The sequence below is a fragment of the Methylobacterium sp. TK31 genome (genome assembly GCF_055361545.1).
In genome coordinates this window covers 4,719,946-4,831,308 of sequence record NZ_CM143964.1, presented here as the reverse complement: position 1 = coordinate 4,831,308, position 111,363 = coordinate 4,719,946, and the positions used below count along the sequence as shown (strand labels likewise).

Genomic DNA, 111,363 nt, shown 5'->3' with positions numbered 1-111,363 from the left:
GCCCGCCGCGCCCTGAAGCGCCCTCCCCCCACCCCGTGCCCCGCCGATCGCCCCCGATGCCCCTGACCGTCGCCGCCCTGTACCAGTTCGTCGCCCTGCCGGACGTCGCCGCCCTGCAGGCGCCGCTCGAGGCCCTGTGCGCGGAGCTCGGGCTGACCGGCACGCTGCTGCTGGCGCCCGAGGGGCTGAACGGCACGGTGGCGGGAACGGCCGCGGCCATCGAGGCCTTCCTGACGACCCTGCGCACCGGTCCGCTCTTCGGCAGCCGCCTCGCCGGCCTCGACTGCAAGCTCTCGCGGGCCGAGGCGCCGCCGTTCCGCCAGCTCAAGGTCCGGCTGAAGCGCGAGATCGTCACCTTCGACGACGGCGCCACCGACGCGACCGGGGCCGGCACCCCCGTGGCGCCGGAGGCCTGGAACGCGCTCCTCGACACGCCTGGCCTCCTGCTGATCGACACCCGCAACGCCTTCGAGGTGGCGCTCGGCAGCTTCCCCGGGGCGGTCGATCCGGGGATCACCCGGTTCAGCGCGTTTCGCGACTACGTCGACGGCCTCGATCCGGCGGCGCACGCCACCGTGGCGATGTTCTGCACGGGCGGCATCCGCTGCGAGAAGGCCGGCGCCTACATGCGCGCCAAGGGCTTTCCCGACGTGCGCCACCTCGAAGGCGGCATCCTGCGCTATCTCGAGACCGTGCCGGAGGCCGAGAACCGCTGGCGCGGCGACTGCTTCGTCTTCGACGGCCGCATCGCCCTGGGCCCCGCCCTGGTGGAGCGGCCCGACCACCCGCCGGAAGCCCTGATGTCCGAGACGCCGCGATGACCGATCTCTCCGCCCGCATCGACGCCCTGGAGATGCGCCTCACCGAGCAGGACGTGGTGATCGACGACCTCAACGCCACGATCACCGCCCAGTGGCGCCAGATCGACGCCCTGACCCGGCAGATGGCCAAGCTCGTCGAGGAGGTCGAGGCCGCCGCCAGCCGCCCGGCCTCCGGCGCGCCCGAACCGCCGCCGCCGCATTATTGAGCGGGGCGGGCGCCGCGCGATCCCTCTCCCCTCTGCGGGAGAGGGTGGCCCGCGAAGCGGGTCGGGAGAGGGGAGCGCCGCTTCGGGAGAGGTCGCCCCCTCTCCCGCCTCCTCCGCAGGCACCCTCCCCCGCAGAGGGGGGAGGGTCGACCCGCGATGCGCGACGGCCCTCCGCCCCTACCCCCCGACGCTCGCCTGGCTGACGAACTTCGTGGTCAGGTAGGCCTCCAGGGCCTCGGTGCCGCCCTCGCTGCCGTAGCCGGAATCCTTCACGCCGCCGAAGGGCGTCTCGGGGAAGGCCAGGCCGTGGTGGTTGATGCCGACCATGCCGCTCTGGACCCGGGCGGCGACCGCGACGGCCCGGGCGGCCGAGCGGGTATAGGCGTAGGCAGCCAGACCGTAGGGGAGCCGGTTGGCCTCGGCATAGGCCGCCGCGTCGTCGGAGAAGCGCTGGATCAGCGCCACCGGGCCGAAGGGCTCCTCGTTCATGATCCGGGCGGTGAGGGGCACGTCGCAGAGCACGGTCGGCTCGAAGAAGTTGCCGCGGTTGCCGATGCGCTTGCCGCCGGTGCGCAGCTCGGCCCCCTGCGCCACGGCGTCGGCGCAGAGCGTCTCCATCGCCTCCAGCCGGCGGGCGTGGATGAGCGGGCCCATGGTGGTCTCGGGGTCGAGCCCGTCGCCGACCCGGCGCCCTTCCGCGAAGGCGACGAAGCCATCGCGAAACCGCTCGTAGACGGAATCGTGCACCAGCATCCGGGTCGGGGCGACGCAGACCTGCCCGGCATTGCGAAACTTGTTGGCGCCGAGCACCGCCACCGCGGTCTCGACATCGGCATCCTCGAACACGATGGCGGGCGCGTGGCCGCCGAGCTCCATCGTCGCCCGCTTCATGTGCCGGCCGGCCAGGGCCGCGAGCTCCTTGCCCACCGGGGTCGAGCCCGTGAACGACATCTTGGCGATGACGGGGTGGGGGATCAGGTAGCCCGAGATCGCGGCCGGGTCACCGAAGACCAGCGAGAGCACGTCCCCCGGCACGCCGGCATCGAGGAAGGCGCGGATCATCGCCGCGCAGCTCGCCGGGGTGTCCTCGGGGCCCTTCAGGATCACCGAGCAGCCGGCGCAGAGGGCCGCCGCGACCTTGCGCACCGCCTGGTTGATCGGGAAGTTCCAGGGCGTGAACGCCGCCACGGGCCCGACCGGCTCGCGCAGCACCATCTGGACGACGCCGTCGGCGCGGGCCGGGATGATCCGGCCATAGGCGCGGCGGCCTTCTTCCGCGAACCAGTCGGTGACGTCGGCCCCGGCCAGGATCTCCACCCGCGCCTCGGCCAGCGGCTTGCCCTGCTCCAGGGTCATGAGGCGGGCGATGTCCTCCACCCGCGCGCGCAGAAGCTCGGCGGCCCGGCGCAGGATCTTGGAGCGCTCGTAGGCCGAGACCGTGCGCCAGGCGGCGAAGCCCCGCTCGGCCGCCGCCAGCGCCCGGTCGAGATCGGCCCGGGTCGCCACCGCCAGGGTGCCCAGGGTCTCGCCGGTGGCCGGGTTGAGCACCGGCAGGGTCTCCGAGCCGGACCCGTCGGTCCAGGTCCCGGCGATGTGCAGCGTCACGTTCGGATAGGTCATCGGCGGCTCCCGCATGGCGATCGAGCCGGGTTGTCCGTCCTTCCCGCACGGGCCGCAACCCTGCTGGGGGGATGGCTGGGTCGACCGCAGCGTGTCGCCGGCGCGGCCGAGCGATCGCGGATGGCACCACAGCGCCATTCCGGGGCGCCGCAGGCGAACCCGGACCCGCAGGGGCACGCCAGCGGCGTGCATTCCAGAGCCGCCGACGGCGTCAAGTCTTGCACCACCTGCGGATCTGGATCCCGGGCTCCGCTGCGCGGCCCCGGGATGACTCGGTGCTGCGCGTGGATTTCCGGCCCGGTCGCAGCCGACACTAACCCCGTCATTCCGGGGCGCCGTAGGCGAGCCCGGACCCGCAGGGGCGCGCCAGCGGCGTGCAATCCAGAGCCGCCGACGATGGAAAGTCCTGCACCGCCTGCGGATCCGGATCCCGGGCTCCGCTGCGCGGCCCCGGGATGACGGGGTGCTGCGCGTGGATTTCCGGCCCGGTCGCAGCCGAAACCAACCCCGTCATTCCGGGGCGCCGTAGGCGAGCCCGGACCCGCAGGGGCGCGCCAGCGGCGTGCAATCCAGAGCCGCCGACGATGGAAAGTCTTGCACCACCTGCGGATCTGGATCCCGGGCTCCGCTGCGCGGCCCCGGGATGACGTGGTGCTGCGTGTGGATTTCCGGCCCGGTCGCAGCCGAGACTAACCCCGTCATTCCGGGGCGCCGTAGGCGAGCCCGGAATCCAGAGCCGCCGACGATAGAAAGTCTTGCACCACCTGCGTTTCTGGATCCTGGGTTCCGCTGCGCGGCCCCAGGATGACTCGGTGCTGCGCGTGGATTTCCGGCCCGGTCGCAGCCGACACTAACCCCGTCATTCCGGGGCGCCGTAGGCGAGCCCGGAATCCAGACCCGCTGACGGCGTAAAGTCTTGCACCAGCTGCGTGTCTGGATCCCGGGTTCCGCTGCGCGGCCCCGGGATGACGGGGTGCTGCGCGTGGATTTCCGGCCCGGTCGCAGCCGACACTAACCCCGTCATTCCGGGGCGCCGTAGGCGAGCCCGGAATCCAGAGCCGCCGACGATGGAAAGTCCTGCACTACCTGCGGATCTGGATCCCGGGTTCCGCTGCGCGGCCCCGGGATGACGGGGTGCTGCGTGTGAGTCATTCGATGGGGGCCGTATCTGCGATCCCTCCGCCTGCCGATGTCAGGCCCATCCGGGGCCGTCTCGCTCCCGGATACCGCCTCGCCCTCCCGAGGCTCGCCTCAGGCGGCGATGCGCTCGGCGACCGCCTCGGGACCGGTGACGATCACCGGGCCGCCGCGGCGGGCCTGGAGGGTGCCGCCCTTGGGGACGACCTTCCAGCCGTCGCGGCAGCCGTCGATCGGCTCGGAGACGACGACGAGGCCGGTCTCGGTCTGGCGGTAGTACAGGCTCGGGGGCGAGCCGTCGCAGGCCCAGCGATAGGCCGTCAGGGTCTCGCCGTCGCTGACGACGGCGGTGAAGCGCAGGGGTTCGGTGGCCTCGGCCGCCCGCATCAGGTCGCGCACCGTGGCGAGGGTCCGCGCCATGGCGCCGATCGGGTCCTCGGCGAGGCCGTTGGCGAGCGCCAGGAGGAAGATCGCCTCGGAATCGGTGGTGCCGCGCCGGTCGTCGTAGAGCGCGTCGGGGATCAGCGCCTCGAGGCGCCGCTTGATGCGGTGGTAGCCGCCGATCTGGCCGTTATGCATGAACAGGTGACGGCCATGGGCGAAGGGGTGGCAGTTCGCCCGGGTGGTGGCGGTGCCCGTGGAGGCCCGCACATGGGCGAAGAACATCCGCGCCCGCACCTGCTGGCAGAGGTTCACGAGGTTCTCGTCCGACCAGGCCGGGCAGACGTCGCGGTACAGGCCCGGGTCGACCCGCTCGCCGTACCAGCCGATGCCGAACCCGTCGCCGTTGGTCTCCGTCTTCGCCTCGGCCGCGTGGAGCGACTGGTGGACCAGCGAGTGCGTCGGCGCGCAGACGAGGTCGGTCAGGAAGACCGGCTCACCGGAATAGGCGAGGAAGCGGCACATGACGGACAATCACCCCCTGATCTCGACGACGCGACCGACCCGGTCGCCGCCCTGGGGCGACGTCCGTCTCCTGCAATCCCTGCGACCCGTTCACCGGTGAAGTTCAGGCGATCGGGGTGAACGAGTGGTTAACGCGGGCCGCGGGCCCGCCCCCCCGCGGAGCCAGCTATGCAAGAGGCACACCGTGCGGACCGGACTCTCCCCGGGCGATCGGCGCCGTGCGGGCCACTCATCATGCGAGCCCGGCGGGAATGCGGCGGCGGAACCGACAATCGATGCGGGAACCGCATAGCCGGAACATCGATTCGGACTCTTGCCCCCCGCACCGTGGCGGCGCAGCATCACTGGGCGAGAATCAGTAATCCGATCGGATCAGGCGGGGCCGCGTGCGGTCGCCCTGGGCCCCCGCGTATCGCGTCCCACCCGTCCATCCCGCGCGTTCGCCACGCCAGACGCCCAACCACGCCAGACGCCCGACAAGGAGACTTCATGGATCGCACCCACGCCCCCTGCCCGATCGCCCTCGTGGTCGAGGACGACGTCGATGTCCGCAATCTCGCGACGGCCGTCCTGGAGGAGAGCGACCTCGACGTCATCGCCTGCGACACGGCCGAGGCCGCGATCTCGGTGCTGGAGCGCACCGGCGGCAACGTCGCCCTGCTCTTCGCCGACGTGCGCCTGGGCGCCGGCATGGACGGGATCGCCCTGGCGAGCGCCGTCGAGCGGCGCTGGCCGGACATCCGGGTGGTCCTCACCTCCGGGGGCGATGCCCGCGCGGTCGAGGCCATGCCGGCCCAGGCGGTCTACATGCAGAAGCCGTGGCGGGCCCTCGACGTGCTGGTCCAGGCCGAGCACGCGACGGTGGCGGCCCGGGCCGCCTGACCGCCCGAACCTCTACGCCGCCCGAACCCTCGCGCCGCCCGAACGCACGGGCGACGCGAAAAAGCCCGGCCGCCGAGCGACCGGGCTTCTCCGAACTTCGACATCGACGGCCGGCGCTGTGCGCAGGGCGGCCGTCGCGATGAACCTCGGGCTCAGGGTGCCCGGGCTCCGAAAGCCTGGGCGAGAGCGCCTGGACTCAGGCGTTGCCGGCGGGCGGCAGCACGGTCGGAGCCGTCGGCGCGAACGGCGAACCGCTCGGACGACGCGGCGCACCGGCGCCGAAACGGGGCTTGGGCTTCGGCGCGGCGATCAGGCCCTCGCGGATCGCGGTCTTGCGGGCCTGCTTGCGGGCGCGGCGCACGGCCTCGGCCTTCTCACGAGCCTTGCGGACGGAAGGCTTCTCGTAGGCCTTGCGCTGCTTCATCTCGCGGAAGATGCCCTCGCGCTGCATCTTCTTCTTCAGGACGCGGAGGGCTTGGTCGACGTTGTTGTCGCGAACGAGTACCTGCAACGGTTTCAATCCTCTGAAACGATGTTTGTTGGGCGGCGCCGACCCTGAGACCCTCCCGGAGCCCCGCGACGCGAACTGCAAAACGCCCCGGACCCGGGATTTCCCCCGGGCGGGACGTCCGTCAGACGGCCTCGAATCGGCGCAGAAACTGCACTTGGGGCAGGCTCATACACCAACCGCCCGCGAGTTCCAACACGCCTCGCCGCGGCCGGGCCGCATTATCGCGCCCAGGAGGGGACAAACCCGCGCCCCTGTCGCGCATGGGACGCGGCCGGCAGCGTCGCGGGGCGACCCAGTGATGTCGAAGTGGTCGAAGACGCACAATTCGTAGCCGATCGGCCCAATCGAATATCGATCGGTCTTCCGCGAGCTTTCGCTGAAGAAATCAGCGTTCAACACAGTCCAGAGCGTTGCCGGATCGCTGCGCGGATCGTGCGAATTTTCCGATCCTTAAGATTCTCATGGCAGTTTCACTGCGCGGCACGGACGAACATACGAAGAGATGTCCCGTGGCCGCGCGTTGAACCCGTGACGGGTTCGGACACCGGGGCGCATGATGTTGGGTATGAGGAACAGGCTGTCCGCCGAGACCGCCGCGAAGCTCGCGGCCCTCGACAGGTCGCAGGGCATCATCGAGTTCAACCTCGACGGCACGGTGATCACCGCCAACGAGAACTTCCTCGCCGTGATCGGCTACGGGCTCGCGGAGATCCGCGGCCAGCATCACAGCCTGTTCGTCGAGCCCGCCGAGCGGGACAGCGCCGCCTACGCGGCCTTCTGGGCCAAGCTGCGCCGGGGCGAGTACGAGGCCGCCCAGTACAAGCGCGTGGCCAAGGGCGGCCGCGAGATCTGGATCGAGGCCTCCTACAACCCGATCCTCGATGCGGCCGGCAAGCCCTACAAGGTCGTCAAGCTCGCCACCGACATCACCGCGCAGAAGATGCGCGACGCCGACGTCCAGGGCCAGCTCGCCGCCCTGCACAAGGCCCAGGCCGTGATCGCCTTCGCCCTCGACGGCACCGTGCTCGAGGCCAACGAGAACTTCCTCGCCGCCATCGGCTACACCCTGCCGGAGATCGTCGGCCGGCATCACCGGATGTTCGTGGAGCCCGCCGAGCGCGATTCCGCCGCCTATGCCGAGTTCTGGACCCGCCTGCGTCAGGGCACCTACCAGGCCGCCCAGTACAAGCGCGTGGCCAAGGGCGGCCGCGAGATCTGGATCGAGGCCTCCTACAACCCGATCCTCGATGCGGCCGGGCGCCCCTACAAGGTCGTCAAGTTCGCCACCGACATCACCGCGCAGGTGACGCTCCTCAACGACCTGCGCCGGCTGATCGGCGAGAATTTCGGCGAGATCGACGGGGCGGTGCTGCTCTCGAACACCCAGACGCGGGAGGCCGACGCGGCGGCGAGCACCACCGCGAGCAACGTCCAGACCATGGCGGCCGCCTCCGAGGAGCTCGCCGCCTCCGTCGCCGAGATCTCGCAGAGCATGGCCCATTCCCGGGTCGCCACCGAGGCGGCGCAGGGCCAGGTCGTGGCCGCCGCCGAGGCGACCCAGAAGCTGACCCTGGCGGCCAGTGCGATGAGCGGCATCGTCGGCCTGATCCAGAGCATCGCCGGTCAGATCAACCTGCTGGCCCTCAACGCGACGATCGAGTCGGCCCGGGCCGGCGAGGCAGGCCGCGGCTTCGCCGTGGTGGCGCAGGAGGTGAAGAACCTCGCCAACCAGGCGGCGCGGGCCACCGAGCAGATCACCGGCGAGATCGACAACGTGCAGGTCGTCTCGAAGCAGGTCGGCGAGTCGCTCCAGACCATCCAGACCTCGGTGACGCAGATGCGCGACTACGCCATCAGCACGGCGGCGGCGGTGGAGGAGCAGAGCGTCGTCACCCAGGACATGTCGGGCAACATGCAGCACGCGGCCAGCGCCGTCGCGGCGATCTCGCACAACATCCAGGCGATCGGCCGCTCCATCGAGCAGGTCTCCCGCGCCGTCGGCACGACGAAGGACGCCGCCCGGGTCCTCGCCCGCTAGGGAAGCGGCGCGCCGGGTCGCCCCTCCGGCTCAGCCGGCCGTGCCCTTCGGCCGCGCCAGGTCCGCCAGCAGGCTCGCCGCCACCGTCGCCTTCGAGACCGTGAGCCCCGAGGCGGTCACCGCCTCCAGGGTGGCGCGGGCATGGTCGAGGGCGGCCCCGCGGCTCCGGCTCCAGGCCGCCACCGCGTCGGCCCCGGCCCCCACCGTGCCGACGATCTCGGCGGTGAGCTGGCGGTGCGCCGTGGCGATGTTGGCCACCGCCCGCTCCAGGGCGATGCGGTCGTAGGGGTCGGCGGTGGCGACCTCCCGGGCCGCCGCGGCCAGTTCGGAGAGCTGCAGGTCCCGGTCGAGGGCGAAGTGGGTCGCGGCGATGTCCGGCATCGCGCCGCCGCCGGTCTCGGCGATCCGGACGATGTCGGGGGCCGAGGTCAGGGCGGTCAGGGCCGAGAGGCGCCGGGCGGGCGCGGCGGCCATGCCGAGCCCCACGAGCTCGGCCTCGCGCGCGGCGAGTTGCCGGTTCACCGCCTCCCCCATCACCTCCGGCAGGGCCGCCTGCAGGGCGCTGATGCCCTCGCGGTAGCGGGCGACGACCGGCGCGACGCTGCCCGCGAGGTCGAGGTTGCGCAGGAACCAGACGATCCGGCCGACGAGCAGGTCCTGCACCTCGGCGTAGAGGGCGATCTGGGCCTGACCGCCGATGGCGCCGGAGAGCCCGTCGATGGCCAGATTCAGCTCCATCAGGCCGTAGGCGTCGCGGGTGATCGCGTAGGCCTTGGCGATGGCGCTGGCATCGGCGCCGGTCTCCTCCATCAGGCGGGTGACCAGGGAGGGGCCGCCCCGGTTGACGATGATGTTGGAGAGCGCGGTGCTGATGATCTCCCGGCGCAGGCGGTGGCCGCTGACCGCGTCGGGGAAGTGCTGACGCAGGGCGGCGGGGAAGTAGCGCTGCAGCTCCCGGTCGAAATAGGGGTCGTTCGGGGCCGGGCTCGCCAGCAGCGCGTCGTAGAGCGCGAGCTTGGCGTAGGCGAGGAGCACCGCGTATTCCGGCCGGGTCAGCCCCTCCCCCTTGCGCATGCGCTCGGCGATGGCGGCGTCGTCGGGCAGCAGCTCCACGGTGCGGTCCAGGCGCCCCTCGGCCTCCAGGGCCTGCATCGTGCGCATGGCGAAGCCCGTCTCGGGCAGGCCCCGGTGCTGGGCCAGCGAGAGGGCGAGGGTCTGGAGCTGGTTGTTGCGCAGCACCAGGGCGGCGACCTCGTCGGTCATCGCCACCAGGAGCTCGTTGCGGGCCTGCCCGTCGAGGCGCCCGTCCCGCTCCGGGATCATCAGGGCGATCTTGATGTTCACCTCGACGTCGGAGGTGTTCACCCCGGCCGAGTTGTCGATGGCGTCGGTGTTGAGGCGGACCCCGTTGCGGGCCGCCTCGATGCGCCCGCGCTGGGTCGCCCCGAGATTGGCGCCCTCCCCGATGACCTTGGCCCGCAGCATCGCCCCGGTGATGCGCACCGCGTCGTTGGCCCGGTCGCCGGCCTCCTCGTCGGATTCCGAGGTGGCGCGGATATAGGTGCCGATGCCGCCGAACCAGAGCAGGTCCACCGGCGCCTTGAGGATCGCCTGCATCAGCTCCGCCGGGGTCGCGGCGTCCTGCGCCAGCCCGAGCACCGCCTGGATCTCGGGGGAGAGCGGGATGGTCTTCAGGCTGCGGGCATAGACGCCGCCGCCGGGCGAGATCAGGCCGGCATCGTAGTCGCGCCAGGAGGAGCGCCCGAGGTCGAACAGGCGCCTGCGCTCGGAAAAGCTCGCGGCCGCGTCGGGATTCGGGTCGAGGAAGATGTCGCGGTGGTCGAAGGCGGCCACCAGGCGCAGGGAGCGCGACAGCAGCATGCCGTTGCCGAAGACGTCGCCGGACATGTCGCCGACGCCCGCCACCGTGATCGGGTCGCTCTGGGTGTCGATGTCCATCTCGAGGAAGTGGCGCTTCACCGCCTCCCAGGCGCCGCGGGCGGTGATGCCCATGCCCTTGTGGTCGTAGCCCTGGCTGCCGCCCGAGGCGAAGGCGTCGCCGAGCCAGTGGCCGCGCTCCGCCGAGAGGGCGTTGGCGATGTCCGAGAAGGTGGCGGTACCCTTGTCGGCCGCCACCACGAGGTAGGCGTCGTCGGGGTCGTGCCGCACCGTGTCCGCCGGCGGCACGATGGCGTCGCCCACGATGTTGTCGGTGAGTTCGAGCAGGGTCCGGATGAAGATCCGGTAGCTCTCGGTGCCCTCGGCCATCCAGGCCTGCCGGTCGGAGGCCGGCGGCAGGCGCTTGGGGAAGAAGCCGCCCTTGGCGCCCACGGGCACGATCACGGCGTTCTTCACCTGCTGGGCCTTCACGAGGCCGAGCACCTCGGTGCGGAAATCCTCCGGCCGGTCGGACCAGCGCAGGCCGCCGCGGGCGACGTAGCCGAAGCGCAGGTGCACGCCCTCGACGCGCGGCGCATAGACGAAGATCTCGAAGAACGGGCGCGGCAGCGGCATGCCGGCGACCTTGGCGCAGGCGAACTTGAAGGCGATGGCCTCGCGGCGTCCGCCCCCCGGCGCGACCTGGAAGAAGTTGGTCCGCAGGGCGGCCTCGATCAGGTTGACGAAGCGGCGCAGGATGCGGTCCTCGTCGAGGCTGGTCACGGCGGCGAGATCGGTCTCGATCCCGGCGCGGATCTCGGCCTGGGCCGCGTCGCGACCGGCCTCGGATGCGGGGTCGAACCGGGCGCGGAACAGCGCCACCAGGGCGCGGGCGATGCCCGGATAGGCGCTCAGCGTGGCGGCGAGGTAGTCCTGGCCGTAGCGGATGCGGAGCTGGCGCAGGTAGCGCCCGAGGGCGCGCAGCAGGGCGACCTCGCGCCAGGGCAGCTCGGCCTCCAACACCAGCCGGTTGTAGCCGTCGGATTCGGCCAGCCCGGTGCCGAGCGCCAGCAGCGCCTCCTCCAGCAGGGTCTCGAGGCGGCCGAGGTCGATGGCCGCCCCGGTGGCCCGCTCCAGCAGCATGTCGTGCAGCCAGACCCGGGCGGCCTCGTCGGTGCCCGGGGGCAGGATGCGGTAGGTCCGCTCGTTGATGACCCGGAACCCCAGATTCTCCAGCACCGGCACCCGCTCGGACAGGGAGAGCGAGGCGCCGCGCGAGAACACCTTGAGGCGGATCTGCGAGTCCGGGTCGGTGGCGCGCCGCCCGATATCGGCCGCGCGGGGCCGCTCGGGGCTCAGCCGTTCCAGCGTGGTGATGTCGGCGATGGCGACGCGGGGCGCGAAGCTCTCGCGGTAGGCCGCCGAGAAGGCCTCGCCGTAGCGGGCCGCCAGGGCGCGGGCCTCCGGACCGTCCAGGGTCTCGGCCAGGGCCGCCCGCAGCTCGTCGCCCCAGGTCCGGACCAGGGCGGCGATGCCAGCCTCCAGGGCCGCGGGGTCGCGCTCGGGCGCGCCGGATTCGGGCAGGCCGATGATGAAGTGGGTGCGGGCGAGCGGCCCGTCGGGGAAGTACGGGTAGGCCGCCGAGACCCGGCCGCCATATTCGTTGGCGAGGTAGGCGCCGATCCGGGCCCGCACGGTGGAATCGTAGCGGTCCTTCGGCACGTAGACGAGGAGCGAGACGAAGCGCCCGAAGCGGTCGGGCCGCGACAGCACCCGCAGGCGCGGCCGGTCGGCGAGATGGGCGATGGCGAGGCTGAAGCGGTAGAGCCGGTCGGCGTCGATCTGGAACAGGTCGTCGCGCGGATAGGTCTCCAGCACGTCGAGGAGGCCGCGCCCGGCATGGCTGGTCGGGTCGAGCCCGGCGCGCATCGCCACCTGCGCCACCTTCTCGCGCAGGTAGGGAATCTCGCGGGTCGGCAGGGTGTAGGCGCTCGCGTTGAACAGGCCGACAATGCCGACCTCGCCGGTGAGGGCGCCGTCGGCGCCGAAGAGCTTGCAGGCGATGTAGTCGAGATGGGCGGCCCGGTGGACCCGGGACTTCACGCTGGCCTTGGTGATGATCAGGGCCTGCGGGCCTTCGAGGAAGGCGTGGATCTCCGGCGTCATGTCCACGAGGGCGCCGCCGCGCCGCAGCACCGCCACGGCGGGATCGCGCAGGAGCCCGAGCCCGGACCCCTCCACCAGGGAATGCTCGGAGCCGGACAGGCCGTGCTCGCGCAGGCCGAGCAGGGTGAAGTGCCCGGCGCCGAGCCAGGCCAGGAAGGCCCGGGCCTCCGCCACCTCCCCCTGCGGCAGGGGCGGCGGGGCATGGGCGTAGCCGTCCACGAGGCCGGCGAGGCGGGCCGCCATGGCGTCCTGGTCGTCGGTGGCCAGGGCGACGTCGCGGAAGACGCGGGCCAGGCCCTCGACGAGCCGGGTGCGGGCCTCGCCGGCATCGAGCCGGTCGAGGTGGATGTGGATGAAGCTCTCGCGGGCGAAGCCGGCCTGGGTGTCGGCCGTGGTCTCGCCGACCACCCGGACCAGGGCGCCGGTGCCGTCGCGCTCGACCCCGAGGATCGGGTGGGCGACGAGGTGGGGCGCCAGTCCCTGCTCGGTGAGCTCGGCCAGGGCGGAATCCAGCAGGAACGGGCGGTTGTCGTTGACGATCTCGACGATGGTCAGGTCGCGGGTGCGTCCGTCGCGCAGGACGGCGCGGTCGCTGACCGAGAGGTTGGCGGGCGCGCCCGGGCGCCGCGGCTCGGACAGGTGCCCGCGGGCCGCGAGGGCGAGGTCGGCGAGATCCTGCGCCGCGTAGGGGGCGAGGTCCTCGGGGGGCACGCGCCCGAACAGGTCGGTGACGAAGCCGCCGGGCCCGCCCTGCGCCGCGACCCGGTCGGACGCGGCGCCGAGCAGGTCGGTGCGTGCGCCCCGGGCCTCGGGGGTGGAGAGGGCGGCGTTCCGTTCCAGAGCCATGTGATTGTCATCCTTGCGGCGGGCGTCGGCGCGATCGGGCCCCGGCGAGGGGGACGGAGGCGGGACGCCCCTGCGGGCGGAGGGCGGCGTGCCGGTGGCTGGATCGCATCGCTCGGTCGCCGATCCCGTTCAGCCCGGGGCTTGAGCCCGGGTCGATTCCCGTGCCGGCGACTCGCTCGCGCCGCACGCCGTCCGGCCGGCACTTGAGCACCCGCACCGGCGTCTTTCCAGGGCCACGAGGCCGGATCGGCCCCGGCCGGCTACGACCGGCGGCCGATGTCAGGCTTTCGCCCTGCCCGCAGGCGGCCTCTGCGGGCCGCGAATCGGGTCGACGCGGCCGGGGGCTGGCGGCGGGGGCATGAAGACGGCGCGGTACGGCACGTTGAAGCCGCGGCCACCGGTCGCCCGAAAGTCGTATTCGACCCTAGAAGATCTACGGCTCATGCCGCTTTCCTCACGAAATGTTGAAACAACTCCTGATTTCAGCGGAAATCCACCGGAGCAGACAGCTTGCGTGATGCATGCAGATACATGCCGCAGCGCGCCACTCGACGTGGAAACCTTTCGGGGCGCCGCCGCCCTCGGACCGGAGGCCGGCCAGGAGCGTTAGGTTCACGGGGCTTCTCCGCGGCAGGTCCGGGAGACAAGCGCCGCGATCGACAAGTCTTCGCGCGATCGCGGCGATTGGTCGAACGATCATAGATCTGACTTTTCAGACACATGCAGGACGAACGCAGCGTTTTGCCCCGGCCGAATCTCGCCCTCTCCCGGCTAAACCCTCGCGGTCCATCGCGCCTGCCCTGGAGGCGCCGGGAAGACGTGGACTGATCGATGCGGGAGGACGGAACGTCCGGGGATTTGCGGAGCCGTATCGCACCGGGCCGGGTCCCGTGGCCCGCCGCACGTGACAGGACCGGTCACGTAAAAGCGATATCCTGCATACACTTTATCAGTCCGTAGTCCTTGCAATTGCATTGGCTTGAGCGCTGACTGATAATAGTCGAAGGTACGGCGGCGTGCTGCACAACCATACAGCGTCATGAGAGATGAAACTTTGTTTTCCGCGAGCGTGATACGTCCCGAGTTTGCTGTGGCGCGCGAGGACGTGCGACCGCCCGCCCCGGCCTCCCACGGCCAGGTCGTCCGGCTGGTCGAGGAACTGGCCCAGATCGGACTCTGGTCCTTCGACCTGCGGACGGGCCTCCTCTCGATCTCGGACGGGGTCTCGCGCCTCACCGGCCTGCCGCCGCAGACCACGGGCATGGATGCGCTGCGTGCCCTCATCCATCCGAAAGACCGCGAGATCTTCGAGGAGGTCTCGACCGCCCTGCGCACGGGAATCCCCGTCGATCGCGGCTTCCGCATCGTGCGATCCGACCGCACGGTGCGCTGGGTCGAGCTCAAGGGGAACGTGGTCCTGGGCGCGGATGCCGGCCCGGTGCGCGCCGACGGTATCCTCCTCGACGTCACCAGCCGTCACGAGACGACCCAGTCGGTCGTCCGCAACCAGGCCCGCTACGAGGGGCTGGTCCAGGCGATCGCCGCCGTGGTCTGGCTGATGACACCGGACGGGGTCCGCCGGCCGTCGCCGAGCTGGTGCGCCCTCACGGGCCAGACCGCCGAGCAGTGGCATGCCGGCGGCTGGACCGCGGCCATCCATCCGGAGGACCGGCAGCGGGCGGCCGAGGCCTGGGCGACCGCCTTCGCCCGCCACGAGCCCTACGAAGCCAATTACCGCCTGCGCCGGGCCGATGGAAACTACCGCTGGGTCAGCAGCCGGGCCGTCCCGGTGCTCAACCCCGACCGCACCGTGCGGGAATGGATCGGCCTCGTCATCGACATGACGAGCACCGCCAGCGTGATGACCCAGCCCGACGACCTCGCCCTGGCCGACATCTCCGGTACGCTGATCCGCAGCGCCCGGGCGATGCTGAACTGGTCGATTCCGGACCTGGCGGCCGCCGCCGAGGTCTCGGGGTCCAGCATCAAGCGATTCGAGGAGAACGGCGGCGGCGTGCTGCGGCCGCGGACCCGGACCGCCATCCGGCACGCCCTGGAGGCCGCCGGGATCACCTTCATCGCGCGGCTATCCGGCGAGGTCGGCCTGGTCTACCGGCCACCGGCCGGCGGGTCCGCGTCACCCGCCGGGGTGTGACGCGTCCGAGGGGTCGCCGGTCGCGCGACCTCGACGCGACCGGCGTGGTATACTAGCGCGCGCCGAGAAGCTCGACGTCGAAGATCAGGGTCGCGTTGGGCGGGATCACGCCGCCGGCGCCGCGCGGGCCGTAGCCCTGGTCGGGCGGGATGATCAGCGTGCGCTTGCCGCCGACCTTCATGGTGGCGACGCCCGTATCCCAGCCGGCGATGACCTGCCCGGCCCCGAGCGTGAAGGTGAACGGGGTGCCGCGATCCCGCGAGGAATCGAACTTCTTGCCCGGCTTGCCGCCCTCGTCGAGCCAGCCGGTGTAGTGGACGCTGACCTTCTGGCCGGCCTTCGGCTCGGGGCCGGTGCCCACGACCTCGTCACGGTACTGGAGGCCCGAAGGGGTGGTGACGGTCTCGGCGGAAGCGGATGCAGTCATGGCGAGGATCAAGGCTCCGGTGAGGGCAACGAGGGGACGGCGCATGGAAAGTCCTGTCTGGCATGCCGAGGCGGCGCAGTAGCACGGACTGGGCGGGAGGTCACAACCCCGCGCCCTCAGCGCCGCAGCAACCGCCGCGCCTCGCCCCGCGCCGTCTCCTCGAACCGGGCCAGCCGGAGGCGCCGCTCCAGGCCGATCAGCCCCCGCCCGCCCGCGGGCACCGCGATGATCTCCGCGACGGCGTCGCGCTCCCGGTAGAGGCTTTCCAGGGCCGAGCCCGCCAGGGTCGCCGAATCGAGCCGGTCGGCGAAGACGTCCGCGTGCAGGGCCCGCACGATCTCGGCCTCCAGCACGAGGCCCGGCGCCAGGGCCCGGGCGCTCTCGTCGTAGGCGGTTTTCAGGAGGTAGGCGGTCCCACCCGCCACCAGGGCCAGGCTGACGGCCAGGGACGTCCCGTCCCGGGTCAGGCTGTCGGCCCGGATCCCGACGGGGCCGCTCCCCGCCCGGAACAGCGCCCGGGCGAAGCTCGCATGCGCCGGGCGACAGGCCATGGCGCTACCGGCCGCGCCCTTCCAGCCCGCCTCCTCCACCGCCAGGAAGTCCTCCACCGCCCGCGCCAGGGCGGGACCCTCCGTCGCCGTCACCAGGTTCACCGCACCACTCTCGGCAAGGCGACGCTGCCGGCGGCGCAGGTCCTTCAGCCGCGAGGGATGCGGATGGCCGGCGAGGAACGCGGCGTGATCGGTGCGTCGGTCGAGAACCGGGCGCTCGAACCGCGCGACCTCGCCGAGATCCCAGCCGGCCGCCGCCATGGCGGCGATCAGGTCGCGACCCGGGGCCGCCTCGACCGAGAGGAGCGGCCAGCGCCAGGCACGCCCGCCGGATGCGGCAGCGAGGCCCTCGACCAGGGCGGCCAGGATCGCGGGCCGGTCCGAACCCGCCGCCACCAGCGGCGCGGTGGCGGTGATGAAGGGTGACAGGTACGGCAGCGCGACGGATCGCCCGAGGCCGGAGATGTCGTAGGACCGCCGAAACGGCAGCATCGCCTCAAGGCGATCCGGGCCGTGCACCAGGACGACCCGCAGGTCCGGCGACGCCAGACCGCTCGCCAGATGGGCCTGCATCACGTGCCGGCTGAAGAACGGATGGGCGTCCCCGGACCGCACCGAAAGCGCGTCCCAGGCCGCCGCCTCCTGCCCGAGGGATGCCAGCGTGGTGATCGTATGGCGATAGGTTGGCGCAGGCGGCCTGGCGTGAAGGGCGCTCATCGACCCGGCCCCCCGAACAGACCGAGCCGGACCGGGGTGATCAGGCCGTGCACGGCATGCGCCGCCCAGGCCATCGCCACGGCGCGCACCACGCAGGCGATCGCCATCGCCAATGCGGCTCCGACGACGCCGAAGGCCGGCACCAGCGCGAGGCAGAGGCCGCCGGCCAGGACCAGCATTCCCAGGGCGATGCCGGCGGCCAGGCGCTCGCCGCCGAGCATGTTGAGCAGGTCCTCGCCGGGCCCGAAGACGCTGGCGACGACGCTGCCGGCGACGAGGACGGCGAGGATGGGCAGGCTGTCCCGAAACTCGGGCCCGAACAGACCGAGCAGAAGGGGAGCGGCCGCGACGATGGCGATGCCGATCACGGCCGTCGCGGCCAGGGTCAGGCGGGCCTGCAGGGTCACCAGGGTATCGAGTTGCATGCGATCACCGGCGGCATGAGCGGCCGTGAAGCGCTGAGCCGTGGCGGCGGTGGCGGCGAAATGCACGAAGACCACGAATTGCTGAATCCGCGTCGCGGCAAAGTAGAGCCCGACCGTCGCGGGCGGAACGAGCAGGCTCAGCACGACGACATCGATGAAGCTCGAAGCGGCCCCTGCCAAGTCGCTGGCGGCGATCGGCAGGCAGGCGCGGAACCAGCGCCGCCAGGCGTAGCGGCGCGGGCCCGCGGGAAGAACTCTACGCAGACCCCTGAGCAGCAGGGTCGCCTGGATCGCCACCGCGACGCCTGTGGCCACGAGGGTGCACAGGACGGCGATGCGGGCCTGCGCCGGGGCGCCGAATGCCACCGCGGCGAGCATCGCGGCCATGATCAGGCCCTGGCGCAGGAGGTAGGGCGGCGCGATGGCGAGCACGGCCCAGTTCTGGCCCCGGGCGACGCCCTCGCAATAATCCTGGAGCGCGAAGAGCGGAAGCACGAGCGCGGCGACGAGGATCGGGGCGGCATAGGGTCCTTCCAATAAGGAGCCCTCCCACCAAACGAGGGCGAGGCCGCCGAGAGCGATCGCGACTGCGCTCACCAGGGTCACGACAGCGCCGCCGACGAGGTAGGCTCGAACGGCCGCCAGGTCTCCGCGAGCCTGATCGGCCGGCATGAAGCGGCAGGCGCCCTGCGACAGGCCGAGAGTGGCCGAATGCCCCAAAATCGCGATCCAGACCCAGATGGCGGCGAAGACTCCGTATTCGGTTCCCCCCATCAGGCGGGCCATCAGGACCTGGCCGACATAGGCGAAGCCCGCGGCGCCGATGCGGATCGCGAAGACATGGATCGCGGCGCCGGCCGCGCCGCTGCGCAGGCGCGCCAGGATGGTCCACAGCCCGGCGGCTCCGATCCTGTCCGTCGCTGTGCTCACCGAATGGCCCCCGCCCAATCCGGAACGGTGTAGGGCCTCGGCCGTTGCGGGGCCGTTAAGCCGAGCAATTAAAGCTTTGCGTTCAGGGACTGCCGGGCGCCGGAGCGAGCTTGACCCCGGCCGAATCCTTCGGAGGCGCCAGGGTCAGGGCCGGGCGGCCCGCGCTGCCCGTCGAGGCCGGATCGGGCTGGAGCAGCGAGAGGGTGATGGCGCGGGTGACGTGCTCGGCCATGCAGCGCAGTCCGAGATCGTTCAGGCGGAACTGGCTGCCGAGCAGGTGCCCCTCGCCCTTGTCGTTGCGGCGGGCGAGATACCGCATGGCTTCGTAGCGCTGCACGAGGGGGACGCCCTCCCGCAGGGCGACCTCCTGCACCTTCTGCACGAGACTGGTGTAATACTCGTCCGAGGCGAGGCTCGCGGTATAGACCGGGCTCACCAGCACCACGTCGATCTCGTGGCCCTTGATCCACTGCACCGTTTCGTCGAGGGCGGTGCCGAAGGCGTCGAGGTCGACACGCGCCAAAGCGTCGTGTGAGCCGACCTGCCAGATCACGAGGTCGGGCTCCAGCTCCGCCACCATGCTGCGCAGCCGCTCGCCGGCACCGGAAGCGATCTCACCCTGCAATCCCCGGCTCTCCACCACCACGTCGACATCCGGCAGGGACCGCTCGAGGGCCGTCTCCAGCTTGACCGGGTACGTGGCGGAGGAGCCGAGTCCCATCGTCGAGGCCCCGATGGCAAGGACGCGGACGGGGCGCTTCTCCTTCAGGGCCGCCTTCACCGCACCGAGGCGGGCCAGGGTGTAGAGCTTTGAGCCGGGCACGCGGCATTCGGGCGACAAAGTCACGTCCACGGCCTCCGCATCCGCGCCCTGGCCAGCCACCGCGACGCTGGGCGGCGAGACCACGGTCGGCGGCGGAGCCCCCACCCTGGCGGGCTCCTGGTGTGCCGAAGGCTCCTGCGCCCAGACTCTGCCCCCGCCAAGTTGGCAGAGGAGAGCGAGGCTCAGGGTGATGAGAGCCGCGGCTTGCGGGAGCGCCATTCGACGAACCATGCGGTGAAACCCAGTGCGAACAGGCCGAACCCTACGACGAAAACGTCAACAACGACACCGCCGCCGGTCCAGAAGCGCACGAGCTGCGCGGCGAGACTGAGCAGAGAGCCGATCGAAAAGACCGCCAGCGAGTTTCGCCCAAGGCTGGCGAGGAACGGGGTGATCCATCCCAAGCGCGGCGCGACGAAGGCATAGAGCGTCTGGAAGGCGAGGAGCACGCCCAGGAAATGAATGACGCGCGCCGGTGACAGGTAGGTCTTGTCGAAGGTGAAGACGAGGCGCGGATCGGGCACGAGGAGCGGATCGGGTCGCAATTCGAGCACCGAAAGGACGATGCCGGTGAGGACGATCACGACGCCGACCGGGACGAGGCGCCGCGACCAGCGCTTCAGCCAGGACGAGGTCCGGCTGAAGTCCTGCATGGTGAAGCCCAGGACGAGCAGGAGCTGCCAGCAGAATGGGTCGAAGAACCAATCCCCCTCCCCCGGCCAGGACGGTAGGTTCCACTCGAAGACGAGGCTCGCTGCGTAGAGGCCGAAGGACAGGAGCAGTGCGCCGAGGCGGCTCACCCGTCCGATCAGTACGAAGATCGGCGCGATCCCGAGGAGCACCACGTAGAGCGGCAGAATGTTGAAGAAGCCGAGTTGGTGCGTCAGCAGGACGAAACCGACCATGGTCTGGATCGGATCGGCGAAGAAGCCGCCGGCATTGTGCCATTCGAGCAGCAGCGGATTGTCGAGTACCAGGGCCGTGCCCGCGATCATCCCGAGGGCGAGCGCCATCGTGGTGATCTGGGCGCGATAGACCTCGATGGTGCGCGACATTAGGCGCAGGACGGTCTTGAGGCGCGGCTCGGGGCTGCCGTCGCGGTTGCGCGTGGCGATCCCAATCGACCAGCCAGCCAGGAACACGAACAGCTCCGCGGCATCCGAAATGCCGTACTGCGAATAGGTGTAACGCTCGAAGGTGTTGCCGGGAATGTGGTTCACGAAGATCGTGACGAGGGCGAGACCCCGCCAGAAATCCACCGCGTTCGGTTCGCGCATCGTGTCTCCGCACTCCGGCAGCTCGAAAGGACAGGCGCTAGGCGCGCTGAACGTCGCGGCCGCGCTGCAAGGGCCGGTCCTGATACGGTGCCCCCGCGCTTCTGCAAAGGGCAACCTTCGGCGGCGGCGTGCCTCGGCGATCCTGTGCGGTTCAGGAGGGCGGGACACGGCATGGTGTGCCTCGCACCGGTTCTCCGGCGCGTATCCTGCGTGCGGTGTGGCATAAATACCGGCGACGGCGGGGGGACCCGCACCTATGGTGGGCGTCCTTCGACACGTTTCGGAATAATCCATGCAGACCCCCGTCGTCGGCGATGCCGCGCCGATCCCGACCGGAGTGCCAGGCCTCGACGAGATCCTCCACGGCGGCTACGCGGCCCACCGGGCTCACCTCATCGAAGGACGGCCGGGCAGCGGCAAGACCACCGTCGGGCTGCAGTTCCTGCTCGACGGCCTGGAGCGGGGCGAGCGCGGTCTGTACATCACCCTGTCCGAGAGCCGGCGCGAGTTGCTGTCGGTCGCCGAGCGCCATGGCTGGTCCCTGGACGGCATCGAAATCTACGAGTTGGTTCCGCCCGAACTCAGCCTCGACTCCGAGCAGCAGCAGAGCCTCATCCACTCCTCCGATCTCGAACTCGGCGAGACGGTTCGGATGGCCCTGGCCGAGATCGAACGCGTGAACCCGGTCCGGGTGGTGTTCGACAGCCTGTCCGAGATCCGGCTGCTCTCGCAGGGGTCCCTGCGCTATCGGCGGCAGGTGCTGGCCCTCAAGAGCTACTTCCTGCTCAACGACGCCACCGTACTGATGCTCGACGACCTCAGCTCGGATGACGACGACCTTAACCTGCATTCGATCAGTCACGCGGTCCTGCGGCTCGAACAAGTGACTCCGACCTACGGGGCCGGGCGCCGCCGACTCCACGTCATCAAGATGCGCGGCACGCCCTATGAGAGCGGCTATCACGATTTCGTCCTCAGGCGAGGCGGCGTGAGGATCTTCCCGCGCCTGGTCGCAGCCGACCATCATGCCGAGTTCGAGGCCGCGACTATCGCCTGCGGCGTACCGGAACTCGACGCGGTCCTCGGTGGCGGCCTCGACCGGGGTACCACCAACCTCATCATCGGGCCTTCCGGCGCCGGCAAGTCCACTTTGGCACTCGGTTACCTGATGGCCGCCCTCGATCGGGGGGAGCACGGTCTGGTCATCAGCTTCGACGAGACCGCCGGCATCCTGCAGCGGCGCGCCGCCGGGATCGGCTTCGCGATCGGTCCCCACATCGAATCCAGCCGCCTGCGAATCGAGCAGATGGACCCAGCCGACGTCTCAGCCGGCGATTTCGCCGGACGCATCCGCGACGCGGTCGAGACCGATCGAGCACGCGTCGTGGTGATCGACAGCCTCACCGGCTACATGAGCGCCATGAGCGGGCAGCCCCACCTGGTGCTGCAGATGCACGAGATGACCACCTACCTGAATCAACAGGGCGTGGTGACGATCCTGGTGCTCGCCCAGCACGGCATGGTGGGTCGGATGGAAGCTCCGGTCGACCTGACCTACGTCAGCGATACGGTGGTGATGCTGCGCTTCTTCGAGGCGGCTGGCCACGTACGCCGGGCGCTCTCGGTGCTGAAGAAGCGGACCGGTCCCCATGAGGACACCATCCGTGAGTTCCGAATCGATTCTCAGGGTCTGAGAGTCGGCGCGGTGCTGAAGGACTTCCGCGGAGTGCTCACTGGCGTACCGACCTTCGAGGGCAGCCGCGCCGAACTCCTCGACGACCGTCCGCCACTGGCGGAACGGATCACCGGCAACCCGCCAGGCTCCAGAGATCCGTCCGGTTCTCATGGCGCAGCCTGATCCCATCGCGCTGATCCTGGCGCCGGGCGGGCGCGACGCGCGGATCGCCGCCGCGATCCTGGCGGAGGTTGGGATCGATTCGCGGATCAAGGACAGTCTGGCCGATCTCGTCGCAGACCTCGATGTGGCGGCCTGCGCCGTGATCACCGAAGAGGCACTCCTTCACTCCGACCGCCGGGCGATCGCCGAGTGGTCCGAGCGGCAGCCCCCATGGTCCGATTTCCCCTTCATCCTGCTCAACCATCGCGGCGCATCGCCCGATGAGCGCCTGAGCGGACTTCTCGGTAATGTCACGCTGCTGGAACGGCCTTTCCACCCGGCGGTGCTCGCCAACGCGGTGCGCTCCGCGCTGCGGGCTCGGCGGCGGCAATGGGAGGTGGCAGCCCATCTCGACGAACGACAGAAGACCCATGAGCGTCAGGCCCTACTGATTCGCGAGTTGCATCACCGGGTCAAGAATACGCTGGCGACGGTTCAGGGCCTTCTCGGCGCCACCGCGCGCTCGACCCACGATGTCGAAACTTTCTATCAGTCCTTCTCGAACCGCATCGTCTCCCTGGGCAAGACCCATACCCTGCTCACCGAGGATTACTGGCAGACGGCGCCGTTGCACGAACTCCTGGAGAACGAACTCAGCCCCTACAACGACGCCAAGGGTCAGCGCATCCACCTCGACGGACCGATGATCGAGCTGGCCGCCGATCTCGCCGTCCCGACCGGGATGGCATTTCATGAACTGACGACGAACGCCGCCAAGCACGGAGCTCTGTCCCAGCCCGGCGGACGGATCTCGATCGTCTGGAACGTCGTGCCGGGGGAGATCGGACGGTGCCTGATCCTCGACTGGACGGAATCCGGCGGACCTGCGGTATCACCACCCCAGCGCAAGGGGTTCGGCTCGACCCTGCTACAGCGGGTCCTGGCGCAACAGTGCAGTGCCACCGTGGCGATCGACTATGCGGAAAGCGGGCTGCGCTTCCACATGGAGGCACCCTTACCGGAGGAACGCTTGGTCCCGACCTACTGATGCGCAACCGCTCTGGGCGTCGTCAGTCGAGGTAGTCGCCGTACCTCTCGACGTGCCGGGCGAGGCCCAGGCCATGCTCGCGCACCAGTCGCTCGGCACGCTCGGCATCCCGCGCCTCGAGCGCCTGGATGATCTCGACATGCTCCTTGATCGAGTTCGCGGCCCGGTCCCCCTGGCGCAAGGCGGTGTTGCGGATGCCGCGGACATGCATCAGCAGGTTGCTGGTGATGTCCTTGATCACGTCGCAGCCGCCCAGAGAGATGATCTTCTGATGGAAGCGGATGTTGGCGTCCGAGTACTCGTCCATATGGTCGGCGGGGCGCCCCTCGTAGAACTCGGGGAAATGCACCCGTAGGCAGCCGAGTTGCTCGTCGGTGGCGTGCGAGCAAGCGAGCCGTGCCGCCATGCTTTCCAGGGCCGACCAGGCCTGGATCATGGCGACGATCTCTTTCTTCGACTTCTTGATCACGAAGACGCCGCGCCGGGCCTCGAACCGGACGAAGCCCTCCTGCTCCAGCACCGTAAGTGCTTCGCGGACCGGCGTCCGGCTGACACCGAGATCCTGGGACAGCTTCCGCTCGTCGAGTCTGACCTCGTCGCGCTGGCTGTAGATATTCATGTTCGTGATGGCTTCTTTCAGCGCATCGTAGGCGAGCGCACGCAAGCTCGACGTCGCTGCCAGCGGCTTGATCTGAAAGGTCGTGGACTCAACCATGCTTACACCTGGAACGATCGCTGGGACGCTGACGCACCGCCAATTTGGTCTGGAACATGCCGAACCCGCTCCCGGAACACAAGGAAACCTCAGCGATTGAGCCGGGACAAGATTTGAATATCCCCCCTGCAACAACAACATAGCTGCGTCGCCTCACCAAGCTGTGACGACGCGGCGGTGCCTCGAGCTGCGCCGCATCATCCACTTCGTGCGACGCCGCGCAATCGCCCTGACCCGACGGCGAGGATCTAAGAGACCTCGCGCCAGGACCAGATCTGGTTTGACACTTGGTATTTGGTATGCCACCATTCTTGGACTGGCAACCGTCTGATCGGGACTAGCAGCACTGTATCCAGCACAATCCTCGGCTCCGATCGTTTCGCAACGCACGCCAAGCGTCAAGTGATCGCTCCAAATCAGACTGTTATTGTTCCGTATTCCTCGGTCTCATCCGACTGAATAACTGAACAAAAAAGATTCAATCAGCAAGATTCCCGAAGCGGGTATCTCGGCACGGGCTACGAACTCTAAATTTTTCAGAACGCGATCCCGTCCGCGTCTGCCTCACAAGCTCTTATACGATCAAGAATGGCGCGCCATCCAACAAGAAGCGCCCGAACTGGAGGAAACACCATGGATAGAACCGCTGGCTCCGAATCCACGCAGGCCGTCCACGACGTCGCCACCGGCGTCGGTGTCACGTCCGATCATGCGGGTGAGCAGATCGACGGCTTCCACCTCGTCATCGATGCGCTGAAGCTCAACGGCATCAACAACATTTACGGCGTGCCCGGCATTCCGATCACTGATCTCGGCCGTCTCGCGCAGGCTGCCGGCATGCGTGTCATCTCCTTCCGCCACGAGCAGCACGCTGGCAATGCCGCAGCGATCGCAGGCTTTCTCACCAAGAAGCCCGGCATCTGCCTCACCGTTTCGGCGCCCGGCTTCCTCAACGGCCTGACAGCGCTGGCGAACGCGACCACGAACTGCTTCCCGATGATCCTGATCTCCGGCTCCTCCGAGCGCGAGATCGTCGACCTGCAGCAGGGCGACTACGAGGAAATGGATCAGCTCGCTATCGCCAAGCCCCTGTGTAAGGCCGCCTTCCGCGTGCTGCACGCCGCCGACATCGGCATCGCCGTCGCGCGCGCCATCCGCGCCGCCGTCTCTGGTCGTCCTGGCGGCGTCTACCTCGACCTTCCCGCCAAGCTCTTCAGTCAGGTCATGGACGCCGAAGCCGGCGCCAAGTCCCTGGTTAAGGTGATCGACGCGGCACCTGCACAGTTGCCGGCGCCGAGCGCCATCACCCGGGCCCTCGACGTGCTCAAGAGTGCCAAGCGTCCCCTGATTGTGCTCGGCAAGGGCGCGGCCTACGCCCAGGCTGACGAGGAGGTCCGCAACCTCGTCGAGCGCAGCGGTATTCCTTACGTGCCGATGAGCATGGCGAAGGGTCTTCTGCCCGACACCCACCCGCAATCGGCCGGTGCGGCCCGCTCCCTCGTCCTGAAGGAAGCCGATGTCGTCCTGCTGGTCGGCGCGCGCCTGAATTGGCTGCTCTCACACGGCAAGGGCAAGACCTGGGGCGCACCGGGCTCCAAGAAGTTCATTCAGATCGACATCGAGCCGAAGGAGATGGACTCGAACGTCGAGATCGTCGCCCCGGTGGTTGGCGATATCGGCTCCTGCGTCTCCGCTCTCCTCGAGGGCATGGGCCAGAACTGGCAAGCGCCCCCCGCGGCCTGGACCGACGCCATCCGGACCAAGAAGGAGGAGAACCTCGCCAAGATGGCCTCGAAGCTGAAGAAAAACTCGGCTCCGATGGACTTCCATGGGGCGCTCGGCGCACTCCGGACCATCATCAAGGAGCGGCCCGACGCGATCCTCGTCAACGAAGGCGCCAACACCCTCGACCTCGCCCGTGGCATCATCGACATGTATCAGCCGCGCAAGCGCCTCGATGTAGGTACCTGGGGCATCATGGGCATCGGTATGGGCTTCGCCGTGGCCGCTGCCGTCGAGACCGGCAAGCCGGTCCTCGCGGTGGAAGGCGACAGCGCCTTCGGCTTCTCCGGCATGGAGGTCGAGACGATCTGCCGGTACGATCTGCCGGTCTGCATCGTGGTCTTCAACAACAACGGCATCTATCGCGGCACCGACACCGATCCGACTGGGCGCGATCCCGGCACGACGGTGTTCGTGAAGGACTCACGCTACGATAAGATGATGGAGGCCTTCGGCGGCGTCGGCGTTCACGTCACGACCCCGGACGAACTCTCCCAGGCCGTCAACGCAGCGATGGATTCGGGCAAGCCCACTCTGATCAACGCGATGATCGACCCCTCCGCGGGCACGGAGAGCGGCAATATCGGCAGCCTGAACCCGACGAGCACGGTGGTCCGCAAGAAGACCGCCTGAGCCGAAGTCATCGGCTTCTCCGGAGATGGATTTCATCCCCGGAGACACCGCACGCGGGCGGCCTCCCGGAGGCCGCCTCGCGCGCTCGGTAGAGCGGTTCCGCTAAAGCTGCGCTGAAGTCTCCCGGATAGGTGAGCCTGTGCCATGAAAGCCCTCGAAGGCGTCAAGATCCTCGACTTCACCCACGTCCAGTCGGGTCCGACCTGCACGCAGTTGCTGGCTTGGTTCGGCGCCGACGTGATCAAGGTCGAGCGGCCGGGCGTGGGCGATGCTACGCGCCAGCAGTTGCAGGACATTCCCGATGTGGACAGCCTGTATTTCACGATGCTGAACCACAACAAGCGCTCGATCACCCTCGACACCAAGAACCCAAAGGGCATCGAGGTGCTCTGGCGCCTGATCGACGAATGCGATGTTCTGGTCGAGAATTTTGCGCCTGGCGCGCTTGCCCGGATGGGCCTGACCTGGGAGGCGATCCACGCCGCCAACCCGCGCATGATCCTCGCCTCGGTGAAGGGCTTCGGCCCCGGTGCCTACGAGAACTGCAAGGTCTACGAGAACGTGGCGCAATGCGTCGGGGGCGCCGCTTCGACCACGGGGTTCCGCACCGACATCCCCATGGTTACCGGCGCCCAGATCGGCGATTCCGGTACCGGTCTTCATTTGGCCTTGGGCATCGTCACTGCGCTCTACCACAGGACCCAGACCGGCCTTGGCCAGCGGGTCGACTGCGCCATGCAGGACGGCGTTCTCAACCTGTGCCGGGTGAAGCTGCGCGACCAGCAACGCTTGGAGCGCGGCCCTCTGCCGGAATATAGCCAGTTCGGCGAAGGCATACCGTTCGGCGACTCGGTGCCGCGTGCCGGCAACGATTCCGGCGGCGGCCAGCCCGGCCGTATCCTCAAGTGCAAGGGCTGGGAGACCGACCCGAACGCCTACATCTACTTTATCACGCAGGGGGCGGTCTGGCCGCAGATCTGCGACGTCATCGGCGAACCAGCCTGGGCGACCCATCCCGACTACGCCACGCCGAAAGCTCGCCTGCCGCACCTGAACGAGATCTTCACCCGCATCGAATCGTGGACGATGTCGAAGACCAAGTTCGAGGCGATGGAGATCCTCAACGCCCTTCACGTGCCGTGCGGCCCGATTCTCTCCATGAAGGAGATTGCGGAGGACAAATCCCTGCGCAAGTCCGGAACCGTCGTGGAGGTCGATCACCCCACGCGCGGTAAGTACCTCACAGTGGGCAACCCCATCCGGCTCTCGGCGAGCGAAACCGAGATCACCCGGTCGCCGCTGCTCGGCGAGCACACCGACGAGATCCTGACCGAAGTCCTCGGCTACTCCGAAGCCGAGCGCCTCGGAATCGCAGAATCTGGCGCCATCGGCACCGTCCGGAAGTTCGCCGCCGAGTAGTCCCGACCCGCCCGGGTCTCAGCTCCTGACTGGCGCGGCCTTGATCCCTCGAGGCCGCGCCTTTTTCAATGCGCCACCGTTGTAACGGGTGCGGCTGATCCAGCGGATGAAATTTTTTTGCCCTGTAACTTCCATCATTTGCAGGCGCATCCATTGCGGTTTAAGGAGCTGTGGCTAAAAAAGGGCGGCCCCGCCGTAACGCGAGAATCCTGAACACTGAATGCCCCTTTCTTCCACTCTCGAACTTTTCGGCGAGGTAGCAATCGCGCCCGGCGAACCGCCCGTGATGCGTAATGTGGATTGTGTTTACGCACCATTTTCTGCAGAAGTTTTTTTTTGATAGAGATCCCTCCTGGGGTATTTATAGTCCAGGCGGATCCATCATCCCGGCCGCTGCTTATGTGCGCGGTGAGAAATTGGGATTGATTGGGCAGAGTCAGTCACGGATTTTCGCGCTAGACTCTCTGCAGAACAAAAACGAAGAATATTTATATTTCGGACCACTTATACCGCATTATGGGCATTTTGTAGTGAGCAGCCTTGCGCGAGCCTGGTTTGCCAGTCATCCAGAATTTTATGAGGTTCCGCTCCTTTGTCATTCCGACCAGGAAATCAAAGACCATTTCCAAGGCTATATGGGATCGCTCACATCAGCACTTGACCTAGATCCGCAACGCTTTGTGCGATTCAAAGAGCCCGTCCGTTTCACCAACCTCACGATACCTAGTCCAGCGTTCCTGGAACAAAAACTTGCCTACGAAGCCTTTCTGGATCCCATGCATCGCATCGGCGATTCGCTTCTTCGCGGAAGATGCCGAGAACCGAACACTCGGCCGATTTGGCTTTCGAAATCGCGTATCGGTGCAAATGCGGTCGCTCATGTATCGAACGAAAACGAAATTGAAGAGTTGTTGGTGGAATATGGATTCGATATTATCTCGCCAGAATGGCTAAGTCTTTCAGATCAAATAGATATATTCAATTCCCGCTCGCATGTCTTTGGTTTCGTAGGCTCCGCATTTCACACTCATGTATTTACCCGGCGGCCACCACAAATCACATGCATTACGCTTGATAGACACATAAATACGAATTTATTACTAATAGATCGACTAAACAACGTTGCATCAAAATATTTCTATCCTGAAGATAATATTGAGAATATAAATATAGTTGGATATTCCACAGCTAGACGGATAAAGAATCCACGGAAATTCGTCGCCGATCTTGTGGATGTGACGGAGATATCATCACGACCCGCCGGCAGTACAACTAAGCTCGGCCGCCGAACCAGAGAGAACACATTCATGAACTATAACGAAAACTGCTCACGTGATCATTCAGGTGAGAATTATCATTCGACACTTGTTAAACTACATCAAGAGCTTCAACCCGAAACCTACCTGGAAATCGGCACGTTAACAGGCGCCACACTTGCATTATCTCAATCATCTTCGATTGCAATCGATCCAAAATTCCAGGTAAGCACTGAAGTGATTGGCTCCAAAGAATCTTGCCTGTTTTTTTAAATGGAAAGCGATCTATTTTTCGAGAAACACGACCCAGTCAAGCTTCTTGGGAAGACAATTGATTTATCGTTTCTAGATGGCATGCATCACTGCGAATTCCTACTACGCGACTTTATAAATGCGGAACGGAACGCTTCGCCCAATGGGGTCATCGCCTTACATGATTGTATTCCCGTTGAAATTCCAATGACAGATCGGACACAAAACGGAACGCCGCCGGTTGCGCCCCACCGTGGTGGATGGTGGACGGGTGATGTTTGGCGGACGCTCCTAGCCATCAAACGTCACCGGACAGACCTCAAAATTCTTTGCCTTGATGCGGCACCGACCGGTCTTGTCTTAATTTCTCGATTGGACCCATCGTCAAATCTGCTGAGAGAAAAGTACGACTCGATCGTTGACGAAATGATGGAAATGGATCTTGAAAAGCAGACTGTAGCTGGATTACTTCGTGAAATCGAACTGATTTCTACAAGTACATTCGAGCGGCAGGGGTCCCTGAGTGCCGCGCTTCGTGCGTTATGATTGTAGAATTGGGTGGTACATTTCATATTAGATCAAAATATTTGCATTTTTATACTTAGAGCTAGTAATCTGATTTAAGTCGTATCGGAAGCAAGGTGAATCTGAGCATTGTAAAACGAGCCTGGGAGGGTCTCCCAGGCTCGACAGATCGGCGCGTATGCGATTTTTTAGAACTACGACCCCGCTCAGTAAGTCGACCACGAAGCTAACGCTCGATTTTGCACTTTGGTAAAGTCCAACAGCAGTGTTGGACACGCAACAAATTAATTATCCGAAAATATTCTCATCAACTTCGAATCGGTATAGCATAGTTTCAATACAACGACTTCCCGGTTCCGTGATGACACGCGGATGCATGCAGCGAAGAAGGTATGCATAGTCCCTATGCAGCCGTGCTCTTTCCTAATTGCACGATGAAAAATACACTCGTCATACAATGCCTGAGAAGCGGCCGTTCGCGCTTCCGAGGACGACCGCATTGCGTCCTTCGACGGGCCCGCTGTCCTCCGACAGCCAATCGGCGAGCTTGATTACCAGCACGACCTGAAGGGAGATGAGGGCAACGGTCGTAACGAGGATGGATGCGAGCATGGACGGTCTCCTAACCTCATATTGCAGCGCAATCGTTTCATGTTGCATCGCAAATGGACAGGTGGTGCCCGGGGATTTTTTGCTGGTTTCCTGCAATCGTGAACAGCGTCAGGCCTGTGCATCATCCGCAGGCGCTCCGCCCCAGGCCCCGAGGGTGCACGCTCCGTTCACGCACAGCACCTCGCCGGCATCCTGGGTCGCGTCCGCTGGCCGAATCGCCCCGAGGGCCGTCAGCACTCGATGCACCGCCGGGGCCGCGTCGGCGAGATCCGGGTCGAGGCTGGTCAGGCGTCCATTCTCGAGGCGGGCATGGACCCGCCCGGTGACGTGGTCGGCAAAGCGAACAGTGGTCATGCGACGCAGGCAGTCCCGCAGGAAGCGCATCTCGCCCGGCGCCTCGCGTGGCGGGACGCCGACATAGACCGCTTCGGGATCGTGCGCATGGATGTTGATGGTGCGGAAGCGATCGATGTCGAGCAGGACCTGCACGTCGAGGATGTTCATGACGCCATTCGCCCCGAAGGCGATGGTGCGGGGACGCTGTCCCTCGGGGACACTGTTGTCCAGGAACTCGAAATGGACCTCCTTGTCGGGCCGCAGCACCCAGGTGAAGAACAGGCGCGGCATGCCGGTGAAGGCTTCGACATTGTGTGCGAGCAGATCCTCCACCGCTTTGTAGCGGCCGAATTGCTGTCCGCGCTTCCAGGCCCGCTCGACCGTAGCGTCCGGCGGCGTGATCATGAACTGCATGTAGATCTGCCGGCCAAAGCGGGTGAGGAGCTGACTTCCCATCTCGGTCCCGGGATTGACCGCGAAGCTGTCGAAGCGGAATCGGTCGATGAGGAGATGGGAGATCCGCCCGGCATCCGCCTTATGCGCCATGTAGCCGTCGAGCTTGCGGTCGATGATTTCGACCTCGTGCCCGGTAAGGGGCCCGGCATAGCGCCGAGCCGACCCGAGGCTGTCGTAGTCGAGCAGGAACTTGCGCCAGACATCCGGCGTGATCAGCGCGAAGTCCGACCAATCGAGCCCCAGCGCCTCGACCAGGGCACGCTGATAGGGCCGGATCGTACTCTTGCCGGAGGCGGAGGAGCCCTTCACGTTCAGGATCACCGGAGCATCCTGCGGCTTTAGGCGCACGTAGCCGTGCCGTGCCACCACCGCCTGCATCCAGGGCTCGATCATCTCGCCGAGGACCCGGCTGCCGTGGCCGTTCGACACGAGCGTGCCGGCGAGCCCGCGCAGGAGCACCCGGTCGCGGATAAGGAATCCGCGCCGGCCGATCAGGCTCGCGACGACGCAGCGAAGCGCCGCGCAAGCCGCGACGGCGAGAGCATCATCCGACGCCACGGCCCGCGCGTGCCAGGCATCGAGGTGATGTTCGGCCCGGCGCGCCGGGTCCCAGCGTTCGGGCGCCGAATCCGGGAGGGACGCGTCCGCGGGCCGGCGGCGCCGCGGCCACAGGCGACCCCAGAACACTTGCTGCGGCGCCGCCGCGTCGGAGCGACGCTCGTCCAACAGCGCGGCGATCTCGGTGTCCAGAAGCGCTGCGGCAGCGGCGCGGATCTGCGTGTGGCGGGCGGCGATCTCCTGGATATGGTCGGCAATGCCTTCGCGCAGGATGGCGGAGACGATCGCGCGGAAGTTCACGCCGAGATCGCCGTAGGTCAGTCCCATGGGAACGGAGAGATCCGCCATCACGCGGATCAGAACCTCATGGACCACCAGCCGATCAGACCGGAAACGGACGACTTGAGTCAGCGGTAAGCCGCTGACATCGCTCATCTCATGGGCGTCGGCGAGGGTAGTCTCGACGTTCTCGGCGCGAAAGACCGTGGCGAGGGGCAGGACCGCACGCGGCAGACTCGACTCGATGCCAGGATTCCAGGGCCCATAGCCGCCCGCATCGGCGGCCTGTCGAAGATCTGCCAGGGCACGGCCAGTCATGCCGAAGCACTCCGCATTGACCGGGCCGCAAAAGTCCTCTTCCGGATGCCCGCTGGACGCGTTCGCTCAGGCGGCCTGGGGTTCCTCGATCGTCTCGAGGCGAAGCTGGTACTGGTCGCCCCAAAGATCGGCCGCCTTCTGGTACCAAGCCGCATCGAAGTACTTGCGACAGCAGAATTCACTGGTCCAGATGCAGACGGCGATCAGGCGGCCATCAACCACCTTCACATGACGGCTGATCAGCCCGCTCGTAATCCCCGTCGAGGGGCACATGTCGATGCTGGTCATCCCGTAGCTATTCTCGCCGCTGAAGATCACTGGGCAGTCGAGGATTGCTAGGAAACGCATGGGGTTCATTCCTTCAACTCCGTCACCACGGGCGGCGCCCCGCCATAGCTACGAGCGGGGATGGGCGCCGGCTCGTTTGAGCCAGCCTTGCCCCCACTCAACATCAAGGGGGGCGAGAACCTCGATGCAAACGCCTTCCGCGCCGAGGCAGTGCAACGCGAAAGGTTCTACGCCTAACATGTGCACGCTTTGCTATCGAGATCTCGGTGCAGTACGGAAGAAAGCGAATTTTTCCAAGACCGCCGGTACAAATCTTTAGAGAAATCCTTCATCAGGCAGCCGATGCGTGCGGAGACTCCGCGAGACAATCCCAGATACTCTGAACCGAGTGCAAACTGAGCCCATCCATGATAGCGATGTGATTGGTCTTGTGCTCACAGAACAACTGCAATCGGTCCGCTGGCGGGGTTCGGACATCAGCCGTCACGAATTCCGGCGTGGTCAGCATCCACACGAGGCTATCGAGGACCTCCGAGCCGCCATCGGTCATGGCACGGAAGATCTCTCTCTCCGTGAGTATTCCAATAAATGAACCGGTCTCGTCGCAGGCTCCATCGACGACGATCAAAGCATCGACATCCGACGCAGAAAGAACGCGCATCGCCTCGCGCACTGAACGATTCATACGGATGTAGCGCACGCGAGAGGCTTCACTGCCAGGCTTCTGGCTCGCGCTCATAGCGCCGTTCCTCCAGATTGCGACATCTTCTTAGGGAAGAGTTGGTATACAGAATTTCAGGTGTCAATGCCCATTCTGAATTATCGTGCAAACATGTGAAACAGATCCGCCGGATTGTCGTTTCGGACTGCCGCGGACGGCCGGGACGAAATCCTCAGGTAATCCAGCAACGCCACAGATTTTGTTCAGGTTGATGCTGCAACGCAACAACGCGTGCTCTGGATATCCGGTCGGAACTACAACCACGACGATAATCTGCTCTCATCGGGCAGGATGACCGACACGGCACAAGCGCTGCCAAATTTGCATTATCCGTCATTTTATGAAGGATCCTCGCCGCCTAACACCCGCTGAATAAGTTCGAATCCACTCCGGGCCTACGTCATCCTCTGGCTGGAACGCTCCGCAAGCGGGGAACACGTTTAGGTATGGTCGAGGCCCATTGTTTATTACGCTCAGACCTTCGATCGAACTCATAATCCGACTGAACGACCGCTTGGAGTGCCTGGCGGGGGACTATCTGCCTAGGAAGTATCGCTGGCATCTGCCCAACACGCTGCACTGCAGAATATATTTCTTAGCAACCAACCCTTGACGATCAGTTCGACGCGAGAGAGGCTGGTATTCCACATACCAAGCCGGCGATAAGTTTGGCGATCAACGGCCCCTAAGTGCAGAATCGGACGCAGAGCCGACCGTGCATCTCGTTCCAGCAAGAGCCTACCGGAGGAAAAGCTATGTCGAGGGCGGACACCACAACCGAGCGCGTATCCGACAGTTATCGATGGGGACAGCTCGTCATCGGCGTCATCTGCATGGTGATGATTGCCAACCTGCAATACGGATGGACATTTTTCGTCCCCGACATTCAGAAGAAGTTCGGTTTCGATCGCGCCGCGATTCAATGGGCCTTCACGCTTTTCGTGTTGTTCGAGACGTGGCTGGTGCCGGTTGAAGGTTGGTTCGTCGACAAATACGGCCCACGGGTAGTGGTGCTGTTCGGCGGCGTGCTCTGCGGCATCGGCTGGGTGATCAACTCCTACGCCAGCACCCTGAACATGTTCTATCTTGGCCAAGTCATCGCCGGCATTGGCGCAGGCGCGGTCTACGGCACTTGTGTCGGCAGCGCCCTGAAGTGGTTTCCGGACAAGCGCGGCCTAGCTGCAGGCATCATCGCCGCGGGCTTCGGCGCTGGCTCGGCCCTCACCGTCGCGCCGATCCAGTGGATGATCGCCGATCACGGTTTCCAGGCCGCGTTCTTCAATTTCGGCATCGGCCAGGGTCTCGTTGTCGCCGTGCTGGCGTTCTTCTTTACCTCACCGAAGAAGGGCCAGGTCCCGGATGCCGCCGTCAACGCCAATGTGATCCAGACCCGGCGCAACTACACCCCGGGTGAAGTCGCCCGGCAGCCGATCTTCTGGCTGATGTACTTCATGTTCGTCATCGTCGGCGCCGGCGGCCTGATGATCACCGCCAACCTGAAGCCGATCGCTGCCGATATCGGCGTCGACAAGGTGCCGGTGACCATCATGGGCATCACCATGGTCGCCATCACCTTTGCAGCCACTATTGATCGCGTCCTCAACGGCCTGACTCGTCCGTTCTTCGGCTGGGTCTCGGACAAGATCGGCCGCGAGAACACCATGTTCGTCGCCTTTGCCATGGAAGGCTTCGGTATCTACATGCTTTACCTCTGGGGCCATGACCCGCTGTGGTTCGTGCTGCTCTCGGGCTTCGTCTTCTTTGCCTGGGGCGAGATCTACTCTCTCTTCCCTTCGACCTGCACGGATACGTTCGGCACCAAGTTCGCTGCAACCAACGCGGGCCTGCTCTACACCGCGAAGGGCACCGCCGCGCTCCTGGTTCCGGTCGCGAACTACCTGCAGCAGGCGACCAACAGCTGGGATGGCGTGTTCCTGGTGGCCGCCGGCGCGAACATCCTCGCCTCGCTCCTCGCCATCGCGGTGCTGAAGCCCTGGCGCAAACGCGTCGTCGCGCAGGCTCTCGCCGTCTCCGACGAGGCCAAGCCGGCCCCGCGCATCATCACGGCCTGACCGCCTGACCCAAACGAGCCAGAATGACCCGCGGGGGCCGGACACAAAGTCCTGGCCCCCGCGCCCGTTTCAATTCCATCCGATCGCCCCGGAGATCTCCGATGCCCCCGATCTGGCGCCCGATGAGTACGGCTCCGCAATCCGTCGCGCGGGTCTGGCTCAATCACCTGACCCTCGGGCCGATTCTGGCCGAGGGCCGGCCCGGTCGCTGGTACGCCCCGAGCGCAGTTCGCCAGGTCTGGCGCTGGTACCGTTCAGCCGAGCCGGATGCCCTGGAGCCCTTCAGCGGATGGCTCCCCTACGAAGCGCTGACGGACCTTCCTTCTACGATGGGCACCGACACAGCGGCTCGTCCCACCGTCGATGACACGACTTGCCATATAGTTTCGGGCTTCGATCGCGCACGGATGAACACGGAAGGCCATCTTTGATGCCGATTTGGATCATCTCTGAGCAGAAAATCCGGTGATCGCAATACATGCCCCGAAGGGCGCGACAGCACCTTACGTGAGATGTAGCCATACGAGCTAACGTCTCGGCCGTGACCGTCAGAGGCACGGTCTTTCATCACCGTCTCCTACGACCGTTTTCCGGCCGGAAGCCGATTGAGACTTCTATGATGTCCAGTCGCTCCCCCCTACCGGTCGCGGTGACACCGGTCCAAACATGGCCTCCCAGCACCGAGGGACCGCGACCGCTCATGCGGTGGTGGCCTGCCCCCTGAAAAGTGGACCTCCCTGAGGTATGGCTTTGAGCCATGTGGAGGATGTCATCATGGGACGGAAGAAGCATACGGCTGAAGAGATTGTTGCCAAGCTGCGCCAAGTTGATGTTCTGGTCTCGCAAGGTCGCAAGGTTGCCGAAGCAATCCGCTCCATTGAGGTCACCGAGGTCACGTATTACCGCTGGCGTTCCGAGTACGGCGGCCTGAAGGGTGACCAGGTCAAGCGGTTGAGGTCCCTGGAGACCGAGAACCAGCGCCTTCGTCGGGCGATCTGGGATCTGACCTTGGAGAAGCTGATCCTGAAGGAGGCGGCCTCGGGAAACTCCTGAGCCCGGCTCGCCGCCGGGCGTGTGTCGACGACGTCGTGGCCGAGCATGGCGTATCGGAACGCTTCGCCTGTCGTGTTCTGGGCCAGCATCGTTCGACCCAACGCAAGGCCGCCGTGGCGGTCGAGGACGAGGCCGCTCTGACGGCTGCGATCGTCGCATTGGCCGTCCAGTCCGGGCGCTACGGCTACCGTTGGATCACGGCCTTGCTCCGGCGTGACGGCTGAACGGTGAACGTGAAGCGGGTCAAACGGATCTGGCGCCGCCAGGGGGCTCAAGGTTCCCGCTCGTCAGCCGAAACGGGCACGCCTTTGGCTCAACGACGGCGCCTGCCTGCGACTACGGCCCGAGCGGCCTGACCACGTCTGGTCCTACGACTTCGTCGAGCACCGCACGCACAACGGACGCAAGTCCCAGATGCTGAACGTCATCGACGAGTTCACCCGCGAGTGCCTGGCGATCCGGGTCGCCCGTAAGCTGAAGGCGCTGGACGTGATCGACGTGCTCTCGGATCTGTTCAGTTTGCGCGGGGGGCCCGGTCATATCCGTTCGGACAATGGTCCGGAGTTCATTGCCAAGGCCGTCCAGGACTGGATCGCGGCGGTTGGATCGACGACCGCCTACATCGAACCGGGCAGTCCGTGGGAGAACGGGTATTGCGAGAGCTTCAACGCGAAGCTGCGCGACGAACTCCTCAACGGCGAGGTGTTCTACACCCTGAAAGAGGCCAGCGTCGTGATCGAGCAATGGCGGCGGCACTACAATAGCATCCGACCGCACTCGTCGCTCGGCTACCTCCCGCCTGCACCGGAGGTCGTTATCTGGCCAACGGAACCGAGCAGCTCAGCGCCGCTGGCACAACCCCCCATCGTCACGCGACCGACGATGCACTAATACCAATTCTCATTGATCAGAACCCATAGGCCCATTCGCGGCGTCCGATCGACATGATGCGCCCGGGTCGGTCGATGAGGGTGTTCCAGGCGTGGCAGCAGTGGTCGAGGATGTCGGCGTAGGATGCGAAGGTTCGATTGCCGAGCCAGTTGTCGCGCATGAACTGCCAGAGGTTCTCGACCGGGTTGAGTTCGGGGGAACGGGCCGGCAACGGCAGCAGGGTGATGTTGCCGGGCACTGCGAGGTTCTTCGTCGTGTGCCAGCCGGCCTGATCAAGCAGCAGGACGGCGTGCGCACCAGGGGCGACGGCCTGGGCGATCTCTTCGAGGTGCAGGGCCATCGCCTCGGTGGTGCAGCGGGGCATGACGAGACCGGCGCCCGTTCCCCGTGCCGGGCAGATGGCGCCGAAGATGTAGGCGGAGGCGGTGCGCTGGTCCTTCGGGGCTGAGGGGCGCGTGCCGCGCTTGGTCCAGCGCCGGGTGATCGTGTTCTTCTGGCCGACCCGAGCCTCGTCGGCGAACCAGACCTCTATCGGCTTGCCGCCGACGGCCCGCGCGATCTCCGCCATGCGGGCGGGGAAGGCTTTTTAAAAGCGGGGATCGCGTCCGGAGCTTGAGCGTGATGGCGCGGACGGGCCGAGAGTTTGCGGTAACCCATCCCCCGCAAGACCCGGCTCAGGGTCTGCTCGGACACCGACACGCCGTGATCCTCGCACAGGATCTGGGCCAGATCGCACAAGCGCCAACGCACTACCCCGTGGGTGGCCGGCATCGGCCCCTGCTCGACCAGGGTACGCAGCACCTCCCGCTGCTCGATGCTCAGGCGCGGGCGGGCGCCAGGGGCCTTGCCGCCGATCAGCCCGTCCGGACCGTGCGCGTTGAACGCCACCACCCAGTCCCGCACCGTCTGCAGCCCGACCCCGCCAAGCGCGGCAGCGGTCGAGCGTGAGCCGCCCGCGTAGATCGCCGACAAAGCCAGCAGGCGCCGGGTCTGGGCAGGATCGCGCGCGGCCTTGGCCAAGGCGCGCAGGCCCTCGGCGTCGAAGTCCCGCCGCAGCAGCACCGGAGCAGACATGACATCCTCCTCAGGCTCCAAACCCGAAGACAGAATCACCACTCAACCCGGGAGGCTACCCCGTGAGTCCCGATCAATGAGGGTTGGTATAACTTCGAACCTGGGCCACAGAATAGGGGCAGGCCAGTGGCATTCCGCGTGCGCGACATGATTTCCACGCGCTTCGGCACAAGGACGATTGGCGGGTACAGCGGTCGCGCCCCGGACTTCGGTGCGCATTGAAGGAAGGCTGGATTTCTTCCTTGTGGCGCCCATTGATGCAGACATGCTGATCCTCACGGAGCGGGATTGGCACGTCAACGTTATGATTTGCGTCTCAGAGCAGGACCTTCGGCTCACGATCACGGGGGCCATCGTCGCGCCCAATGCCCTCGGGCGCTTCTAAATGCTTCCAGTGGCGCCCATTCATAGGCTGATCGTTCGCCACGATCTTAGGAGCGCCGGACGCAGACTTCAGGACACAGCCCCAGCCCCACGGCCTGTAACGATCGTAGATTGAGGCAGAGGATCGACCTCGCCGGCGGATACACCGAAGTTCCACGCCCCAAACGAAAAGAGACGGCGCACCTTTCGGCGCGCCGTCTAACGGTTCGTTCTCAGCCGCCCCAAGGGGCGGCTGGCCACCTCTCGCTGCCTCAGACGGCGCGAGCCTGGTGGAGTTGCTCGATCTGCTGCTGGGTGTAACCGAGGTCGAGCAGGACCTCGTCGGTGTGCTCGCCGAGCAACGGCGAAGCCTTCACCTCGACCTGCATGTCGGAGAATTTGATCGGGCTTCCGACGGTCAGGTACGAGCCGAGCTTCGGGTGCGGCACCTCGACCACGGTGCCGCTGGCACGCAGCGACGGATCGTTGGCGATCTCCTTCATCGACAGCACCGGCGAGCACGGGATGTCGAACTTGCGCAGGATGTCGACAGCCTCGAACTTGGTCTTGTCGGCGAGCCAGGCCTCGATCGTGCCGAAGATATCCATGATCTTGTCCTGGCGGGCCCGGGCGGTGTTGTAGGCCGGATCGTCGATCCACTCCTCCTTGCCGATCGCCTTGCAGATCGGAGCCCAGGCATGGCCCTGGATCGTGAAGTAGATGTAGGCGTTCGGGTCGGTCTCCCAGCCCTTACACTTCAACACCCAGCCCGGCTGGCCGCCGCCGCCCGCATTGCCGCCGCGCGGCACCACGTCCGAGAACTCGCCGTGCGGATACTGCGGGTATTCCTCGAGGTATCCCAGGGCGTCGAGACGCTGCTGGTCGCGCAGCTTCACCCGGCAGAGGTTGAGCACCGAATCCTGCATCGAGACGGCGACCTTCTGGCCCTTGCCGGTCTTGTTCTTCTGGTGGAGCGCGGTAAGGATGCCGATGGCGAGGTGCATGCCGGTGTTCGAGTCACCGAGGGCGGCGGCGCTGACGGTGGGCGGGCCATCCCAGAAACCGGTCGTGGAGGCCGCGCCGCCGGCGCACTGCGCCACGTTCTCGTAGACCTTCAAATCCTCGTAGTGGTGGCCGTCCGAGAAACCCTTCACCGAGGCGAGGATCATGCCCGGGTTGAGTTCCTGGATGCGCGACCAGGAGAAGCCCATGCGGTCGAGGGCGCCGGGGCCGAAGTTCTCGACCATGACGTCGGACTGCTTGATCAGGTTCTCCAGGACTTCCTTGCCCTCGGGGGTCTTGGTGTCGAGCGTCAGAGAGCGCTTGTTGGAGTTAAGCATCGTGAAGTAGAGCGCATCAGCATCCTCGACGTGGCGAAGCTGTGTACGGGTCACGTCGCCGGCCCCAGGGCGCTCCACCTTGATCACGTCGGCGCCGAACCAGGCCAGAAGCTGCGTGCAGGCCGGGCCCGCCTGGACGTGGGTGAAATCGATGATCTTGATACCCTCGAGCGGCTTGCTCATCGTGGCGTTCTCCCTGTTGGCTTAAACGATGGTCGGAGTTCAAGGCTTGCCCGGTCGATCCGGGTTCTGGGTTGGCCGGGCTCCAGTCGTGAGGAGTCCCGGCGTTGTGTCGCGCGTCCCCCTCAGGCGACGCGGGATTCGAGGTCTGCCAGACGGCGGCGCAGTTCGCGCTCGTCGTTCCAGCGCTGGGTTTCGTCGCGGATGATCGCGGCGATGCCCGTGACGGCATTGTCGGGTCCGTGGATCAGCCCGACGGTGAACGCGATCGAGAGCGTGTGACCATCCTTGTGAATGGCCGGTACGCGCAGGACGTCGGCGCCGTACTTGGTCACCCCCGTCTGCATGGTCTTGGCGTAGCCCTCCCAGTGGCGCCGGCGCTGTCGCTCCGGCGTGATGAGATCGAGTGGCTGACCGATCGCCTCCTCAGCCGCGTAGCCGAAGATCCGCGTCGCAGCAGGATTCCAGACAGTGATCGCACCACACGGGTCCGACACCACGACGGCATCGCCGGCCGCCGCCACCAGCGCGGCAAAATCGATCGGGCTCGTCATGCGCTGACCCCCATTCCCCCTGTCCGCGTTGCGGATGTCGTCTCCGCCTTGCGCCTCACCGATTCTGTGGGCTCGAACCTCGGGCGGGACGGTAATCATCCATCGGCATGGAACGCTCCTCTCCTGATCCGTCGGGCGTGAAGCCGTCCGGTGGCGTTGCGAGGACTTGATTTTTTCAGTATCTCAATCGTTGGTATTTGGTATGCCAACGGGGATAAGGTGTCAAATCGCGGAGGCGTCGTCAACCGGTCGTGGGAGCTCGAGCCGCGGTGACGGCGTTCTCGAACCAAACCGGTACGTCGCGGGCAAAGAGAACCGCCAGGGGAGAGCGGCCATGGGTCCAGGCCCGAGCATCACGATCACCCAGATCGAGGGCTACAAGTTCGCGATCGATTTCGGTGGAATCCTGCCCCATCTGGTGGTCGACGAAGCCGTTCCCATCGGCAACGGCGACGGCCCGTTTCCCGAACAGCTACTCGTCTCGTCGGTCACGAATTGCCTCTGCGCCAGCCTCGTCTTCGCCCTTGGCAAATACAAGCAGGAGGCCAACGGCATCCGGGCCGAGGCGCACTGCGAGGTCACCCGCAACGCCGAGAACCGTCTGCGCATCACCGGTATCACGGTCTCGATCAGCCTCGGGGCGACCGCCGACGCCGTACCGCGCATCGATCGGGTACTGGAGCAGTTCCAGCGCTTCTGCACCGTCTCCGAAAGTGTTCAGGCCGGAATCCCCGTGTCGGTCTCGGTGCGCGACGGCGCCGGCACGCTTCTGACCTGAACTTCCCAGCGTCTTCCAGGAAGGATTCGCCATGACGACACCGCCCCCCGCGTCCAGAGACAGCGCAGCACTTGCCCACGAGCCTGAAGACCTTGCCCGTCTCTTCAACGAACGCGCCAATGCGGGCGACGTGGACGGTCTCGTCGCCCTCTACGAGAGCGAGGCGGTGCTGGCCGCCGGCAAGGTCGTGGCCACCGGTCACGCCGAAATCCGGCAGTTCTATGCCGACCTCCTGGCCCGCAAGTCAGATTTCCCCGCCGCCGAGACCCTGCCGGCGATCAGAAACGGCGATCTCGCCATGACGTTCGCGCGGCTGCCGAACGGGACGATCTCCGCCGAGACCGCGCGGCGTCAGGCGGATGGCGGATGGCGCTGGCTCATCGACCAGCTGAAGATCAAGCCGCTTCCGGCGGACAAGACCGGCTGACGGCGCCCACCGATGCTCCCGAGACGCAGGTTCCCCGCATGATCGATCCCCGCCTCGCCGGCCGGCTCGCCTTCGCGCACCGCCTCCCCACGAAGGCCCCCCTGCCCCCGGGCCGCCACGGCCTCGGCCTGTTCGCCGAGCGCGATGCGATCCTCGTGGTGCCGGAGGGGATCGACCCGCGCCGGCCGACGCCCCTCGTCGTGCTGTTCCACGGCGGCGGCGGCAGCGCGGAGAAAATTCTGCCGATGCTGGAGGCACATGCGCAGGCCCGGGGGTTCCTGCTGCTGGCGCCCCAGTCGGTGTTTCCCACCTGGGACCTCGTGATCGGAGGCCACGGCCCCGACCGCGAGCGCGTCGACGAGGCGCTGGCCGAGGTCAGCAGCCGCTACCTCCTGGATCCGACACACCTGATCTTCGCGGGCCATTCCGATGGCGGCAGCTACACGCTCTCCCTCGGCCTCGCCAACGGGCACGTGGTCACCCACCTCCTGGTTTCCTCCGCCGGCTTCCTCTCCGTCCACCTGCAATCGGGCGCGCCGCGCATCTTCCTGTCGCATGGCACGCGCGATGAACAGATCCCGGTCGACCGAAGTGCACGTGTCCACGTCACGCGATTGCGGGAGGCCGGCTACGACGTCACATCCGTGGAATACGACGGTCCGCACGCCTACGATCCGGCGGTCGTGGCGCGGGGCGTGGACTTCGTCCTGGCCGAGGCCGACCCGCCGGACGGCGCGGCCTGAACGCCGGGTCCGACCCAGACAACCCTCCTGAGGTCGCGCGCAGGCCGCCGCGCGGTCCCGGCGTTTCCTCGATCGTAACCCTGTTGGACGGTTCGGGCGTCGCGGCCGTCGGCGGCCGAAAGTTCTTAAGGGTCCGGACCTACGCTTCCCACTCGCATGGAGGGGGGACCGGTCGTCGCTCCACCGTGCCCGTCCGCCTCGGTGGAGATTGGGTTTGGCACGGCGTGGATCTTCGCTTCGATCGAGGCCGGCGGGCGGGGTGTCCGCGGCTCTGGTGCTCGTCAGTCTCGGGATCTTCGGCATCGGCGACGTCGCCGCCCGCCCGGAGAGGCCGGACGACGCGAGAGACCTTCCCAGGCCGGCGGGTTCGATCCACGCCGGGCGGCCGGCCTTCGCGCCCTTCGCCTACCTGCGGTTCTGCCAGCGGTCGCCCCGGGACTGCACGCCGGACGGACAGGATCAGCCCCTCGACCTCACGCCGGCGCGGCTTAAGGAACTGGCCTCCGTCAACGAGGCCGTGAATCAGCGGATCGCCCCCAAGGCCGGTCTCTCGGAGGCCGGGGCCTGGTCCCTGACGGCCCGCCAGGGGAACTGCAACACCTACGCGCTCCAGAAGCGGCACGAACTCCTCGAGCGCGGCTGGCCGATCGGGGCCTTGTCGCTGGCGGTCGTGGTCACGCCCGAGGGCGTCGGCCACCTCGTCCTCGTCGTCCGGCACGCCTCCGCCGACCTCGTCCTCGACAACCTCCACCCGGACATCCGGCCCTGGACGCAGACGGACTACCACTGGACCAAGATTCAGGCCGCCGGGAACCCGGACACCTGGCTCGAGGTGCCGGCCTCCGCCCGCCGCGTCGCGCTCGGCTACGCGCGCTAGCGCATCCGATCGGCGGCCCAGCCCCCGCCGAGGCGTCCATCACCGCGCCGCAGCGCTCAGAGCCAGGGCCGGTCGGGCTTGACCGCGACGCCCGGCATGCGGATTTCGACGCCGAGCCGCTTCAGCGCCTGCTGGAACTTGGTTTGCCAGAGCACCGACACGCCGGCCAACCGGGCGATGAGCAGCGCCTGCAGGGCCGGCTTCAGCGACAGGAACGTGGCCACGGATTCGTCGACGAAGCGGCCCTCGAGGAGTTCGACGAATTCGGCGACGGCGCGGTCGCGAAGGTCGGGCGGCATCGATCCGTAGCGCTGGAGGACGAGGCGGTTGCGCTGTGCCGCGATCCAGCCCTCCCGGGGCGCGAAGGCGTAGGAATTGCGCAGCTTCTGGAAGGTGGCCTCGCTCACGCCGGTGCTGTTCATCTCGATCCAGGCCAGGGTCAGCCAGCCGAGTCCATCGCGGGGATAGCAGGCCAGCAGGTTCCGGCTGCGCCGGTCGAGTTCCCACAGCTCGACGTCGATGCCGGCGATGTCGGCGCGCTGCATCAGCGCGCTGGCCAGTTGCGAGCGGACGATCAGCCAGTGGCGCATCCGGCGCCCCGCGCAGACGGGGGAAGCCTTGTCGCGCCGGTTGGCCTGCGCCCTCAGGGTCTCGAGGTCGAAATGGTGCCCCCGCAGGATCGACATCGCCGTCGAGGCGCCGTTGTCGGGCGCGAGGGCGACGGCCCGAAGCTGAAGGACGGCGCCCACGATCGCCGCCACGCAGAGGCAGCGGATGACGGCGGCGAGGCCAGCACCGGAGCTCATCATTCAGCGGCGCGCCCCAACCATGCCACTCTCGATAGTGAACAGGCCCGGCGACATCAAGCCGATGCGACCTCGGTCGGCATCGTCCCGCGGACCCGCCGTGGGGAATGCTGAAAAGCCGGTGCGGGGCCTCGGCGCGGGCGGGCGGAAACCGGTCCGTTTCCACGGCCGCCGGCAGCGGGCAGGACCGTATCGCGCCATCCGCGCCGGCAGCACCGCCCTGCCCCGCTCCGCCTTCGACGGCTGGCGGGGGTGAAGCCTTGCGATGGTGAAGCGTCTCGGGCGGACTTCGCCGGGACCGCCCCGGGCCGCTGATTTTAATCCGATATTTACGAGATTTCGCTTCAATGAAAGCAGACTAGCCGTGTTTGACTGAGGTGCCTGCGTGATGGAAGCCGCCCAAAAGCCTGTTCCCGTCGATTCGATCGATCAGGAGGCGGACCGTATCCGGAGCATCTTCAACACCTCGTTTCCGCATTCGAGCGACGACCTGAACCGCCTGATCCCGGAAAACTTCACCGGAACCCTGTCGCGGCGGAGCGATCCCGCCGCCCGGACGGAAGCCGACGAATTCGATTGGTCGATCACGCTGGCCAACATCGAGGCGATCGTCGACGCCAACAATGCCAGCCGGACCCTCGTCGCCGATGCCGAGCGGCGCGCGCAGATCGCCGAGGCCAAGGCCAAGGAGGCCATTCACTGGCTCCGTCTCCTGCACGAAGCCGTACTCCGGGGCATGCCGGGTCCCTCCGCCTAGGATAGCGGACCGCCGCCCCCGACCGACGGCCGCGCGGTGCCTCCGGTCGCTCCGTGAGGCGGCGTCGCGCGGGCGCGCCCGGCGCGTCCGGGGCCCGGGCTTGCGCACTCCGTCTTGGACCTACGCACCCGGATAGGGACCGTGGAACAGGTCCCCCATCGCCTTGCGGCGGAAAAGCGTGCGCCAGCGCCTGCGGCGATGCTCCGGGCGATCGTGGATCAGGTGGCAGCGCTGGCAGAAGGCGGCGAGGTTCCGGCCGGCATTGTTGGCCGTGTCGTGGTCGCGATGCGCCGTGGCCAGGACGACCCGGGTGGTGCACACCGTGCCGAGCAGGTCGTCGGTCCCGACGGCGACGGCGATGCGCCGGCCGGCACCGTCGCGCCAGGTGGCCGCATCCCCGTCCCACCAGCGCCCGTCGCCGAGATGACAGACGATCCGGCGATGCGGGCGCCCGCAACCCTCGCACCGCCCCCGCGCCCGCCGGAAACGGATCACCGCCGAGAGTTCGGGCCAGTCGATCGGGTAGAAGGCGCGGTCTTCGCGGCGAATCGGCATGGGCGCCTAGAAACCCGCCGGTCGCCGGGCTGGCAAGCCTCCGCCAAACCGGCAGACCTTCGAGCAGGCAGGCTTCCGGGGCAGGCAAGCCTTCGGGGCAGGCAAGCCTTTGGCGCCGGCGCAGCGCGCCCGGCCCTTATCCCGCGTGGCTCGACGGAGCCTGCCAGGCGACGCCGGGATGCTCGCGGACATCGCCGGGCGCAGTGCCGGTATCGGCATCGCTGGCCCAGCCGCTCGGCTCCGCGACCTCGAGGATCTCGTCCTCCGGATAGGCCGCCTCGAGGAACAGCCGGGCTTCACCCTCCGCCGCGGCTCGCACGGTCACCAGCGGCTTCGTCCCGCCGGCGGACCGGATCTTGGCGATGAACAGCTTCGTCATGTCGGCCTCCCGGGCGATCCTGCCCCTTCACAGAGGGCGGCATCGGCGAACAGCAAGGGATCGATCGCGCCTCCGGGACAGCGATGGCGATCCGTCGCGCGATTTCGCAGGGGTCTGCGCGGGCTCCTTCCGCCGTCGTGCTCCGGGCGACGGGGGCCTACACAATCCTGACGCGTATCGGGTGAAACGATGCGCCTGGAAGGGCGGATCGCCGAGGGAGGGCCGGACGATGCGGGACAGGCGATCTCACGCGCGGGCAGCGCAATTCGGAAGCGCGCATCCTGATCGATTTGTCCGGTTCGGTGCGCTGCGCCCTCCGCGATCGGTCGGAGGGCGGGGCGCGGCTGAAGGTCGTGGGCGTCCTAGGCATCCCCGACCGCTTCACGCGGCAGTTCGGCGCCGGGCACATTCCCGCGCGGGCCGCCTGGCGGAGTCCGGCCGCGGTCGGCGTCGCGTTCGAGGAGCGTCGAGCCGAAGAGCGTCGGCTCGAAGAGCGACCCGAAGAGCGGCGGCCCGGAGAGCGGCGCCATTGGGTCTCGCCGCGTCGGGTCTTCTCCCGCCGGGTCCGGACGGAGGGCTTGCCGCGGCGCCGCCCGCACCGCCGCATTTCCGATCGGGGTGCAACCACTCGCTAACGGTCCGGGCGCCATGCTGGCGGCCGTGATCGGCCCGGCCTGCGCGATCGGTTCAGCGAGGGACATGTCTCAGACGTCGAAACGCCGCCTGTTCCTCGAACGGGTCTCCTGCCGGACGTCCGGACAGTCGCTGCAGCCCCTGAGCCTTGAGGCCGAGTTCACCCGTGAGCACGTCGACATCGCCTGCCAGGCCCTGTCGCTGAAGCTGATCTCCCTGGTGGAAGTGGACGACGACGGCAATTACGCGTTTCGGATCACGCGGCCCGGGATGCTCCTGCTCGACGGGCAGGTCGAGGCGGCGGCGGCCCTGATCGATCGGGGGCTCGGGATTCGCCGGCTCACCGCGCCGCCGCCCTGGGGCCTCATCGGCAGCAAGCTCCGCCCGGGGGGACCCGGCATGTCGCTGAAGGGGAGCGGACCGCGCGCCTACGCCACGCAGCTGATCCTGGCCGTCGCCTCCGGACACGCGATCGTGCAGGGCGACATCGTGCGCGGCAATGCGAACGCCCCCCGGGCCGGTGGCGCCGGCGCCGGCAGCGAGCCGCCGCGACGGGGCGAACGGCTCGGCACCTCGGCGCCCATCCGCGAATGGGGCTGGAGCAAGGATCGGGATCGATCCCCCTGACCCGCGGCGGGCCCGGGCTTTCCGCCTCGTCCTGGCGTCTCGCCTCCTCCAGGCTTCTCCTGGCCTCGCGGCCTTTTCCGCCCCGGCGGGTCTTGCCCCCCGGTGCGTCTTGCCCCCCCGGGTCTCCCCGCGCCCGGGCCGTCCGGAGCGGCGGCCCTCAGGCCGGCGCGGCCGAGGCCGCCCCGGCGCCGACCCGCGCCGGGTCCGGCGGCTGACCGGGCGCCGGCCTGTCGACGCTCAGGCGCCGGGATCGTCCGAGCCCGCAACCCACGATGGCGGCGAACACCACGGCGTAGCCCGGGATCTGCAGGGAGAAATCGACCATCGAATGCAGGGTGCCGAGCCCCCCGACACTGAGCGCCGCGACCACGACCGACCGGTCCCGCCCCCGGCCCCTGTTGCGGCAGACGCGCCAGAGGGAAACGATCGCCGCGCCCCAGAGCGCGCAGAGGACAACCAGGACCGGCACGCCCCACTCGACGGCGATCTCCAGGGGCGTGCTGTGGGCGATGTCCCAGACGCCGAACATCCCCAGGGCCTCGCCGCGATAGGGCGGAAAGGCCGCCTCGAAGGAGCCGGCCCCGTGGCCGAGCCAGGGGCGGTCCGCCACCATCGCCAGGGCGATCCGATACATTTCCAGGCGACCCGGATCGGCAAAGCCGTGGCTCTGGACGCGCTGACCGACCTGCCCGCCCCAGGTCTCGATCAGGGCGAGGCCGGCGACGACCGCGCCCAGCGCGATCCGCTTCCGATAGCGCCGGACGGTGACGTAGCTGGGCAGGAGAAGGATCAGGGTCAGCGCCAGGGCCGCCATCGTCAGCACGAGGCCGGCGCGGGAGCCGGTGAGCGTCACGGCCGCGAGGCAGGCGAGGCATCCGGCGATGGTGGTCGCCCGCCAGAGGCGGCGGCGCAGCCGCGTCGAGCCGGACCAGGCCCGGAGCGCCAGGACGAGCCAGAGGACCGCGACGCTGCCGAAATAGGTCGCGGCCGTGTTCCGGTTGACGAAGGTGCCCGTCAGGTTTCCGACATAGGCCGTCTTCGTGGCCCAGAGCACGCGATCCGGCTCGAGCTCGAGCTGGACGATGCCGATCCCGGCGTAGAGAAGCCCGGACCAGGCGATCACCTGGAAGAGCCGCGTGGCGGCCTCGCGATCCAGCCCGATCGGCAGGGCCCGCAGCGCCGTCAGGGCGAACAGGAGGGACGGGCCGAGGGTGTCCCACGGCAGGGCCGCGATGCCCGAGGCGCGCGGCGGCAGCGTCCGGTCGATCTGCGGGGCGACGGCGGCCCAGATCGGGTCCGGCGCGATCCCCCACGGGTCGGGCAGGAACTGGAGAAGCGTGACCGCCAGGACGACCAGGAGCGACAGCACGATCCAGGCGGCCGGCCGCCGGAGGGACTGCAGGACCCGGCCCCACGGGGCGCTCAGGCAGCTGAGCGCGACCGGGATGAGGAACAGGCCGGTCCAGAGCGGCTCGATCGCGCCGAACGGCAGGGGCGCCGCGGCCACCACCAGGTACAGGAGCCCGCGCGAACTCCAATCAACCGCCTTCAGCACAGGGCCCGTCCCGGATCACCACGTTCGGCGGATCGAAGCCGACATCCACCCGCGCCACCCTGACGTCCGAGGCCGATCCCGCGCAAGCCTCCGCGGGCCTCCGCGGGCCTGCGCGAGCCGTCAGCGTGCGAGAGGCCCTCGGAACCCGCGCCCCGGCGACGGATCGGCCGGATGCCGGCCCGCCGGAGCGGAGCAGAGACCGTCGGCGAACGAAGAAACCCGCCGCGGCCGAAGCCGGGCGGGCATGGGCGTGAGACCTAACGGTTGATCGGGCGTCGACCTCAACCCGTCGATCTCACACGATACGCCATCGATTCGCAGCAACAATCCAGCAACAGGCACGAAAATCCCGCCCGAATTGCTCCGGGCGGGTGAAGGTGACGGCTCCCAAGCTTCAGGAGGTTCCCAATAGACGCGCGACGACCGCACGATCATCCGCGGCAGGGGCCGTTTCGACATCGCCCCGGACGCCGCGGCTCGCACATCGCCGGCCATGGCGGGTGCCTCGACCAGATGGAGCCCGCCTCGGGGCGGGCGCGAATCCGCCGGAGATCGCGGCCGGCGCGCCGCGCGCATTCGAACCGGTGACGTCGCTTTTGGGGGAGATCGTTGGAGCGGGCGATCGGGATCGAACCGACGACATTCAGATTGGGAAGCGTAGCTCAATCTGGGAGCCAACTCGACACTAAGCGTTTGTTAGTGAGGAAGTGATTGAAGGAATTGCGATTTCCGCCCAGATCTGTTCATCTGAGCCTTGGTATCCGGCGCTGCTGTCGTTGTACGGCGTTGTATGGAGGACGAGATGGGCAAACAAGCTCGACAGCATCGGATCGCAATGCCGCAGCCGGTCGTCCTCCGTGCCATGGCATCTGTTTCTCCCAAGAACGATGTGCCTCTTATCAACGCGACGTTCGTGTTGACCTGTCCGTCGTCAGATGATTTGGGACATTCAGCGGTGTTCAGGAGCGGAGGCTCTGGTCCATCTGGGGTGAGAGGTTAGGCAGCGTGCGCGTGGTGGCGCAAGCGGCGATCCATGAAGGTCTGGCGCTTGATGCGTTCCCGCTCGGCCAGGATCCCTTCACCGCGTCCGAAGTAGACGTCGGCGGGCGTGAGGTTGCTCAGGCTCTCATGGGCTCGGGCATGGTTGTAGTGTTCGACGAAGTTGGCAACCTGCGTCTCCAGCTCGCCGGGCAAGTAGGCGTGTTCAAGCAGGATGCGGTTCTTGAGCGTCTGGTGCCAACGCTCGATCTTGCCCTGCGTTTGAGGATGGCATGGCGCGCCGCGGATGTGGGTCATGGCCCGAATGCCGAGCCAGTCAGCTAGGTCGCTGGCGACGTAGCTCGGCCCATTGTCGGAGAGCAGGCGTGGCCGCGGCATCACCCGCGCCTGATCGAGCCCAGCCGCACCCAGCGCCAGGTCGAGCGTGGCGGTGACGTCGCTGGCCTGCATCGTCGTGCACAGCTTCCAGGCGACGATGTAGCGTGAGAAGTCGTCCAGGACCGTCGACAGGTAGTACCAGCCCCAGCCAACGACCTTCAGGTAGGTGAAGTCCGTCTGCCAAAGCTGGTTGGGCGCGGTGGTCTTATCGCGGAACTCGTCGGCGGCCTTGATGACGATATAGGCCGGGCTGGTGATCAGGTCCTGAGACTTGAGCAGCCGGTAGACGGTCGCTTCCGAGACGAAGTAGCGCCGCTCGTCGGTGAAGCGTACCGCCAGTTCACGCGGGCTGAGTTCAGGCTGCTCCAAGGCCAGAGCAACGATCTGCTCGCGGATCTCCGCAGGTAGGCGGTTCCAGACCCGGCTTGGCTGCGAAGGATGGTCATTCAACGCCTCGGGGCCGCCGCGCTGGTAGGCGTCGTACCAGCGGTAGAACGTCGAGCGGGTGATGCCGAGCTTGTCCAGGGTAGCGCGCACCGGCAGGTGGGATTGCTCGACGAGCCGGATGATCTCCAGCTTCTCGGGGGCCGGGTACCTCATGCCTCGTCGCCCCCAGCCCCGCTCATGCTTTTTTTGAGCAGACGGTTCTCCAGGACGAGATCAGCTACGACCTCCTTCAGCGCCCCCGTCTCGCGACGGAGGTCCCGCACCTCATCCGTAGTGGCCGCACGAGACGTGTCGCCGGACAGGCGCTTCTTGCCAGCCTCCAGGAACTCCTTGGACCAGCCGTAGTACATCGAGGCGGCGATCCCCTCACGTCGGCATAACTCGGCGATGCTGTCCTCGCCCCGCAAGCCTTCCAGCACCACACGGATCTTCTCCTCGGACGAGAACTGCCGACGTGTGGCCCGACGGATGTCCTTGATCACCGCTTCTGCCGGCTTCTTGGCCGGTCCGGATGTCTGCTTCATCTTCGCTCCTCAGGGGCTACGATGAACCAGCCATCCTCCGTTCGTGAAGACCCTCAATCTGTCCCATAGGTGCTGACGTCGGACATACTCCTTTAACCTGGCAAACAGCTTCAGGTCAGGAGAGCGCGATGCGAGCAGTCGTCTATAATGGCCCCCGCGATGTCGCCGTGCAGGACGTGCCCGACGCGCGGATCGAGCGGCCGACCGACGTGCTGGTGCGGATCACGAGCACCAATATCTGCGGCTCCGACCTACACATGTACGAGGGCCGGACCGACTTCCCGCGCGGGGGTGTGTTCGGACACGAGAACCTTGGCCAGGTGGCCGAGGTCGGTAAAGCCGTCGATCGGGTGAAGGTCGGCGACTGGGTCGCCATCCCCTTCAACATCGGCTGCGGGTTCTGCAAGAATTGCGAGCGCGGCTTGAGCGCATACTGTCTGACCACGGCCGATCGCAGCGTCATGCCGAACATGGCCGGCGCCGCGTACGGCTTCGCCGATATGGGGCCGTATCGGGGCGGCCAGGCCGACCTGCTGCGCGTCCCCTATGGGGACTACAATTGCCTGACATTGCCGCCGGATGCGGAGGAACGGCAGAACGACTACGTGATGCTGGCCGACATCTTCCCGACCGGCTGGCACGCCACCGAACTCGCAGGCCTGCGTCCCGGCGAGTCGATCGTCATCTACGGCGCCGGCCCGGTCGGCCTCATGGCGGCCCTCTCGGCGATGATCAAGGGCGCCAGCACGGTAATGGTCGTCGACCGCCATCCCGACCGCCTGCGCCTCGCGGAATCGATCGGCGCCGTGATCATCGACGACTCGAAGGGCTCCCCGGTGGATCAGGTGCTCGCCTTGACGAACGGCGTCGGGGCCGACCGCGGCTGCGAGTGCGTCGGCTACCAAGCGCACGATCCGCAGGGTCACGAGCACCCCAACATGACGATGAACGATTTGGTCAGGTCGGTGAAATTCACCGGTGGCATTGGCGTGGTCGGCGTCTTCACGCCCGAGGATCCGGCCCCGCAGGACCCGCTTTACAAGAAGGGTGAGATCGTGTTCGACCACGGCCTCTTCTGGTTCAAGGGTCAGACAATCGGCGTCGGCCAGTGCAACGTGAAGGCCTATAACCGGCGGCTGCGCGACCTCATCTCGGCCGGCCGCGCGAAGCCGTCCTTCATCGTCTCGCACGAGCTTCGTCTGGGAGAGGCGCCGAAGGCCTACAAGCACTTCGACGCGCGCGACGATGGCTGGACCAAGGTGGTCCTCAAGCCCGCCGCCTGACCGGCCGAGCCACCTGCCGGGCCAGGCAGCCACTCGCCCGGCCTTTTACCCTCTGCCGGACGCGCGCGCGTGAGGACGCCATGCCGATCTACGACTACGCGTGCGACGCCTGCGGGCCGTTCACGGCCCTACGGCCGATGGCGCAGTTCCAAGACCCCTGTGCCTGCCCGGAATGCGGCGCCGGGGCCGCACGGGCAGCCTTGAGCGCACCGGCCATCGTCGGCGGCAACGCTGGTGGCCGCGCCGCCTTCGCGGCGACCGACCCGAGCGCGTCCCCCGCGCGCCCGGCTTCGGCGGCCCATCCCGCCGGCTGCGGCTGCTGCATACGCCGCGCGCCCCTTCCGGGCGCCCTGTCCGCGGGCGGACGGGTCTTCATGGCGCACGGGCCGAGCCGTCGCACTTTTCCGTGATGGCGCCCGCACGAGGCGGCACGCCCCCCAATCTGACCGAGGAACAGCCATGGCTTCCGACACCCTCAACGGCCTGAAGATCGCAATCCTGATCACGGACGGTTTCGAGCAGGTCGAGATGACCGAGCCGCGCAAGGCGCTCGACCAAGCCGGCGCCGAGACCCGGATCGTGTCGCCGAAGGACGGCGCGGTGAAGGCCTGGAAGTTTACCGAATGGGGCAACCAGTTCCCGGTGGACGTACCCCTGAACAGCGCGCGCCCCGAGGACTACGACGCGCTGCTACTCCCGGGCGGCGTGATCAACCCGGACACGCTCCGAACGATCCCCGAAGCCGTGGCGTTCGCGAAGAGCTTCCTCGACGGGGGCAAACCGGTCGCCTCGATCTGTCACGGCCCCTGGACCGTCATCGAGGCGGGCGCGGCGCGCGGGCGACGCCTGACCTCCTGGCCGTCGCTCCAGACCGATCTCCGGAATGCAGGGGCCGATTGGGTGGACGAGCCGGTGGTCGTGGACGGGAACCTGGTCACCAGCCGCAAGCCCGACGACATCCCGGCGTTCAACCAGGCGGTGATCACGCTGTTCGCCGGTGCACGCGGGGGCGTCCGGCCCGCGTGAGCCGCGAGGAACGCGACCGGGTCGCTCCGGCATCGCCGTCCGGCGGCTGCCGCAGGTCCTCGCGCGCGAAGCGTTGCTACTGCTCGGCGTGGCAGGCGTGCGGCTCAACCGGTCGAAGATCCAACCTTGCGGAAGAGCGGGCAGGCGGGCCGCGAAAGCCCCCGAGCGGTCATCGATCGCCGAGATACTGTTTGAGGCGCTCGGCCGCCGGTCCGGACGAGGCCGGGTTCTGGCCGGTGATCAGCAGCCCGTCCCCGACCACGTACGGCTCCCAGTCCCCGGCCCTGGAGAACGCGCCGCCCTTTCGCTTGAGCTCGTCCTCGACGAGGAAGGGGACCACCGCGGTCAGGCCCACGGCTTCCTCCTCGGTGTTCGTGAAGCCGGTGACGGCCTTGCCGGCGACGAGCGGCGTGCCGTCGGGCGTCTTGGTATGGCGCAGGACGCCGGGGGCGTGGCAGACCAGGGCGACGGGCTTGTCGGCCCGGAGCGTCGTCTCGATCAGCCGGATCGAGGCGGGGTTCTCGGCGAGGTCCCAGAGGGGGCCGTGGCCGCCGGGATAGAACACCGCGTCGAAGCCTTCGTGGGTGACGCCGTCCAGCCGGCCCGTGTTCGACAAGGCGGCGTTGGCCTCGGGGTCCGCCTCGAAGCGTCGGGTCAGGTCGGTCTGAGCACCCGGCTCGCTGCTCTTGGGATCGAGCGGCGGACGGCCGCCCTTCGGCGAGACGAGGACCACCTCCGCACCGGCATCCTTGAAAACGTAATAGGGCGCGGCGAACTCCTCCAGCCAGAAGCCGGTCTTGCGGCCGGTGTCGCCGAGCCGGTCGTGGGAGGTGAGCACCATCAGGATCTTCATGGTCGTTCTCCGGGGCTGGTCTGGGTCTGGCGTTCTGGATGCCGTCACGCGCTTTCGGTACTGATCGAGCCCGGAATCCGGGTCGACGGGGCCATCAGGGATGTCGGGGCTGCCAGCTCCCACCGGCGTCGGCCTCAAGCTCCTCCCGCAGATACGGCGCCGTGCGGCTCGCCCGCGTCCCGGCCACCACCTCGGGCCGGCCGGCCGCCACGATCGTGCCACCCAGGTTTCCGGCACCGGGCCCCACATCCATGACGTGATCGGCCCCCGCGACGACGCGCATGTCGTGCTCGACCATGACGACCGTGTTGCCCGCATCGACCAAGCCGTTGAGCTGGAGCATGAGGCGATCCACGTCGGTCGGGTGCAGCCCGGTCGTCGGCTCGTCGAGGACGTAGAGCGTGCCACCGCGCTGCCCCCGCTGCAACTCGGTCGCGAGCTTGATGCGCTGGGCCTCCCCGCCGGAAAGTTCGGTCGCGGGTTGGCCGAGGCGCAGGTAGCCCAGGCCGAGATCCCGCAGCACGAGGAGCGGCCGCAGCACGGCGGGCTCGTCCGCGAACGCGTCGCAGGCGCGCTCGACGGTCAGCCCGAGCACGTCCGCGATGGTCAGCCCGTTCCAGGTGACCGCCAGCGTCTCCGGCGCGTAGCGGGACCCGTGGCAGGTCGGGCACGGCGCGTAGACGCTCGGCATGAACAGCAGTTCGACGCTGACGAAACCCTCGCCCTCGCAGGCCGGGCAGCGGCCCTTCGCGACGTTGAAGGAGAAGCGGCCGGCGTCGTAGCGGTGCCGGCGTGCCTCGGGCGTGGCGGCGAACAGCTTGCGGACGGCGTCGAACAGGCCGGTATAGGTCGCGAGATTCGAGCGGGGCGTGCGCCCGATCGGCTTCTGATCGACCTGGACCAGACGCCGGACCCCGTCCAGGCCGCCGACGATGCGCCCTTCCGTCGGACCCGGGGCATCGTCGAGGGGATCCTCCGGCTCGTCCCGGGTGTCGATGGGCTTGCCGAGCCGGTCGCCGACGAGGTCCAGCAGGGCTTGGGCGACGAGGCTCGACTTGCCGGAGCCCGAGATGCCCGTGACAGCGGTGAGGCAGCCCAGCGGGAACGAGGCCGAGACCCCGCGCAGGTTGTTGCGGACGATGCCCTTCAGGTGCAGCCATCCCGAGGGCTCGCGCCGGGGACGCCGCGGCGGCTCGGCGAGGCCGAACAGGTGTAGGCGCGTGCGCGACGCCGCTACCTCCCGCAGGCCCTCCGGCACGCCACTGTAGAGCACGGTGCCTCCGTGCTCGCCCGCCTCCGGGCCGACATCGACCAGCCAGTCGGCGCGACGCATCGTGCCGATATCGTGCTCGACGACGAAGAGCGAATTACCGGAGGCGAGCAGCCCCGCGAGCGCGTCGTGCATGGCTTCGCCGTCGGCGGGGTGCAGCCCCGCCGTCGGCTCATCGAGCACGTAGGCCACGCCGAAGAGCTGCGAGCGGAGCTGGGTCGCGAGGCGCAGGCGCTGCAGCTCGCCCGACGATAGGTTCGTGGTCACCCGGTCCAGCGACAGGTAGCCGAGGCCCAGCTTTGTGAGCGTCCCGATCCGGTCGATGAGATCGGCGGCGAGGCGTTGGGCGGCGAGCCGTTTCTCGATGGAGAGGTTCGGCGTCGCGCGCACGTCCGGCGCACCGGTATGCGCCGACGCCCCAGAGGCCGCACGCCGAGCTCGGTCCCGCCGACCCGCCTCGCGATCGAGCGTCCCGAGGTCGGCGCTCGCGGCGGTCTCGGCATCGGGCAGCCGGTCCTCGGCGACGGGCCGCATCACCTCGGCGAGGTCGGTGAGCGGCAGACGCGACAGATCACCGATATCGAGGCCGGCGAAGGTGACCGAGAGCGCCTCGGGCTTCAGGCGCTTGCCCTGGCAAGCGGGGCAGTCCTCGCTGACGAGGTAGCGTGCTGCCCGTCGGCGCATGAGGGCGCTCTGCGAGTTGGTGAAGGTGCCGAGGACGTGGCGGCGGGCGCTCGTGAAGGTGCCCATGTAGCTCGGCTCCATGCGGCGCTTGCGGGCGAGCCGCGCCTGCTCCGGGGAGAGCCCGGCATAGACGGGCTCCTGCGGTTGGTCGTCCGTGAACAGGATCCAGTCCCGGAGCGCCCGCGGCAGGTCCTTCCAGGGCGTGTCGACATCGACCCCCCGGCTGACCAGGATATCCCGAAGGTTCTGCCCGCCCCAGGCCTGCGGCCAGGCCGCGACGGCGCGCTCACGGATCGTCAGCGAAGGGTCGGGCACCATGGACGCTTCCGTGGCGTGGTAGACCCTTCCGAGCCCGCCGCAGGACGGGCAGGCACCCTGGGGCGTGTTGGGCGAGAAATCCTCCGCGTAGAGCATCGGCTGGCCCGGCGGGTAGGTGCCGGCCCGCGAGTACATCATCCGCACGAGGCTCGACAGGGTGGTGACGCTGCCGACCGAGGAGCGGGCGCTCGGCGTGCCGCGCTGCTGCTGGAGGGCGACGGCCGGGGGAAGCCCCTCGATGGCGTCGACGTCGGGGACGCCGACCTGATCGATCATCCGCCGGGCGTAGGGAGCGACCGACTCGAAGTAGCGCCGCTGGGCCTCGGCATAGAGCGTACCGAAGGCGAGCGAGGACTTGCCGGAGCCGGAGACACCCGTGAACACCACGAGGGCGTCGCGCGGCAGCTCCACGTCAACGTCGCGCAGGTTGTGCTCCCTGGCGCCCCTCACCGTGACGTAGCCCGGGCGTCCCGCGCCCGATCGAGCCATCCCGACGAGGTTTCTCGGCTTCGGCTGATCCATGAAACTCTTGTCCTCGATGCGCTCTCTCCCGCAGGACACCCCTCGTCGCCGCGCCGACGAGAGGTTCCGGAGCGCGGGAGCGGCCCTCTCGCGGAGCGCTCCCTGGCGCCGACCTGCTTTCGGATGGCCGCCAACGCTGCGTTATCTCCGGGGCCTTGTCGAACGCCTTTGGCTCAAGACGAGTCGAGATAGTGTCGGCCGTCCGGCGGGGAACCCGGATCCGTCCTACGTGACATGCCGGACGGGCAAGCGCTCAAGCCTTCACCGCGGGCGCCGCCTGGAGTTTGGCGCGATGCGCGCCACGCCATCCTTGCGCGCGCGGCGAGGCAATCCAGAACTGCGCCACACTGACAGATGGCGCACTGCCCTGGGTCGCGTCGCTGCGCGCGCGCGATGCCGGGTTGGGCCGGACAGGTCTGCGTCAAGCATCTTGAAACGGCAGGCTCTCGGGCTGTGGCGATGGTTTTCGCCGCCGGATCGCCCGCGAAGCGTGTGTTGTCGAGCGGATGACATCAGCGGCGCGTGCCGACAACGGGACCATCCTTAGGGACACCCCGCATCAAACCAATCCGCTCCAGCCGATGTTCTCCAACCGCGACATGATCGGGCTGTTCGGAGTCGGTCACGCCGCATCTCGACGCGCCGCCTGACCATCGCGCCGGCGCGCGTCGCAGCAATCCGATCAAAGGGGGTGCCCCATGGCTGTTCGATACAGCAACGGCAGAACGCGCGACCAAAGGGAGCCCGATCGCGCTGCGACGGGCTCGCGGGCGCATGCCGGGTCCGGCTTCGGTGGCGTTGGATGGGCGCTGGCCGGTATGGCGGCCCTCGCCGTCCTCGGCGCCCAGCGGCTCGATCCGGCGCATCGCGGGCGGGCGCGGGAGACCGGCGCGGCAAACGGCTGGGGCGACGAGCCCGAGGTCGCATACGCCATCCCCATCGAGCGCCCCGCCGACGACCTCTATCGGGTGTGGCGCGACCCTGCGACCCTCCCGCGCATCCTAGGCTTCCTGGCCGAGATCCGCCCGACCGGAGATGGACGGAGCGAATGGCGCGTCGGCGGCCAGCTCGGCCGAAGCCAGGCCTGGGTCATGCAGATCACCGAAGAGCGGCCCGGCGAACTGATCCGCGCGAGCGCGGACGGAAGCGGCGCCCTCGTGACCGAATGCGAAATCCGCTTCCGCGCGGCTCAGGCCAATCGCGGCACAATTGCCACGTTGCGCGTCCGCTTCGATCCGCCCGGGGGCATGCTCGGCGACGTGGCCGCCCTCCTCTTCGGTGGCGTCGTGCCGAAAGAAATCGCGTCGAAGGCACTCCGCTTTTTCAAGAGCCTTGTTCTGACGGGCGAGATTCCCACCACGGACCGCCAGCCGGCGGCCCGGCGCGATTCCCGCTGAGGAGCTTGATCATGCGTGCGCTCTACTGGAACGGCGTCAACGACCTGCGCGTCGGGACCGTCAAGGATCCCGAGATCGTCAATCCGCGCGACGCCATCTTGAGGGTCAAGCTGTCGACCACCTGCGGCTCAGACCTGCATTTCATCGACGGCTACATCCCGACCATGAAGGCTGGTGACGTGATCGGCCACGAGTTCATGGGCGAGGTCGTCGAGGTCGGGTCGGAGGTGCGGCGGGTGAAGAAAGGCGATCGGGTCGTCGTCCCCTCGTTCATCGCCTGCGGCGAATGCTGGTATTGCCAGGAGAAGCTGTTTTCGCTCTGCGACTGCACGCACCCGAAGCCCGAACTCCAGGAGCCGCTGCTCGGATACCCGACGGCCGGCATCTACGGTTACACGCATGCCTTCGGGGGTTATGCGGGATCCCACGCCGAGTATATCCGCGTGCCGCATGCCGACGTGGATTGCTTCACGGTGCCCGAGGGCGTCGCGGACGAGACGGCGTTGTTCCTGTCCGATGCCGCGCCGACGGGCTACATGGGCGCCGATTTCTGCAGCATCCGGCCGGGCGACACGGTCGCGGTCTGGGGCTGCGGCGGCGTCGGCCTGATGGCGCAGCAGAGCGCGCGGCTGATGGGGGCCGAGCGGGTGATCGCGATCGACCGCTACCCCGAGCGGCTCCGGATGGCGCGCGAGCACGCCGGATCCGAGACGCTCGACTACACGCAGGTGCACAGCGTCCTGGAAGCCTTGAAGGAGATGACGGGCGGTCGCGGGCCGGATGCCTGCATCGATGCGGTCGGGATGGAGGCGCACGGCACCGGACCCCAATACGCCTACGACCGCGTGAAGCAGGCGCTGCGCCTGGAGACGGACCGCGGCCAGGCGCTGCGCGAGGCCATCATGGCCTGCCGCAAGGGCGGCACCCTGTCGGTGCTCGGCGTCTATGGGCTGATCGACAAGTTCCCCATGGGCGTCATCATGAACAAGGGCATGACGGTGCGCACCGCCCAGCAGCACGGGCAGGCCTACATGGACCGGTTGCTCGCGCATGCCGCGAAGGGCGAGCTCAACCCGGCCTACCTTGCCACGCACCGCTTCAGCCTCGAGGACGGACCGCGCGGCTACGACATGTTCAAGCACAAGACGGACGGCTGCGTGCGCGCTGTGTTCGCGCCGTAGGCGCCGCCCAGAGCAGGCCTACCCGTGTCGAGCCGGCGGGGCCGCCCAGCCCTATACCCTACGATGTTCGCATATCGCGAGCCGAGGGCACTCTCCTCCCCCGTGTGGGGAGGAGTTGGAGGTGGGGGTGGTGCAGGAGGCACCGTTACGCTCAATCCTGCACCACCCCCACCCCTGGCCCCTCCCCACAAGGGGGAGGGAAAAGCGCCCTTCTTTCAAAGCGATGATGTCAGAAACAGACATGTGAATCGGCGAGTCCCTCTACCCGGGGGTGGATCAGGCCGACACATCCGGCGCTGCGGAGCACGCACCGTCGCCGCGAGGAGGGAAGAAGATGGAGCAGCGCCCGTTTGGTCCCGTGCCCCGCGCGGTTTCGGTGATCGGCCAGGGAACGTGGTACATCGACGACGCGCACCGGCCTACCGCGGTGGCGGCCCTGCGCCGCGGCCTCGACCTCGGCATGACCCATGTCGACACCGCCGAGATGTACGGCGACGCCGAAAACGTGGTCGGCGAGGCGATTGCCGGACAACGCGAGGACGTCTTCCTCGTCTCCAAGGTCGTCCCCAGCAACGCGTCGCGGGCCGGGACCGTGGCGGCCTGCGAACGCTCGCTCGCGCGCCTGCGCACCGACAGGCTGGACTGCTACCTCCTGCACTGGCCCGGTCCGCACCCGCTCGCGGACACCTTCGAGGCCTTCGAGCGGCTTCGCGAGCAGGGCAAGATCCTGTCCTGGGGGGTGAGCAACTTCGACGTGCCCGAGCTCGAGGCCGCCTGGAAGGCCGGGGGCGAGGGCCGGATGGCCTGCGACCAAGTGCTCTACCATCTGGAGGAGCGGGCGATCGAGCACGCCGTCCAGCCCTGGTGCGAGGCGCATGGCGTCGCCGTCGTCGCCTACAGCCCCTTCGGTCACGGCAGCTTCCCGAGCCCGCAGACACCGGGCGGCCGCCTGCTGGAAAGTATCGCAACCCACCACGGCGCGACCGCACGTCAGGTCGCACTCCGGTTCCTGGTGCGGCGGCCGTCAACCTTCGCGATCCCGAAGGCATCGAGCCCCGAGCACGCCGCCGACAATGCGGGCGCGAGCGCGCTGTCGCTGACGGAGGCCGAGCTCGCCCGGCTCGACGCGGCATTCCCGCTTGATCCGCGGCCGCGTCTTCTGCCCATGCTGTAGGGCCGTGGTGCCCGCTCGGCCGGAGCCGGCCGCGGGCGACCTCCTCCAGGCGCTGCTGGCATCGTTCGCCTGGAGGAGGTCGCACTCAGCGCTGGGGTAGGAAACCGATCGGTTGGCGCTGCGGGCTCTCCTGCTTCAGGGTGCGCACCATCTCCTCGTAGTCCCGCTCCATCTCCGGAGTGACCGAGGGCCGGGTTTCGCGGGTGGCCTGCTCGAAATGCGCACGCTGCACCTGGGAGGCCTCCAGCGATTCGCGCAGGGCCAGCAGTCCGGCACGGCGGGTGAGATCCTCCAGATCCGCGCCGGTGAAGCGGGCGGTGCGCTCCGCGATCACGTCGAGATCGACGTCGTCCGCGAGCGGCATGTCCTGCGTGTGAATGGCCAGGATCCAGCGACGGCCCTCTATGTCCGGAACCGGTACGTAGATGAGTTCGTCGAACCGTCCCGGGCGCAGCAACGCCGGATCGAGCAGATTGGGGCGGTTGGTGGCCGCCATCACGACGACGCCCTGCAGTTCCTCCAGCCCATCCATCTCGGCGAGGATCGTGTTGACGACGCGCTCCGTGACGGCGGGCTCCCCCAGGCCCCCCGCCCCGCGCAGGTGCGAGGCTGTCGATCTCGTCAATGAAGATCACCGTCGGAGCAACCTGCCGGGCCCGTTGGAACAGGCGCGCGACCTGCTGCTCGGATTCGGCGTACCATTTCGATGGGAGATCGGAGTATTTCGTCGCGACGAAGTTCGCCTCCGCCTCGCGCGCCACCGCCCTGGCCAGCAGCGTCTTGCTGGTGCCCGGCGGCCCGGACAGGAGGAAGCCCTTGGCCGGCCGATGCCGAGACACTGGAACAGCTCCGGGTGGCACAGGGGGAGCTCCACCATCTCGCGGATCTGATCGACGGTGTCGCCGAGGCCGCCGATATCGTCGTAGGTGAAGTCGGCGCGCCACTCATCCTTCGGCCTCTCGAAGAACGACCTGAGCTCGATCTGCGTCCCTTCCGCCACGTAGACGACGCCGCGGGGGTGGGTGGCGACGACGACGGAGCGGATCTCCTGTAGGCCGTAGGGCGGGCCCTCGAGATAGGGACGCAGCTCCAGCGAAACGCGCGGGTCGGGCGCGGTGCGCGACGGGGTGGATGTCGAGATGACGTCGCCCGAGACCAGCGGCCGCCGAAACAGGGTGCGGCGCAGGGCCTCGCCCGAACTCTGCAGGCGCATGTTCTTATGGGCCGGCGCGACGGTGACGCGGGCGGCCGGCCGGATTTCCGCGCGGTGGATCACGACAGGGTCGCCGCTCGCCGTGCCGGCATCGACGCGCTGGAGCCCGTTGAGGCGGACGAGGTTCAGGCCCTCGTCCTCATCGTAGGGACCGACCGCGACCGACGCCGTGTGGCGCTTGCCGACGATCTCGACCACGTCGCCCTCGCGCAGGCCGAGCTGGGTCAGGGCCGCGTGGCCGAGCCGGGCGATGCCTTCCCCGAATCCTGGGCGCGCGCGTTGGCGACCTGTAACCGGAGGGCTAGCTCGTCGGTGTCCGCTATCTGAACTCCGAGACGGGATGTCGTGAACGATGATGCTCGGTCAACCGATGATGGTGCGGTTGGTTCTGACCGGACCCGGACAGGCCCGCGCCGGTCCGACGCGCGTGGCTGCGCCGAGCCCCGGCGGTCCGGAGCGGGGCCGGCAAGGGGCAAAGCCGCCCCTCACCAGGGTTGCCGAATTCGGAGCCTCCCGGAAACCCAGGGCGGTTCGGTACCCGCGCCGACCCGTGCCATCAGACAACCGCAGCCCCGGGCTTCGTCCAATCCCGCCAGATCGAATAGAGCGCCGCCATCACGACCGGCCCGACGAAAAGCCCCACCAGCCCGAAGGTCTCGAGACCGCCGAGGATCCCGATCAGGGTCCAGACAAGCGGCAGCCGCGCGGCGCCCCCGACGAAGGCCGGTTGCACGACGTTGTCGCCGGCCAGCATGATGGCGGCCCCCCAAGCGAACACGCCAGCCGCACCCGTCCATGAGTCCTGCTGGATCACGAGCACCAGGGCCGCGACCGTGACAGCCATCCAGGCCCCGAAGGGCAACATCGCGAACGCGACGGTGAGCACAGTGAAAAGCCCGGCTTGCGGCAGCCCGGCGACCCAGTAGCCGACACCGATGAGCACGCCCTCGCCGATGGCGACCAAGACCGTTCCGTTCACGACACCCCTGATCGCAACGGCCACCCTCTCGAACAGCCGCTCGCCGGGATTTCCGAGCCATTCCTCGGCCAGGCAGAGCACGCGCGTCCCGACCGTCTCCCCGTGCCGGAGCAGTGCGAACAGCGTCAGAAAGGTGATGAACGCCAGGAGCACGCGATAGGCGAGCTCTCCGCCCAAGCTGCGCATCCACGCCGCCCACGCGTCGAAGTTCACGTCTGCGAAGAGCGCCTGCAATCCTGCCGAGTTGCTGACGTGAGAGCGCCACCAACGATCCAAGTGCTCGCCGAGTAGGGGAAGGCGCGTCAGCCATTCCGGCATCTCAATGCCTCTCTGCTTGACGCGGCCCATCCATCCGAGAACGGCTTGTCCTTCCCGGCCGAGCTCGGCGGCGGCCAGCATCAACGGGGTCATCAGCACCGCCGCACTCAATAGGGTGACCAGTGCGGGGACGAGCCACTCGCGGGATGTCCCGGCTTGCCGCGCCCGTCGGTAGAGGGGCCAGATGGCAACGGCGATGATGATGGCCCAGACAACCGCAGCTAGATATGAACGTGCGGTCCAGAGCGCGACAAGAAGCACTGCCGCTGCAAGGCATCCCCTGCGCCTACGGCGAGCAGCTCCGCCCGTTGGGGGCGATTCGGTCGGGTGCAGTGATGTCTGGACGTCCAAGGGTTCTTCCCTCCGCTTTTCGCCACATCGGGGAGGACGTGCCGGTGCCTATCCGGTTTCACCCTAAGGATTGACCCAGCCCGCGAGCCGTGGGTGGAAACGTTGAATAGAAACTACTAGCATTGGGGCATGACGATGCTTCATCAATCACATGCTGAGAATGACGATATTTCTCAGCCGATCGTCGCGGTCCTATACTCAAGGCCGACGAACATTCCGTTCGCGGAGGCGTCAAACGTGCAACAGCAGCGGGGCCGTTCCACCTGCCCTGAGAGCACCAGCGCCCGAACGATGGTTGTCCAAGGTCGCGCCCGGAGCCTAGAAGACCGAATGTCCGACCGCGTACGATCGCGCTCAGCCGTTTTGCGTGATTGAGGGCATCGATTTGCCTGCCCGCACCTACAGCGTCGTCATCGAGGTCATTCGTCAGACCTTCGAGGACGCGCCTGGCCTGGTCGCGGTGTTGACCGGCGCGGATCACAGGATCGAGTACCTCAACGCCGCCGCTTCCGCCCTCTTCCCGGGGCGCAACATCATCGGGCTGCCCCTCGTCGCAGTTCCAGGGCTAGTCGGGCAAAACTTCGGCGAGATCCTCGACGACGTCTGCCACACGGGACGTCCGTTCCGCGAGGACGCCGTCCCCATTCTCCTCGGCGGTGCCGAGGGCATCGCCGCGACGCGGTATTTCGACGTCCTATTTCAGCCCATCTTCACCCCGGGCGGCGAAGTCAGCGGCATCCTCAATCAATCCAACGAGGTCACCACGAGGGTGCTCGCGGAGGCGGCCCTGCGACAGAACGAGGCCCGGTTCGGGGACATCCTCAGCCAGACGACCGTCGGAGTCGCGCAAGCCGACATGGACGGTTTTTTCGTCCTGGTAAACGAGAGATACTGCGAGATCCTGGGCCGGACGCGCGGCGACCTTGAACGCTTGCGGGTACAGGATGTGACGCACCCGGACGACGTCCTACGGAACATCCAGATGTTCCGCGCACTCGCCGGAGGCGGCCCGCCTTTCGTGATCGAGAAGCGCTACGTCCGGCCGGACGGGACCACACGCTGGGTCCGCAACAACGTCTCCCTCGTTCGTGACACGCAGGGGCATCCCGAATTCATCACGGCCATCAGCATCGACATCACGGCCGAGAAGGGGGCACAACTGGAATTGGCGCGGCAGGCGGAACGGCAGAGCCTGCTGGTGCACGAACTCAACCACCGGGTCAAAAACACGCTCACGACGGTCCAGGCCCTCGCCGCGCAGATCGTGCGGAACCGATCTGACCCCGAACAGGGCTATCGGGCCTTTGTCGGGAGGTTGATGGCGCTCGCGACGGCACACGATGTCCTCACCCGCGAAGAGTGGGTTGAAGCCGACCTCCGAGAGGTTGTCGTCGGAGCCGTCTCCCCCTTCCAGGGCGACCGGACGCGCATTATGACGGAGGGTCCTTCGCTGGCTATTTCTCCGGGACAGGTCCTCGCCTTTTCGATGGCGCTGCACGAGCTCGGCACCAACGCCACCAAGTATGGCGCGCTGAGTTCCGCGGGCGGGCGCGTGTCAGTCACCTGGGCAACGGATGACGGCCTCGTGGTGACCTGGGTTGAGACAGGCGGTCCGCTGGTGCAACGCCCCGTTCGCCGAGGCTTCGGTTCACTCCTCCTAGAGCGGGCGCTGACGAACCAGCTCGGCGGCAGTGTGAATCTCGCCTTTGAGCCGAGCGGGCTAAAATGCATCATTCGCGCACCGCTAGGAGCGGCCTCCAGTCTCGCTTGATCGGCGTGAGGCCGCTCACGCGATCCAGAATTCTGGCTCACGCGGCTACCGACCGTCGCATCGGGTTCTGGCTTGATGGAGAGCGTCACGTACGCGACCAAGCCCTGTTCGACCACGCCATCGGCAGCAAATTGCGCGGTTGTGACATCGTCATATTGAAGATCGGCGAGCTTATTAGCGGCAGGCATGTATAGGCACGCGTCATTGTCGGTCAGCGAAAGACGGGGTCGCCCGTGCAGTTCGAGCTGCTTGAACCAGCACGTACCAGCATTCTGACTTGGTTGGGTTGCCGAGGGGGCGAGCTTGACGATTTCGCCTTTTCCAGCAGGATCGACCACGAGGCGCACATAAGCACCCGGCAGTACGCTCGCCTAGTAGATGAATGGGTAACGGGCATAGGGCTACGGCGCGAGGACTACGGCACACATTCTCTACGCCGTACAAAGGCGGCGTTGATCTACAGGCGAACAGGCAACTTGCGCGCTGTATAGATTCTGCTTGGGCATTCGAAAATCGAGAGCACCGTACGCTACCTTGAGGTTGGACGTTGAAGACGCGCTCGCTCTGGCAGAAGCGACCAAAATCTGAAGGCCGGCCTCCTCAGCGGCAATATTCAGGAGGCCATGCAGGCGCCAGGAATGCAGCGCATCTGACGCAGTCATTTACCCCGACATAATGCCGTCCCGGACATAGGTGTTCTCAAACAACCCCAACTGTTCCACTACGGGCGAATTTCCGTCCGTCTGCTTCCGAACCTGATTTCGACGAAGCCGGCATAGCGGCAACAGGGGATATGCGCAGGTGCCGTTTTCGATATACCCGGCCGAAGCTATTCAGGGACGCTGCTCTCTCCTGAGTTCGAATTCTCCGAAATGGTAGGCCATCGCAGGGGCCAGTCGTGCGATGTGTGGCTGCCACCGTGCCCGCAACCCGACATAGGTCTCTGGATCCGGCCCGCCCGGTATCGGCTCGACGCCGGCTTCCGAAAGCCGCCCGACGGCTGTTGCGTAGCGGGTACGCCACGCCTCGCGCTCGGGACAGTTTGCATAGGCGGGCGCTGGCAGATCCCCGGGCAGGAACGTCGTTTCGAGCGTGACGACAAGCAGCATGGCGACGCGCCAGATCGCATCGACAGCGGCGCTCTCCTTGAGCCATGCGGCCTGACCATCCACAATTCCGCTTCGGATCAGCGACACCGTGTCGAGCGCGATGAACGCCTGCGCCGAGACGGAATAGAAGGGCTGCCGGAACCGGAAGTAGAACAGCACCGGATAGAAGTGATGCGCCTCCTTCATTTCAGCGAGGGACCCGGCAATATCGGTCAGGTGGGTGTATCCGGAACTGAACTGTCCTCCGGGCCCGAGACGTACCAGGAGTTCGGCCGCATCCGAGGTCTCAGCCGCCAGCAGATGCAGCTTCAGGCCGAGGGCGTTGCGCTGTCGAAGCGCGCTGTAGACCTGCATCACGTAGGTCAGGACCAGCGACGTCACCGACATCCCGATGAGCGAGTTCACGAGGTAGAGGACCCGGTAGGCATCCGTGGCGGGTTTGAAGTCGCTCGCCCCCACAATCGCGATGCTGCTGCCGCCCGCGTACAGGGCGGTCACGAAGTCGGTCGGTGTTTCGCCGCCGCTCGCCCGCACGGCCGTACCCAGCGCGGGGTGGATGATCAGGCCGGCGCCGAGGGTCAGCCCCATCGACCAGAAGAGAACGTAGACGATGAGGATGACCGGGCCGCAGGCGGAGAGCACCGCACTCCGCCGGCCCGTGAAGAGATCGCCAGCGCGGCGGAAGATCGCCCAGACGAGATGGGCTACCCGATCCGCGAACAAACCCGTTCCGATGCGTGCGTAGAGGACGGTCAGGAAGACGTCGGCGAGGACGAGCCCCATCACGAGCGCGCCCGACACCTGCTCGAGAACAGGGAGCATCTGGCCTACCATTCCGTTGCGTTCAGGCGTTGGCCAATGTCCAGGGACGCATCGCCTCCGGGCCGATGATGTCGGACGGTGGCGTGACGTCGCGAGCCGCTCCCCGCATCGCCTCGGCAGGACGCCGAAATCCGCTGCGGCGGCGGTAGTCCCGTTTGACCTTCTCGGATGGAGCGAGGGGTGCCTTCGCGAGATTCTGCGCGCAGATCACGTCGACGGCGGTGACGCTCACCAGGGCCAGAAGTGCCAGCAGCACGTTGTGCTTGCGGGGGTTGGGGTCCTCAAGCCCGGGCAGAACCGTGGCGATGTCGAGCGCGTCCCCCGCGACGCGTGCCGAGATCCAGGGGGTCGGATCGCCTGAGCCCAAGATCCCGGCTCCTTGGACGAGTTCGCGCACGCCATAGGCCCGGATGACCGGGGCCGCGTGCGGCATTCCGAGCCAACGCGCAATGGAACCCCCATAGGTCAGCTCGGTGAGACCGAGACCGATCGAGAACCAGCCGAGACCTTCGGCGAGCGCCCGTGTTCCGGGATCCGGCCTACGGCGCGGGTCCGAGGTGAGATAGTCCGGCAGGGGCGCCTGTGCGGGCGCGCGGTGCCGGTCGCGTGGGTAAATGGGTCCAGACATGTTGACGTCCTCGGTAGGGCAAGGAGGCGAAATGGCAGACTCGCCGCTGCGCGGCGCGCTGCGGTGCCACTCAAGGCCGGAGCACGACCTTGATGCAGTTGTCCTTCTTGTCGCGGAACGTCTTGTACATCTCCGGCCCTTGTTCGAGCCCGACCCGGTGGGTGATGACGAAGGAGGGGTCGATCTGCCCGTCGGCGATCCGCTTCACGAGGTCGTCGGTCCAGCGGTTGACATGGGTCTGCCCGGTGCGGACCGTCAGCCCCTTGTTCATCAGGGCACCCATCGGGATCTTGTCGACGAGGCCGCCATAGACGCCGGGGATCGACAGGATGCCGGCGGGACGGCAGACGTAGATCATCTCGCGCAGGACCGTGGCGCGGTCGCTCTCCAGCATCACCGCCTGCTTGACGCGGTCGTAGACCTGTTCAAGCGCGCGCGGTGAATGGGCCTCCATGCCGACGGCGTCGATGCACTTCTCCGGACCCTTGCCGGCCGTGAGTTCGTTCAGCCGCTCGACGGTGCTCTCCTGGGTGTGGTCGATGGTGATGGCGCCGCCGGCCCGGGCCATCTCCAGGCGCTCGGGCACGCTGTCGATGCACACCACCTGCCGGGCGCCGAGCAGGACCGCCGAGCGGATCGTCATCTGGCCGACCGGGCCGGCGCCCCAGATCGCCACGGTGTCGGTGGGCTGGATGTCGGCCTGCACCGCCGCCTGCCAGCCGGTGGGAAAGATGTCGCCGAGGAACAGCACCTGCTCGTCGGTGAGCCCCTCCGGCACCTTGATGTGGGTCTTGTCGGCGAAGGGCACGCGGACGTACTCGGCCTGTCCGCCCTGGTAGCCGCCGGTGAGGTGGGTGTAGCCGAACAGGCCCGCGGTGGTGTGTCCGAAGGCCTTGTCGGCCAGGTGCTTGTTGCGGTTCGAGCGCTCGCAGACCGAGAAGAAGCCGCGCTTGCACTGGTCGCACTGGCCGCAGATGATCGTGAACGGGATCACCACCCGTTCGCCCTTCCGGAGGGCGCCGTTCACGCCCTTCCCCGTCTCCACCACCTCGCCCATGAACTCGTGGCCCATGACGTCGCCCTTCTCCATGCCGGGCATGACGTGGTCGTAGAGGTGCAGGTCCGAGCCGCAGATCGCGCAGGCCGTGACCTTGATGATCGCGTCCCGGTCGTCCTCAATCCGGGGATCGGGGACAGTGTCGCATCGGATGTCCTGCGTGCCGTGCCAGACCAGAGCTCTCATGGTGATCTCCTTGGAAGCGTCAGGGGCGATTCTTCCTTGGTATGCGACCGGCAGGCTATCGGATGATCCCTAGGGAGATCTCCTCATCGGCGTCCCCCCACTGCTTTGGTCCGGGTTGAAATCGTGTTCCTACGGCCGACGCCACACGGCCGCTCGGCCTCGTCGTCGAGACGGCTTGGAGCTGCGGAAGTGTCGGACTGTCCGACGTCAGCACCTATGGGACAGATTGAGGGTCTTCACGAACGGAGGATGGCTGGTTCATCGTAGCCCCTGAGGAGCGAAGATGAAGCAGACATCCGGACCGGCCAAGAAGCCGGCAGAAGCGGTGATCAAGGACATCCGTCGGGCCACACGTCGGCAGTTCTCGTCCGAGGAGAAGATCCGTGTGGTGCTGGAAGGCTTGCGGGGCGAGGACAGCATCGCCGAGTTATGCCGACGTGAGGGGATCGCCGCCTCGATGTACTACGGCTGGTCCAAGGAGTTCCTGGAGGCTGGCAAGAAGCGCCTGTCCGGCGACACGTCTCGTGCGGCCACTACGGATGAGGTGCGGGACCTCCGTCGCGAGACGGGGGCGCTGAAGGAGGTCGTAGCTGATCTCGTCCTGGAGAACCGTCTGCTCAAAAAAAGCATGAGCGGGGCTGGGGGCGACGAGGCATGAGGTACCCGGCCCCCGAGAAGCTGGAGATCATCCGGCTCGTCGAGCAATCCCACCTGCCGGTGCGCGCTACCCTGGACAAGCTCGGCATCACCCGCTCGACGTTCTACCGCTGGTACGACGCCTACCAGCGCGGCGGCCCCGAGGCGTTGAATGACCATCCTTCGCAGCCAAGCCGGGTCTGGAACCGCCTACCTGCGGAGATCCGCGAGCAGATCGTTGCTCTGGCCTTGGAGCAGCCTGAACTCAGCCCGCGTGAACTGGCGGTACGCTTCACCGACGAGCGGCGCTACTTCGTCTCGGAAGCGACCGTCTACCGGCTGCTCAAGTCTCAGGACCTGATCACCAGCCCGGCCTATATCGTCATCAAGGCCGCCGACGAGTTCCGCGATAAGACCACCGCGCCCAACCAGCTTTGGCAGACGGACTTCACCTACCTGAAGGTCGTTGGCTGGGGCTGGTACTACCTGTCGACGGTCCTGGACGACTTCTCACGCTACATCGTCGCCTGGAAGCTGTGCACGACGATGCAGGCCAGCGACGTCACCGCCACGCTCGACCTGGCGCTGGGTGCGGCTGGGCTCGATCAGGCGCGGGTGATGCCGCGGCCACGCCTGCTCTCCGACAATGGGCCGAGCTACGTCGCCAGCGACCTAGCTGACTGGCTCGGCATTCGGGCCATGACCCACATCCGCGGCGCGCCATGCCATCCTCAAACGCAGGGCAAGATCGAGCGTTGGCACCAGACGCTCAAGAACCGCATCCTGCTTGAACACGCCTACTTGCCCGGCGAGCTGGAGACGCAGGTTGCCAACTTCGTCGAACACTACAACCATGCCCGAGCCCATGAGAGCCTGAGCAACCTCACGCCCGCCGACGTCTACTTCGGACGCGGTGAAGGGATCCTGGCCGAGCGGGAACGCATCAAGCGCCAGACCTTCATGGATCGCCGCTTGCGCCACCACGCGCACGCTGCCTAACCTCTCACCCCAGATGGACCAGAGCCTCCGCTCCTGAACACCGCTGAATGTCCCAAATCATCTGACGACGGACAGGCTCGGTCCAAAATACCGGTCAGGTCAGGGCCATGGCCGAGTACTTCCTTGACCTCAACCGCGAGCGCACCATGGAGGGGCTGAAGGCGGCCTTGGCGCGAGGACGCAAAGGGGGACGGCCCAAGAAGCTGAGTGAGGCTGACATCGAGGTCGGTCGCGCCCTGCTGCACTCGGGCACCATCTCGATCGCGGCCATCGCCAAGCGCCTCGGGGTCAGCCGGGATACCTTCTACAGCTATTTCCCCCAGGCGCGCACGCGCAGCCAGGCCGACCTTGCCGCCTCGGCGACCCGACGGGCGTCCTCCTGATGCCGATCCGCCGCGAGCACCGCTTCTTCTATCCCATCGACTGGCCCCAGCTTTCGGCCGTGATCCGCTTCGAGCGAGCCAAGGGACGTTGCGAGGTCTGCGCTCGTCCTCATGGACAGCGCGTCTTTCATCTCGGCGATGGGCGCTGGTGGGATGGAGAGGTGGGCTCCTGGCGCGATGGGACCGGGCGCTTCATCTGTCTGGCAATGGGGGCCGATGACATTCTGGGAAGCGTGCGCACCACGCGTGTGGTTCTGGCCACCGGACACCGCGATCACGACACGGCGAACAACGGGCCCAAGAACCTCGCCGCCTTCTGTCAGCGCTGCCACATGAACCATGATCGGCCCGAACATCAGCGGCGGCGCTGGTACACCTTGTTCAAGCGTAAAGCTTTGGGCGATTTTTTCGGTGGGCCGTACTAAATTTTCGCCTGTCCAATGTCTAATCAAATGTTCCGTGTTGCCACAGAATTATTTTCTGGATTAATTTCATTTTCTGTTAACCCGGCAGTCGGGATATTGGACCAATGATGATGTATTAATGCAACAAATGGTATAGCAAATGCGTGATCGGCGGCGCTTTACGAGACAACAGTGCAATCTCGAAGCAAGGATTTTCGCTCCGCTCTCGAGTGACCATATTCCTTGCCTCATCACAGATATTTCAACTCACGGAAGCTTCGTACGTACACCGCAAAACGCGCCCGTCCCGGCAAACTTCGATCTGTCGATTGGCATGAGCACCCTGCCCCGTGCGTGCCGCATCGCCCGACGAGAAGCGGATGGCTACGGCATCGAATTCCTTGATCCTGTTCGCCATGAGGTCGAGGAGATCCTCATCGAGACCGCGTTTAAGGAGGACCTCGTCTTCGAAGCGCTCAATCCGGCCTTGGACAGCCAAGCCACGATGACCCGCGTGCGTCTTCGTCGAGCCGTCGATGCGGTCATGGATCTGATCGAGCGGCGCAACGCCATGGGCTGGGCGCACATCGCGCCCCTGCCGGATCCGTTTGATCACCCCCGGGGAACGCTTCGTAGCCCCAGCATGGCTCTGATATCGGCATCAAGCGTAAAGCTCCTGGCACCTCCATCCGGCGAGAGGTAAGGCCATCGGTCGACGGCTCTGTGACCGCCGCACACGAGCGATGTTTTTCGCTCGTTCCACCCGGTCGCACGCCTGGTTGAGAATGACGCGCGCGCCCTGAAGATGTTTCGCCGGGACATTGGGCCCGGTGGAAAGCTGTACGAGCGCTGCGTGTCAGGCGCTCCCTGGAAGCAGGTCAGGTTTTCGTGACTGCGGTGCCACATCCACTCGAGAACCACTGGATCGGACTGCCCGGCGCCGCAATCGCATCGTATCGTGCCCCGGTCTTGACGGCGCGTGAACCGAACGCCCGTCCAGGCTTCCAGTGAGATGGGCGTGGAGATGCGGGTGTTCGGAGCCTTTGGGTTCGGACGTATGACGGCTGGCGGTATGGTCGGCATGACGGCGCTCGCCCTGCTGACGGGCTGCGCCGGGCGTCCCAATGGCGTTCTCCTGCCCGTCGCGGGTGCCGAGCAGGTCGCAGGCACCTCGCGGGTCGACATGCTCGTTGCCACGACCCGCAAGTCCGCTGTCGACCGTGGCGTGCTGTTCTCGGGCGAGCGCGGCGAGGCGGTGACCTACACCGATCTGGCGGTTTCGATCCCACCCGATGCCATCCGCCAGCCGGGCTCGGTCCAATGGCCGAAGTCGGTCCCGGGCAACCCAGCCACCGACTTCGTCGCCCTGCGCGCCGATCCGATCGAGCGCGCGAAGGTCCCGGCCTGGACGAACCGGGCCGTCCGGGGTTCGGCCAAGCGCCACGTTCTGGTGTTCGTCCACGGCTTCAACAACAAGTTCGAGGACGCCGTCTTCCGCTTCGCTCAGATCGTGCACGACTCCGGGGCCGAGGTCGCGCCCGTGCTCTTCACCTGGCCCTCGCGCGGCTCCGTCCTGGCCTATGGCTACGACCGGGAGAGCACGAATTTCTCCCGCAACGGCCTTGAGACCCTGCTGCGCGACCTCGCGAAGGACCCGAACGTCGGCGAGGTGACGATCCTGGCCCACTCCATGGGCAATTGGCTGACCCTCGAGAGCCTGCGCCAGATGGCGATCCGCGACCGTCGGATCGCCCCGAAGATCCGCAACGTCATCCTGGCCGCCCCCGATGTCGACATGGACCTCGCCCGGGCCGCTTTTCACGACATGGGCCGTGACCGCCCCCGCCTGACCCTGATGGTCTCCGGCGACGACCAGGCCCTCGCCGTATCCCGCCTGGTCTGGGGCGACAGCGTCCGCCTCGGCGCCATCGATCCGACGGTCGAACCCTACCGGACGCAGCTGGAGCGCGAGAACGTATCCGTGCTGAACCTGTCCGCAGTGAAGTCGACTGACGCCCTCAACCACGGCAAGTTCGCGAGCGGCGACGTCGTCGCCCTCCTGGGCAAGCGGCTCGCGGACGGACAGCCGATCTCGGACGGGCAGATCGGCATCGGCGACCGTCTGGTGAGCACGGCCGCCGGCGCGGCCTCTACGGTCGCCACCGGAGCTGCCCTGGCCGTTGCCGCCCCTGTCGCCCTGATCGATCCTCAGACCCGCGAGACCTACGGCGAGCACCTCTCGAACGTCGGATCCGGTTTGCGCGACACCGTCGGATCGACGGTCGATCTCGCCGGCGCACCGGTGCGGGCGCTCGGAAGCAGTGGGCGCTAGCGGTTCACACGGCTCTGGTGAAGAGAGGGATCGCCGAACAAACCACTCTGACCTGAGATCGAACGCGTGCAGGAACTGGATGAGATGAAGACAGCCTGATGCTGGCTGAGATCCGACGCCTCGCGCGTCGGATCGGCGCGAGGCTTTCTTGCACCGCGAAGCCGAGATCCGCGGCCGGGCGCCGCGCTAGCCGCGATGGTGCTGCAGGGCTCGCTGAGATAGACCCGCGACCCCAGCAGGAATGGGGTATGGGGACGGAATGAGCGATCAGCGCAGCACCAATTTCCTTGCCTTGGTCATCGAGAATGCGGAGCTCCGCCAGCAACTCTCGGATGTTCAGGACCAGTGCGTCGAGCTGGCTGTCGACGCGGGTGAACAGCACGCCGAGAACGAGGCTCTGCGTCTCCGACTGGCGCAGGCCGAGCGCGAGCGCGATGCCTGGCGTGCAGAGGCCGAACAGGGTCGGCGCACGGGCTGATCGAGCCGGGAGGCCGTATTATCTGACCAGCAGTCCGACGGATCCAGGCTCGCGAAAAACGGTTCTTCCGGGCCAAGCCAAAAGCCATCCTGAACGTTCCATCCCGTGTCGACGGCAGCCAAAGCCGGGACGGTTGAACGGAGGGGGGATATGGACGGATTGCCCGCGGAGACGGTCGACGTGCTCGATGACTTGATCGCCCAGAGTGAGGCGCATCGGGATGAGCACATCGCAACCCTTCACACCCTCGGCAGCCGGGGGGGGAGAGTTCGACGGCGATCCTAGAAATCCTGGGGCAGATCGAGGACACACTCGCCGCGATGCGGTCGCGCCGCGCTTATCTGCACGCGCTACAGCCCCGCACCGGGTGACCCGCCTGCCGCGTGGCTCACTCCCAGTCGATCTCCAAGGAACGCTCGAACGCCCCATCGCCGAGTTCCTTGCCCTTGGGATCGACGACCACGACGTCCCGGAAGCCCCGCCGCCGTAGCTCCCAGGTCTTCTCCATCGCCTGTTCGTCCGTGCCGCAGGCAAAACTCATGGCCCCCCCGCTCGGATCGATCCCCTTCACTGTGAACACGATATCTTCTCCGCTCTGGACCGAGATATGGGGTTGGCACGCGAGGGATCGTAGCCCGGACCGGATCTCGGACGGGCAACCGAGGGGAATTTGATTCTCGGCCCGACATTCCAGACCATGACCGTACTTGGTATACCTATATCAACGACAATGCTTTAGAAGGCGTCGTCCGAGCTTGTACCAGATCAGCTGAGGTCAGATTTGCGGCGCTCGACTTTAATCCGGCGCATGACGTGTCCCCTGACACGTCAAGAATGAAAACGGCTTCCCATATTAGTTTCAGACAGAGAGAAACGGGCCAGACATTTGGCTCGTACTGTGTAGGAGCTAGTAAGCCACAATGAAGACCCGTATCGCCGCCCTCGCCACCGCCCTTGTCCTCGGCGTTGCTCCGATCTCGTCCGCCATGGCCTATGACAGCCCCTCCCGCTACACCTCGTTCGCCCCCTACGATGTCGAGACCACGGGCTCGGTCAACGATATGCGGCGTCCCCCGGCCTATCTCGGTTGTCCGATGAGCTCGGCCGCCGAGGGCAACGCCAATCAGCAGAACTTCCCCACCCAGCAGTACGGCCAGACCTCCGGCGGAAACCGCTGCTGATCGGACCCGCGACGGAGACCCCCATGCTGCTGAAAGGCTTTTCCTACGCCATGGTCGCCGCCTTCGCCGGCGGCCTCGTCTTCACCATCGTCGGATCGGCCCAGGCTTTCCTCAACCTGTAGCCCAGCCACCACCGACCGGAGCCCACACCGACCCGCCCGGCCCTGGCTGCGGCGGGTCTTTTCCTGCGCCAGAGCTTAAGCTGCGCGGCGGCTTCGCGTGAGGGTTAACGGCTCGTAAACGAATTGGGAGCCATGTCGTGATTCAGCGGCGCTGGTGCGCCTGAGCCACACTTCGACAGGACCTGAGATATGATCACGGTGACCTTCCTCGGCATGATGACGGCAGCCCTGACCGCTGCAGTCGCCGGTGCGATCAGCGACCCAGGAGCCCGATAGTCGGCCAACCACCAGGGCTCCGAAATCCTGACGCTTCAGCCAGGATCGCGCGGCCAACGATTTATGTGACCGCCACGCTACGGCAGGCTTTTCTCACGCATTCGGGCGCTACGAGCCCTCACATCGGCATAGTTGGTCGATCAGGAAGAGGCTGCACGCCCGCTCCTGGTCCCAGTTGATGTCACGCACCCGCTCCGTCTTACGCAAGCACCGCGAGGTCGCCGCCGTGGTGGCCACCTACGGAATGTTTCTCGGCGGCATTCTAGTGCTCGCCTAGGCGATGGCCTGACCTGCGGCTTCAGACGAGAGAATACCAAAAGCACCTAAGTTTGACCTGAATGGCTGGCTTTGAGCCGGGCTGAATGTGAGGCCCAGCGTGACGCTGCCCCTGGCAAGGAGTTTTTGCCGCCTATCCCCAGTCTGCACAGGTCATCCACAAAGCGTTTGACCCTAGGGCCCAAGAGAATGTTCCTGTTTTGTACCAATGCAGGACAAGGGCTATGACCGCAGAACAGATCGCCGAGCTGGCTTCCATGAGCGCGGCCGAGATGATCGCCCTGGCCTACGAGGAAGCGGCCGGCGGCGACGCGCGTCGTGCCCTGCTTCAGGCCATCGAGGACATCATCAGCCTGGAGGCAAGGCTGGCGACGGCCGAACGACGGATCTCTTATGGCTACGTTCGCGGTGCCGTCTCCGGTCAGGGCACCTGACATGGAGCGCCTGTGCGATGTGCGCGCCGAACGCATCGTCGTCGCGTGCAGTCCCTGCGGACGGCGCGGATCCTATGCCCTTGGGCGGCTGCGCCAGCGCTTCGGGGCGCATGCCTCGGTGCTGGACGTGTACCTGGCCCTGACGCAAACCTGTCGCTTCCAGCGCGAAGTTGGAAGCCGGACGCCCAACGTCTACGGCATGACGTGCCGGGCCAAGCTCGACACCACGGGTGGCCCAACACCGACGGGGCTGCCGTCGAGGACCTGAGCCATGTGCAACCTCTACAGTCTGGTCACGCCCCAGGCCGAGATCCGTGCCTCCTTCGGCGTGTCGTCGGACCGCGCCGGCAACCTGCCGCCTCTGCCGGGTATCTTTCCCGATCAGCGTGCGCCCGTCGTGCGCGTGGCCGAGGAAGGTGAGCGCGTCATGGAGATGTTCCGTTGGGGCATCCCGGGCCCGAAGCAGTTCGGCGAGCATCCTGTCACCAACGTGCGCAACGTGAAGAGTCCGCATTGGCGACCCTGGTTGAAGCCAGAGTACCGCTGCCTCGTCCCGGTGTCGTCCTTCAGCGAGTACGCCGACACCAAACCCAAGAAGACGCCAACCTGGTTTGCCCTGAACGAGGACCGGCCACTGTTTGCCTTCGCGGGCATTTGGCGCCCCTGGACAGGCGTGCGCGGCACGAAGGCCGAGAACCCCGATCGTATCGAGGAGGAGCACCGCCTGTTCTCGTTTCTGACCTGTGAGGCCAACGGCGTCGTCGGCCCCATCCATCCGAAGGCCATGCCGGTGCTGCTGACGACGCCGGAGGAATGGAGCACTTGGCTAGCGGCCCCTACGGAGATCGCGCTGGAGCTTCAGCGTCCCCTGCCGGATACGATGATGCGGATAGTGGCAACGGGAGCCCGGAAAGATCCGTCTGAATAGTTCTTCGGTAGATTCACGTTGTCAGGCCTTATCGTTTGATTAACTCAGCCATCAAACAAGCATATCTGACCGAAAACAATTTTCAGAGGTCCGGCGTTATCGAGTCACCCGGTCGTGAGGGGCAAAAATCTACTCACACAACGCCTGATGGTAGAAACGAAACCCTGCGATGATCCACCAGCTTGTTTATTACAGTCGCAACGTCGTCCTCGGTAACGACCGAGCGATGCTGACGAATTTGCGAGAGATCGTTGCGGCCTCCCAGCGCAACAACAGCCGCGACGGGATCACCGGGTTCCTGATCTTCGACAAGACCTGGTTCATCCAGATCCTTGAGGGTGAGCAGGCCCAGGTGAGCGCGACCTACACCCGTATTGCACGCGATCCGCGCCACACGACGGCAACCATCATGGATGCGCGCAACAGCCCGAGCCGATCCTTCCCCAACTGGACCATGGGCGGCGCCATGCGGACGCCTGAGGTCGAGGAGGTCTATCTGCAGCATGGCATCGGCAGCGCGATCGAACCCACACGCCTGAAGAGCGCGCAGATCATCAACCTCGCCCTGGATCTTCAGGCCTTCGATGCTGCCAAGCGTCAGACGCAGCGCCTTGCCAGCTAGACGCTGACATTCAACCGTCGCGACCTCGGTTCATGGAACATGCAAACGGCGCAGGGCCTGCAAGCCGCTGCGCCGCTCGTTGTGGTCGTCGAAGGGGGGCAAGACGACGACCGCACGTGTGATGCGCCCGAATTCGGGGCGCGGATGTGCGGTTCAGCACGGTCGGGGGACGCGTTCACGCGGCCGGTAGATCGTCTCTTGGATCTCCGCGCCGCTCTCGTCAGCCTCCGAGCTCGCACGACGATGCAGCGCCGCCTTCGCATGGCGCGACTATCGGCGTCCCACGGCTCCCCGTTCGGCTCGGCGTCGACGTCGTCACGCCGATCGGGCTACGGATGACGCCGTCGATATGCAGGAGACCGGAATGGCCGGCGAAGCACCGCGCCCTCAATCGCGACTGGCCCTGGCCATGACGGTGGCCTGCGGGATCCTCATCGCTGGCTTCGGAATGATCGGCTGGCGCTGGTACAGCTACGTGACGTCCGGTGCCTCGCCCTACGACGAGGTGGGCATCGAGGTGAACCGTCGCCTGCCCGCATCCTTACGGTCCTGGGGCTGCGAGCGCATCAAGGATAGGTTTCCCCGCGCCGTCCCACCCTACGGGTGTCAGCCGGGACAGTTCTGACCAGGAAGTGTGATAGCAGTTCGCCGTGGTCGCGTAGCATCGGAGCGCGCGATGCCCGTGATCGGAACAGCCATGCGCATCTCTCGGCTCATCGCTTGCCTTTGCCTCGGGGTCACTCTGCCGTGCGCAGCATTGGCTCAACCTGTGCCCTCACCAGCGGCACCCGCCACGACATCCGACCCGGCCACGCTGAAGGCGGTCCGCGAGGTGGTCATGCAGATGCAGGGCGATCGGACCGCACTCCTGAACGCGATCGCGACCCCCATGGTCGGGATGATGCAGCAGATCGGGATCAAGCGGCAGGACCAGGCGCAGACCCTCGTGCAGGAGGTCGTGATGCCAACCCTGACCGCGCATTACGATGAGCTTCTCGACATCCAGGCCCGCAGCTTCGCGTCGGCCCTCGGGGAGGACGACCTGCAGGCGATCGCGGCGTTCTACGCGACGCCGGCCGGTAAGCGCCTGGTCACGGCGCAGCCGCAACTCGCCCAAGCGCAACTGGCTGGGACGCAGCAGTGGATGCAGTCCGTGATGCCCGAGATGCAGGGCAAACTGGCCAAGGCGATCCAGGCACACGGTTGGACCACGAGCGGCCAGGGAAAGGCACGCTGATATCCCCGGTCATCGAGGTCGAAGAGGAACCGCACCATGACGAGCGATGACAGTGGCGCCCAGGATCGGCGTGAGACGAAGGCCGCCAAACATCTGGAACGGGCGCGCGCTGGAGGCGAGGCCCGAGCCGACTACGACGCGACCCAGCAGGCGACGGAGGACAAGACGGCGCGTCTCAAGGCCCTTCGGCTTGCCAAGGAAAAAGCGGACAAGGGCTCGTAGGGCTCCACGCGTTCACGACGCATCCCAGCGGCGAGCGTTCGCTCTGCATCGATAGGGCCTCAATGGCACCATGGCGCCGCCCCGCACCAGCGCATCGATCTCTGATCGATCGAGCCAGTCGCTTCCGGCTCGCTCCGGTCTGATGCCGCGACGATCGGCTGGCCCGTTCGGTTCGCATCGACGAGCCGCGAGCCAACGAACCCGCCGGAAGCGAGAGCGAAGAGCCACAGGATCAGCCGGCCGGTCTTCTTCATCGAGCGCTTGGTCATACGGTCGAGCGTGGGACGATCGCGGTTAGGAGAACCTTAAAGGGCTCCCCGCGGCTCGCAGGCCACGTCACGGGGTCCCAGGCAGAAGAGAAACGAAAGCGCCTCGAGGATGACTCCTCGAGGCGCGTTACGACGAAAGCGGCCAGGTGATCGGGGCTGGGGACGCTCAGGCCGAACCGAAAAGCCCCATCGATCCTAGTAGGAGCCGAACTTGTAGTTCAGGCCGGCGCGGACGACGGCGAACTCGGTGTCGCGCACCTGACGGCCGCCGCTGACCAGGACGACGCCCGGGCTGGTGGTGGTGACGACGGTGCCGACGTTGTTGACCGCGAAGGCGCCGTTGTTGCGGTTGCCCTGGTCGAGGTTCACGTACAGACCTTCGATCTTCAGCGTGACGGCCGAGGACTTGAAGAAGTTCAGGAACGAGTCGGTGGGGAGCGCGTACTCGACGCCGCCGCCGGCAGCCCAGCCGGTCTGGAAGTCATCACGGCTACGGTTGGTCAGACCGAAGTCACGACCGCCACCCGAACCGTAGGCGAAGCCGCCGGTGCCGTACACGAGGGTGCGGTCGAAGGCGTAGCCGAGGCGACCGCGGACGGTGCCGAAGTAGTCGAGGCCCGAGACGCCGGCCGGGTTGAAGACCTGCTGAGCAGCGACGCCGTTGACACCCGCAACGCTGTTGATGACGTTGAAGCGGTTCCGGTCACGGCCGAAGTCGACGTACTGGGCGTCGGCCTCGACGCCGATCACGACGCCCGAACCCGGGGTGAACTGATAGTTGTAGCCGACCTGACCACCGCCGACGAAGCCGTCGTTGCTCCGGCCGTTCTGGAAGGCGATCACGGCGGTGCCAGCGGGAACCAGCGTGCTGGCGGGGTTCACGCCGATGACGGTCGCCTGGTTGTTGCTGGAGGCGTCGAAGCCGTAACCGGCGTTGAAACCAGCGTAGAAGCCGGTCCAGGTGAACACCGGCACCGGCACGAACACCGGAGGAGCCGCACGGCGCGGAAGGTCAGCGGCGGAGGCGGCGCCGGCGAGGAGAGCCGTAGCGGCGCTGGCGAGGATGAGCGTCTTGATCATGGTCGGTCTGCCGGGGGAGATCTGATGCGCACTCTCGGTGCGGTGTGAAGTGACCTTACAGACAGGGTAGACCTGACCACTAGTGCAGACGCGCAACACTCAGATCAGATTGGTGAAGCCTGGATTGATCCAACACTGCGTTAGGGTTTTACTTACCATATTGTTTGGGGGCGCATAACTCGCAGCCATCCCGTTGGTTCCAAAGAAACACGAGGGCCGTGAAGCCGTAGACGGCCCACCTGCCCCGAGGAGATGAACAGGACGCCGGTCATCGTGCGCGGTGCCTGATCCAGAGCCCCGCCGGCAGGTTTCGTATGGATGCCGCCTACAGCAAAGCCTGAACGGTACGCCGTGGAAGGCGTCAGCCATGGTTCAGCCGATGAGGCGCAGCTTTGATCGGACCGGTCGGTTGAGCAGATGACCGGACGCCAAATGAGGTTCAGGTCATGGTGCGCGTGAAGGCCTTCGGGATCGCTACGGTGATGGCCGCCGGACTCGCTCTGGCAACATCTGCCCACGCGGCCTCCCTTTCATTCGATCCCTACGAAGGGGGCCGCGGTGAGCCCGCCATCGAATTCGTGGCCGGCGGCTGCGGACCCGGCTTTCATCCTGACCTGACCGGCTGGCTTTGGACCGGGCTGATTGAGAGGATCAGCCGGGACCGAAGTAGCTGGACATGAAGCGAGGTCAGAAGACGGGTGCGGAGCAGGTGGTTCTGAAGCTGCGCCAGATCGAGGTGCAGACGGCACAGGGCAAGAGCTTGGCTCTGGCGTGCAAGGAGGCAGAGATCTCCGAGCAAAGCTACTATCGCTGGCGTAAGGAATACGGGGGGCTGCAGATCGACCAGGCACGTCGGATGAAGGATCTGGAGCGCGAGAACGCGCGATTGCGCCGGCTCGTGGCTGATTTATCGTTGGAGAAACAGGTGCTGGCGGACGTCGCCGCGGGAAACTTATAGCCCCGGAGCGACGCCGGCAGGCCGTCGACGGCATTCGTGAGAAGTATGGTCTCTCGGAGCGCCACGCCTGCCGAATCTCGGCCAGCACCGGGGCACGCAACGCTACGTGCCCACGGTACCGGCTGACGAGGATGCGCTGACCCGCGCCATCGTCGCCCTGGCGTCTTCGTCACAGACGCTCTGGCTACCGCCGCGTCGCCGCGCTGCTGCAGGCCGCGGGCTGGCAGGTGGGCAAGGACCGGGGTGAGCGGATCAGGCGTCGCGAGGGGCTCGAGGTCCCGCAAAAGCATCGGCCGCGAAGCCGGTTGTGGTTGAGCGACGGCTCCTCCGTACGGCTGCGGCCGCTCCATTGCAATCACGTCTGGAGCTTCGACTTCGTGCAGGGCCAGACCCACGACGGGCGAAGCCTGCGTATCCTGACGCTGATCGACGAACACAGTCGCGCCTGCCTGGCGCTCAAGGTCGCGAGGCACATCAACAGCCTGGGCGTGATCGAGGCCCTGGCCGATGCGATGTGCTGCATGGCATCCCAGACAACATCCGCTGCGACAACGGCCCAGAGATGATCTCGAAGGCTTTGCGGAAGTGGGTCGCCAAAACCGGCCCGCAGATCCAGTACATTGCACCAGGATCGCCGTGGGAGAATGGCTACTGTGAGAGCTTCAATGGCAAGCTGAAGGACGAGTGCCTACGCCAAGAAATCTTCTACTCGCTGAAGGAGGCACAGACCGTGATTGGGATCTGGCAGAATACCTACAACCGCGTTCGGCCGCATTCGTCCTTGGGCTACCGGCCGCCCGCGCCTGTCACCTTCCCGGATCTGGCCTTCCGGCTACCCCTGACCGCTACCATGCAGTAGCCTCTCACTCGGCTCGGTCCAAAATACCGGTCAGGTCAATTCACGACCTAGTGTGTGGTTGTGGAGCCCACCGCGATGTTCATAAAACGCGAATTTCATTTCAATTTCATTTCTTTGACCGGCGGCACCGGAATCATTCGCAAACGGACGAACCCATACCTTCAACGGTCGGATCGGCAGGATTGCTTAACGCTCAGAATTACGCAGCAAATCAAAAGGCCGGCCGCCTCGTACTGTTGTACAATGGTTGTACGGAGCGGAACGGAACCCCGTCTGATGCACCCGGGACGCAACACCTAACTAGCTACAAATGCTGAATTTTCTAATGGAGCGGGCGATCGGGATCGAACCGACGACATTCAGCTTGGGAAGCTGACGTTCTACCACTGAACTACGCCCGCCCGACGCGGACCGGTGGCCGCGGCGGTGGCCTGTGCGGCCACGAGCGGGACCATACCAGACCCGCACCCATTGTCCACGGGCCTTGAGCCACGCGGCCCTCGTCCCCGTCCTGGCCCCGCCCCGAGGGCGCGTTCACAAGGCCGGGGCTTTCCGCTAGGTTCCGCCCGCTTTTCCGGCGGGGTCGGTCCGCGCGCAGGGCGTGGCGCGGCCATCCGCCGATCCATCCCCCTCACAGGACACCTGTTCTCCCCATGACGGCCCGCACGTGACGATCACCGACGACATTCCGGCCCAGGGTCGCAGCGCCCGCCTGATCCTGGCCTCCGCCTCCCCCCGGCGCCTCGCGCTCCTGCAGCAGGTGGGCATCGAGCCTGACGCGCTCCTGGCCGCGGATATCGACGAGACGCCGCGCAAGTCCGAGACCCCGCGCGAGCTCGCCCGGCGCCTCGCGCGCGAGAAGCTCGCGGCGGCCGGAGCCGCCGCGCGGCGCCGGGACGACATGCGGGATGCCTATCTCATCGCGGCCGACACCGTCGTGGCCGTCGGGCGCCGGGTGCTGCCGAAGGCCGAGTTGCCCGACGAGGCGGCCGATTGCCTGCGCCTCCTCTCCGGGCGCCAGCACCGGGTCTACACCGCCGTCTGCCTGCTCACGCCCCAGGACGTGCGCCGGGAGCGGGTGGTGGAGACCCGGGTCCGGTTCAAGCGCCTGTCGGCGCGCGAGATCGAGGCCTACCTCGCCTCCGACGAGTGGCGCGGCAAGGCCGGCGGCTACGCCATCCAGGGACTGGCGGGCGCCTTCGTGGTGAAGCTGGTGGGATCGCACAGCGCCGTGGTCGGGTTGCCCCTCTACGAGACCGTGAGCCTGCTCGACGGCGAAGGCTTCCCGGTCCGCGGCGCCTGGGGAGGGGCGGCATGAGCGATCCCGACAGCGGCCGCCGGCGGGCGGGCCCTCCCAAGCCCGATCCCTGCCCGATCTGCGGAAAGCCGCCCGAGCCCGGCTTCGTGCCGTTCTGCTCGGCCCGCTGCGCCGACGTGGATCTCGGGCGCTGGCTCACCGACCGCTACGCCATCCCGACCGTGGAGGACGAGGACGAGGATGCCGACGGCATCGGTCCCCGCCCGGACCGGACCGGCTGAGGGCCCCGATCCGCCGGTCAAATCGCTCCGCAAATCTCTTCGCAATCCAGGCTGGACAGCCCGCAATCCACCCCCTATACCCCCGCTCCAGCCGGTGCCGCTCACGCGAACCGGCCGAGGCCCAGGTAGCTCAGTTGGTAGAGCATGCGACTGAAAATCGCAGTGTCGGCGGTTCGATTCCGTCCCTGGGCACCATTCTCCTGACGCGCCATCCGAGCCCGGAAACGTCAGTCGATCCAGATCCTTACGATCGGTCGACCGTGGGTTTGCGGTGCGCCTCGGGATCTCCCTGACCCTTCCTTTGCCGACGGGGCTTCGAGCTGCCCGCCGGCGCGTTCGGGAAGCAGGCACATTCCGCTGGCGTGACGGCGGACGGGTTCGCGCCCGCGGCGCACGGCGCCGTGCCGCCGCCTTCGTCCTCCCCCGGACGCGCCGATCCGAGCCGGGCGATAGCCGGGCCGCATGGGGCTCCATCGCTGCGCGCGAGGGAACGAACCGCGCGCAAGGGGCGTCATCCTTCGACTCTGCGAAGGTGAGGAGACTGCCCATGGACGATGATCGCGTTTGGTCGTTCGAGAAGAGCCTGTGGACCGGGGACGCGGACCATTACCGCGAGCTGGTCGATGACGAATGCCTGATGGTCCTGCCGCATCCGCCCTTCGTGCTCAGCGGCACGCAGGCGATCGAGGCGGTGGCCGCCACGCCGCGCTGGTCGACGATCGAGATCGCCAAGGGGCAGATCTCGCGGCCCCAGGAAGGCCTGATCGTCATCGCCTACAACGCCAAGGCGTCGCGCGACGACGAATCCTACGAGGCCAACTGTACCTCGACCTACCGGCGGATCTCGCACGAAGTCTGGCGCGTCGTGCAGCATCAACAGACGCCCCCCCTCGCGATCCCCGCGGTCAACGACTGAGTCGCCCGGACGTCGCTCGGATCGGCCAACCGCAAGCCAGAGGGTGTTCCGCGCCGGGCGGAACACCCTCTGCGCCGTATCGGGGCGATCAGCCGGGCGGCGTGCCGTCAGCGGCGTGCAGGGCGTGCATTCCCAGCATCACGCTCTCGACTACCGCCCGGGTGTATTCCTCGATCAGGGCCTCCGGGGTGCCGCCATCACGCAGCGCCCGGGCCTCGTCCTGCAGGCGCAGGCCGATCGACCCGATCAGGTCCTGGACCTCGGGGGCTTCCGCCCCCTGGCCCCGCATCCGGGCCGCCAGAGCCTCGGCATGGGCCCGTCCGGCCGCGAGGCCGCGGGTTCGCCAGGCGGCCCGTTCCGCGTCGTCGGTCATCGTCCCGCCTCAGCCGGCGCCATAGCCGCCCTTCTCGTTCGTCGGGTGTCGGCTCGGCGAGTGGTCGTCGTAGCCCCCCGTTTCCGGGCCGGCGTCGCGGGAGGGCGTGACCCGGCCGGGCGAGGTCGGGCCAGCCCCGGCCGGATCGTCGCTGACCCGGGGTTCGACCAGGGACCTGCCCTTGGGTGGCGAAACCCCGTCCCTGGACGGCGAGGTCCCGTCCGCAACCGAGGGCGCCCTGCCCCCGGACGGGTCGGCGTGGGCCTGCGTCGGCGTCGTGTCCGAACTCATGGTGCCGTCTCCGGTTCGTCTCTCAACCAAGGGAAGAGGCCGCCGAGGCTCGGGTTCCATGCGGCGGGGACGCGAGGGGAACCGGGAGCCTCGATGCAGGGCGCGAGAACACCCGCGGCCGCCGGTTTCCACCCTGACGGCGACCGCCATCGTCGTCGCCGACCTGATCGGCGTCGGCCTCTTCACCGGCCTGGGCTTTCAGGCCAGCGACATCCCGTCCGGCCTCGCAGAGCGCGGCGCCTAGGCCGCGCGCAGGATGTCGAGGCGGTACTGGTCGGTTCGGGCCTGCGTCAGGACCCGCGCGTAGCCGCGCGCCCCGGCGATGAAGCCCTCGGCGGCCTCGTCGCCCGACAGGGGGTAGTGGGTCACGCCGAGCCAGTGCACGAGCACGATGTCCGCCTCGGGCTGCAGCGCGCCCCCGACCCGTGCCACGAGGCGGTCGAGGTCGGTCCGATCGAGGTAATAGGCGACCTCCGAGATCAGGATCAGGTCGAAGCGGCCCTCCGGCCAGTCGCCCGGAACCGCGTTCAGCCGGAAGCGCGCGTTCGGACAGTCGGCGCAGCGGAGCCGGGCTTGATCGAGGACCGACGGCACCACGTCGAGCCCGAGCAGCGCGTCGCAGCGGGGGCAGAGCTGATGCGTGAAGACACCGATCGAGCAGCCCACCTCGAGGGCCGAGGCGTAATGGTCCCGCGGCAGGGCCGCGAGGGTGGCGGCGTACTTGTCCCGCTCGTAGGCGCTGCTCGCGAAGCGCCAGGGATCGGGGTCGGTGGCATACATGCCCCGGAAGTACGCGGTATCGAGGGTCTTCGGTCGCCGGCCCGTCGGGGCCTCGGCCGGTGCGGCATGGTCCGTCTCGGCGCTCACGGAATCCCCTGTTCCCAGCATCGCCGACACCACGATCCCGCCGCCGGTCTGCAGCAGGCGGCGGCGCAACGGCATTCGCGTCTCGATCACGATGGGCCTCGGCAGGTCCGTCGGCATGTCAAAGCAACCTCACGCGGCTGGGGCAGTTCCGGAGCGGCGCCTGCGACCGGTCGGCGGGCTCGCCGGGGCGGGCGCGACGGGCCCGGGTGTGGATATCCTCCGGCCGCGCGTCCGGATGCCGGCATCGCCCGGGCGGGCGGTCGACGAGGCCGCACCGCGGCTTCCTGACAAGCACGTCGGGAGCCGCTACGGTCGCGCGTTGATCGGCCCGAAGAAACAGGCCTGAAGAAATGGGCCCGAAGAAATGGGCCTGAAGCGTTGGGCCCGAGGAACGGTGGGGTTGATGAGCAAGCAGGGATCGGAGACGGCACCCGTGGTGGGCGCCCGCGTCTCCACCGGCGTTCCCGGGTTGGACGACATCCTCGGCGGCGGCCTGACCGGAAGCCGCCTCTACCTGCTGGAGGGGACGCCGGGCACCGGCAAGACCACCCTGGCGCTGCATTTCCTGCGCGACGGCCTGGATCGCGGCGAGCGCACCCTCTACGTGACCCTCTCGGAGACCGCCGACGAACTGACGGCGGCGGCGGCCACCCACGGCTGGTCCCTCGACGGCATCGAGGTCTACGAACTCGTCAACGAACTCGGCCTCGACCCCGACAGCGAGCAGTCCATCCTGCATCCCTCCGAGATCGAACTCGGCGAGACCGTCACGGAGGTCATCGCCCGGGTCGATGCGGTGAAGCCCGCCCGGGTGGTGTTCGACAGCCTCTCCGAACTCCGCCTCCTCGCCCAGAGCCCCCTGCGCTACCGGCGCCAGATCCTCGCCCTCAAGCAGTTCTTCGCCAAGCGCGCCTGCACCGTGCTGATGCTCGACGACCGCACCTCCGAGACCGGCGACGTGCAGCTCCACAGCATCGCGCACGGCGTCATCTCCCTGGACCAGACCACGCGCGAGTTCGGCTCGGAGCGCCGGCGCCTCCGCGTGGTCAAGATGCGCGGCATCAAGTTCCGCGGCGGCTACCACGACCTCGTCATCGAGACCGGCGGCCTCCAGATCTTCCCGCGGCTGGTGGCCGCCGAGCATCGGGCGACCTTCGATGCCACGGGCAAGTCGACGGGCTCGCCCGAACTCGACCTGCTCCTCGGCGGCGGGCTCGTCCCGGGTACCAACACCCTGCTGATCGGGCCCTCCGGCGTCGGCAAGACCACCACGGGCATCGCCTGCATGCTGGCCGCCCTGACGCGGGGCGAGACCGCGACCTACTACCTGTTCGACGAGGGCCTCGCGACCCTGCTCACCCGGGCCGCCATGCTGGGCATGGACCTCACGCCCCACATCGCGGCGGGTCACCTGACGATCACCCAGATCGACCCGGCCGAACTCTCGCCGGGCGAATTCGCCGCCATGGTGCGCCGGGCCGTCGAGGAGCGCGGCTCCACCTTCGTGGGCGTCGACAGCCTCAACGCCTACCTGCACGCGATGCCGGGCGAGGATTTCCTCATCCTGCAGATGCACGAGCTCCTGAGCTACCTGAACCAGAAGGGCGTCACGACCCTGCTGGTGCTCGGCCAGCACGGGATCGTCGGCGAGGTCCGCAGCGACGTCGACCTGAGCTACCTCAGCGACTGCATCGTGCTGTTCCGCTTCTTCGAGGCCAAGGGCGAGGTCCGCACAGCGATCTCCGTGGTCAAGAGCCGCGTCAACGCGCACGAGCGCAGCATCCGCGAGTTGCGGCTCGGGCCCGAGGGCCTGCGCGTCGGCGAGGCCCTGGGCGATTTCCAGGGCGTGCTGACGGGCCTGCCCGCCTATCACGGCCGCGTCGCCATGCTCTCGGGCGCCTCCGACGGCGGGGCCACGTGATCGGGGCAGGCCCCCTCGAGGAGCGCGTCCTCGTCCTGGCGCCGCGGGGGCGGGACGCTGCCGTGATCGTCCAGGTGCTGGCCGGAGCCGGCGTCGCGACCGAGGTCTGCGCGGATGCGGCGGCCTGGGTGGACGGCCTCCGGGACGGGGCCGGCACCGCGCTGGTCACCGAGGAGGCGCTGCCCGAGGGCGACGAGGGCCCGCTCTTCACCTGGCTCGAGGCCCAGGCCCCGTGGTCGGACTTTCCCTTCGTGGTCCTCGCCACCCGCCAGGCCGGCCGTCGCCCGACCCGCGCGGCCGACCTTCTGGAGCGCCTCGGCAACGTCGTCCTGCTCGAGCGCCCGATCAATGCCGAGACCCTGGCCAGCGCCGTGGCCTCGGCCCTGCGCGGCCGCCGCCGCCAGTACCAGGCCCGTGCCTATCTGGGGGAGCGCGAGCGGGCCCAGGCGCTGCTGCGCCAGGCGAACGAAGGCTTGGAGATGCGGGTCGCCGAGCGGACGCGGGAGGTCGAGACCGCCCGCGAGACCCTGGCCTTCGCCCTCGATGCCGCCGGACTGGCCTCCTGGGACGTCGATCACGTCACCGCCACATCCCGGCGCTCGCCCCGCTTCGATGCGGTCTTCGGCTACGCGGCTCCGGGGCGCGACTGGGACCGGGAGACCTTCCTCGCCCACGTCGCGGAGGAGGACCGGCACGCCGCCGAGGCCGCCTTCGCGGCCGTGCCCCATACCGACCGGCTCGAGCTCGAATGCCGGATCCGGCGCACCGACGACACCGTGCGCTGGATCGCGATGCGCGGCCAGGTCAAGCGGGACGAGGCGGGGGTTCCGATCCGCACCGCCGGCATCCTGATGGACCGGACCGACCAGCGCGTCACCGAGGAGGCCCTGCGCCAAGCCCAGAAGATGGAGGCGATCGGGCAGCTCACCGGCGGCGTGGCGCACGACTTCAACAACCTGCTCACCGTCATCGTCGGCGGCCTCGACATGATCCTGCGCCGCCCCGAGCAGATCGACCGGGTGACGCGGCTGGCGGAGGCCGCCATGGGCGCGGCCCGGCGCGGCGAGCAGCTGACCCAGCAGCTCCTGGCCTTCTCGCGCCGGCAGATGCTGCGCCCCCAGACCCTCAACCCGAACCGCCTGCTCCTCGAATTCAGGCCGCTCGCCGAGCGCGCGGCCGGCGGCGCGGTCGAGCTCGCCTTCGAGCTCGACCCGGCCCTGGACCCGATCCGCATCGACCCGGCCCAGTTCGAGGCCGCGGTGCTGAACCTGATCGTCAACGCCCGCGACGCGATGGAAGGCAGGCCCGGCCATGCCCGGGTCGCGGTGACGAGCCGCAACATCCACCTCGGGACCGCGGCCGTGGCCGACCGGGGCGTGCCCCCCGGCCCGTACATCGTGGTCACGGTCACGGATACCGGCGCCGGCATCTCGCCGGACCGTCTCCAGCGGGTGTTCGAGCCCTTCTTCACCACCAAGGAGGTCGGCAAGGGCACGGGCCTCGGCCTCAGCCAGGTCTACGGCTTCACCCGCAGTGCCAAGGGCTTCGTCGACATCGCCTCCGAGGTCGGGGCCGGCACCAGCGTGCGGCTCTACTTCCCACGCTCCACCGACCCCGCCGGCGAGGAGCCGAACGCCGCGCCGATCGGCAGCCTTCCGCTGCGCCGCGCCGACGAGGGCGAGACCGTCCTGCTGGTGGAGGACGACGAACAGGTGCTCGGCATGGCCGTGGAGAGCCTGGAGGAGCTGCGCTACCGGGTCATCGTCGCCCGCAATGCCGCCGAGGCCCTGGACCACCTGAAGGGGGTCGGGCGCATCGACATCCTGTTCTCCGACGTGGTGATGCCCGGGGGCATGAACGGCTCGCAGCTGGCGGCGGAAGCGCAACGGGTGCGCCCCGGCCTCAAGGTGCTGCTCACCTCGGGCTACGTCGCCAACCTCGACGAGGGCCAGGTCATCGGCCAGGGCGAGCTGCCGGTGCTGAACAAGCCCTATCGCCGCGACGAACTCGCCCGCTCCCTGCGCCTCGTCCTCGGCGGCGGACGGCCCTGACCCGCCGCCTGTGTTGCGCCCGGGCGACGCCGGCCCCGCAACCGTGCGTTCCCGGCACGGGAAGCCCCCCGAAGGCGCGCCGGCATGCCATGAGAGCCCGGGGACGATGGCCTGGTTTTGGACCGCAGCATGACGACAGCAGGGTTACTCCGGACGACGTACCGCGCGGCGGCCGCCGCCCTCGCCCTCGGGATGGCCGGCACCGCCGCGGATGCCGGCTCCTCGGCCCAGCCGGGCCAGACGGTGGGGCAGCCGCCGGGCGCGCCGCTGCCCGTGGGCCTCTACTTCATCGACACGTCGAGCTTCGGCTCGCGCGACACCCGCCCGCGCGGGACGGATTCGAACATCAACCTGCCGTCCTTCATCTGGGCCACGCCGGCCGAGATCGTCGGGGGACGGCTGCAATTCGTGGTGCTGCAGCCGATCACGGCTTCCAGCACCCAGGGCGCCGCCTACCAGAGCGGGTTCGGCCAGACACTCCTCGCCGCGCAGGTCGCCTGGAAGCTCGGACACGACCTCAACTTCAGCTACCTCCTCGGCGCCTATCTCCCGAGCGAGACCAAGATCGTCATCCAGAATCCCGTGCTGCACCAGCGCTTCGCCATCACCTATAACGGCGACGGCTGGAACCTGACCGCCAACTTCCTCTACGGCACCTTCTTCGACACGCGCTCGTCGAGCGGGACCTTCTACCCGGACTTCCTCAACCTCGACCTCACGGCGACGAAGCATTTCGGCAAGTGGGAGGTCGGGCCGGTGGCCTTCGGCTCGACCGACCTGCCCACCACCAACCCGGCCTATGCGCGCCAGGGCCAGTTCGCGGTGGGCGGCCTCGTGGGCTACAATTTCGGCCCCGTGAACCTCCAGGCCTACGTCACCCGCGACGTCGTCCAGCGCAACTACGCCGGCTTCGAGACCCGCGGATGGTTGCGGGCCACGGTGCCGATCTACCAGGACAAGAACGAGCCTGCCGAGACGCGGCCCATCCTGCGCAAGTTCTAGGCGGGTTCCCGGCAAGGTTTTGGATAGATCTCGTCCAGATCCTGGCAAGCTTCAGGCTAGTTCGAGACCGCCGCTCGCCTGTGCGAAATGCGCGCAATTCGACACTGCACGCAACGGGCGGCCGATCCGTGCGTCTTCCTTTCGCCGGTTGCTCACTCCGGTTCGCCGAGGAGTTCGACGCATGAAGCACAAGCCCCTGCAGGATCAGGTCATCGTTATCACCGGCGCCTCCAGCGGCATCGGGCTCGCCACCGCCCGGATGGCCGCGCGGCGGGGCGCCCAGGTCGTGCTGGCGGCGCGCAGCACCGACGTGCTCGCCCGCGTGGTCGACGAGATCACGGCGGAGGGCGGCCACGCCGTCGCGGTGACGGCGGATGTGGGCCGGCGTGCGGACGTGCAGGCGATCGCCGACGAGGCGCGGGCGAGCTTCGGCGGGTTCGACACCTGGGTCAACGTCGCGGGCCTGACCGTCTACGGCCCCTTGAGCGAGATCGACCAGGCCGATCACGAGCGGCTGATTCAGACCAATCTCTGGGGCACGGTGAACGGCTCCCTCGTGGCGGTGGAGCACCTGCGCCGGCACGGCGGGGCGCTGATCAATGTCGGCAGCGTCGCGTCCGACCTCGCCTTCCCGTTCCAGGGCCTCTACGCCACCTCCAAGCACGCGGTGAAGGGGTTCACCGACACCCTTCGCATGGAACTGATCGCCGAGGGCGCACCGGTCTCCGTCACCCTAGTCAAGCCGGCCTCCATCGACACGCCGCTGCCGAACCGGGCGCGCAACTACATGGACCGCGAGCCGACGCTGCCCCCGCCGATCTACCCGCCCGCCGAAGTGGCCAACGCCATCCTGCACGCCGCCGTGCATCCGCAGCGGGACATCTTCGTGGGCGGCGGCGGCAAGATGTTCGTGATGGGCAAGGAGTTCGTGCCCGGCGCCTACGACGAGCTGGCCCCCGCCATCATCGCCCTCCAGAAGCGCTCGGAGGCACCCCGCGACCCGAAAGGTGCCCTGCATGCCCCGGTCCGGGCCGGCGAGGAGCGCGGCGACCCGCCGATCTACGTCATGCGCACGAGCGCCTACACGCGTGCCACGCTCCATCCGCTGACCACCCTGGCGATCGCCGCCGGCCTGGCGACGGCAGGAGCCCTGGCGCTCGGGCGCCGGGCGAAGCGGCCCCTCTGAGGCGGCCTTCCCCAGGGGGAGGATGGGGTCGCCTCAGGCTTCCGGATTGGTCCGGATGGAGAAGCGGTCGCGGGCGGTGATCCGGTCGGCCACGAGGTCGTGGACCTCGCGCTGGTAGATTTCCCGACACAGGAACGCGCGCTCGAGGTCGAGGCGCTCCTCCTCGATGTCGATGTACCAGCAGCGCCGCCGGCCGCTCCAGCGGTAGCTGCGTCCCTTCAGGACGTCCTTGGTGGCGATGGGCGAGCCGGCGGCCCAGACCCGCACCGTCGGTTTGCGGGCGGTCTCGAGCAGGCAGGACAGGGCGAGGCGCCCGGAGGTCTTCAGGGGCGCCGCGAGCAGCGCCAGCAATGCCTGGCAATCGTCGATGGCGCGGTGGCCGTTGTGGAAGTAGCTGTAGTCGATCAGCAGGTAACCGAGCTTCAGCCCCTCGTGGCCCTCGTCGCGCCAGGGCACCTGGTGGCAGGAGCAGGCCCAGTTCTTCTCGGCGAAGACCGGCCAGCGGGTCTCGCACATCTGGCGGTCGAAGCTGGCATTGTGGGCGATCACCACGGCGGCATCGGCAGCCATGGCCGCCACGGCCGCGTCGTCGATGCGCTGCCCGGCCACGTCGGCGTCGCCGATGCCGGTCAGGCGCGTGATCTCGGGCGGGATCGGCCGGCCGGGGTCGTGGAGCTGGTTGAGGGTGTCGAGCACCCGGTAGACCCGTCCGCTCGCACCGTACTCGAACTTGATCATCCCGAGTTCGATCACCGTATCGCGGGTGTGATCCACCCCGGTGGTCTCGGTGTCGACGATCAGGCCGATGAAGGTCGGCTCGTCCGGCCGTGCGGCATCGTCCGCGAAGGGTCGGATCTGGCGGAGCACCCGATACGCGCCCGTGGTCTCGAGGGCGTCTGCGATCGTGTCGAGGGCGTGCATCGATGCCACAATGTCCAGGTCCGGCGGGTCTCCGTTCGCGCGGGCTCGGAACCCGTGCGGCCTCCGCGCGAACCTAGGGGGAAAGGGGCGCGGCCGGATAGCCGTGCAAGTCCGGCATCCCCAGAAGAATGCACGTCGTCGGGCAGAGGATCGCCCCGTCCCGGCGCCCCGTCCGGTTGTTCGATCGGCCGCTCAGCGTGAAGGCCCGTCCAGTCCCAGATGCCCGTGAGCTTCGGACGGCGTCATCGTCCTGATGGCTGCGTCGGAAAACCCGCGGCTGCGAAGCTCGGCCCTCTGACGATTGGTGATCATCAGCGAAACGGCGGCCGATTCCGCCGGGATGCTCTCCGGGATCTCCGGCCGTGCCTCGGCCGCGCGGTCCAGGCGCGCCCGAAACACCGCCTCCGCCGCATCGCGGTCGAGGAACCGCAGGAGATCGTCGTCACCCTCCGCCATCGTGCCGTCCGTTCATCCCGCTCGCCGACAACGCCGCCCGCGCGAGTCCGAGCGCGCCCACCGGCTTCGCCCGCAGCTTAATCGAACGCACCCGACTTCGGCAGCTTCGGATCGCCGGGCGGCCGGCGGCCCCCTGTCGCGCCGGCCAGGCCGGCGATCCGGGCCGGCCCCCCGGTGTCTCGCGGGACACCCCGCCGCCGGCAGCCCGAGGATGCCTCACTGCTTGGCGCAGATGGCCCTGGCTTTGACGGGGACGGCCTCGACCGAGAAGCAGTAGATGTTCGCCTCGTCCATCACGGGACGCTCGCCGCGGCTGCACGTGCCGCTGACGGCGAACTCGTCGGCGTTGCAGGACGCCCGGCAGCGGGTGCCCACCTCGCAGGTCTCCATCTGGACCCGCAAGGGGGAGCCGACCGGCCCGGGTTTGCCGTCCTGCCCCGCCGGTCCCTGCGCGCCGACCGGTCCGATGGGACCCGCCGGGCCGGCCGGCCCCGGAGCCCCCTTCTCGCCGCGCTCGCCCGTGTCGCCCTTCGCACCGGCCTCGCCCTTGTCGCCTCTCTGGCCCTGCGGGCCTTCGGGTCCCTGGGCCCCCGCGACGCCCTGGGGTCCCCGGGGACCGACCTGCTGGGCTGCCGGCGGAACGACGGGCGCCGACCTCGCCATGTTGGCGGCATTCGTGATCGCTGGCGCCTGCGCGTCCGGTCGCGCCGCCTGTCCCTCGGGACCGCGCTGCCCGCAGAAGCCGATCACGGATTGGCGGCTTTCGGTGCCGGATCGGAGCGTCACGATGCATTCGGCCGGGTGATAGGGAAGGCGGAACGCGAAGCGACCCGTCGCATCGGCCGAAACCTTGCCCTTGTCGTCGAGCGTCACCTCCGTCGAGCGCGGTGGATTGAGGCGCCCGGCGACCCGCAGCTCGCCATTGGTGATCATGGACTGCTCGACGACGATCTCAGCGGCCGCGGACGTGCCTGCGAGAGCGAACACCAGCACGGAGACGAGGGGCAGGATCACGGGTGCTTCCTCGATCTGAGAACACGGAGCAAGCTAAGGAGCACGGCGAGACGGCGTCAAACGCGCATTCTGATTAGGCCTATCCTCCTGTCGGCCTAGCCGGTGCCCCGAGCCGCCGCGTGAGGGCGCGCCGGAACGCGAGCGCGGCGCCGAAGCGGGCCCGCCTTCCGACCGCGATCGTCCTCGGCGCGCCCGCACGGAATCCCGTCCGAACCTGTGGTGAAGCGAAGCGTCCGGGAGCAGGCCCCTTCGGGAGGCCGCCTCAGATGTAGGTCGACGCCAGGGCCGGCGAGCCTTCGAGCGCGTGCGCCAGCATCTCCAATCCGTGCGTGATCTGCTGCCGGGTCGAGGGGCCTCCGAGGCAGAGGCGCACGGCCTCCGGGGGTGTGCCGGCGACGCAGAAGGCGTCGCTGCTGACGACACCGAGGCCGGCGGAGCGGCCCTGGCTGGCGAAGGCCGAGCGGGTCCAGCCCTCCGGCAGGGTGATCCAGGCGTGAAAGGCGTGTGGGTCCGCCAGATAGGTGCCTGCCGGGAGCAGGCCCGCCGCGATCCGCTGGCGGACGGCGGATTCCGCGCGCACGAACTGCACGATGGCGTCCGCCGTGCCGTCCATAATCCAGCGGGTGGCGAGCGTGGTCGAGATCGGCGAGGCCATCACCGTGGCGGCCCGGAGGGCGCCGCCGAGCGGGAGGGCGGACCGGGCGCTCGGAGCGACCAGGAAGGCGAGGCGCAGGCCGGCGCCCAGGCACTTGGCGAGGCCGGCCACGTAGTAGGTGATCTCGGGCGCGAGTTCGGCGAAGCTCGGCGGCGGGCTCGGGCAGATATGCGCGTAGGCGTCGTCCTCGATGATGGCGACCGCGTAGCGGCGCGCCACGGCGATGATGGCCTCCCGCCGCGCCCGCGGCAGGGTCGCGGTGGTCGGGTTCTGCAGGAGCGGGTTCAGGTAGATCGCCTTCGGGGCGACCCGGGTGCAGGCGGCGGCGAAGGCGTCGGGGTCGACGCCGTGCCGGTCCATCGGCAGGTCGACGAGGCGCAGCCCCAGATACGCCGTCAGCGAGCGGATGCCCGGATAGGTGATGCGCTCGGCGCAGATCGCGTCGCCCGGGCGCGCCACCTGGCCCAGGACGCTGAACAGGGCGCTGTGCGCCCCGGGGCAGATCAGCAGGCGTTCCAGCGGCGCGACGATGCCGCGCCCGCTCAGCCAGCGCTGAGCCGCCTCCTTGTCGTCGTCGGTCCCGCCGAAGCCCTGGTAGCGCAGCAGGCCCGGCAGGTCGCCCGACAGCTCCGCGAAGGAGGCCTGCATCCGCGCCCGCAGGGCCGGGGCATCGGGCTCCGGGGGCAGGTTCATGGTGAAGTCGACGGGCCCGACCCGCCCGGCGGCCGGGCCCGCCGGGCGACCCGCAGGGCCCGGATCAACCACGAAGGTGCCCTGGCCGACGCGTCCATCGATCAGGCCGCGCTTGTGGGCCTCGGCATAGCCGCGGGACACCGTGGTGAAGTTGAGAGCGAGGGTTTCGGCCAGGGCCCTCTGGGTCGGCAGGCGCGTGCCCGCCGGCAGCCGCCCCGTCCGGATGTCCTCCAGGAGCGCCTCCGCGATGGCGAGGTAATGCGGCTTGCCCCAGCGCTTGAGGTCCGGAACCCAGGTTCCGCTCCCCGTGTCGCCGGAGGTCCATCGCCCGTCGCGCGCCGTGGAGCCCATGCGTCGCCCATGCCTGCCGTCGAGATACGATCAATACTGGATTGTATGGCTAGCAAGCCCCGTACCGTACGGCCGAGGTCGGGAAGATTTCATCGGATCCAGACAATGCATCCAATCCCCGGCTCTCGATTGAGCAGCGGATGATCAGACGTTGCGCAACGAATGCCTGCGACGAATGCTGTATGTTCCGGCCATCCTCGTGCCGGCGATCGAGATTGATAGCAATATTGTATGCATAGACGGCGGGCGAATTGATCGTCTTATTGATGGATCTGCTTTGGCATGTGCTTTGCCATGCCGGGGTGTGGCCGCTCGAAGCCTCGGCTGGTGCGGGCCGCCCATCAAGGAGTGGAATCCATGCCTGCGGTGAATCGCGAACCCCACAAGAAGGGCGACGTCCTGGTCGATTACGAGGAGAAGGTCTTCGAGGACGTGAAGGCCGAGCCGGGCCAGAAAGCCCTGGTCACCTTCCACACCGTCGCCTTCGAGGGCTCGATCGGCCTCGTGAACCTGCTCCAGGCCACGCGCCTGCAGCGCAAGGGCTTCGACACCTCCATCCTGCTCTACGGCCCGGGCATCACGCTGGGCGTTCAGCGCGGCTTCCCGCGGCTCGGCGACGAGGCCTTCCCGGGGCACCTGAACTTCAACAACCAGATCGAGAAGTTCATGGCCGAGGGCGGCAAGGTCTATGCCTGCCGGTTCTCGACCCAGGCGCTCTACGGCCACGGCGAGGCGTCCTTCATCGAGGGCATCCGCATGATCAACCCCCTCGACGTCCTCGACTGCATCCTCCTGCACAAGCGCGACAACGCGGTGATCCTCGACACCTGGACCGTCTGAGCGCGGCCTCAAGGCCCCGCATCCGGAACGTCGCACCGGGTGGCCGCGCGCGACGCGGCCGCCGCCACAGCCGGAGGATCAGCCATGTCGGAGAACCGGATCGTGCGGGCCGCCGCCGTCCAGATCGCGCCGGACCTCGACCGGCCGGAAGGCACCCTGGAGCGGGTGCTCAACGCCATCGACGAGGCCGCCGGCAAGGGCGCGCGCTTCATGGTCTTCCCCGAGACCTTCGTGCCCTACTACCCGTACTTCTCCTTCGTGCTGCCGCCGGCCCTGCAGGGCGCGGAGCACCTGCGCCTCTACGAGCGGGCCGTGACGGTGCCGGGCCCCGTCACGGACGCCGTCTCGGCCGCCGCCCGCCGGCACGGCGCCGTCATCGTGCTCGGGGTCAACGAGCGCGACCACGGCTCGCTCTACAACGCGCAGCTCGTGTTCGACGCCGACGGCACCCTGGTGCTGAAGCGGCGCAAGATCACGCCCACCTACCATGAGCGCATGATCTGGGGTCAGGGCGATGGCGCCGGTCTGACGGTGGTCGAGACGGCGGTCGGGCGCGTCGGGGCGCTGGCCTGCTGGGAGCACTACAACCCGCTCGCCCGCTACGCCCTGATGGCCCGGCACGAGGAGATCCACGCCGCGCAGTTCCCCGGCTCCCTGGTGGGCCAGATCTTCGCCGACCAGATGGAGGTGACGATCCGCCATCACGCCCTGGAGGCGGCCTGCTTCGTCGTCAACGCCACCGGCTGGCTCAGCGAGGCGCAGGTGGCGCAGGTCTGCCCGGAGGAGCGCCTGCGCGGCGCCTGCCGCGGCGGCAACTGCACGGCCATCGTCTCGCCCGAGGGCCGGCACCTCGCCGATCCGCTCGGCCCCGGCGAGGGCATCCTGATCGCCGACATGGACCTCGCGCTGGTGACGAAGCGCAAGCGGATGATGGACTCGGTCGGCCATTACGCCCGCCCCGAACTCCTCAGCCTCCGGCACGACGACCGTCCGGCCGCGCCCGTGCAAAGCCCCGCCCGTTCCCACGATCCATCCTGGAGCCTCGACCATGAGCAGCGCCCCGCTTCCGACGTGCCGTCCCGCGTCCCCGCCGGCCGCGACGGGAGCGGGAGCGGTGGGCCTGGTCGGGATGCCGACGGAGCGCCTGATCAACGCGCTGCAATCCTACGGCGTTAGGCTCGCCGACAGCCGGGCCGGGGCCCCGAGCCGGCGCGGCGGCGCCGGGCCTTCGGACCACAAGGCGATGACCATCGCGGGCCGCACCGTGATGGTGCCGGTCCATACCGAGGCGGCCTTCGACTCGCCCTTCCTGGTGCGCCGCCCCGACCCGGATGGGATCTCGGTGATCGAGCACGACGGCGCGGTGATCGGCCGGGTGACCTTTCCGGGCAGGCCGCGCTTCTACGCCCTCTCGACCCTCGACGGGGTGCCGTATTCCCAGATCGCCGTGCTGCACGGGCGCGACGTCCTCGCCACTACGGTGCTGCAGACCTGCATCCGCTACGCCAGCCGCACCAAGACCTGCCGGTTCTGCTCCATCGGGCAATCGCTCGCCGCCGGGCGCACCGTGGCGCGCAAGACGCCCGAGCAGCTCGCCGAGGTCGCCCGCGCCGCCGTGCTGCTGGACGGCGTCCGGCACATGGTGATGACCACGGGCACGCCGAACGCCACCGACCGGGGGGCGGCGATCCTGTGCGAGAGCGCCTTCGCGGTGAAGGCGGCGGTGGACCTGCCGATCCAGGCCCAGTGCGAGCCGCCGGACGACGACCGCTGGTTCGAGCGCATGAAGGCCTCCGGCATCGACGCGCTGGGCATGCATCTCGAGGCGGTGACGCCGGAGGTGCGCGCCGCGATCATGCCCGGCAAGGCCAGCGTGCCCCTGGCGCGCTACATGGACGCCTTCGCGGCGGCCGTGCCGGTCTTCGGGCGGGGCCAGGTCTCGACCTACATCCTCGCCGGCCTCGGCGACGCGCCGGAGGCGATCCTCGCCATGGCCGAGCGCCTGATCGGCCTCGGCGTCTACCCCTTCGTCGTGCCCTTCGTGCCGATCTCCGGCACGCCGCTGGAGAGCCACACGGCGCCCTCGCCGGACTTCATGCACGCGATCCTGCAGCCCCTCTCGGCGATGCTGGGGCGGGCGAACCTGCGCTCCACCGACATCAAGGCCGGCTGCGGGCGCTGCGGCGCCTGCTCGGCCCTCTCCACCTACGAGGGCGCGGGGGCGGCGGCATGATCCTTGAGCCCGTCGCGCCCTACCGGCCGAGCCATTTCCGCGTGAAGTTCGCCAGCGCCCCCTGGGAGCGGCGGGCCTGTGCGGCCCTACGCCGGCAGGTGTTCTGCACGGAGCAGGGTCTCTTCGCAGGTGACGACCGCGACGCTCTCGACGGGCACGCCATCCCGATCTGCGCCTTCTCGACGCTGGCGGGCGAGGCCGATGCCGTGGTGGGCACCGTGCGCATCCACCCGGCGGCGGAAAGGCCGGGGGAATGGTGGGGCTCGCGCCTCGCCGTCTCGCCGGCCTACCGCGGCACCGCCGCCCTCGGGGCCGGGCTGATCCAGGTCGCGGTCGCCTCGGCCCATGCCCGCGGCTGCACGCGCTTCCTCGCCCATGTGCAGGCGCGGAACGTGACTCTGTTCCAGGCCCTGCACTGGACGAGTCTCGACGCGGTCGACCTGCACGGTCACCCGCATCACCTCATGCAGGCGGATCTGTCCGCCTACCCGCCGATGCACGATCCTGAGCACGGGCTCATCACCTTCCGCAGGGCAGCCTGATGGGCGAGACCATCGATCTCCAGGCGCTGGCCGGCCAGATCCGCGACGCGCGCGGGCTCGCCCACAAGCGCGACATCGATGCCGTCGTCGCCCGCCTCGGGCTGGGCGCCCGCCACGCCGCGGTGCCGGTGGGCGACGATTGCGCCGCGATCCCCGACGGCGACGGCCACCTGCTCCTCGCCATCGAGGGCTTTCTCGACGCCTTCGTCGCCGCCGACCCGTACTTCGCGGGCTATTGCGGGATCATGGTCAACCTGAGCGACGTGGCCGCCATGGGCGGGCGTCCGCTCGCGGTCGTCGACGCGCTCTGGAGCCGGGACGCCGCGTCGGCGGACCCGATCCTGGCCGGCCTGTCCGACGCGGCCGCGTTCTACGGCGTCCCGGTCGTGGGCGGCCACACCAACACGCGGGCGGGCACCGGCAATCTCGCGGTCGCGGTGCTCGGCCGGGCGGGGCCCCGCCTGCTCACCAGCTTCGACGCCGCGCCCGGCGACGACCTCGTCGCCGCCATCGACCTGCGCGGGCGGTTCCGCGAGCCGCACCCCTACTGGGACGCCTCCACCGGCGCGCCGGGCGAGCGGCTGCGCGGCGACCTCGCCCTGCTGCCGGGGATCGCCGAGGACGGACTGGCCCAGGCCGCCAAGGACATCAGCATGGCGGGCGTCGTCGGCACGGCCCTGATGCTGCTGGAATGCTCGCGGGCCGGCGCCGTCATCGACCTCGCTGCGATCCCGCGCCCGGACGGGGTGCCCCTGGCGCGCTGGCTCACCGCCTTCCCGAGCTTCGGCTATCTCCTGAGCGTCCGCCCCGAGGCGACGGCGGCCGTGCGCGCCCGCTTCGCGGAACGCGGCATCGCCGCCGCGACCATCGGCCGGGTCGATGCGAGCCGGGTCGCGCGCATCCGCGATGCCGGGGGCGCCGAGGCCGTGGTCTGGGATTTCGTGGCCGGCCCGCTCATCGGCTGCGGCCGGGACCGTGCGGAGTCCGTCGCATGAAACCCCTGCGCATCGCCCTCCTGACCCATTCCACCAACCCGCGCGGCGGCGTCGCCCATTGCCTCGCCCTCGCCGAAGCGCTGTGCGCCCTCGGGCACGAGGCGGTGGTCCACGCGCCCGACCCGTCGGGCCGCGGCTTTTTTCGCGATGCCGCCTGCCCGACGGTCTCCGTCGCCGCCCGCCCCGTCGTTGGCGACACAGTCGACCTCGTGCAGGCGCGCATCACCGATTACCTCGTTCATTTCGGATCGCCGGCGGCCTGCGACTTCGACGTCTTCCATGCCCATGACGGCATCGGCGGCAACGCCCTCGCGACCCTGAGGCACCGCCGCCGGATTCCGGGCTTCGTCCGCACGGTCCATCACCTCGACAGCTTCGCCGAGCCGCAGCTCACCCATTGGCAGGACCGCTCGATCCAGGAGGCGCAGCGCCTCCTCTGCGTCAGCCGGGGCTGGGCGGACCGCGTCCGAGCGGACTTCGGCGCCGTGCCCGAGGTGGTCGGCAACGGCGTCGATCCCACCCTCTATCGCCCCGGGCCGGACGCGCAGGACGCGCAGGTTCGGGCCCGCTGGGGGCTGGGGGCCGGCCCGGTCGTCCTCAGCGTCGGCGGCTTCGAGGCGCGCAAGAATACCCTCGGCATCATCGAGGCCTTCGCACGCCTGCGCGAGGCCCACCCCGCCGCGCAGCTCGTCGTCGCCGGCGGCGCCTCTCTCCTCGACCACGCCGCCTACCGCGCCCGCTGCCAGGCCGCGCTGGCCGCCCACGGTCTCGCCCTGGGCCCCGGCGGCCCCGTGATCGAGACGGGTGCCCTGCCGCAAGCCGACATGCCGGCCCTGTACCGGGTCGCCGACCTCCTCGCCTTCCCGTCCTGGACGGAGGGGTTCGGCCTCTGCGTGCTGGAGGCGATGGCCTGCGGCACGCCGGTCGTGGTCTCCCGCGGCGCGCCCTTCACCGAATACCTGCGCGCGGACGAGGCGCTCTTCGTCGATCCCGCCGATCCGGCCGCGATCGCCGCCGCGATGACGGCCGCCCTGGTGCCGGGGACCCGCCAGGCCCTGCAGCGGGCCGGCTTCGCCGTGTCGAAGGCCCAGACCTGGCGCGCCTGCGCCGAGCGCCACCGCGCGGCCTACGCGGCCTGCGCCCGCACCGAACCGGAGTCGATCCATGCCTGAGATGCGCTTCCACGTCCGCTGGCCCGACGGCCGGCGCGAGGCCTGCTACTCGCCCTCCCTGGTGGTGAAGGACTTCCTCAGCCCGGGCGAGAGCTACGCCCTCGACGATTTCGTCGAGAAGTCCCGCACCGCCCTGACCATCGCGAGCGAGCGGGTGCGCGAGAAGTACGGTTTCGCCTGCTCCTCGGCCCTGGACCAGCTCGCCCGGATCGAGGCCACGGCGCAGGGCCAGGCGCCCGCCGGCCGGGTCACCGTCGAGGCCTTCGAGCCCTGAACGGGCTCCCCGCCCCTGCGCCGTCGGGAGCCCGCCGCCGTCCCACGCTGTCCCGGAGTCGAAGCCATGACGTCCACGCCCCGTCACGTTCCGGTCGCCGTCGTGGGCGGCGGCCAGGCCGGCCTCTCGATCAGCTACCACCTCAAGCAGCGCGGCATCGCCCACCTCGTCTTCGAGGAGCATACCGCCGCCCACACCTGGTCGACGCAGCGCTGGGACACCTTCTGCCTCGTCACGCCGAACTGGCAGTGCGACCTGCCCGGCCACCCCTATGACGGCCCGGACCCGGACGGGTTCATGCGCAGGGACGAGATCGTGGCCTACCTGAAGGCCTTCGTCGCCAAGGTGGACCCGCCGCTGCGCGAGGGCGTGGCGGTGGAGCGCGTCGCGCGGCGGGAGGATGGCCGCTTCGCGGTGACGACTTCGGAGGGCGACTACACCGCGGACGAGATCGTCGTCGCCTGCGGGGGCTACCACACGCCGATCATCCCGCGCATGGCCGAGAAGCTGCCGGGCACGCTCACGCAGATCCACTCGAACCAGTACCGCAACCCGGAGCAACTGCCGGACGGGGGCGTGCTCGTCGTCGGCTCCGGCCAGTCCGGCGCCCAGATCGCCGAGGACCTGCACCTGGCCGGCCGCACGGTGCACCTCGCGGTGGGCGACGCGCCCCGCTGTGCGCGGTTCTACCGGGGCCGCGACGTCGTTACCTGGCTCGCGGACATGGGCTATTACGAGATGACCGTCGAGAACCATCCCCTGCGCGACGGCGTCCGCGACAACACCAACCACTACGTGACAGGCCGCGACGGCGGCCGCGACATCGACCTGCGCCGCTTCGCCCGCGAAGGCATGCGGCTCTACGGCGTCCTGCAGGACTACGCCGACGGCCGCCTGCATTTCCGCGACGGCCTCCAGCGCTCCCTCGACCAGGCGGACCGGACCTACAACGGCATCAACGCGGCCATCGACCGCCACATCGCCGAGCACGGCATCGCGGCCCCGCCCCAGGCGCCCTACACGCCAGTCTGGGAACCGGGGGATCCGGTCACCAGCCTCGCCCTCGACGGCTCCGGCATCACCGCGATCATCTGGTGCATCGGCTTCACGCCGGATTTCCGCTGGCTCGACGCGTCGGTCTTCAACGGCGCGGGCAGCCCCAAGCACCGGCGCGGCGTGACGAGCGAGCCCGGCATCTCCTTCATCGGCCTGCCCTGGCTGAACACCTGGGGCTCCGGCCGCTTCGGCGCCGTGGGCCGCGATGCGGATTATCTCGTGCAGGTCATCGAGAAGCGTTTGAGGGCCGAACGGTTCGCCCCGGAGATGCGCGGGCTGAGCCGCGCCTCGGCCTGAACCCCTGCCCTGCTGGGCACCGCCGGGATCGGAGGCGAACGGCGCTCGATCCGGATCGCTCTACCCGGCGGCCAGGATTTCAGGGGCCAGCATTTCGTGGTCGAGGCGAAGCCCGAACCGGCGCGGGTTCGTCCAGGCATCGTCGCTCAGTCTCGCCCATTCCCAGAGCGCGCGCTCCAAGGTCCGCAGCGTGACGCCGCAGCGACGGGCGAGGTCGCGGCAGAACGCAAGGTAATGCAGGTAGAGGTCGAGGGGCAGGGAGGGCTTGGCGCCGATCGCGAGGGGGCCGCACCCGAGGGCCTTGAGGCCGCGGGGGTCGATGACGGTGTAGTGCTCGGGCCGGATCGCCGCGAGGATCGCCGAGGCGACCGGGACGGCGACGCCGGAGAGACCAGTGAGGACCGAGACGGCGACCCGCGGGGTCGCGGCCAGCAGGGCCGTGCGCAGGGCGTCGGCGACCTCCTCGTCGCTGTTGCGCTGAGGGCGGCTCCGCCCGCGGTCGCTCACCTTCCAGGTCAGGATCGGGGCGAGGTTCTCGCGGGTGCAGGCCCCGTTCCGGATGCGTGCGCCGGCCGCGAAGGCCGCCTGCTCCTTCGCGTCGAGGCGGTATCCCGACGCGAGGGCGGGAATCTCGGCGGTCGGGAAGGGCAGGCGAAGGGGCAGCGGGCCCTCGCGGCCCGGTCCGTGCGCGCGGGCCGTGCGCAGTGCGAGGGCCAGGGTCGGGACTGGAGCCGCGCCCGGTTTCGCGTGCCCGAACGCCCGTCCGGCGAACGGCCCGTCATGGTGGTCGCGCCTCATGCGGTCGAGCCCCTGGTTCATGCTACCCGTGATGCCGATCGCCGCATGACGATCGCGACGCTTGCGCATCGCATCCTCGTAGAAAGATGTTATGACGCCATTAATATGACGCCAACATCCGAAATACCTCCGCTGACCATCGAGCTCGGCCTCGGCGGCACGATCGCGGTCGGGTTGCATCGCGTCTCGGTCTCCGAGGCGGTCGTCGTCCTCGAGGCGATCGCGTCGACGGGGTCGGTCCAGGGCATCGCCACCGCGCTCGGTCTGTCCTACCGGGCGGCCTGGGAGCGGCTCCGCGCCCTCGAGACCGGGCTCGGGCATCAGCTCGTCCAGAAGACGCGCGGGCACGGCAGCACCCTGACGCCGACGGGCGTACTCCTGCGCGAGGCCCTGGGGGCCGCCGCCGCCAGCCTCGCCGAGCCGATGGCCCGCGAGGCGCGCGCCATCCGGGCCCGTCTCGCGCCGATCCTGACCGGGGACCAGCGCCCCCTCACGCTGGCCGCGAGCCACGACCTCCTCGTCATGGAGGTCGCCGCGGCCTGGCCGGGAATCCACCTCGCGGTGGCCGGCAGCGCGGAAGCGGTCGCCCGCCTGACGGAGGCCCGTGCCGACGCGGCGGGATTCCACTGCGGTGCGCTCGACTGGAAAGCGGCCGGGCCCGCCTTCGCGGAGCTCGCGGCCAATCCAGGCTTCCGGGTCCGGCCGCTGTTCGAGCGGGAGCAGGGCCTGATGCTCGCGGCCGGCAATCCCCTCGGCATCCGAAGCGTGCCCGACCTCGCCGCGGGCGGAGCCCGCTACGTCAACCGGCAGACGGGATCGGGCACCCGGGTCTGGTTCGACCGCCTCCTGGCCGAGCACGGGATTCCGGCCGAGCGCATCCGCGGCTACGCCACCGAGGAGTTCACCCACCAGGCCGTCGCCGCCGTGATCGCCTACGGGGCCGCCGATGCCGGCCTCGGTGCGCGGGCGGCGGCCGACCGCTTCGGCCTCGACTTCCTCTCCGTCGGCTGGGAGCGCTACTACCTCGCCACGGCCCGCTCGCTCGCCGACGCGACCTTCGGCGCCCTCGCCGAGGCCCTGGCGGAGCGGGCGGCCCGGTGCCCGGGCTACCGGCCCGCCGCCCCGACGGACGCGGACTAGAGCGTGGTCGCATTGTCTTCACGCGAGCCGGCATCCACCGCGCTCGAAAAGGCGCTAATCCGGCAGGATCGGCGCGCAGACCGCGTGGGCGTGGCCCGGCAGGGGCACCACCGCGACGGCGACGCCGTAGATCCGCGCCAGGGTCGCGGGCGTGATGGTGGCCGCGGGCGTGCCGAGGGCGAGGAGGCGGCCCTCGTGCAGCAGCGCCACCCGGTCGGCGCAGAGGAAGGCGTGGTCGGGGTCGTGGGTCGAGAGGATGACCGCGATGCCGGCCCGCGACAGGCGCCGGATCTGGCCGAGCACCCGGGCCTGGTTGCCGAAGTCGAGGCTCGCGGTGGGCTCGTCCATCACGACGATCCGCGGCTCGCCGGCCAGCGCCCGGGCGATCAGCACCATCTGGCGCTCGCCGCCGCTGATCTCGGTATAGGCCCGCTCCGCGAGATGCCCGATCTCGAGGGTCGCGAGCACCCGCTCCGCCATCGCCTGGTCGGCCGGGCCGGGGCTCGCGAAGGTGCCGAGCCGGCTCGCCCGCCCCATCAGCACCACGTCGCGCACCCGGAACGGGAAGAACGCGCCCTGCGCCTGGGGTACGTAGCCGAGGCTCGCCGCCAGCCGGCGCCGGGACCAGCGCGCGATCTCGGCCCCGTCGAGGCGGATGCGTCCGCCGAGGGGCGGCAGCAGGCCCAGCAGCGTCTTGAACAGCGTGGTCTTGCCGCCGCCGTTCGGCCCCAGCAGGCACAGCACCTCGCCGGGCTCCACGGTGAGGTCGAGGCCGGTGCCGACGGGACGGCGTCCGTAGCCGAAGGCGAGGTTCTCGACGCTGAGCATCAGGCCCAGCCCCGCCGGCCGCTGGCGAGGAGCCAGAGCAAGAAGGGCGCGCCGATGAGCGCGGTCAGGATGCCGAGGGGCACCTCGATGGGGGCGATGGTGCGGGCCACGAGGTCGACGGCGAGGAGGTAGCCGGCGCCGAGGACGAGGGAGGCCGGCAGCAGGCGCCGGAAATCCGGGCCCACGAGGAGACGGGCCACGTGCGGCACCAGGAGGCCGATCCAGCCGATCACCCCCGTCACCGAGACCGAGGCGGCGGTGACCAGGGTGGCGGCGGCGATGAGGACGGGGCGCAGGAGGCGGGTCTCGACCCCGAGGGCGCGGGCCTCCTCCTCGCCGAGGCTCATCAGGTTCATGCGCCAGCGCAGGAGCACCAGGGGCACGAGGCCGAGGCCGATCGCCGGCAGGATCGCGCCGAGATCCGCGAGGGTCGTCGAGGCGAGGCTGCCGAGGAGCCAGTAGGTGATGGCGGGCAGCTGGTTGTAGGGGTCGGCCAGCACCTTCAGGAGCGAGATCGCCGAGCCGAGCACCGCGCCGATCGCGACGCCGGCCAGCACCAGCGTCAGCACCGGATCATGCCGGCGCACCGCCGCGCCGACGGCGTAGACGGCCGCGACTGCGCCGAGGCCGCCGGCGAAGGCCAGGCCCTGGATCGCCGCCACCGGCAGGGACAGGAAGATGCCGAGGACGGCGCCGAGGCTCGCGCCGGCCGAGACCCCGAGAATGTCCGGCGAGACCAGGGGGTTGCGGAACAGGCCCTGGTAGGTCGCCCCGGCCGCCGCGAGGCTCGCCCCCACCACCAGGGCGGCGAGGACGCGCGGCAGGCGGACCTGGAGGATGACGGTCTGCATCGCCGGGTCGGCCCGTGCGGGCAGGCCGAGGAGCCGGGCACCGAGGATCTCGACCACGTCGCCGAGGGGAACGGCGAAGCGCCCGGTGGCCAGCGCCAGCACCACCAGGGCGAGGAGCCCCAGCCCGGGCAGCAGGATGGGCCAGATCCGCGCCCATGGCCGGCGGCGCGCATCCTCCGGCAGGGCAAGGGCCTCGGTCTCGGCCGTCACGGCGTCTGACCGGCCGCCGCACCCGCGAGGAGGGCCGCCACCTGCCCGTCCTCGAGCTCGACATGGTAGAAGCGACGGTAGAAGTCCCGCGTGGCGGCCTCCAGGCCGGTCGGGAACAGGTCCGGATAGAGCACCTGCGCCAGCCAGCGGACGCCGATCAGGCGATTGGCGCCGGGCGGGGCATCGAACCAGCCGAAGGGCAGCGCCGGCACCTGGTAGACCCGGCCTGCACGCACGGCCCGGAGGCCGGACCAAAGCGGGTCCTCGGCGATGCCGCGCCGGAAGCCCGCATCCTGGGTGAGGATCACGTCCGGGTCCCAGGCCAGCACCTGCTCCGGCGAGACGGTGGCGATGCCGCCGGACCCGGCCGCGGCCGCGACGTTGCGGGCGCCGACCACGCCGAGGAGCTCGACGTTGATCGACCCGCCGAGGCCGGTCTCGAGCCCCTTCGGCCCGCGGGCGTAGTAGACGCGCGGGCGCCGTTCGTCCGGGACCGTCGCGATCACCCGCGCCACTTCCGCCACCGCGGCGTCCGCCGCGCCCGCGAGCTCGGTGGCGGCCGCCTCCATGCCGAGGAGGGCACCGAGGCGCCGGTAGCTCTCCGCCGTCCGCTCGAAATGCCCGTCGAGGAGCACGTAGGGAATGCCGGTCTGGGCCTGGACCCGGTCGGCCAGCGAAACGTAGGTCGGCGCGGTGCTGCCGACATCGACGATGAGGTCGGGCCGCAGCCCGAGGACCGCCTCGACATTGGCGGTCCCGCCGCGCCCGGTCAGCCGCCCCGTGGCCGGCAGGTCCCGGGCCGCGGGGGCGAGGTAGGGCTTCTCCTCCGGGGTCGGGCTGCGGATCCAGCCGACCATCCGGTCCGGCGCCAGGGTGTAGAGCAGGACGGAGGCCGGCGGCCCGGCCGCCAGGATGCGGGCCGGGCGCTCAGGCACCTCGACGGTCCGGCCGGCGGCATCGGTGAAGGGCCGTGCCACGGCCGGCAGCCCGAGGGCCAAGCCCAAGGGCAGGGACAAGGGCAGCGACAGGGAAACGAGGCGGAGGAGGGATCGAAGCCCGGACCGAAATCCGCGGCGGGGGCGTGGAGACGATGCGGTGTTCACAGTCAAAGAGCGATCCTCGGCCGGGCCGGCCCTGGTGGCAGTGTAAACGCTCCGGACCGCCGCGCCTATGGATCGGCCCGCACCGAAGGGCACCGGGCCGGCGGTCACGGCGACGCGTTCCGGCCCGCCGGCGATCGTTCCGGGGGGCGATGGGGCAGGAGGTCGAGGATCCTGGGGCGCGGCATGCCCCGGAGCGTCGCCGGTGCCGGGGGACGACCGAGTTGCGCCCTGATCGTCCGGCCCGCCTTGAACGAGACGATGCGCCTCTCGCCCACCTGCACTGCCTCCCCCGACGCCAGGTTCCGCCCCGGGCGCGGCGCCCGGGACACGGCCGAGAACACCCCGAGGCCCCGCAATTCGACCCGGTCGTCTGCCGCCAGGGCATCGCCGATCCGCGTCAGGATGGCGTTCACCACCGCCTCCACCTCCGCGAGGCCGAGATGCGGGTACTTCTCCGAGACGCGGGCGATCAGTCCGGACTTGATCATGCTGGGAACTCGCAAGCGTGGGCTGCGTGGGGGATCTCGGCGAGAACGGGACGGGAGCGATCCCGACCGGAGGAGCGGGGCGGCGCGGCGCACCGGCCGCGGCGGTCTCGCCGCGCTGCGTCCCGGCGGGTCGTCATCGTGCGTCGTGAGGGCGGGCATCGACCGCGCAGGCGCTGGCCGGCTCCTCGCCCCCGCCCTCGCCGCCGAGGGTGCGAGCCAGTTGCCGGCCGATGCCCACGAGGGCGGCCACCATCGGGGTCGCGGGCTCGCGCGGGGGCACCACGAGGCCGATCGTGTGCCGGATGTCGGGTTCGACGAGGGGGATCGCGCGCAGGCCCGGCATCGGCCCGAGGGCGTCCGCCAGGACGGCCGGCATGATGCTGGCCCAATGCAGGGTGCGCACGTGGCTCATCAGCACGATCATCGAGTTCGACTCGAGGGTCGGCGCCGGTTCGCTCCCCGAGGCCCGAAGCTGCTGGTCGATGATGCGCCGGTTCTGCATGTCGGGCGTCAGCAGGCAGAGCGGCATCCGGCTGGCCTCGGCCCAGGTGATGCTGGCGCGGCCGTCATGGCGCCCGCCGAGCGCCGTCAGCAGCTGGTAGCGCTCCTGGAACAGCGGAATCGTGGCGACCCGGCTCAGGGGCTCGTTGTCGAGGTAGGTGAGCCCGGCATCCGCCTCGAGATTCTCGATCAGGTCGAGGATGCTCGCCGAGGTCGCCGACAGGACGCTGAGGCGAACATCCGGATAGCGGACGTGATAGGGCGTGGTCAGCGCCGCGATCATCGGGAGCACGGTCGGGATCGCGGCGATCCGCAGGTGCCCGGCCGGCCCCCGCCGCAGGGTCGCGACGTCCTCGCGCATCGCGCGCGTATCGGCGACGATCCGCCGGGCCCAGGCCAGGACCCGCTCGCCCTCGGGCGTGAAGCCCTGGAACCGGGAGCCGCGCTGCACCAGCCGCGTGCCGAGCTGGTTCTCCAGGCTCTTCACGCCGGCCGACAGGGTCTGCTGCGTCACCCGGCAGGCCTCGGCGGCGCGCCCGAAATGCTGTTCGCGCGCCAGGGCGAGGAGAAGATCCAGCTTGTCGATCACGGCCTCGGC

The 111,363-nt window shown here is 68.1% G+C and carries 102 protein-coding genes, 2 tRNA genes and 6 pseudogenes (1 of these 110 only partly in view); 62 read left to right on the top strand and 48 right to left on the bottom strand.

Translation table 11 applies throughout. The features are described from left to right. The 3 genes in view from ACXJY8_RS22595 to ACXJY8_RS22585 are tightly spaced (at most 40 nt apart) and all read left to right on the top strand, a layout consistent with a single transcriptional unit that may run on beyond the window. On the top strand, positions 1-16 hold the 3' end of the coding sequence (locus tag ACXJY8_RS22595; RefSeq protein ID WP_463774099.1) for an AprI/Inh family metalloprotease inhibitor. The gene continues 974 nt to the left of window position 1, outside the view; only the last 16 of its 990 coding nucleotides appear in the window; its start codon lies off the left edge, out of view; it ends in the stop codon at positions 14-16. Between the two features lie 40 nt (positions 17-56). After that, the gene (gene trhO, locus ACXJY8_RS22590; protein WP_463774096.1) at positions 57-821 is read left to right on the top strand and encodes an oxygen-dependent tRNA uridine(34) hydroxylase TrhO; all 765 of its coding nucleotides are present in this window, start codon (positions 57-59) and stop codon (positions 819-821) included. Continuing rightward, positions 818-1,027 (top strand): SlyX family protein, encoded by a 210-nt coding sequence (locus ACXJY8_RS22585; RefSeq protein ID WP_463774093.1) that lies wholly within the window; start codon positions 818-820, stop codon positions 1,025-1,027. Before trhO ends, ACXJY8_RS22585 begins: the two co-directional genes overlap by 4 nt. A gap of 177 nt (positions 1,028-1,204) precedes the next feature. Here the strand turns inward: ACXJY8_RS22585 and ACXJY8_RS22580 are convergent, their stop codons facing one another. Both ACXJY8_RS22580 and ACXJY8_RS22575 read right to left on the bottom strand, forming a co-directional pair. Then, positions 1,205-2,647 carry an NAD-dependent succinate-semialdehyde dehydrogenase gene (locus ACXJY8_RS22580; RefSeq protein WP_463774090.1) on the bottom strand — a complete coding sequence of 481 codons (1,443 nt, stop codon included), beginning with the start codon at positions 2,645-2,647 and terminating at the stop codon, positions 1,205-1,207. Between the two features lie 1,251 nt (positions 2,648-3,898). Next, positions 3,899-4,690: a class II glutamine amidotransferase gene (locus ACXJY8_RS22575; RefSeq protein ID WP_463774087.1), complete on the bottom strand. Its 792-nt coding sequence runs from the start codon at positions 4,688-4,690 to the stop codon at positions 3,899-3,901. Positions 4,691-5,179: 489 nt separating this feature from the next. Here ACXJY8_RS22575 and ACXJY8_RS22570 point away from each other — a divergent pair, with 489 nt between their 5' ends. Then, positions 5,180-5,572, top strand: a complete 393-nt coding sequence (locus ACXJY8_RS22570) for a response regulator (RefSeq protein WP_463774083.1) — start codon at positions 5,180-5,182, stop codon at positions 5,570-5,572. A gap of 196 nt (positions 5,573-5,768) precedes the next feature. Here ACXJY8_RS22570 and rpsU read toward each other — a convergent pair whose 3' ends face one another. Further along, positions 5,769-6,083: a 30S ribosomal protein S21 gene (gene rpsU / locus ACXJY8_RS22565; RefSeq protein WP_463774081.1), complete on the bottom strand. Its 315-nt coding sequence runs from the start codon at positions 6,081-6,083 to the stop codon at positions 5,769-5,771. 565 nt (positions 6,084-6,648) lie between these two features. Between rpsU and ACXJY8_RS22560 the strand changes: the two genes are divergently transcribed. Continuing rightward, positions 6,649-8,121 (top strand): methyl-accepting chemotaxis protein, encoded by a 1,473-nt coding sequence (locus ACXJY8_RS22560; protein ID WP_463774077.1) that lies wholly within the window; start codon positions 6,649-6,651, stop codon positions 8,119-8,121. Positions 8,122-8,151: 30 nt separating this feature from the next. Here ACXJY8_RS22560 and ACXJY8_RS22555 read toward each other — a convergent pair whose 3' ends face one another. Beyond that, positions 8,152-13,011 carry an NAD-glutamate dehydrogenase gene (locus ACXJY8_RS22555; RefSeq protein ID WP_463774073.1) on the bottom strand — a complete coding sequence of 1,620 codons (4,860 nt, stop codon included), beginning with the start codon at positions 13,009-13,011 and terminating at the stop codon, positions 8,152-8,154. Positions 13,012-14,116: 1,105 nt separating this feature from the next. Here ACXJY8_RS22555 and ACXJY8_RS22550 point away from each other — a divergent pair. Next, positions 14,117-15,166, top strand: coding sequence for a PAS domain-containing protein (locus ACXJY8_RS22550; protein WP_463774071.1), 1,050 nt, complete (start codon positions 14,117-14,119; stop codon positions 15,164-15,166). Positions 15,167-15,218: 52 nt separating this feature from the next. On the opposite strand, the gene ACXJY8_RS22545 is transcribed toward ACXJY8_RS22550, so the two are convergent. The 5 genes from ACXJY8_RS22545 to ACXJY8_RS22525 form a co-directional block, all read right to left on the bottom strand. Further along, the gene (locus tag ACXJY8_RS22545; RefSeq protein WP_463774068.1) at positions 15,219-15,638 is read right to left on the bottom strand and encodes an FKBP-type peptidyl-prolyl cis-trans isomerase; all 420 of its coding nucleotides are present in this window, start codon (positions 15,636-15,638) and stop codon (positions 15,219-15,221) included. Between the two features lie 71 nt (positions 15,639-15,709). After that, positions 15,710-16,861: a GNAT family N-acetyltransferase gene (locus ACXJY8_RS22540; RefSeq protein WP_463774066.1), complete on the bottom strand. Its 1,152-nt coding sequence runs from the start codon at positions 16,859-16,861 to the stop codon at positions 15,710-15,712. Further along, a complete protein-coding gene (locus tag ACXJY8_RS22535; protein WP_463774064.1) occupies positions 16,858-18,216 on the bottom strand; it encodes a lipopolysaccharide biosynthesis protein in 1,359 nt (452 codons plus the stop codon). Before ACXJY8_RS22535 ends, ACXJY8_RS22540 begins: the two co-directional genes overlap by 4 nt. 82 nt (positions 18,217-18,298) lie before the next feature. Then, positions 18,299-19,258 carry an SGNH/GDSL hydrolase family protein gene (locus ACXJY8_RS22530; RefSeq protein ID WP_463774060.1) on the bottom strand — a complete coding sequence of 320 codons (960 nt, stop codon included), beginning with the start codon at positions 19,256-19,258 and terminating at the stop codon, positions 18,299-18,301. Further along, entirely contained in the window at positions 19,222-20,316 is a 1,095-nt protein-coding gene (locus ACXJY8_RS22525) for an OpgC family protein (RefSeq protein ID WP_463774055.1), read from the bottom strand. Before ACXJY8_RS22525 ends, ACXJY8_RS22530 begins: the two co-directional genes overlap by 37 nt. A 292-nt stretch (positions 20,317-20,608) precedes the next feature. On the opposite strand from ACXJY8_RS22525, the gene ACXJY8_RS22520 reads away from it, so the two are divergent. After that, positions 20,609-22,174, top strand: a complete 1,566-nt coding sequence (locus ACXJY8_RS22520; protein ID WP_463774051.1) for an ATPase domain-containing protein — start codon at positions 20,609-20,611, stop codon at positions 22,172-22,174. Beyond that, positions 22,161-23,201 (top strand): sensor histidine kinase, encoded by a 1,041-nt coding sequence (locus ACXJY8_RS22515; RefSeq protein WP_463774048.1) that lies wholly within the window; start codon positions 22,161-22,163, stop codon positions 23,199-23,201. Before ACXJY8_RS22520 ends, ACXJY8_RS22515 begins: the two co-directional genes overlap by 14 nt. Before the next feature lie 22 nt (positions 23,202-23,223). On the opposite strand, the gene ACXJY8_RS22510 is transcribed toward ACXJY8_RS22515, so the two are convergent. Next, on the bottom strand, positions 23,224-23,916 hold the full coding sequence (locus tag ACXJY8_RS22510) for a GntR family transcriptional regulator (RefSeq protein WP_463774046.1): 693 nt from the start codon (positions 23,914-23,916) through the stop codon (positions 23,224-23,226). A 633-nt stretch (positions 23,917-24,549) separates the two neighbouring features. Between ACXJY8_RS22510 and oxc the strand changes: the two genes are divergently transcribed. The 4 genes from oxc to ACXJY8_RS22490 all read left to right on the top strand — a co-directional run bounded on the left by oxc (position 24,550) and on the right by ACXJY8_RS22490 (position 29,804). Then, the gene (gene oxc, locus ACXJY8_RS22505; RefSeq protein ID WP_463774044.1) at positions 24,550-26,331 is read left to right on the top strand and encodes an oxalyl-CoA decarboxylase; all 1,782 of its coding nucleotides are present in this window, start codon (positions 24,550-24,552) and stop codon (positions 26,329-26,331) included. Between the two features lie 144 nt (positions 26,332-26,475). After that, positions 26,476-27,750 carry a formyl-CoA transferase gene (gene frc, locus ACXJY8_RS22500; protein WP_463774041.1) on the top strand — a complete coding sequence of 425 codons (1,275 nt, stop codon included), beginning with the start codon at positions 26,476-26,478 and terminating at the stop codon, positions 27,748-27,750. Between the two features lie 293 nt (positions 27,751-28,043). Next, on the top strand, positions 28,044-29,279 hold the full coding sequence (locus ACXJY8_RS22495) for a glycosyltransferase family 61 protein (RefSeq protein WP_463774038.1): 1,236 nt from the start codon (positions 28,044-28,046) through the stop codon (positions 29,277-29,279). Further along, on the top strand, positions 29,280-29,804 hold the full coding sequence (locus ACXJY8_RS22490; RefSeq protein ID WP_463774035.1) for a class I SAM-dependent methyltransferase: 525 nt from the start codon (positions 29,280-29,282) through the stop codon (positions 29,802-29,804). A 429-nt stretch (positions 29,805-30,233) separates the two neighbouring features. Here ACXJY8_RS22490 and ACXJY8_RS22485 read toward each other — a convergent pair whose 3' ends face one another. The 4 genes from ACXJY8_RS22485 to ACXJY8_RS22470 form a co-directional block, all read right to left on the bottom strand. Further along, complete coding sequence (locus ACXJY8_RS22485; RefSeq protein WP_463774031.1) at positions 30,234-30,395, bottom strand: hypothetical protein; 162 nt, start codon at positions 30,393-30,395, stop codon at positions 30,234-30,236. Positions 30,396-30,503: 108 nt separating this feature from the next. Beyond that, positions 30,504-32,342 (bottom strand): hypothetical protein, encoded by a 1,839-nt coding sequence (locus ACXJY8_RS22480; protein ID WP_463774027.1) that lies wholly within the window; start codon positions 32,340-32,342, stop codon positions 30,504-30,506. A 66-nt stretch (positions 32,343-32,408) separates the two neighbouring features. Next, a complete protein-coding gene (locus ACXJY8_RS22475; protein ID WP_463774023.1) occupies positions 32,409-32,699 on the bottom strand; it encodes a hypothetical protein in 291 nt (96 codons plus the stop codon). 262 nt (positions 32,700-32,961) lie between these two features. Beyond that, positions 32,962-33,369 carry a CBS domain-containing protein gene (locus ACXJY8_RS22470; protein ID WP_463774019.1) on the bottom strand — a complete coding sequence of 136 codons (408 nt, stop codon included), beginning with the start codon at positions 33,367-33,369 and terminating at the stop codon, positions 32,962-32,964. A 737-nt stretch (positions 33,370-34,106) separates the two neighbouring features. On the opposite strand from ACXJY8_RS22470, the gene oxlT reads away from it, so the two are divergent. From oxlT to ACXJY8_RS22455, 3 genes and pseudogenes are all read left to right on the top strand, one after another. Continuing rightward, the gene (gene oxlT / locus ACXJY8_RS22465; protein WP_463774016.1) at positions 34,107-35,423 is read left to right on the top strand and encodes an oxalate/formate MFS antiporter; all 1,317 of its coding nucleotides are present in this window, start codon (positions 34,107-34,109) and stop codon (positions 35,421-35,423) included. Positions 35,424-35,524: 101 nt separating this feature from the next. After that, on the top strand, positions 35,525-35,854 hold the full coding sequence (locus ACXJY8_RS22460) for a hypothetical protein (protein ID WP_463774013.1): 330 nt from the start codon (positions 35,525-35,527) through the stop codon (positions 35,852-35,854). Positions 35,855-36,197: 343 nt separating this feature from the next. After that, positions 36,198-37,367 (top strand): annotated as a pseudogene (locus tag ACXJY8_RS22455) (IS3 family transposase). Positions 37,368-37,383: 16 nt separating this feature from the next. Here ACXJY8_RS22455 and ACXJY8_RS22450 read toward each other — a convergent pair. The 3 genes from ACXJY8_RS22450 to ACXJY8_RS22440 all read right to left on the bottom strand — a co-directional run bounded on the left by ACXJY8_RS22450 (position 37,384) and on the right by ACXJY8_RS22440 (position 40,878). Continuing rightward, positions 37,384-38,441 (bottom strand): IS630 family transposase gene (locus ACXJY8_RS22450; protein ID WP_463774011.1). Its coding sequence is split into 2 segments (ribosomal slippage): positions 37,384-37,949 and positions 37,949-38,441, totalling 1,059 coding nucleotides; the frame shifts between segments, so codons are not numbered across the junction. A gap of 635 nt (positions 38,442-39,076) precedes the next feature. Next, a complete protein-coding gene (frc, locus tag ACXJY8_RS22445; RefSeq protein WP_463774009.1) occupies positions 39,077-40,327 on the bottom strand; it encodes a formyl-CoA transferase in 1,251 nt (416 codons plus the stop codon). Between the two features lie 122 nt (positions 40,328-40,449). Next, positions 40,450-40,878 carry a PAS domain-containing protein gene (locus tag ACXJY8_RS22440; protein ID WP_463774007.1) on the bottom strand — a complete coding sequence of 143 codons (429 nt, stop codon included), beginning with the start codon at positions 40,876-40,878 and terminating at the stop codon, positions 40,450-40,452. 334 nt (positions 40,879-41,212) lie between these two features. Here ACXJY8_RS22440 and ACXJY8_RS22435 point away from each other — a divergent pair, with 334 nt between their 5' ends. The 4 genes from ACXJY8_RS22435 (at position 41,213) to ACXJY8_RS22420 (ending at position 43,703) form a co-directional block, all read left to right on the top strand. Next, positions 41,213-41,656 carry an OsmC family protein gene (locus ACXJY8_RS22435; protein WP_463774003.1) on the top strand — a complete coding sequence of 148 codons (444 nt, stop codon included), beginning with the start codon at positions 41,213-41,215 and terminating at the stop codon, positions 41,654-41,656. Between the two features lie 31 nt (positions 41,657-41,687). Beyond that, a complete protein-coding gene (locus tag ACXJY8_RS22430; RefSeq protein ID WP_463774001.1) occupies positions 41,688-42,083 on the top strand; it encodes a YybH family protein in 396 nt (131 codons plus the stop codon). Between the two features lie 38 nt (positions 42,084-42,121). Beyond that, positions 42,122-42,826, top strand: a complete 705-nt coding sequence (locus tag ACXJY8_RS22425) for an alpha/beta hydrolase (RefSeq protein ID WP_463773999.1) — start codon at positions 42,122-42,124, stop codon at positions 42,824-42,826. A 259-nt stretch (positions 42,827-43,085) separates the two neighbouring features. Continuing rightward, complete coding sequence (locus tag ACXJY8_RS22420) at positions 43,086-43,703, top strand: transglutaminase-like cysteine peptidase (RefSeq protein WP_463773997.1); 618 nt, start codon at positions 43,086-43,088, stop codon at positions 43,701-43,703. Between the two features lie 56 nt (positions 43,704-43,759). On the opposite strand, the gene ACXJY8_RS22415 is transcribed toward ACXJY8_RS22420, so the two are convergent. Beyond that, entirely contained in the window at positions 43,760-44,512 is a 753-nt protein-coding gene (locus ACXJY8_RS22415) for a hypothetical protein (RefSeq protein WP_463773993.1), read from the bottom strand. Between the two features lie 385 nt (positions 44,513-44,897). Here ACXJY8_RS22415 and ACXJY8_RS22410 point away from each other — a divergent pair, with 385 nt between their 5' ends. Then, positions 44,898-45,266: a hypothetical protein gene (locus tag ACXJY8_RS22410; RefSeq protein WP_463773981.1), complete on the top strand. Its 369-nt coding sequence runs from the start codon at positions 44,898-44,900 to the stop codon at positions 45,264-45,266. 120 nt (positions 45,267-45,386) lie between these two features. Here the strand turns inward: ACXJY8_RS22410 and ACXJY8_RS22405 are convergent, their stop codons facing one another. Beyond that, positions 45,387-45,821: a hypothetical protein gene (locus ACXJY8_RS22405; protein ID WP_463773979.1), complete on the bottom strand. Its 435-nt coding sequence runs from the start codon at positions 45,819-45,821 to the stop codon at positions 45,387-45,389. 136 nt (positions 45,822-45,957) lie between these two features. Continuing rightward, on the bottom strand, positions 45,958-46,200 hold the full coding sequence (locus tag ACXJY8_RS22400) for a hypothetical protein (RefSeq protein WP_463773977.1): 243 nt from the start codon (positions 46,198-46,200) through the stop codon (positions 45,958-45,960). Positions 46,201-46,899: 699 nt separating this feature from the next. On the opposite strand from ACXJY8_RS22400, the gene ACXJY8_RS22395 reads away from it, so the two are divergent. Then, entirely contained in the window at positions 46,900-47,460 is a 561-nt protein-coding gene (locus ACXJY8_RS22395; RefSeq protein ID WP_463773975.1) for a hypothetical protein, read from the top strand. 157 nt (positions 47,461-47,617) lie between these two features. Here the strand turns inward: ACXJY8_RS22395 and ACXJY8_RS22390 are convergent, their stop codons facing one another. Together ACXJY8_RS22390 and ACXJY8_RS22385 are read right to left on the bottom strand one after the other, a co-directional pair. Then, complete coding sequence (locus tag ACXJY8_RS22390) at positions 47,618-49,015, bottom strand: O-antigen ligase family protein (protein ID WP_463773973.1); 1,398 nt, start codon at positions 49,013-49,015, stop codon at positions 47,618-47,620. Between the two features lie 996 nt (positions 49,016-50,011). Then, positions 50,012-51,363, bottom strand: a protein-coding gene (locus ACXJY8_RS22385; protein WP_463773284.1) for an IS3 family transposase whose coding sequence is annotated in 2 segments (ribosomal slippage) — positions 50,012-51,027 and positions 51,027-51,363 — 1,353 coding nt in all. Because the reading frame shifts where the segments join, the coding sequence is not laid out codon by codon here. A gap of 128 nt (positions 51,364-51,491) precedes the next feature. Between ACXJY8_RS22385 and ACXJY8_RS22380 the strand changes: the two genes are divergently transcribed. The 3 genes from ACXJY8_RS22380 (at position 51,492) to ACXJY8_RS22370 (ending at position 53,672) form a co-directional block, all read left to right on the top strand. Then, positions 51,492-52,646 (top strand): glutathione-independent formaldehyde dehydrogenase, encoded by a 1,155-nt coding sequence (locus ACXJY8_RS22380; protein ID WP_463773969.1) that lies wholly within the window; start codon positions 51,492-51,494, stop codon positions 52,644-52,646. Positions 52,647-52,726: 80 nt separating this feature from the next. After that, positions 52,727-53,056 (top strand): FmdB family zinc ribbon protein, encoded by a 330-nt coding sequence (locus tag ACXJY8_RS22375; protein ID WP_463773965.1) that lies wholly within the window; start codon positions 52,727-52,729, stop codon positions 53,054-53,056. Positions 53,057-53,105: 49 nt separating this feature from the next. Next, positions 53,106-53,672 (top strand): type 1 glutamine amidotransferase domain-containing protein, encoded by a 567-nt coding sequence (locus tag ACXJY8_RS22370; protein ID WP_463773961.1) that lies wholly within the window; start codon positions 53,106-53,108, stop codon positions 53,670-53,672. Positions 53,673-53,841: 169 nt separating this feature from the next. On the opposite strand, the gene ACXJY8_RS22365 is transcribed toward ACXJY8_RS22370, so the two are convergent. Further along, positions 53,842-54,525, bottom strand: a complete 684-nt coding sequence (locus ACXJY8_RS22365) for a type 1 glutamine amidotransferase domain-containing protein (RefSeq protein ID WP_463773957.1) — start codon at positions 54,523-54,525, stop codon at positions 53,842-53,844. Positions 54,526-54,619: 94 nt separating this feature from the next. After that, positions 54,620-57,319: an excinuclease ABC subunit UvrA gene (locus ACXJY8_RS22360; RefSeq protein WP_463773953.1), complete on the bottom strand. Its 2,700-nt coding sequence runs from the start codon at positions 57,317-57,319 to the stop codon at positions 54,620-54,622. An 818-nt stretch (positions 57,320-58,137) separates the two neighbouring features. Here ACXJY8_RS22360 and ACXJY8_RS22355 point away from each other — a divergent pair. From ACXJY8_RS22355 to ACXJY8_RS22345, 3 genes are all read left to right on the top strand, one after another. After that, entirely contained in the window at positions 58,138-58,716 is a 579-nt protein-coding gene (locus tag ACXJY8_RS22355) for an SRPBCC family protein (protein WP_463773949.1), read from the top strand. 11 nt (positions 58,717-58,727) lie between these two features. After that, positions 58,728-59,897 carry a zinc-dependent alcohol dehydrogenase gene (locus tag ACXJY8_RS22350; RefSeq protein ID WP_463773945.1) on the top strand — a complete coding sequence of 390 codons (1,170 nt, stop codon included), beginning with the start codon at positions 58,728-58,730 and terminating at the stop codon, positions 59,895-59,897. A gap of 334 nt (positions 59,898-60,231) precedes the next feature. Beyond that, positions 60,232-61,071: an aldo/keto reductase gene (locus tag ACXJY8_RS22345; protein ID WP_463773943.1), complete on the top strand. Its 840-nt coding sequence runs from the start codon at positions 60,232-60,234 to the stop codon at positions 61,069-61,071. A gap of 85 nt (positions 61,072-61,156) precedes the next feature. Here ACXJY8_RS22345 and ACXJY8_RS22340 read toward each other — a convergent pair whose 3' ends face one another. The 4 genes and pseudogenes from ACXJY8_RS22340 to ACXJY8_RS22325 all read right to left on the bottom strand — a co-directional run bounded on the left by ACXJY8_RS22340 (position 61,157) and on the right by ACXJY8_RS22325 (position 63,842). Next, positions 61,157-61,696: an AAA family ATPase gene (locus ACXJY8_RS22340; protein WP_463773940.1), complete on the bottom strand. Its 540-nt coding sequence runs from the start codon at positions 61,694-61,696 to the stop codon at positions 61,157-61,159. Between the two features lie 19 nt (positions 61,697-61,715). After that, positions 61,716-61,832: pseudogene (locus tag ACXJY8_RS22335) on the bottom strand (hypothetical protein); the annotation flags it as partial. 248 nt (positions 61,833-62,080) lie between these two features. Continuing rightward, positions 62,081-62,497 (bottom strand): annotated as a pseudogene (locus ACXJY8_RS22330) (AAA family ATPase); the annotation flags it as partial. A 343-nt stretch (positions 62,498-62,840) separates the two neighbouring features. Beyond that, a complete protein-coding gene (locus ACXJY8_RS22325; RefSeq protein ID WP_463773936.1) occupies positions 62,841-63,842 on the bottom strand; it encodes an AI-2E family transporter in 1,002 nt (333 codons plus the stop codon). Between the two features lie 457 nt (positions 63,843-64,299). Between ACXJY8_RS22325 and ACXJY8_RS22320 the strand changes: the two genes are divergently transcribed. Beyond that, complete coding sequence (locus tag ACXJY8_RS22320; protein WP_463773931.1) at positions 64,300-65,703, top strand: sensor histidine kinase; 1,404 nt, start codon at positions 64,300-64,302, stop codon at positions 65,701-65,703. Further along, positions 65,658-66,291: pseudogene (locus ACXJY8_RS22315) on the top strand (tyrosine-type recombinase/integrase). The gene ACXJY8_RS22320 and the pseudogene ACXJY8_RS22315 overlap by 46 nt, the downstream one beginning before the upstream one ends. A 245-nt stretch (positions 66,292-66,536) precedes the next feature. On the opposite strand, the gene ACXJY8_RS22310 reads toward ACXJY8_RS22315, so the two are convergent. From ACXJY8_RS22310 to ACXJY8_RS22300, 3 genes are all read right to left on the bottom strand, one after another. Beyond that, the gene (locus tag ACXJY8_RS22310) at positions 66,537-67,634 is read right to left on the bottom strand and encodes a two pore domain potassium channel family protein (RefSeq protein ID WP_463773927.1); all 1,098 of its coding nucleotides are present in this window, start codon (positions 67,632-67,634) and stop codon (positions 66,537-66,539) included. A 22-nt stretch (positions 67,635-67,656) separates the two neighbouring features. Then, positions 67,657-68,262, bottom strand: coding sequence for a cyclase dehydrase (locus tag ACXJY8_RS22305; RefSeq protein ID WP_463773917.1), 606 nt, complete (start codon positions 68,260-68,262; stop codon positions 67,657-67,659). Between the two features lie 70 nt (positions 68,263-68,332). Next, positions 68,333-69,505, bottom strand: a complete 1,173-nt coding sequence (locus tag ACXJY8_RS22300) for a zinc-dependent alcohol dehydrogenase (protein WP_463773906.1) — start codon at positions 69,503-69,505, stop codon at positions 68,333-68,335. 283 nt (positions 69,506-69,788) lie between these two features. Here ACXJY8_RS22300 and ACXJY8_RS22295 point away from each other — a divergent pair. The 6 genes and pseudogenes from ACXJY8_RS22295 to ACXJY8_RS22270 all read left to right on the top strand — a co-directional run bounded on the left by ACXJY8_RS22295 (position 69,789) and on the right by ACXJY8_RS22270 (position 74,737). Continuing rightward, positions 69,789-71,140 (top strand): IS3 family transposase gene (locus ACXJY8_RS22295; RefSeq protein WP_463773284.1). Its coding sequence is split into 2 segments (ribosomal slippage): positions 69,789-70,125 and positions 70,125-71,140, totalling 1,353 coding nucleotides; the frame shifts between segments, so codons are not numbered across the junction. Between the two features lie 104 nt (positions 71,141-71,244). Further along, positions 71,245-71,523 (top strand): annotated as a pseudogene (locus ACXJY8_RS22290) (helix-turn-helix domain-containing protein); the annotation flags it as partial. Beyond that, positions 71,523-71,948: a hypothetical protein gene (locus ACXJY8_RS22285; RefSeq protein WP_463773902.1), complete on the top strand. Its 426-nt coding sequence runs from the start codon at positions 71,523-71,525 to the stop codon at positions 71,946-71,948. The pseudogene ACXJY8_RS22290 and the gene ACXJY8_RS22285, both read left to right, overlap by 1 nt. A 139-nt stretch (positions 71,949-72,087) precedes the next feature. Continuing rightward, entirely contained in the window at positions 72,088-72,630 is a 543-nt protein-coding gene (locus ACXJY8_RS22280; protein ID WP_463773899.1) for a PilZ domain-containing protein, read from the top strand. Positions 72,631-72,984: 354 nt separating this feature from the next. After that, positions 72,985-74,259 carry an alpha/beta hydrolase gene (locus ACXJY8_RS22275; protein ID WP_463773895.1) on the top strand — a complete coding sequence of 425 codons (1,275 nt, stop codon included), beginning with the start codon at positions 72,985-72,987 and terminating at the stop codon, positions 74,257-74,259. A gap of 259 nt (positions 74,260-74,518) precedes the next feature. Beyond that, positions 74,519-74,737 (top strand): hypothetical protein, encoded by a 219-nt coding sequence (locus ACXJY8_RS22270; protein WP_463773891.1) that lies wholly within the window; start codon positions 74,519-74,521, stop codon positions 74,735-74,737. A gap of 388 nt (positions 74,738-75,125) precedes the next feature. On the opposite strand, the gene ACXJY8_RS22265 is transcribed toward ACXJY8_RS22270, so the two are convergent. After that, a complete protein-coding gene (locus tag ACXJY8_RS22265) occupies positions 75,126-75,317 on the bottom strand; it encodes a hypothetical protein (protein ID WP_463773889.1) in 192 nt (63 codons plus the stop codon). Between the two features lie 340 nt (positions 75,318-75,657). Between ACXJY8_RS22265 and ACXJY8_RS22260 the strand changes: the two genes are divergently transcribed. The 8 genes from ACXJY8_RS22260 to ACXJY8_RS22225 all read left to right on the top strand — a co-directional run bounded on the left by ACXJY8_RS22260 (position 75,658) and on the right by ACXJY8_RS22225 (position 80,035). After that, the gene (locus ACXJY8_RS22260) at positions 75,658-75,918 is read left to right on the top strand and encodes a hypothetical protein (RefSeq protein ID WP_056219636.1); all 261 of its coding nucleotides are present in this window, start codon (positions 75,658-75,660) and stop codon (positions 75,916-75,918) included. A gap of 898 nt (positions 75,919-76,816) precedes the next feature. Further along, entirely contained in the window at positions 76,817-77,026 is a 210-nt protein-coding gene (locus tag ACXJY8_RS22255; protein ID WP_463773886.1) for a hypothetical protein, read from the top strand. 1 nt (position 77,027) lies between these two features. Further along, positions 77,028-77,294, top strand: a complete 267-nt coding sequence (locus tag ACXJY8_RS22250) for a hypothetical protein (RefSeq protein WP_463773884.1) — start codon at positions 77,028-77,030, stop codon at positions 77,292-77,294. Between the two features lie 3 nt (positions 77,295-77,297). Continuing rightward, the gene (locus ACXJY8_RS22245) at positions 77,298-77,954 is read left to right on the top strand and encodes an SOS response-associated peptidase (protein WP_463773882.1); all 657 of its coding nucleotides are present in this window, start codon (positions 77,298-77,300) and stop codon (positions 77,952-77,954) included. A gap of 169 nt (positions 77,955-78,123) precedes the next feature. Continuing rightward, positions 78,124-78,576 carry a BLUF domain-containing protein gene (locus ACXJY8_RS22240; protein WP_463773880.1) on the top strand — a complete coding sequence of 151 codons (453 nt, stop codon included), beginning with the start codon at positions 78,124-78,126 and terminating at the stop codon, positions 78,574-78,576. Positions 78,577-78,940: 364 nt separating this feature from the next. Continuing rightward, positions 78,941-79,201: a hypothetical protein gene (locus tag ACXJY8_RS22235; protein WP_463773877.1), complete on the top strand. Its 261-nt coding sequence runs from the start codon at positions 78,941-78,943 to the stop codon at positions 79,199-79,201. 51 nt (positions 79,202-79,252) lie between these two features. Next, the gene (locus ACXJY8_RS22230; RefSeq protein WP_463773874.1) at positions 79,253-79,813 is read left to right on the top strand and encodes a DUF2059 domain-containing protein; all 561 of its coding nucleotides are present in this window, start codon (positions 79,253-79,255) and stop codon (positions 79,811-79,813) included. Between the two features lie 36 nt (positions 79,814-79,849). Further along, positions 79,850-80,035 (top strand): hypothetical protein, encoded by a 186-nt coding sequence (locus ACXJY8_RS22225; protein WP_463773871.1) that lies wholly within the window; start codon positions 79,850-79,852, stop codon positions 80,033-80,035. 59 nt (positions 80,036-80,094) lie between these two features. Here ACXJY8_RS22225 and ACXJY8_RS22220 read toward each other — a convergent pair whose 3' ends face one another. Next, positions 80,095-80,304, bottom strand: coding sequence for a hypothetical protein (locus ACXJY8_RS22220; RefSeq protein WP_463773868.1), 210 nt, complete (start codon positions 80,302-80,304; stop codon positions 80,095-80,097). Positions 80,305-80,499: 195 nt separating this feature from the next. Beyond that, a complete protein-coding gene (locus ACXJY8_RS22215) occupies positions 80,500-81,384 on the bottom strand; it encodes an outer membrane protein (RefSeq protein ID WP_463773864.1) in 885 nt (294 codons plus the stop codon). Between the two features lie 446 nt (positions 81,385-81,830). On the opposite strand from ACXJY8_RS22215, the gene ACXJY8_RS22210 reads away from it, so the two are divergent. Together ACXJY8_RS22210 and ACXJY8_RS22205 are read left to right on the top strand one after the other, a co-directional pair. Next, positions 81,831-82,064: a GCG_CRPN prefix-to-repeats domain-containing protein gene (locus tag ACXJY8_RS22210; protein ID WP_463773862.1), complete on the top strand. Its 234-nt coding sequence runs from the start codon at positions 81,831-81,833 to the stop codon at positions 82,062-82,064. After that, positions 82,061-83,201 (top strand): annotated as a pseudogene (locus tag ACXJY8_RS22205) (IS3 family transposase). The gene ACXJY8_RS22210 and the pseudogene ACXJY8_RS22205 overlap by 4 nt, the downstream one beginning before the upstream one ends. Positions 83,202-83,527: 326 nt before the next feature. Here the strand turns inward: ACXJY8_RS22205 and ACXJY8_RS22200 are convergent. Then, positions 83,528-83,602, bottom strand: a tRNA-Gly gene (locus tag ACXJY8_RS22200). A 266-nt stretch (positions 83,603-83,868) separates the two neighbouring features. On the opposite strand from ACXJY8_RS22200, the gene ACXJY8_RS22195 reads away from it, so the two are divergent. The 4 genes from ACXJY8_RS22195 to ACXJY8_RS22180 all read left to right on the top strand — a co-directional run bounded on the left by ACXJY8_RS22195 (position 83,869) and on the right by ACXJY8_RS22180 (position 85,656). Next, complete coding sequence (locus tag ACXJY8_RS22195) at positions 83,869-84,519, top strand: Maf-like protein (RefSeq protein WP_463773860.1); 651 nt, start codon at positions 83,869-83,871, stop codon at positions 84,517-84,519. Next, on the top strand, positions 84,516-84,740 hold the full coding sequence (locus tag ACXJY8_RS22190; RefSeq protein ID WP_463773857.1) for a DNA gyrase inhibitor YacG: 225 nt from the start codon (positions 84,516-84,518) through the stop codon (positions 84,738-84,740). Before ACXJY8_RS22195 ends, ACXJY8_RS22190 begins: the two co-directional genes overlap by 4 nt. Positions 84,741-84,859: 119 nt before the next feature. Continuing rightward, positions 84,860-84,935: transfer RNA gene (locus ACXJY8_RS22185), tRNA-Phe, on the top strand. Between the two features lie 352 nt (positions 84,936-85,287). Next, a complete protein-coding gene (locus ACXJY8_RS22180; protein WP_463773853.1) occupies positions 85,288-85,656 on the top strand; it encodes a DUF4440 domain-containing protein in 369 nt (122 codons plus the stop codon). An 88-nt stretch (positions 85,657-85,744) separates the two neighbouring features. Here the strand turns inward: ACXJY8_RS22180 and ACXJY8_RS22175 are convergent, their stop codons facing one another. The 3 genes from ACXJY8_RS22175 to ACXJY8_RS22165 all read right to left on the bottom strand — a co-directional run bounded on the left by ACXJY8_RS22175 (position 85,745) and on the right by ACXJY8_RS22165 (position 87,100). Beyond that, positions 85,745-86,029 (bottom strand): hypothetical protein, encoded by a 285-nt coding sequence (locus ACXJY8_RS22175; RefSeq protein WP_463773850.1) that lies wholly within the window; start codon positions 86,027-86,029, stop codon positions 85,745-85,747. A gap of 9 nt (positions 86,030-86,038) precedes the next feature. Then, complete coding sequence (locus ACXJY8_RS22170) at positions 86,039-86,320, bottom strand: hypothetical protein (protein ID WP_463773847.1); 282 nt, start codon at positions 86,318-86,320, stop codon at positions 86,039-86,041. Positions 86,321-86,560: 240 nt separating this feature from the next. After that, the gene (locus tag ACXJY8_RS22165; RefSeq protein WP_463780912.1) at positions 86,561-87,100 is read right to left on the bottom strand and encodes an SAM-dependent methyltransferase; all 540 of its coding nucleotides are present in this window, start codon (positions 87,098-87,100) and stop codon (positions 86,561-86,563) included. A gap of 490 nt (positions 87,101-87,590) precedes the next feature. Between ACXJY8_RS22165 and ACXJY8_RS22160 the strand changes: the two genes are divergently transcribed. The 4 genes from ACXJY8_RS22160 to ACXJY8_RS22145 all read left to right on the top strand — a co-directional run bounded on the left by ACXJY8_RS22160 (position 87,591) and on the right by ACXJY8_RS22145 (position 93,347). Then, entirely contained in the window at positions 87,591-89,108 is a 1,518-nt protein-coding gene (locus tag ACXJY8_RS22160; protein WP_463773843.1) for an ATPase domain-containing protein, read from the top strand. After that, positions 89,105-91,159 carry an ATP-binding protein gene (locus tag ACXJY8_RS22155; protein ID WP_463773841.1) on the top strand — a complete coding sequence of 685 codons (2,055 nt, stop codon included), beginning with the start codon at positions 89,105-89,107 and terminating at the stop codon, positions 91,157-91,159. The genes ACXJY8_RS22160 and ACXJY8_RS22155 overlap by 4 nt, the downstream gene beginning before the upstream one ends. 129 nt (positions 91,160-91,288) lie before the next feature. Next, positions 91,289-92,161, top strand: a complete 873-nt coding sequence (locus tag ACXJY8_RS22150) for a transporter (RefSeq protein WP_463773836.1) — start codon at positions 91,289-91,291, stop codon at positions 92,159-92,161. Positions 92,162-92,342: 181 nt separating this feature from the next. After that, positions 92,343-93,347: an SDR family oxidoreductase gene (locus ACXJY8_RS22145; protein WP_463773832.1), complete on the top strand. Its 1,005-nt coding sequence runs from the start codon at positions 92,343-92,345 to the stop codon at positions 93,345-93,347. 33 nt (positions 93,348-93,380) lie between these two features. Here the strand turns inward: ACXJY8_RS22145 and ACXJY8_RS22140 are convergent, their stop codons facing one another. From ACXJY8_RS22140 to ACXJY8_RS22125, 4 genes are all read right to left on the bottom strand, one after another. Then, the gene (locus tag ACXJY8_RS22140) at positions 93,381-94,268 is read right to left on the bottom strand and encodes a 3'-5' exonuclease (RefSeq protein ID WP_463780910.1); all 888 of its coding nucleotides are present in this window, start codon (positions 94,266-94,268) and stop codon (positions 93,381-93,383) included. 192 nt (positions 94,269-94,460) lie between these two features. Next, positions 94,461-94,724, bottom strand: a complete 264-nt coding sequence (locus tag ACXJY8_RS22135; protein ID WP_463773830.1) for a hypothetical protein — start codon at positions 94,722-94,724, stop codon at positions 94,461-94,463. A 216-nt stretch (positions 94,725-94,940) separates the two neighbouring features. Then, positions 94,941-95,738: a collagen-like domain-containing protein gene (locus tag ACXJY8_RS22130; RefSeq protein ID WP_463773828.1), complete on the bottom strand. Its 798-nt coding sequence runs from the start codon at positions 95,736-95,738 to the stop codon at positions 94,941-94,943. Positions 95,739-96,000: 262 nt separating this feature from the next. After that, the gene (locus tag ACXJY8_RS22125) at positions 96,001-97,437 is read right to left on the bottom strand and encodes an aminotransferase-like domain-containing protein (RefSeq protein ID WP_463773826.1); all 1,437 of its coding nucleotides are present in this window, start codon (positions 97,435-97,437) and stop codon (positions 96,001-96,003) included. A 357-nt stretch (positions 97,438-97,794) separates the two neighbouring features. On the opposite strand from ACXJY8_RS22125, the gene ACXJY8_RS22120 reads away from it, so the two are divergent. The 8 genes from ACXJY8_RS22120 to ACXJY8_RS22085 all read left to right on the top strand — a co-directional run bounded on the left by ACXJY8_RS22120 (position 97,795) and on the right by ACXJY8_RS22085 (position 104,846). Then, a complete protein-coding gene (locus ACXJY8_RS22120) occupies positions 97,795-98,277 on the top strand; it encodes an MSMEG_0572/Sll0783 family nitrogen starvation response protein (protein ID WP_463773823.1) in 483 nt (160 codons plus the stop codon). An 84-nt stretch (positions 98,278-98,361) separates the two neighbouring features. Then, positions 98,362-99,453: a Nit6803 family nitrilase gene (locus ACXJY8_RS22115; protein ID WP_463773820.1), complete on the top strand. Its 1,092-nt coding sequence runs from the start codon at positions 98,362-98,364 to the stop codon at positions 99,451-99,453. Continuing rightward, complete coding sequence (locus ACXJY8_RS22110) at positions 99,407-100,510, top strand: MSMEG_0568 family radical SAM protein (RefSeq protein WP_463773818.1); 1,104 nt, start codon at positions 99,407-99,409, stop codon at positions 100,508-100,510. The genes ACXJY8_RS22115 and ACXJY8_RS22110 overlap by 47 nt, the downstream gene beginning before the upstream one ends. Then, on the top strand, positions 100,507-101,052 hold the full coding sequence (locus ACXJY8_RS22105) for an MSMEG_0567/Sll0786 family nitrogen starvation N-acetyltransferase (protein ID WP_463773815.1): 546 nt from the start codon (positions 100,507-100,509) through the stop codon (positions 101,050-101,052). The genes ACXJY8_RS22110 and ACXJY8_RS22105 overlap by 4 nt, the downstream gene beginning before the upstream one ends. Continuing rightward, positions 101,052-102,047 (top strand): sll0787 family AIR synthase-like protein, encoded by a 996-nt coding sequence (locus tag ACXJY8_RS22100; RefSeq protein WP_463773813.1) that lies wholly within the window; start codon positions 101,052-101,054, stop codon positions 102,045-102,047. The genes ACXJY8_RS22105 and ACXJY8_RS22100 overlap by 1 nt, the downstream gene beginning before the upstream one ends. After that, a complete protein-coding gene (locus tag ACXJY8_RS22095; RefSeq protein WP_463773811.1) occupies positions 102,044-103,219 on the top strand; it encodes an MSMEG_0565 family glycosyltransferase in 1,176 nt (391 codons plus the stop codon). The genes ACXJY8_RS22100 and ACXJY8_RS22095 overlap by 4 nt, the downstream gene beginning before the upstream one ends. Beyond that, positions 103,212-103,493 carry an MSMEG_0570 family nitrogen starvation response protein gene (locus tag ACXJY8_RS22090; protein WP_463773808.1) on the top strand — a complete coding sequence of 94 codons (282 nt, stop codon included), beginning with the start codon at positions 103,212-103,214 and terminating at the stop codon, positions 103,491-103,493. The genes ACXJY8_RS22095 and ACXJY8_RS22090 overlap by 8 nt, the downstream gene beginning before the upstream one ends. Positions 103,494-103,559: 66 nt before the next feature. Then, positions 103,560-104,846: an MSMEG_0569 family flavin-dependent oxidoreductase gene (locus ACXJY8_RS22085; RefSeq protein WP_463773804.1), complete on the top strand. Its 1,287-nt coding sequence runs from the start codon at positions 103,560-103,562 to the stop codon at positions 104,844-104,846. Positions 104,847-104,906: 60 nt separating this feature from the next. Here ACXJY8_RS22085 and ACXJY8_RS22080 read toward each other — a convergent pair whose 3' ends face one another. Further along, complete coding sequence (locus ACXJY8_RS22080) at positions 104,907-105,713, bottom strand: hypothetical protein (RefSeq protein ID WP_463773802.1); 807 nt, start codon at positions 105,711-105,713, stop codon at positions 104,907-104,909. 36 nt (positions 105,714-105,749) lie between these two features. On the opposite strand from ACXJY8_RS22080, the gene ACXJY8_RS22075 reads away from it, so the two are divergent. Beyond that, on the top strand, positions 105,750-106,784 hold the full coding sequence (locus ACXJY8_RS22075; RefSeq protein ID WP_463773798.1) for a substrate-binding domain-containing protein: 1,035 nt from the start codon (positions 105,750-105,752) through the stop codon (positions 106,782-106,784). A 54-nt stretch (positions 106,785-106,838) separates the two neighbouring features. Here ACXJY8_RS22075 and ACXJY8_RS22070 read toward each other — a convergent pair whose 3' ends face one another. The 5 genes from ACXJY8_RS22070 to ACXJY8_RS22050 all read right to left on the bottom strand — a co-directional run bounded on the left by ACXJY8_RS22070 (position 106,839) and on the right by ACXJY8_RS22050 (position 111,354). Next, entirely contained in the window at positions 106,839-107,615 is a 777-nt protein-coding gene (locus ACXJY8_RS22070; protein ID WP_463780908.1) for an ABC transporter ATP-binding protein, read from the bottom strand. Next, positions 107,612-108,610, bottom strand: coding sequence for a FecCD family ABC transporter permease (locus ACXJY8_RS22065; RefSeq protein ID WP_463780906.1), 999 nt, complete (start codon positions 108,608-108,610; stop codon positions 107,612-107,614). The genes ACXJY8_RS22070 and ACXJY8_RS22065 overlap by 4 nt, the downstream gene beginning before the upstream one ends. A 59-nt stretch (positions 108,611-108,669) precedes the next feature. Further along, on the bottom strand, positions 108,670-109,689 hold the full coding sequence (locus tag ACXJY8_RS22060) for an iron ABC transporter substrate-binding protein (protein ID WP_463773796.1): 1,020 nt from the start codon (positions 109,687-109,689) through the stop codon (positions 108,670-108,672). Between the two features lie 191 nt (positions 109,690-109,880). Continuing rightward, positions 109,881-110,264: an HU family DNA-binding protein gene (locus ACXJY8_RS22055; protein WP_463773794.1), complete on the bottom strand. Its 384-nt coding sequence runs from the start codon at positions 110,262-110,264 to the stop codon at positions 109,881-109,883. A gap of 133 nt (positions 110,265-110,397) precedes the next feature. Further along, positions 110,398-111,354 (bottom strand): LysR family transcriptional regulator, encoded by a 957-nt coding sequence (locus ACXJY8_RS22050; protein WP_463773789.1) that lies wholly within the window; start codon positions 111,352-111,354, stop codon positions 110,398-110,400. Positions 111,355-111,363: the final 9 nt, after the last annotated feature.

What these genes read in the sequence shown, in the direction of transcription:
- trhO (WP_463774096.1), top strand. Translation starts at nt 57, where the DNA reads ATGCCCCTGACCGTCGCCGCCCTGTACCAGTTCGTCGCCCTGCCGGAC.
- ACXJY8_RS22585 (WP_463774093.1), top strand. Translation starts at nt 818, where the DNA reads ATGACCGATCTCTCCGCCCGCATCGACGCCCTGGAGATGCGCCTCACC.
- ACXJY8_RS22580 (WP_463774090.1), bottom strand. Translation starts at nt 2,647, where the DNA reads ATGACCTATCCGAACGTGACGCTGCACATCGCCGGGACCTGGACCGAC.
- ACXJY8_RS22575 (WP_463774087.1), bottom strand. Translation starts at nt 4,690, where the DNA reads ATGTGCCGCTTCCTCGCCTATTCCGGTGAGCCGGTCTTCCTGACCGAC.
- ACXJY8_RS22570 (WP_463774083.1), top strand. Translation starts at nt 5,180, where the DNA reads ATGGATCGCACCCACGCCCCCTGCCCGATCGCCCTCGTGGTCGAGGAC.
- ACXJY8_RS22560 (WP_463774077.1), top strand. Translation starts at nt 6,649, where the DNA reads ATGAGGAACAGGCTGTCCGCCGAGACCGCCGCGAAGCTCGCGGCCCTC.
- ACXJY8_RS22555 (WP_463774073.1), bottom strand. Translation starts at nt 13,011, where the DNA reads ATGGCTCTGGAACGGAACGCCGCCCTCTCCACCCCCGAGGCCCGGGGC.
- ACXJY8_RS22545 (WP_463774068.1), bottom strand. Translation starts at nt 15,638, where the DNA reads ATGCGCCGTCCCCTCGTTGCCCTCACCGGAGCCTTGATCCTCGCCATG.
- ACXJY8_RS22540 (WP_463774066.1), bottom strand. Translation starts at nt 16,861, where the DNA reads ATGAGCGCCCTTCACGCCAGGCCGCCTGCGCCAACCTATCGCCATACG.
- ACXJY8_RS22530 (WP_463774060.1), bottom strand. Translation starts at nt 19,258, where the DNA reads ATGGCGCTCCCGCAAGCCGCGGCTCTCATCACCCTGAGCCTCGCTCTC.
- ACXJY8_RS22525 (WP_463774055.1), bottom strand. Translation starts at nt 20,316, where the DNA reads ATGCGCGAACCGAACGCGGTGGATTTCTGGCGGGGTCTCGCCCTCGTC.
- ACXJY8_RS22520 (WP_463774051.1), top strand. Translation starts at nt 20,609, where the DNA reads ATGCAGACCCCCGTCGTCGGCGATGCCGCGCCGATCCCGACCGGAGTG.
- ACXJY8_RS22515 (WP_463774048.1), top strand. Translation starts at nt 22,161, where the DNA reads ATGGCGCAGCCTGATCCCATCGCGCTGATCCTGGCGCCGGGCGGGCGC.
- ACXJY8_RS22510 (WP_463774046.1), bottom strand. Translation starts at nt 23,916, where the DNA reads ATGGTTGAGTCCACGACCTTTCAGATCAAGCCGCTGGCAGCGACGTCG.
- oxc (WP_463774044.1), top strand. Translation starts at nt 24,550, where the DNA reads ATGGATAGAACCGCTGGCTCCGAATCCACGCAGGCCGTCCACGACGTC.
- frc (WP_463774041.1), top strand. Translation starts at nt 26,476, where the DNA reads ATGAAAGCCCTCGAAGGCGTCAAGATCCTCGACTTCACCCACGTCCAG.
- ACXJY8_RS22495 (WP_463774038.1), top strand. Translation starts at nt 28,044, where the DNA reads ATGTGGATTGTGTTTACGCACCATTTTCTGCAGAAGTTTTTTTTTGAT.
- ACXJY8_RS22490 (WP_463774035.1), top strand. Translation starts at nt 29,280, where the DNA reads ATGGAAAGCGATCTATTTTTCGAGAAACACGACCCAGTCAAGCTTCTT.
- ACXJY8_RS22485 (WP_463774031.1), bottom strand. Translation starts at nt 30,395, where the DNA reads ATGCTCGCATCCATCCTCGTTACGACCGTTGCCCTCATCTCCCTTCAG.
- ACXJY8_RS22480 (WP_463774027.1), bottom strand. Translation starts at nt 32,342, where the DNA reads ATGACTGGCCGTGCCCTGGCAGATCTTCGACAGGCCGCCGATGCGGGC.
- ACXJY8_RS22475 (WP_463774023.1), bottom strand. Translation starts at nt 32,699, where the DNA reads ATGAACCCCATGCGTTTCCTAGCAATCCTCGACTGCCCAGTGATCTTC.
- ACXJY8_RS22470 (WP_463774019.1), bottom strand. Translation starts at nt 33,369, where the DNA reads ATGAGCGCGAGCCAGAAGCCTGGCAGTGAAGCCTCTCGCGTGCGCTAC.
- oxlT (WP_463774016.1), top strand. Translation starts at nt 34,107, where the DNA reads ATGTCGAGGGCGGACACCACAACCGAGCGCGTATCCGACAGTTATCGA.
- ACXJY8_RS22460 (WP_463774013.1), top strand. Translation starts at nt 35,525, where the DNA reads ATGCCCCCGATCTGGCGCCCGATGAGTACGGCTCCGCAATCCGTCGCG.
- frc (WP_463774009.1), bottom strand. Translation starts at nt 40,327, where the DNA reads ATGAGCAAGCCGCTCGAGGGTATCAAGATCATCGATTTCACCCACGTC.
- ACXJY8_RS22440 (WP_463774007.1), bottom strand. Translation starts at nt 40,878, where the DNA reads ATGACGAGCCCGATCGATTTTGCCGCGCTGGTGGCGGCGGCCGGCGAT.
- ACXJY8_RS22435 (WP_463774003.1), top strand. Translation starts at nt 41,213, where the DNA reads ATGGGTCCAGGCCCGAGCATCACGATCACCCAGATCGAGGGCTACAAG.
- ACXJY8_RS22430 (WP_463774001.1), top strand. Translation starts at nt 41,688, where the DNA reads ATGACGACACCGCCCCCCGCGTCCAGAGACAGCGCAGCACTTGCCCAC.
- ACXJY8_RS22425 (WP_463773999.1), top strand. Translation starts at nt 42,122, where the DNA reads ATGATCGATCCCCGCCTCGCCGGCCGGCTCGCCTTCGCGCACCGCCTC.
- ACXJY8_RS22415 (WP_463773993.1), bottom strand. Translation starts at nt 44,512, where the DNA reads ATGATGAGCTCCGGTGCTGGCCTCGCCGCCGTCATCCGCTGCCTCTGC.
- ACXJY8_RS22410 (WP_463773981.1), top strand. Translation starts at nt 44,898, where the DNA reads ATGGAAGCCGCCCAAAAGCCTGTTCCCGTCGATTCGATCGATCAGGAG.
- ACXJY8_RS22405 (WP_463773979.1), bottom strand. Translation starts at nt 45,821, where the DNA reads ATGCCGATTCGCCGCGAAGACCGCGCCTTCTACCCGATCGACTGGCCC.
- ACXJY8_RS22400 (WP_463773977.1), bottom strand. Translation starts at nt 46,200, where the DNA reads ATGACGAAGCTGTTCATCGCCAAGATCCGGTCCGCCGGCGGGACGAAG.
- ACXJY8_RS22395 (WP_463773975.1), top strand. Translation starts at nt 46,900, where the DNA reads ATGTCTCAGACGTCGAAACGCCGCCTGTTCCTCGAACGGGTCTCCTGC.
- ACXJY8_RS22380 (WP_463773969.1), top strand. Translation starts at nt 51,492, where the DNA reads ATGCGAGCAGTCGTCTATAATGGCCCCCGCGATGTCGCCGTGCAGGAC.
- ACXJY8_RS22375 (WP_463773965.1), top strand. Translation starts at nt 52,727, where the DNA reads ATGCCGATCTACGACTACGCGTGCGACGCCTGCGGGCCGTTCACGGCC.
- ACXJY8_RS22370 (WP_463773961.1), top strand. Translation starts at nt 53,106, where the DNA reads ATGGCTTCCGACACCCTCAACGGCCTGAAGATCGCAATCCTGATCACG.
- ACXJY8_RS22365 (WP_463773957.1), bottom strand. Translation starts at nt 54,525, where the DNA reads ATGAAGATCCTGATGGTGCTCACCTCCCACGACCGGCTCGGCGACACC.
- ACXJY8_RS22360 (WP_463773953.1), bottom strand. Translation starts at nt 57,319, where the DNA reads ATGGATCAGCCGAAGCCGAGAAACCTCGTCGGGATGGCTCGATCGGGC.
- ACXJY8_RS22355 (WP_463773949.1), top strand. Translation starts at nt 58,138, where the DNA reads ATGGCGGCCCTCGCCGTCCTCGGCGCCCAGCGGCTCGATCCGGCGCAT.
- ACXJY8_RS22350 (WP_463773945.1), top strand. Translation starts at nt 58,728, where the DNA reads ATGCGTGCGCTCTACTGGAACGGCGTCAACGACCTGCGCGTCGGGACC.
- ACXJY8_RS22345 (WP_463773943.1), top strand. Translation starts at nt 60,232, where the DNA reads ATGGAGCAGCGCCCGTTTGGTCCCGTGCCCCGCGCGGTTTCGGTGATC.
- ACXJY8_RS22310 (WP_463773927.1), bottom strand. Translation starts at nt 67,634, where the DNA reads ATGCTCCCTGTTCTCGAGCAGGTGTCGGGCGCGCTCGTGATGGGGCTC.
- ACXJY8_RS22305 (WP_463773917.1), bottom strand. Translation starts at nt 68,262, where the DNA reads ATGTCTGGACCCATTTACCCACGCGACCGGCACCGCGCGCCCGCACAG.
- ACXJY8_RS22300 (WP_463773906.1), bottom strand. Translation starts at nt 69,505, where the DNA reads ATGAGAGCTCTGGTCTGGCACGGCACGCAGGACATCCGATGCGACACT.
- ACXJY8_RS22285 (WP_463773902.1), top strand. Translation starts at nt 71,523, where the DNA reads ATGCCGATCCGCCGCGAGCACCGCTTCTTCTATCCCATCGACTGGCCC.
- ACXJY8_RS22280 (WP_463773899.1), top strand. Translation starts at nt 72,088, where the DNA reads ATGCGTGATCGGCGGCGCTTTACGAGACAACAGTGCAATCTCGAAGCA.
- ACXJY8_RS22275 (WP_463773895.1), top strand. Translation starts at nt 72,985, where the DNA reads ATGACGGCTGGCGGTATGGTCGGCATGACGGCGCTCGCCCTGCTGACG.
- ACXJY8_RS22270 (WP_463773891.1), top strand. Translation starts at nt 74,519, where the DNA reads ATGAGCGATCAGCGCAGCACCAATTTCCTTGCCTTGGTCATCGAGAAT.
- ACXJY8_RS22260 (WP_056219636.1), top strand. Translation starts at nt 75,658, where the DNA reads ATGAAGACCCGTATCGCCGCCCTCGCCACCGCCCTTGTCCTCGGCGTT.
- ACXJY8_RS22255 (WP_463773886.1), top strand. Translation starts at nt 76,817, where the DNA reads ATGACCGCAGAACAGATCGCCGAGCTGGCTTCCATGAGCGCGGCCGAG.
- ACXJY8_RS22250 (WP_463773884.1), top strand. Translation starts at nt 77,028, where the DNA reads ATGGAGCGCCTGTGCGATGTGCGCGCCGAACGCATCGTCGTCGCGTGC.
- ACXJY8_RS22245 (WP_463773882.1), top strand. Translation starts at nt 77,298, where the DNA reads ATGTGCAACCTCTACAGTCTGGTCACGCCCCAGGCCGAGATCCGTGCC.
- ACXJY8_RS22240 (WP_463773880.1), top strand. Translation starts at nt 78,124, where the DNA reads ATGATCCACCAGCTTGTTTATTACAGTCGCAACGTCGTCCTCGGTAAC.
- ACXJY8_RS22235 (WP_463773877.1), top strand. Translation starts at nt 78,941, where the DNA reads ATGGCCGGCGAAGCACCGCGCCCTCAATCGCGACTGGCCCTGGCCATG.
- ACXJY8_RS22230 (WP_463773874.1), top strand. Translation starts at nt 79,253, where the DNA reads ATGCCCGTGATCGGAACAGCCATGCGCATCTCTCGGCTCATCGCTTGC.
- ACXJY8_RS22225 (WP_463773871.1), top strand. Translation starts at nt 79,850, where the DNA reads ATGACGAGCGATGACAGTGGCGCCCAGGATCGGCGTGAGACGAAGGCC.
- ACXJY8_RS22220 (WP_463773868.1), bottom strand. Translation starts at nt 80,304, where the DNA reads ATGACCAAGCGCTCGATGAAGAAGACCGGCCGGCTGATCCTGTGGCTC.
- ACXJY8_RS22215 (WP_463773864.1), bottom strand. Translation starts at nt 81,384, where the DNA reads ATGATCAAGACGCTCATCCTCGCCAGCGCCGCTACGGCTCTCCTCGCC.
- ACXJY8_RS22210 (WP_463773862.1), top strand. Translation starts at nt 81,831, where the DNA reads ATGGTGCGCGTGAAGGCCTTCGGGATCGCTACGGTGATGGCCGCCGGA.
- ACXJY8_RS22190 (WP_463773857.1), top strand. Translation starts at nt 84,516, where the DNA reads ATGAGCGATCCCGACAGCGGCCGCCGGCGGGCGGGCCCTCCCAAGCCC.
- ACXJY8_RS22180 (WP_463773853.1), top strand. Translation starts at nt 85,288, where the DNA reads ATGGACGATGATCGCGTTTGGTCGTTCGAGAAGAGCCTGTGGACCGGG.
- ACXJY8_RS22175 (WP_463773850.1), bottom strand. Translation starts at nt 86,029, where the DNA reads ATGACCGACGACGCGGAACGGGCCGCCTGGCGAACCCGCGGCCTCGCG.
- ACXJY8_RS22170 (WP_463773847.1), bottom strand. Translation starts at nt 86,320, where the DNA reads ATGAGTTCGGACACGACGCCGACGCAGGCCCACGCCGACCCGTCCGGG.
- ACXJY8_RS22165 (WP_463780912.1), bottom strand. Translation starts at nt 87,100, where the DNA reads ATGTATGCCACCGACCCCGATCCCTGGCGCTTCGCGAGCAGCGCCTAC.
- ACXJY8_RS22160 (WP_463773843.1), top strand. Translation starts at nt 87,591, where the DNA reads ATGAGCAAGCAGGGATCGGAGACGGCACCCGTGGTGGGCGCCCGCGTC.
- ACXJY8_RS22150 (WP_463773836.1), top strand. Translation starts at nt 91,289, where the DNA reads ATGACGACAGCAGGGTTACTCCGGACGACGTACCGCGCGGCGGCCGCC.
- ACXJY8_RS22145 (WP_463773832.1), top strand. Translation starts at nt 92,343, where the DNA reads ATGAAGCACAAGCCCCTGCAGGATCAGGTCATCGTTATCACCGGCGCC.
- ACXJY8_RS22140 (WP_463780910.1), bottom strand. Translation starts at nt 94,268, where the DNA reads ATGCACGCCCTCGACACGATCGCAGACGCCCTCGAGACCACGGGCGCG.
- ACXJY8_RS22135 (WP_463773830.1), bottom strand. Translation starts at nt 94,724, where the DNA reads ATGGCGGAGGGTGACGACGATCTCCTGCGGTTCCTCGACCGCGATGCG.
- ACXJY8_RS22125 (WP_463773826.1), bottom strand. Translation starts at nt 97,437, where the DNA reads ATGGGCTCCACGGCGCGCGACGGGCGATGGACCTCCGGCGACACGGGG.
- ACXJY8_RS22120 (WP_463773823.1), top strand. Translation starts at nt 97,795, where the DNA reads ATGCCTGCGGTGAATCGCGAACCCCACAAGAAGGGCGACGTCCTGGTC.
- ACXJY8_RS22115 (WP_463773820.1), top strand. Translation starts at nt 98,362, where the DNA reads ATGTCGGAGAACCGGATCGTGCGGGCCGCCGCCGTCCAGATCGCGCCG.
- ACXJY8_RS22110 (WP_463773818.1), top strand. Translation starts at nt 99,407, where the DNA reads ATGCCGACGGAGCGCCTGATCAACGCGCTGCAATCCTACGGCGTTAGG.
- ACXJY8_RS22105 (WP_463773815.1), top strand. Translation starts at nt 100,507, where the DNA reads ATGATCCTTGAGCCCGTCGCGCCCTACCGGCCGAGCCATTTCCGCGTG.
- ACXJY8_RS22100 (WP_463773813.1), top strand. Translation starts at nt 101,052, where the DNA reads ATGGGCGAGACCATCGATCTCCAGGCGCTGGCCGGCCAGATCCGCGAC.
- ACXJY8_RS22095 (WP_463773811.1), top strand. Translation starts at nt 102,044, where the DNA reads ATGAAACCCCTGCGCATCGCCCTCCTGACCCATTCCACCAACCCGCGC.
- ACXJY8_RS22090 (WP_463773808.1), top strand. Translation starts at nt 103,212, where the DNA reads ATGCCTGAGATGCGCTTCCACGTCCGCTGGCCCGACGGCCGGCGCGAG.
- ACXJY8_RS22085 (WP_463773804.1), top strand. Translation starts at nt 103,560, where the DNA reads ATGACGTCCACGCCCCGTCACGTTCCGGTCGCCGTCGTGGGCGGCGGC.
- ACXJY8_RS22080 (WP_463773802.1), bottom strand. Translation starts at nt 105,713, where the DNA reads ATGCGCAAGCGTCGCGATCGTCATGCGGCGATCGGCATCACGGGTAGC.
- ACXJY8_RS22075 (WP_463773798.1), top strand. Translation starts at nt 105,750, where the DNA reads ATGACGCCAACATCCGAAATACCTCCGCTGACCATCGAGCTCGGCCTC.
- ACXJY8_RS22055 (WP_463773794.1), bottom strand. Translation starts at nt 110,264, where the DNA reads ATGATCAAGTCCGGACTGATCGCCCGCGTCTCGGAGAAGTACCCGCAT.